The sequence below is a fragment of the Arthrobacter castelli DSM 16402 genome, from assembly GCF_000430705.1.
Classification (GTDB): domain Bacteria; phylum Actinomycetota; class Actinomycetes; order Actinomycetales; family Micrococcaceae; genus Arthrobacter_C; species Arthrobacter_C castelli.
The window spans coordinates 112,501-200,140 of sequence record NZ_AUMN01000008.1 but is presented as its reverse complement, the minus strand read 5'-3'; the positions used below and the strand labels follow the sequence as shown (position 1 = coordinate 200,140).

At 65.0% G+C, this 87,640-nt stretch carries 82 protein-coding genes and 1 tRNA gene (1 of these 83 cut by a window edge); 36 read left to right on the top strand and 47 right to left on the bottom strand.

Translation table 11 applies throughout. The features are described from left to right. The 4 genes from H535_RS24885 to H535_RS0111005 form a co-directional block, all read left to right on the top strand. The coding region (locus tag H535_RS24885; RefSeq protein ID WP_155838657.1) for an HNH endonuclease at positions 1–758 on the top strand (758 nt) is incomplete at its 5' end. A gap of 205 nt (positions 759–963) precedes the next feature. Continuing rightward, complete coding sequence (locus H535_RS0111015; protein ID WP_026819590.1) at positions 964–1,950, top strand: 1,4-dihydroxy-2-naphthoyl-CoA synthase; 987 nt, start codon at positions 964–966, stop codon at positions 1,948–1,950. Between the two features lie 18 nt (positions 1,951–1,968). Continuing rightward, positions 1,969–3,180 carry an o-succinylbenzoate--CoA ligase gene (menE, locus tag H535_RS24880; protein ID WP_035769179.1) on the top strand — a complete coding sequence of 404 codons (1,212 nt, stop codon included), beginning with the start codon at positions 1,969–1,971 and terminating at the stop codon, positions 3,178–3,180. A 60-nt stretch (positions 3,181–3,240) separates the two neighbouring features. After that, complete coding sequence (locus H535_RS0111005; RefSeq protein ID WP_026819589.1) at positions 3,241–4,125, top strand: 1,4-dihydroxy-2-naphthoate polyprenyltransferase; 885 nt, start codon at positions 3,241–3,243, stop codon at positions 4,123–4,125. 24 nt (positions 4,126–4,149) lie between these two features. On the opposite strand, the gene H535_RS24875 is transcribed toward H535_RS0111005, so the two are convergent. Further along, on the bottom strand, positions 4,150–4,473 hold the full coding sequence (locus H535_RS24875; protein ID WP_051299036.1) for a DUF4229 domain-containing protein: 324 nt from the start codon (positions 4,471–4,473) through the stop codon (positions 4,150–4,152). A 77-nt stretch (positions 4,474–4,550) separates the two neighbouring features. Between H535_RS24875 and H535_RS0110995 the strand changes: the two genes are divergently transcribed. Beyond that, positions 4,551–4,952, top strand: a complete 402-nt coding sequence (locus H535_RS0110995) for a PLD nuclease N-terminal domain-containing protein (RefSeq protein WP_026819588.1) — start codon at positions 4,551–4,553, stop codon at positions 4,950–4,952. Positions 4,953–4,967: 15 nt separating this feature from the next. Here the strand turns inward: H535_RS0110995 and H535_RS0110990 are convergent, their stop codons facing one another. The 6 genes from H535_RS0110990 to H535_RS0110965 all read right to left on the bottom strand — a co-directional run bounded on the left by H535_RS0110990 (position 4,968) and on the right by H535_RS0110965 (position 11,657). Next, positions 4,968–6,473, bottom strand: coding sequence for an SLC13 family permease (locus H535_RS0110990; RefSeq protein ID WP_245580262.1), 1,506 nt, complete (start codon positions 6,471–6,473; stop codon positions 4,968–4,970). Positions 6,474–6,577: 104 nt separating this feature from the next. Then, positions 6,578–7,669: a c-type cytochrome biogenesis protein CcsB gene (gene ccsB / locus H535_RS0110985; RefSeq protein WP_026819586.1), complete on the bottom strand. Its 1,092-nt coding sequence runs from the start codon at positions 7,667–7,669 to the stop codon at positions 6,578–6,580. Then, entirely contained in the window at positions 7,669–9,237 is a 1,569-nt protein-coding gene (resB, locus tag H535_RS24870) for a cytochrome c biogenesis protein ResB (RefSeq protein ID WP_051299055.1), read from the bottom strand. Before resB ends, ccsB begins: the two co-directional genes overlap by 1 nt. A 248-nt stretch (positions 9,238–9,485) precedes the next feature. Further along, a complete protein-coding gene (locus tag H535_RS0110975; RefSeq protein ID WP_051299054.1) occupies positions 9,486–10,286 on the bottom strand; it encodes a cytochrome c biogenesis CcdA family protein in 801 nt (266 codons plus the stop codon). Positions 10,287–10,312: 26 nt separating this feature from the next. Further along, a complete protein-coding gene (locus tag H535_RS0110970; RefSeq protein WP_051299034.1) occupies positions 10,313–10,930 on the bottom strand; it encodes a TlpA family protein disulfide reductase in 618 nt (205 codons plus the stop codon). Positions 10,931–10,994: 64 nt separating this feature from the next. Beyond that, positions 10,995–11,657, bottom strand: coding sequence for a histidine phosphatase family protein (locus H535_RS0110965; protein ID WP_026819583.1), 663 nt, complete (start codon positions 11,655–11,657; stop codon positions 10,995–10,997). Positions 11,658–11,970: 313 nt separating this feature from the next. Between H535_RS0110965 and H535_RS0110960 the strand changes: the two genes are divergently transcribed. Then, positions 11,971–12,519, top strand: a complete 549-nt coding sequence (locus H535_RS0110960) for a YceI family protein (protein WP_026819582.1) — start codon at positions 11,971–11,973, stop codon at positions 12,517–12,519. Between the two features lie 264 nt (positions 12,520–12,783). Beyond that, positions 12,784–13,611, top strand: coding sequence for a hypothetical protein (locus H535_RS0110955; protein ID WP_026819581.1), 828 nt, complete (start codon positions 12,784–12,786; stop codon positions 13,609–13,611). A 12-nt stretch (positions 13,612–13,623) separates the two neighbouring features. Here H535_RS0110955 and H535_RS0110950 read toward each other — a convergent pair whose 3' ends face one another. Together H535_RS0110950 and H535_RS0110945 are read right to left on the bottom strand one after the other, a co-directional pair. Beyond that, a complete protein-coding gene (locus H535_RS0110950) occupies positions 13,624–14,346 on the bottom strand; it encodes a redox-sensing transcriptional repressor Rex (protein ID WP_026819580.1) in 723 nt (240 codons plus the stop codon). 118 nt (positions 14,347–14,464) lie between these two features. Then, a complete protein-coding gene (locus H535_RS0110945; protein ID WP_035769175.1) occupies positions 14,465–14,719 on the bottom strand; it encodes a glutaredoxin family protein in 255 nt (84 codons plus the stop codon). 149 nt (positions 14,720–14,868) lie between these two features. On the opposite strand from H535_RS0110945, the gene H535_RS0110940 reads away from it, so the two are divergent. After that, positions 14,869–15,681 (top strand): HAD family hydrolase, encoded by an 813-nt coding sequence (locus tag H535_RS0110940; RefSeq protein WP_026819578.1) that lies wholly within the window; start codon positions 14,869–14,871, stop codon positions 15,679–15,681. A 73-nt stretch (positions 15,682–15,754) separates the two neighbouring features. Here H535_RS0110940 and H535_RS28400 read toward each other — a convergent pair whose 3' ends face one another. The 5 genes from H535_RS28400 to H535_RS0110920 all read right to left on the bottom strand — a co-directional run bounded on the left by H535_RS28400 (position 15,755) and on the right by H535_RS0110920 (position 19,598). After that, on the bottom strand, positions 15,755–15,850 hold the full coding sequence (locus H535_RS28400) for a 30S ribosomal protein bS22 (protein ID WP_081416601.1): 96 nt from the start codon (positions 15,848–15,850) through the stop codon (positions 15,755–15,757). 163 nt (positions 15,851–16,013) lie between these two features. After that, positions 16,014–16,226 carry a helix-turn-helix domain-containing protein gene (locus H535_RS0110935; protein ID WP_026819577.1) on the bottom strand — a complete coding sequence of 71 codons (213 nt, stop codon included), beginning with the start codon at positions 16,224–16,226 and terminating at the stop codon, positions 16,014–16,016. A gap of 176 nt (positions 16,227–16,402) precedes the next feature. Then, entirely contained in the window at positions 16,403–17,743 is a 1,341-nt protein-coding gene (gene gdhA / locus H535_RS0110930) for an NADP-specific glutamate dehydrogenase (RefSeq protein WP_026819576.1), read from the bottom strand. A 71-nt stretch (positions 17,744–17,814) separates the two neighbouring features. After that, positions 17,815–18,309: an ArsR/SmtB family transcription factor gene (locus H535_RS0110925; RefSeq protein ID WP_026819575.1), complete on the bottom strand. Its 495-nt coding sequence runs from the start codon at positions 18,307–18,309 to the stop codon at positions 17,815–17,817. A gap of 77 nt (positions 18,310–18,386) precedes the next feature. Beyond that, entirely contained in the window at positions 18,387–19,598 is a 1,212-nt protein-coding gene (locus H535_RS0110920; protein WP_035769172.1) for an acetoin utilization protein AcuC, read from the bottom strand. Between the two features lie 110 nt (positions 19,599–19,708). Here H535_RS0110920 and H535_RS0110915 point away from each other — a divergent pair, with 110 nt between their 5' ends. Both H535_RS0110915 and H535_RS0110910 read left to right on the top strand, forming a co-directional pair. Continuing rightward, a complete protein-coding gene (locus tag H535_RS0110915; protein WP_026819573.1) occupies positions 19,709–21,124 on the top strand; it encodes a TrkH family potassium uptake protein in 1,416 nt (471 codons plus the stop codon). Further along, complete coding sequence (locus H535_RS0110910) at positions 21,102–21,785, top strand: potassium channel family protein (protein WP_035769169.1); 684 nt, start codon at positions 21,102–21,104, stop codon at positions 21,783–21,785. Before H535_RS0110915 ends, H535_RS0110910 begins: the two co-directional genes overlap by 23 nt. Before the next feature lie 18 nt (positions 21,786–21,803). On the opposite strand, the gene proC is transcribed toward H535_RS0110910, so the two are convergent. The 4 genes from proC to H535_RS24860 form a co-directional block, all read right to left on the bottom strand. Continuing rightward, on the bottom strand, positions 21,804–22,643 hold the full coding sequence (proC, locus tag H535_RS0110905) for a pyrroline-5-carboxylate reductase (protein ID WP_026819571.1): 840 nt from the start codon (positions 22,641–22,643) through the stop codon (positions 21,804–21,806). Positions 22,644–22,984: 341 nt separating this feature from the next. Then, on the bottom strand, positions 22,985–23,977 hold the full coding sequence (locus H535_RS24865; protein WP_051299033.1) for a Ppx/GppA family phosphatase: 993 nt from the start codon (positions 23,975–23,977) through the stop codon (positions 22,985–22,987). 4 nt (positions 23,978–23,981) lie between these two features. After that, on the bottom strand, positions 23,982–26,723 hold the full coding sequence (topA, locus tag H535_RS0110895) for a type I DNA topoisomerase (RefSeq protein WP_026819570.1): 2,742 nt from the start codon (positions 26,721–26,723) through the stop codon (positions 23,982–23,984). 274 nt (positions 26,724–26,997) lie between these two features. Then, positions 26,998–28,701: a DUF7059 domain-containing protein gene (locus tag H535_RS24860; RefSeq protein ID WP_081416600.1), complete on the bottom strand. Its 1,704-nt coding sequence runs from the start codon at positions 28,699–28,701 to the stop codon at positions 26,998–27,000. A gap of 117 nt (positions 28,702–28,818) precedes the next feature. Here H535_RS24860 and H535_RS0110885 point away from each other — a divergent pair, with 117 nt between their 5' ends. Beyond that, a complete protein-coding gene (locus tag H535_RS0110885) occupies positions 28,819–29,385 on the top strand; it encodes a hypothetical protein (RefSeq protein ID WP_026819569.1) in 567 nt (188 codons plus the stop codon). 32 nt (positions 29,386–29,417) lie between these two features. On the opposite strand, the gene trhO is transcribed toward H535_RS0110885, so the two are convergent. Continuing rightward, the gene (trhO, locus tag H535_RS0110880) at positions 29,418–30,302 is read right to left on the bottom strand and encodes an oxygen-dependent tRNA uridine(34) hydroxylase TrhO (RefSeq protein WP_026819568.1); all 885 of its coding nucleotides are present in this window, start codon (positions 30,300–30,302) and stop codon (positions 29,418–29,420) included. Between the two features lie 98 nt (positions 30,303–30,400). Between trhO and H535_RS0110875 the strand changes: the two genes are divergently transcribed. From H535_RS0110875 to H535_RS0110855, 4 genes are all read left to right on the top strand, one after another. Next, positions 30,401–32,767, top strand: a complete 2,367-nt coding sequence (locus H535_RS0110875) for a DEAD/DEAH box helicase (RefSeq protein WP_026819567.1) — start codon at positions 30,401–30,403, stop codon at positions 32,765–32,767. Between the two features lie 32 nt (positions 32,768–32,799). Beyond that, the gene (locus H535_RS0110870; RefSeq protein WP_026819566.1) at positions 32,800–33,597 is read left to right on the top strand and encodes a putative protein N(5)-glutamine methyltransferase; all 798 of its coding nucleotides are present in this window, start codon (positions 32,800–32,802) and stop codon (positions 33,595–33,597) included. 203 nt (positions 33,598–33,800) lie between these two features. Further along, positions 33,801–34,499 carry an ABC transporter ATP-binding protein gene (locus tag H535_RS0110860; RefSeq protein WP_026819565.1) on the top strand — a complete coding sequence of 233 codons (699 nt, stop codon included), beginning with the start codon at positions 33,801–33,803 and terminating at the stop codon, positions 34,497–34,499. Then, a complete protein-coding gene (locus tag H535_RS0110855) occupies positions 34,496–36,103 on the top strand; it encodes a DUF6297 family protein (protein WP_026819564.1) in 1,608 nt (535 codons plus the stop codon). Before H535_RS0110860 ends, H535_RS0110855 begins: the two co-directional genes overlap by 4 nt. A 191-nt stretch (positions 36,104–36,294) precedes the next feature. Here the strand turns inward: H535_RS0110855 and H535_RS0110850 are convergent, their stop codons facing one another. The 7 genes from H535_RS0110850 to ssd all read right to left on the bottom strand — a co-directional run bounded on the left by H535_RS0110850 (position 36,295) and on the right by ssd (position 41,694). Further along, positions 36,295–36,675: an Rv3654c family TadE-like protein gene (locus tag H535_RS0110850; protein WP_035769162.1), complete on the bottom strand. Its 381-nt coding sequence runs from the start codon at positions 36,673–36,675 to the stop codon at positions 36,295–36,297. Then, positions 36,675–37,172 (bottom strand): TadE family type IV pilus minor pilin, encoded by a 498-nt coding sequence (locus H535_RS29630; protein WP_211236576.1) that lies wholly within the window; start codon positions 37,170–37,172, stop codon positions 36,675–36,677. The genes H535_RS0110850 and H535_RS29630 overlap by 1 nt, the downstream gene beginning before the upstream one ends. Before the next feature lie 11 nt (positions 37,173–37,183). Next, complete coding sequence (locus H535_RS29925; protein WP_035769159.1) at positions 37,184–37,633, bottom strand: DUF4244 domain-containing protein; 450 nt, start codon at positions 37,631–37,633, stop codon at positions 37,184–37,186. 134 nt (positions 37,634–37,767) lie between these two features. Beyond that, the gene (locus tag H535_RS0110835; RefSeq protein WP_155838656.1) at positions 37,768–38,385 is read right to left on the bottom strand and encodes a type II secretion system F family protein; all 618 of its coding nucleotides are present in this window, start codon (positions 38,383–38,385) and stop codon (positions 37,768–37,770) included. Further along, complete coding sequence (locus H535_RS0110830) at positions 38,385–39,248, bottom strand: type II secretion system F family protein (protein WP_051299031.1); 864 nt, start codon at positions 39,246–39,248, stop codon at positions 38,385–38,387. The genes H535_RS0110835 and H535_RS0110830 overlap by 1 nt, the downstream gene beginning before the upstream one ends. After that, on the bottom strand, positions 39,245–40,462 hold the full coding sequence (locus tag H535_RS24845) for a TadA family conjugal transfer-associated ATPase (protein WP_081416599.1): 1,218 nt from the start codon (positions 40,460–40,462) through the stop codon (positions 39,245–39,247). Before H535_RS24845 ends, H535_RS0110830 begins: the two co-directional genes overlap by 4 nt. Further along, the gene (gene ssd / locus H535_RS0110820) at positions 40,459–41,694 is read right to left on the bottom strand and encodes a septum site-determining protein Ssd (RefSeq protein ID WP_081416598.1); all 1,236 of its coding nucleotides are present in this window, start codon (positions 41,692–41,694) and stop codon (positions 40,459–40,461) included. Before ssd ends, H535_RS24845 begins: the two co-directional genes overlap by 4 nt. Before the next feature lie 134 nt (positions 41,695–41,828). On the opposite strand from ssd, the gene H535_RS0110815 reads away from it, so the two are divergent. Next, positions 41,829–43,565, top strand: coding sequence for a bifunctional 3'-5' exonuclease/DNA polymerase (locus H535_RS0110815; protein ID WP_026819559.1), 1,737 nt, complete (start codon positions 41,829–41,831; stop codon positions 43,563–43,565). A 12-nt stretch (positions 43,566–43,577) separates the two neighbouring features. Here H535_RS0110815 and H535_RS0110810 read toward each other — a convergent pair whose 3' ends face one another. From H535_RS0110810 to H535_RS24835, 3 genes are read right to left on the bottom strand one after another with little or no spacing between them, the layout of a single operon-like run. Further along, on the bottom strand, positions 43,578–44,300 hold the full coding sequence (locus tag H535_RS0110810) for an NUDIX hydrolase (RefSeq protein WP_081416597.1): 723 nt from the start codon (positions 44,298–44,300) through the stop codon (positions 43,578–43,580). Further along, positions 44,297–45,118: an endonuclease III gene (nth, locus tag H535_RS0110805; RefSeq protein ID WP_051299029.1), complete on the bottom strand. Its 822-nt coding sequence runs from the start codon at positions 45,116–45,118 to the stop codon at positions 44,297–44,299. The genes H535_RS0110810 and nth overlap by 4 nt, the downstream gene beginning before the upstream one ends. Before the next feature lie 10 nt (positions 45,119–45,128). Next, on the bottom strand, positions 45,129–46,448 hold the full coding sequence (locus tag H535_RS24835) for a hypothetical protein (protein ID WP_051299027.1): 1,320 nt from the start codon (positions 46,446–46,448) through the stop codon (positions 45,129–45,131). 386 nt (positions 46,449–46,834) lie between these two features. Here H535_RS24835 and acs point away from each other — a divergent pair, with 386 nt between their 5' ends. Both acs and aroQ read left to right on the top strand, forming a co-directional pair. Beyond that, entirely contained in the window at positions 46,835–48,835 is a 2,001-nt protein-coding gene (acs, locus tag H535_RS0110795) for an acetate--CoA ligase (protein WP_026819556.1), read from the top strand. Next, on the top strand, positions 48,835–49,311 hold the full coding sequence (gene aroQ / locus H535_RS0110790) for a type II 3-dehydroquinate dehydratase (protein ID WP_026819555.1): 477 nt from the start codon (positions 48,835–48,837) through the stop codon (positions 49,309–49,311). Before acs ends, aroQ begins: the two co-directional genes overlap by 1 nt. A gap of 59 nt (positions 49,312–49,370) precedes the next feature. Here aroQ and H535_RS0110785 read toward each other — a convergent pair whose 3' ends face one another. Beyond that, positions 49,371–50,558, bottom strand: coding sequence for a MarP family serine protease (locus H535_RS0110785; protein ID WP_026819554.1), 1,188 nt, complete (start codon positions 50,556–50,558; stop codon positions 49,371–49,373). Between the two features lie 278 nt (positions 50,559–50,836). On the opposite strand from H535_RS0110785, the gene H535_RS0110780 reads away from it, so the two are divergent. After that, positions 50,837–51,514: a Crp/Fnr family transcriptional regulator gene (locus H535_RS0110780; protein ID WP_026819553.1), complete on the top strand. Its 678-nt coding sequence runs from the start codon at positions 50,837–50,839 to the stop codon at positions 51,512–51,514. Here the strand turns inward: H535_RS0110780 and H535_RS0110775 are convergent. From H535_RS0110775 to sp36, 3 genes are read right to left on the bottom strand one after another with little or no spacing between them, the layout of a single operon-like run. Then, positions 51,511–52,434, bottom strand: coding sequence for an NUDIX hydrolase (locus tag H535_RS0110775; protein WP_026819552.1), 924 nt, complete (start codon positions 52,432–52,434; stop codon positions 51,511–51,513). The genes H535_RS0110780 and H535_RS0110775 overlap by 4 nt on opposite strands. Then, the gene (locus tag H535_RS0110770) at positions 52,418–52,939 is read right to left on the bottom strand and encodes a RidA family protein (RefSeq protein ID WP_081416596.1); all 522 of its coding nucleotides are present in this window, start codon (positions 52,937–52,939) and stop codon (positions 52,418–52,420) included. The genes H535_RS0110775 and H535_RS0110770 overlap by 17 nt, the downstream gene beginning before the upstream one ends. A gap of 1 nt (position 52,940) precedes the next feature. After that, entirely contained in the window at positions 52,941–53,099 is a 159-nt protein-coding gene (gene sp36 / locus H535_RS28395) for a Sp36 family protein (RefSeq protein WP_081416595.1), read from the bottom strand. 37 nt (positions 53,100–53,136) lie between these two features. Here sp36 and H535_RS24830 point away from each other — a divergent pair, with 37 nt between their 5' ends. Together H535_RS24830 and H535_RS0110755 are read left to right on the top strand one after the other, a co-directional pair. Next, on the top strand, positions 53,137–55,737 hold the full coding sequence (locus H535_RS24830) for a transglycosylase domain-containing protein (protein ID WP_051299025.1): 2,601 nt from the start codon (positions 53,137–53,139) through the stop codon (positions 55,735–55,737). Position 55,738: 1 nt separating this feature from the next. After that, positions 55,739–56,689 (top strand): metallophosphoesterase, encoded by a 951-nt coding sequence (locus H535_RS0110755; protein WP_026819550.1) that lies wholly within the window; start codon positions 55,739–55,741, stop codon positions 56,687–56,689. 90 nt (positions 56,690–56,779) lie between these two features. Here H535_RS0110755 and H535_RS0110750 read toward each other — a convergent pair whose 3' ends face one another. From H535_RS0110750 to H535_RS24825, 3 genes are all read right to left on the bottom strand, one after another. Continuing rightward, a complete protein-coding gene (locus H535_RS0110750; RefSeq protein ID WP_026819549.1) occupies positions 56,780–58,222 on the bottom strand; it encodes a hypothetical protein in 1,443 nt (480 codons plus the stop codon). A 51-nt stretch (positions 58,223–58,273) separates the two neighbouring features. Next, the gene (locus H535_RS0110745; RefSeq protein ID WP_211236575.1) at positions 58,274–58,849 is read right to left on the bottom strand and encodes a DinB family protein; all 576 of its coding nucleotides are present in this window, start codon (positions 58,847–58,849) and stop codon (positions 58,274–58,276) included. A 161-nt stretch (positions 58,850–59,010) separates the two neighbouring features. Next, positions 59,011–60,408, bottom strand: coding sequence for an MFS transporter (locus H535_RS24825; RefSeq protein WP_051299023.1), 1,398 nt, complete (start codon positions 60,406–60,408; stop codon positions 59,011–59,013). A 169-nt stretch (positions 60,409–60,577) separates the two neighbouring features. Here H535_RS24825 and H535_RS0110735 point away from each other — a divergent pair, with 169 nt between their 5' ends. From H535_RS0110735 to H535_RS0110715, 5 genes are all read left to right on the top strand, one after another. Beyond that, the gene (locus H535_RS0110735) at positions 60,578–62,371 is read left to right on the top strand and encodes an ABC transporter ATP-binding protein (protein ID WP_026819547.1); all 1,794 of its coding nucleotides are present in this window, start codon (positions 60,578–60,580) and stop codon (positions 62,369–62,371) included. Continuing rightward, positions 62,368–64,176, top strand: coding sequence for an ABC transporter ATP-binding protein (locus H535_RS0110730; protein ID WP_026819546.1), 1,809 nt, complete (start codon positions 62,368–62,370; stop codon positions 64,174–64,176). The genes H535_RS0110735 and H535_RS0110730 overlap by 4 nt, the downstream gene beginning before the upstream one ends. A gap of 84 nt (positions 64,177–64,260) precedes the next feature. Further along, positions 64,261–64,337, top strand: a tRNA-Pro gene (locus H535_RS0110725). A gap of 156 nt (positions 64,338–64,493) precedes the next feature. Then, positions 64,494–65,915: an APC family permease gene (locus tag H535_RS0110720; protein ID WP_155838654.1), complete on the top strand. Its 1,422-nt coding sequence runs from the start codon at positions 64,494–64,496 to the stop codon at positions 65,913–65,915. Positions 65,916–65,984: 69 nt separating this feature from the next. Then, entirely contained in the window at positions 65,985–66,383 is a 399-nt protein-coding gene (locus tag H535_RS0110715) for a universal stress protein (RefSeq protein ID WP_026819544.1), read from the top strand. A 37-nt stretch (positions 66,384–66,420) separates the two neighbouring features. On the opposite strand, the gene H535_RS0110710 is transcribed toward H535_RS0110715, so the two are convergent. From H535_RS0110710 to H535_RS0110680, 7 genes are all read right to left on the bottom strand, one after another. Further along, the gene (locus tag H535_RS0110710) at positions 66,421–68,271 is read right to left on the bottom strand and encodes an IucA/IucC family protein (RefSeq protein WP_081416594.1); all 1,851 of its coding nucleotides are present in this window, start codon (positions 68,269–68,271) and stop codon (positions 66,421–66,423) included. Further along, complete coding sequence (locus H535_RS24820; RefSeq protein ID WP_051299021.1) at positions 68,268–68,822, bottom strand: GNAT family N-acetyltransferase; 555 nt, start codon at positions 68,820–68,822, stop codon at positions 68,268–68,270. Before H535_RS24820 ends, H535_RS0110710 begins: the two co-directional genes overlap by 4 nt. Then, a complete protein-coding gene (locus tag H535_RS0110700) occupies positions 68,819–70,138 on the bottom strand; it encodes a lysine N(6)-hydroxylase/L-ornithine N(5)-oxygenase family protein (RefSeq protein ID WP_026819542.1) in 1,320 nt (439 codons plus the stop codon). The genes H535_RS24820 and H535_RS0110700 overlap by 4 nt, the downstream gene beginning before the upstream one ends. Continuing rightward, positions 70,131–71,666 (bottom strand): pyridoxal phosphate-dependent decarboxylase family protein, encoded by a 1,536-nt coding sequence (locus H535_RS0110695; protein ID WP_026819541.1) that lies wholly within the window; start codon positions 71,664–71,666, stop codon positions 70,131–70,133. The genes H535_RS0110700 and H535_RS0110695 overlap by 8 nt, the downstream gene beginning before the upstream one ends. Before the next feature lie 359 nt (positions 71,667–72,025). Beyond that, positions 72,026–72,949, bottom strand: coding sequence for a TolB family protein (locus H535_RS0110690; protein ID WP_026819540.1), 924 nt, complete (start codon positions 72,947–72,949; stop codon positions 72,026–72,028). Next, positions 72,946–74,619 carry an ABC-F family ATP-binding cassette domain-containing protein gene (locus H535_RS24815; RefSeq protein WP_035769153.1) on the bottom strand — a complete coding sequence of 558 codons (1,674 nt, stop codon included), beginning with the start codon at positions 74,617–74,619 and terminating at the stop codon, positions 72,946–72,948. Before H535_RS24815 ends, H535_RS0110690 begins: the two co-directional genes overlap by 4 nt. A gap of 132 nt (positions 74,620–74,751) precedes the next feature. Further along, entirely contained in the window at positions 74,752–75,366 is a 615-nt protein-coding gene (locus H535_RS0110680; RefSeq protein WP_026819539.1) for a maleylpyruvate isomerase family mycothiol-dependent enzyme, read from the bottom strand. 101 nt (positions 75,367–75,467) lie between these two features. On the opposite strand from H535_RS0110680, the gene H535_RS24810 reads away from it, so the two are divergent. The 4 genes from H535_RS24810 to H535_RS0110660 all read left to right on the top strand — a co-directional run bounded on the left by H535_RS24810 (position 75,468) and on the right by H535_RS0110660 (position 78,223). Beyond that, positions 75,468–76,076, top strand: a complete 609-nt coding sequence (locus H535_RS24810) for a Type 1 glutamine amidotransferase-like domain-containing protein (protein WP_051299019.1) — start codon at positions 75,468–75,470, stop codon at positions 76,074–76,076. 69 nt (positions 76,077–76,145) lie between these two features. Next, on the top strand, positions 76,146–76,637 hold the full coding sequence (locus H535_RS0110670) for a GNAT family N-acetyltransferase (protein WP_026819538.1): 492 nt from the start codon (positions 76,146–76,148) through the stop codon (positions 76,635–76,637). Positions 76,638–76,833: 196 nt separating this feature from the next. Continuing rightward, complete coding sequence (locus H535_RS0110665) at positions 76,834–77,739, top strand: sulfite exporter TauE/SafE family protein (protein WP_026819537.1); 906 nt, start codon at positions 76,834–76,836, stop codon at positions 77,737–77,739. Positions 77,740–77,764: 25 nt separating this feature from the next. Continuing rightward, positions 77,765–78,223: an RrF2 family transcriptional regulator gene (locus tag H535_RS0110660; protein ID WP_026819536.1), complete on the top strand. Its 459-nt coding sequence runs from the start codon at positions 77,765–77,767 to the stop codon at positions 78,221–78,223. A 14-nt stretch (positions 78,224–78,237) separates the two neighbouring features. On the opposite strand, the gene H535_RS0110655 is transcribed toward H535_RS0110660, so the two are convergent. Beyond that, a complete protein-coding gene (locus H535_RS0110655; protein ID WP_035769151.1) occupies positions 78,238–79,143 on the bottom strand; it encodes a phosphoribosylaminoimidazolesuccinocarboxamide synthase in 906 nt (301 codons plus the stop codon). Continuing rightward, complete coding sequence (gene purD / locus H535_RS0110650; RefSeq protein WP_026819534.1) at positions 79,143–80,453, bottom strand: phosphoribosylamine--glycine ligase; 1,311 nt, start codon at positions 80,451–80,453, stop codon at positions 79,143–79,145. The genes H535_RS0110655 and purD overlap by 1 nt, the downstream gene beginning before the upstream one ends. Before the next feature lie 181 nt (positions 80,454–80,634). Here purD and H535_RS0110645 point away from each other — a divergent pair, with 181 nt between their 5' ends. After that, positions 80,635–81,639, top strand: a complete 1,005-nt coding sequence (locus tag H535_RS0110645; protein WP_026819533.1) for an asparaginase — start codon at positions 80,635–80,637, stop codon at positions 81,637–81,639. Between the two features lie 2 nt (positions 81,640–81,641). Further along, positions 81,642–82,001, top strand: a complete 360-nt coding sequence (locus tag H535_RS0110640; protein ID WP_026819532.1) for a sterol carrier family protein — start codon at positions 81,642–81,644, stop codon at positions 81,999–82,001. Between the two features lies 1 nt (position 82,002). On the opposite strand, the gene H535_RS0110635 is transcribed toward H535_RS0110640, so the two are convergent. Then, a complete protein-coding gene (locus tag H535_RS0110635; RefSeq protein ID WP_035769149.1) occupies positions 82,003–82,857 on the bottom strand; it encodes an ABC transporter permease in 855 nt (284 codons plus the stop codon). Continuing rightward, positions 82,854–83,774, bottom strand: coding sequence for an ATP-binding cassette domain-containing protein (locus H535_RS0110630; RefSeq protein ID WP_035769147.1), 921 nt, complete (start codon positions 83,772–83,774; stop codon positions 82,854–82,856). Before H535_RS0110630 ends, H535_RS0110635 begins: the two co-directional genes overlap by 4 nt. Positions 83,775–83,906: 132 nt before the next feature. Here H535_RS0110630 and H535_RS0110625 point away from each other — a divergent pair, with 132 nt between their 5' ends. The 4 genes in view from H535_RS0110625 to purF are tightly spaced (at most 46 nt apart) and all read left to right on the top strand, a layout consistent with a single transcriptional unit that may run on beyond the window. Continuing rightward, entirely contained in the window at positions 83,907–85,109 is a 1,203-nt protein-coding gene (locus tag H535_RS0110625; protein WP_155838653.1) for a sensor histidine kinase, read from the top strand. Continuing rightward, the gene (locus tag H535_RS0110620; protein ID WP_026819528.1) at positions 85,106–85,771 is read left to right on the top strand and encodes a response regulator transcription factor; all 666 of its coding nucleotides are present in this window, start codon (positions 85,106–85,108) and stop codon (positions 85,769–85,771) included. The genes H535_RS0110625 and H535_RS0110620 overlap by 4 nt, the downstream gene beginning before the upstream one ends. A 46-nt stretch (positions 85,772–85,817) precedes the next feature. Continuing rightward, complete coding sequence (locus H535_RS29625; protein ID WP_211236574.1) at positions 85,818–86,291, top strand: hypothetical protein; 474 nt, start codon at positions 85,818–85,820, stop codon at positions 86,289–86,291. A gap of 42 nt (positions 86,292–86,333) precedes the next feature. Further along, positions 86,334–87,640 carry the 5' portion of an amidophosphoribosyltransferase gene (gene purF / locus H535_RS0110610; protein ID WP_026819527.1) on the top strand. 235 nt of this gene lie beyond the right edge of the window, so only the first 1,307 of its 1,542 coding nucleotides appear in the window; it begins with the start codon at positions 86,334–86,336; the stop codon falls past the right edge of the window.

Sequence of the window (87,640 nt, the reverse complement as noted above, 5' to 3'; positions counted from 1 at the left end):
GTGGTGCCGCCGGTGGTGCTCCGGTGCCGGCGGCGGCGATCGACAATCGGGCGGTGGCGCAGAAACGCCTCGACGGGCTCGTCGCCGCCTGCGACGCCGCCCTGGCCACCGGCGGACTACCCGACACCGGCGGACACCGCCCCCAAATCATGGCCGTCATCGACTACCAGGAACTCCTCACCCAACTCACCGAAGCAAAAGGCGGTACCTGCGGTGACGGGGCCGGGACGGGCACAGTCTTCAGCACCGGACGCTACGGTCCGGATGCCGGCGCCGGGGCCACCGGCGGGACCGGGTCGTACGTGTTTTCCGGGCCGGTCCACGCCGCGAATATCCGCCAGTTGGCCTGCGACGCCGAGATCATCCCGGCCGTGCTGGCCGGCAACGGCCAAATCCTCGACCTCGGCACCGGCCGAAGGATCTTCCCACCGAACCTGCGCCGGGCCCTCGTCGCCCGAGACGGCGGATGCTCCTTCCCCTACTGCACCATGCCCGCACCCTGGACCGAGGCTCATCACATCAAATACGCCAGCGACGACGGGCAGACATCCACCGACAACGGGTGTCTGCTATGCAGCTACCACCACCACCTCATCCACAAGGAAAAATGGGCCATCACCGTCCACAACGGTATCCCCTGGTTCACCCCACCGGCATACGTCGACCCCGACCGACGACCAATCCGCAACCACTACTTCAACCGCAAACCCCACCGCGGCCACCACCAAACCACCATCGACTTCGCCGACACCGGATAAACACGTGGCGGCCGGTTGCTACCACGGCCCGGGGCCACGATGCCTGGGTTCGATGGCCACCGGTATGTCATGAATACAGATCGTCGAGATTGCACACGTTCGCACAAGCAGGCTGGCTGCAGATGCGGCACGGCGGCCCTGCCGGCAAGTTCAGGGTATTGATCCCGGCTCGGCACGTTCGGGCCGGCACAGATACACTCGACTGGTGAACGCTGAACTTCCACCCCAGGTTTCAGACATCTTCGATCCAACGCGCTGGCGTTTGGTGTCCGGATTCGAAGATCTGCAGGACATCACGTACCACCGTCAGGTGGAACGCGTCCCGGACTCGCCGGGCGCAACTGCCAGCCCCGGCGCAACTGCCGGTGAAGTCCGGGATATGCCGACCGTGCGGATTGCCTTCAACCGTCCGGAGGTGCGTAACGCGTTCCGCCCCGGAACGGTTGACGAACTCTACCGTGCACTCGACCACGCCCGGATGACACCCGACGTCGGCACCGTGCTGCTAACCGGCAATGGCCCCAGCACAAAGGACGGAGGCTGGGCGTTCTGCTCGGGCGGCGACCAGCGAATCCGCGGCAGGGACGGCTACCGCTATGCAGACGGCGAAACGCAGGAAACGGTCGATCCGGCGCGTGCCGGGAGATTACACATTCTCGAAGTCCAGCGGCTGATCCGCACCATGCCCAAGGTCGTGGTCGCCGTCGTCAACGGGTGGGCGGCCGGAGGCGGCCATAGCCTGCACGTAGTCGCCGATCTGACCATCGCCTCGGCGCAGTACGGCCGTTTCAAACAAACCGATGCCACGGTGGGATCGTTCGACGCCGGTTACGGCTCGGCGCTGCTGGCCCGCCAAGTCGGACAAAAGGCGGCGCGTGAGATATTTTTCCTCGCCCGCGAATACTCCGCTGACGACATGCACCGGATGGGTGCAGTCAATGAGGTGGTTGATCATGAACGTCTCGAGGAAGTCGCACTGGAGTACGCAGCAGACATCGCCCGGCAATCCCCGCAGGCGATCCGGATGCTCAAATTCGCCTTCAACCTCCCTGACGACGGTCTGACCGGGCAGCAGGTCTTTGCCGGAGAAGCGACCCGGCTTGCCTACATGACCGACGAGGCCGTGGAGGGCAAGGAGGCATTCCTCGACAAACGGGATCCGGACTGGTCCCGCTTTCCGCACTACTACTAGCCCAAGGACTTCGCCCGCATGGAGATCCTCCCCATCCACACGCCCCGGGACTTCAACCCGTTGGAGCTGCTCAAGCCGCTGGCTGACGTACTCGCCGGTGAAGGGCCGGTTGTGGCGCCCTACGCGACGGATGAGCCGCCGGCCAATCTGCTCACCGGCCTGACTGACCTCTCCCCCAACGGGGCTGAGCGGCACGCGCAGCAAGCGCCGGCCGGGCTGGCACCGGACACCGCCGTCGTCGTCAGCACTTCCGGTTCAACCGGCGAACCTAAGCAGACTATGCTGACCATCGATTCGCTGGCCGCCTCCTCCATGGCCACCGCCATCACCTTGCAAGGCGAAGGACAGTGGCTGTGCACGCTCCCGGTGCATCACGTGGCGGGACTGCAGGTACTGATCCGCTCGCTTTATGCAGGCACCAAGCCCATGGTCATGGACCCTTCGAACGGCTTCGACACCGAGGCTTTCACCAGTGCAGCCCGGGAAATGACCGACCCGCACCGCTATGTTTCGCTGGTTCCAACCCAGCTGCACCGGCTGCTCGATTCACCGGATCCAAGCACCTTGTCAGTGCTGCGCAGGTTCAACGCCATCCTGCTCGGTGGCAGTCCGGTGAATTCCGACCTGCTCGCCGCAGCGGCCGGCGAAGGGCTGAAGGTGTTCACCACCTACGGGATGAGTGAAACGTGTGGTGGCTGTGTCTATGACGGCAAGCCGCTGCCCGGCGTGCAGATCAAGCTCGACGACGGCAGGATCCGCCTCGGTGGCGACGTCGTCGCGGCGGGATATCTCAACGAGCCGGAGCTGACCGGGCGCCGCTTCATCGATGAGGACGAGACCCGCTGGTACGTCACTGATGACCTGGGAGAATTCGACGACGACGGCAGGCTGCGGGTGATTGGCCGGGTCGATGACGTCGTTATCAGTGGCGGCCTGAAGATCTCCGCGGCTTCAGTCAGGAAGACCATCGAGGGTGTTGCAGGTGTGCAGTCCGCATTCGTGGCGGGCGTTGAGAGCGCCGAGTGGGGGCACGTCGTTGCGGCCGCCGTCGTCGGCTCCGCTGACACGCAGGCAGTGACCGACGCTGTCCGCCGGGACATCGCGGCGGAGGCCGTGCCCAAGGTGGTGAAGTTCGTGAGCGAGCTTCCCATGCTGCCCACCGGAAAACCGGACCGGCAGCGACTAATACATCTGCTGGAGCGGACGTACCGGGACGAGTCAACCGCGTAATCGTCGGTCGCACGCGAGGTGCACCGGTTGGCCTATTTGAAAGCAAAGAGGAGTTGAACTGTGGCTACTGCCGGCCAATGGCTTGAGGGTGCCCGGCTTCGCACGCTGCCGATGGCGGTAGCTCCCGTGATTATCGGCAGTGCGGCTGCGTTTGAGCTCGGGTCGTTCATCCTGCTCAACGCGGTGCTCGCGCTGTTGGTCGGGGTGCTGATGCAGGTTGGGGTGAACTATGCCAACGACTACTCCGACGGCGTGCGGGGAACCGACGACAACCGGGTCGGTCCGCTGCGGCTGACGGCCTCGGGTGCAGCCGGTCCCGCTGCCGTCCGCAATGCGTCCTTCGCCTCCTTCGGGGCAGCGCTGCTCGCGGGTCTGGTGCTGATCATCCTGTCGGGTTCGTGGTGGCTGCTGCTGGTTGGAGTCGCCTGCGTGCTGGCCGGATGGGGATACACCGGCGGCTCGAATCCGTACGGCTACCTGGGACTGGGCGACGTCTTTGTTTTTGTCTTCTTCGGCCTGGTGGCCACCCTGGGGACAACCTACACACAAGCGGGCCAGATCAGTCTGGCCGCCTTCCTGGGTGCCACCGGCACGGGCCTGATCGCGATGGCCTTGCTGATGGCCAATAACGTCCGCGACATTCCCACAGACATCGCGGCGGGCAAGAAGACGCTCGCGGTCCGCCTCGGTGACGACAGTGCCCGGATCAGCTATGTGATGATGCTGGCCGCTGCCATCTTCCTGCCCCTGATCCTGGTGGAGCAGCTCCCCTGGATCCTGCTGGTGCTATTGGTCTGCCCCGCATGCCTGTTGCCGAGTTGGCTGATGCTCAAGGGCAAGCGGCGCAAGAGCCTGATTCCAGTGCTGAAGCAGACCGGACTGATCAACCTGGGTTACAGCGTGCTGTTCAGCCTGGGGCTGGTGTTTTCGGCCACACTTGGCTGAAACACCGGAACCTTCAGCGGCGCGCTACTCGCCGGCAGTTCCGCGGTCGCGGCCCCGAACCGGCGGCTGCGGGCGGTGCTCGGGATTGGCGTCCTGGAAAGGATCCTCTGCTTCGGCATCGCTGCGCTCCGTCTTGGTGCGGATCGGCTCCGCCTTCCCGCTGAAACGGTGTTGGACTGACGAGGCAGCCTCGTTGCGCATCCTGGTCAGGAACAGGAAGCTGATGCAGAAGGCAACGACGACGGCGATTATGGCAGAGAAGATCCACCCCAGACCCAGCCACAGACACAGGGCCAACACGACTGCAGTGATGCCGAGCCTGACGGCGGAGTATTTGAAGAATGCCACAGGGCAATTCTAGCTTCTGCCCGGCCCCTCCAGCACATCTGTCCGTTCCACCCCTGGTCCTCCATTAGAATGGATGTATGCGCGGAATATTAGTCATTCTCCTGGTCGCGCTGATCGTGTACGCCGCGATCGACTGCATCATGTCGGATGCGGCCAAGGTCCGCAGCGTACCGAAGGCCGCCTGGATCGCCATCATTGTCCTGATACCCGTTATCGGGGCCCTGCTCTGGCTCGTCCTCGGACGCCCCCTTGCCCAGGCACCCCGGCAGCAGCCCGGAGGGCAGCAGCCTGGCGGACAGCAGCCCGGCGGACAGCAGGCACGCAGGCGCCCAACCTCCCCGGACGATGATCCGCATTTCCTGAACAACCTGGAAACCCAGCGCCGCCAGCAGGCCAAGGAGGCCGAACTGAGGGCTAAGGAAGCAGAACTGCGGAACCGTGAACAACGCCTGAACGAGGACGGCAAGGACAGCAAATAGCCGGGTCAGTCGACGTCAGTAGACCAGGCCGAAGACCCAGACGGCCAGCGTTAGCGTCGTGATCGTTGTCAACACCAACGCGATGACGTTAAGCCCGGCGCCGGCCTTGATCATGTGGGCTATTTCCAAGTGCCCCGACGAATACGCGATGGCATTCGGCGGGGTGGCCACCGGGAGCATGAACGCACACGTCGCTGCGATGGCAACCGGTATGACGAGCAGCATGGGGTCATAGCCCAGTCCGACGGCGACCGCGCCGATCAGCGGCAGGAATGTGGCCGCAGTGGCCGTGTTGCTGGTGAGTTCGGTGAGCATCAGCACCAGTGCCGAGGCGGCGGCGATGATGAGCACCAGCGGCAGGCCGCCCAGCGCACTGACCTGGGTGCCGATCCATTCGCTCAATCCCGACTCCGTGAACCGGGCCGACAGGGCCAGTCCACCGCCGAAGAGGATCAGAATGTCCCAGGGCAGCTCCTTGGCACTTGACCAGTTCAGCAGCGGCACGCCCCTGTTCGGATCGGCCGGCACGAGGAACAGCACGACGGCGACAGCCATCGCGATCACCGCATTGCCGATGTTGGTATCGGGCCACAACAGGGGCACGGTGATCCATGCTGCCGCGGCCAGCACGAAGGTGGCCAGCACCAGCTTCTCGCCGGTGTTCATGGGGCCAAGCTTCTTGAACTCGTCCCGGATCAACTCACGTCCGCCGGGGATCTCTTCGATTTCAGGTTTGAAGAGCACGTGGGTCAGCAGGAACCAGGTGATCGCCATGAACACGACCGCCATTGGCACGCCCACCAGCATCCACTCGCCGAAGCCGATGTTGATGTCGTGGTTCTCGGCCAGGTAGCCGACCATCAGGGCGTTGGGAGGGGTGCCGATAATGGTTCCCAGCGAACCAATGGACGCTGAATAGGCAATGCCGAGCATCAACGCGATACCGAAGTTCTTCGGGGGCTTCTCCGCATGTTCCGTGTTCGCCACCAGGCTCAACACCGACAGCCCGATGGGAATCATCATCACAGCGGTGGCCGTATTGGACACCCACATGCTCAGGAACCCGGTGGCGATCATGAATCCGCCCACCAGCTGTTTCGGCTTCGTCCCGACGAGCAGCACTGTCGCCAATGCAATGCGCCGGTGCAGGTTCCACCGCTGCAGGGCCAGGGCGAGCATGAACCCGCCCATGAACAGGAAGATAATGGGGTTGGCGTAGGGAGGGGCGACGTCGTCGACCGTTGCGACATTGAGAGCCGGGAACAATACCAGCGGAATCAGCGCCGTCGCGGCCAGTGGAATAGCCTCTGTCATCCACCATGACGCCATCAAGGCGGCGATGGACGCGGTGATCCGCGCCTGCTGGTCCAGATCCGCCGGCAACACGAAATAGACCACAACGGCCAGCACGACGCCGGTCAGCAAGCCGATGCGCTTGCGGACCAGCACCCGCTTCACGTCGCCGGCGTCCCGCAGCCCGGGCGCGGTTGAGTGATCGATCTCAGGTGACGACGGCGTCATAGCTGTGGCCTTCCGTTGCATGCGGCTGGATATCACCCCCGCCCCCGGTGCGATGTCTCACAGGACATCATGCCACCGGGAACCGGTGCAACGTGGCGGAGTGTTTACAGCCCGGAGTAGGAGTGCAAGCCCGAGAAGAACACGTTCACAATGGCGAAGTTGAAAATGATGCACAGGTAGCCGACAATGCAGAGCCAGGCCGCGCGGGTCCCGGTCCACCCGCGGGTGGCCCGTGCGTGCAGGTAACCGGCGAACACCACCCAGATCACGAAGGTCCAGACTTCTTTGGTGTCCCAGCCCCAGTAGCGGCCCCATGCCTCTTCAGCCCAGATCGCCCCGGCCATCAGCGTGAAAGTCCACAGCACGAAGCCCACGGCGTTGATCCGGTAGGCCAGGTTCTCCAGGTTGAGCGCGGCCGGAACCCGTTTCATGAATGCCATGCCCGGGCTCTGTCCCGCCGCCAGGGCCGCTTCGCGGCGTGACTGGAGCAGCTGGAGCACCGACATCGCGAAGGTCAGGGTGAACAATGACGAAGCAATGACCGCCACCGAAACGTGGATGACCAGCCAGTAGCTCTGCAGCGCCGGGATCAGGTTGCCCACCGGCGTGGGGAACCCGATAGTTGCCGCGCAGAGCATGATCAGCACCAGGCCGATAACGAACGTTCCGAGGAACCGCAGGTCCTTGCGAGTCAGTGCACCGAGGAAGATGCCGGCCACCACCAGGGCGCCGGTGGTGCAGAATTCGTACATATTGCCCCACGGCACCCGGTCCGCAGCGATACCACGGGCCAGCACAGCGGCCAGATGCACCACGAATGCCAGCGCAGTAATACTCACGCCCACCCGGGCGGCCACCCGGCGCTCCCCCGTGTAATCCATCGACTGGGCCGCCACGGAGTCACTGACGCTGGCGGAGCGACCCGAGCCAATGCGCGCCACCCGGTCGGACGGGCCGGTGAGGCCTTCGTGGCTGGTGCTTTCGGCCTGTGCCCCGGCCCCGGCAGCCACGGTGGAGACTTTCGACGTCGTCTGCTGAGCGTTTTGAGCCGAAGCGGCGCGTTGGTCGACGGCCTTGAGCGTTTTGCTGCTGCTTGCCATATCCCAGGCGAAGCCCAGGAAGGCCACCAAGTAAGTCATGGCGGCCAACAGCATGAACAGGTCGCTGTACTCACCCAGGGTTTCGTTGACACCCATTACTTATCCTTACGATCGTCATCGTCGGGTTGGCCATTCTCCACCAACCACTTCCTGCCGAACAGTTCGCGCAGTTTGTCCCGCTCCGCGTCCAGCCGGTAATCCTCGCCGCGGGCCAGCAGCCCGAACTCAACCATGGTGCGTCCGTCATCGTGTGCACCCGCGCGGACCCACGCCCGGCGCCGCCCAATGAACAACGACATGATCAACCCCAGCAGTGCCAATGAAGAGCACATGAGCACCGCCATCTTGCCCGGGTCGTGATGGACTTCAATGGCAATGTACCGCTTCAGGCCGTCGAATGAGATGGATCCCTTGCCCTCGGGAAGCTTGTAGGTCTCTTTCGCTTTAAGCACGATCCCACCAGTGTCCAGCTGACGTCCATTGAGCTGGTTAAGGCCCTTCACGTCCAGGGCGTACACGTTCTGCGGGTCCCCGCTGTCCAGCCCCAGGTTCCCGTAGTAGGAATCAAGCAGCAGTTGCGGGTTCAGCGGGTCCGGGTCGCTGGCCACCGTACGGCCGTCCTTGCCGACGACGGCGGTGGGAATGAAGAGCCCGACGAACCCGAGCTGCGACGGCTGGGCGTCCGGGGCCTTGATGACGATACTGGAGGTGTAGGAGCTGTCACTGGGAAGCGAGATGACTGGCCCCTTGTACGCAACATTTCCGTTGCCGCCGCGGACGGTGACCACGGGAGCGTATCCATTGCCCAGCAGGTACACATTGGTGCCGCCGATACTCAGCGGGTCGTTGACCTCCAGCACCTGCTGCTCGGGCTCGGCCCCCGGGGACTCGGTGACGGTCATCTCGGCGGTGTAGTCCAATGGCTGGCCGTAATTGGCCTCAGACTGCCGGTCAAAGGTGACGCTGAAGTCGTCCAGCCTGATGGAGTACGGGTCCAGCTGCCCCCGGTCGAAGTTGTTGCCCGGTTCGAACGAGTCATACCCGACCAGCGTATTGACGAACGTGTCGCCCTCGACCAGCGTCTTCTGGCCGCTGTAGCCGAACATCCCGCCCACGGCCACAGAGATCAGCACGCCGATCAGGCAGATGTGGAACAGCAGGTTCCCCACTTCCTTGAGGAAGCCGCGCTCAGCACCCACCGAGGGCCGCCCGGTGTCCCGGTCCCGCACATCCACGCGGTAGCCACGCTTCTTCAGCATGGCGGCGGCCTCTTCAATAGCCGACGACGGCGTCACTCCTGCAGCTGCCGGGATCGCCATGGCGCTGTACTCCGGCAGGCGGGACAGCCGCCGTGGGGTGCGCGGTGGTTTCGACCGCATCGCCTTTGCATGTTGAGCCGTCCGCGGGACCACACAGCCGATCAGCGAGATGAACAACAGCAGGTAGATCGCCGAGAACCAGACCGACGAATAAACGTCGAACAACTGCAGGTTCTCCAGCCACGGACCGACCACCGGGTGGTCCTCGATGTATTGGTCCACGGCCGCAGCGTTGGTGGGCCGCTGCGGAAAGAGCGATCCAGGCACTGCCGCCACCGCCAGCAGCAGCAGCAGGAACAGCGCGGTGCGCATGCTGGTCAGCTGCCGCCAGACGAAGCGCAGCATGCCGATGAAGCCCAGGGCGGGCAGCACTACGTCGTCCTTGCCGGATTTCTTCCTGCGTGATTTCTTAGTGCGGCCGGCGCCTTGGCCGACGTCGACGGCACCTTTGCCGGCACCGGACTCCGTGCCCGCACCGGCATCCCGCTCAGTGGCGGCACCACGATCGGTGCCGCCCTCGTCGGGCCGGCCGCCCTCGTCGGGCCGACCGCCGTCGTCGGGCCTCAACTCTTCCTCACCTGTTGTCCTGCGCATCAGACCGGCAACCTCACTTCATTGGCAAACCAGACCTGCAATTGTCCGACCCAGCTGCCCCAGAGCCCGGTCACCATCAGCAGGCCAAGCACGATCAGCAGTCCGCCGCCAAAACGCTGCACGGCCAGCCGGTGCCGGCGGAAGAAGGCGAGGGCCCCCATGCCGCGACGGGCACCGAGAGCGATCAGCAGGAAGGGCAGACCCAGCCCGATGCAGTACACGAAGGTCAGCGCCGCGCCCTTGAGGGCGCCGCTGCCTCCGGAGAATGCCAGCGCCTGGACCGCCGAAAGGGTCGGACCGATACAAGGCGCCCAGCCCAGTCCGAAGGTAATGCCCAACAGCGGCGCACCCCAGAGCCCGGCCGGCGGCTTGGATTGGATCTTCGCATCGCGCTGGAACCATGACATCCCGCCCATAAAGACGATGCCCATCACGATGACCAACACGCCCAGGACCTGGGTCACCCACCCCTGGTCGGCACCCTGCAACCAGGCGCCGAGCTGGCCGAAAACCGCGCCAATGAGCATAAACACCAGAGAGAAGCCGAGCACGAACAGCCCGATACCGACCAGCATCCGGCCGCGTTTTTGCTGCTGCAGATCGACTCCGGTCAACCCGCTGACATACCCCAGGTATCCGGGAACCAGCGGCAGCACACACGGCGAGGCGAAAGACACCAGGCCGGCCAGCAGCGCCACCGGAATGGCCAGCAGGAGCGGACCGCCAAGCACCGTCTCGGCGAAGGGGTTGGCCGCCGCCTGGAGCGTCCCTGTCGTCGGGCCGGAAAGCGCACCGGTCAGTGTGGCGGAGATGGCGGTTCCCACTGTCAGGCAGCCACCGAGTCGGAAATCAGTGTCTCCAGGGTGCTCTTGTCCGCCATTCCAAGGATCCTGGCGGCAACGCGTCCCTGCTTATCCAACACGATAGTGGTGGGCACGGCCTGCGGCGGAACATATTCGGTCATCGACAACAACACGCTACCGTTTTTGTCCTTGATGCTTGGATAGGTGATTCCAAAATTGCGCTCAAACGCATCGGCGGTAGGTTTGCTGTCCCTGAGGTTTACGCCGTAGAACTGGACGCCCTCGTCCTTAAACTTTTCGTATAGCGACTGCAGCTCCGGGGCCTCAGCCCGGCAGGGTGCACACGCGGCGTACCAGAAATTCAGCACGGTGACTTGGCCCTGCCAGTTGGACGAATCAACGCTCTTGCCGTTAAACAGCTTCGCATCGAGCTGCACAGGTTCGCCGCGGGATTCAGGGGCGTATTCGGTGACGGAGCCATCACCTGCGATGTAGTTCTTATTGCTGCCGGCCTCTGCTTGCTGGGCCAGCGGATCTTCAGCTGTGCAGGCTGTCAATGGCAAACTGAGAGCCAGCACGATGGCGGCCAGGCGCGCGGCAACGCGGCCGGTCACCCGGCGCTGGTGTTTCGATTCAGGCATCAGGCGCGTCTTTCATCGATTTCGTTGCGGCAATGCTGTCAATTCTACAACGTGTAGTACTTAATTATGCCCCTGGAACATTGGCAGCACCTGAAAGCAGGTCGGCCGCGGGCTCGCTGTACTGGACGTCCACGATCTCGTCGCCTTCAAACGTGAGGGAAGTGATAGAGGCCAGTGAGCATTTTCGACGCCGAGGATCGTGCCACAGCCTGCGCTTCTCGGCAGCGCGGCGGGTCACCCAGATCGGGAGCTGGTGACTGACCATCACCGCCTCGGCACCGGCACCTCCGGCGGCAACAGCCTTGTCCCGTGCCTCGGCCACCGCCTGCATCACGCGGTCCACCTGCTCCGTATACGGCTCGCCCCAGGACGGCTTCACCGGATTGACCAGATGCTTCCAATGCTTGGCATGGCAGAGTTCCGCCCCGGTGACCGCCAGGCCTTCGAAGCGGTTTGTCGCCTCGATGATCCGCTCATCGGTCACCACGTCCAGCCCGAGGGCCCGTGCCGTCGGCACCGCGGTCTCTTGTGCGCGGGTCAGCGGCGAGGACACCAGGTAAGAGATCACGGCACCGGCTTCGGTGCGCTTCTTGAATTCCTTTGCCGCCCGCTCGGCCATCTGCTCCCCCAATCCGGACAGGTGGAATTCCGGCAGCCGTCCGTAGAGCAGACGGTCGGGATTATGGACCTCGCCGTGGCGAAGCATGTGAATGGTGGCACGGGACATGCTTTCCAGTTTCTCAAAGTTGGCACCCCTTGACGAACCCTGTGTTTCCGGGCGTCACGGGCCGACGGCGAGGCGGCCGTCCTGCGGGTGGCCGCCGCGTCATGTTCGGCCGGGCAGGAAGACGTGCCGGATTCCGCCCATTCGTCCACCGGTTGGCCGTTTTCACCTGCACGGCCGAACACATCAATCAAAAAAGTCTCCCGGCGCCGGAATAAAACATGCAAATGCATGCTTTTAACCCGTGACGGTGACGGAACGGCCCGCGTCGGCGCGTTCGTCGCCCACCGAAACCGCAACAGCTAAAGGAGCAAATATGTCTATTCCCACCGGCTTGACCAAAGGCACCTGGACCCTTGACCCGACCCACAGCGAGGTTGGCTTCACCGTCCGCCACGCAGGCATCAGCAAGGTCCGCGGCCACTTCGACAACGTCGAGGCGGCACTGGAAGTCGCTGACAGCCTGGACCAGTCCCGCCTGTCCGCGGTCGCCAAGACAGACAGCTTCAATTCCAAAGACCCGAACCGTGACGCCCATGTCAAGGGCGAGGATTTCTTCGACGCGCAGACGTACCCGGAGATGAAGTTCGTCGCCACCGACGTTTCCGGCTCCGGCGAAACCTACCGCATCTCCGGTGACCTGACCATCAAGGGCACCACCCAGCCCGTCACCTTCGACACCGAGTTCAATGGCGTGGCAGTGGATCCCTTCGGCGCCACCCGGGCCGGCTTCTCCGGCAGCACCGTGATCAACCGCAAGGACTTCGGACTGACCTGGAACGCCGCCCTGGAGACCGGCGGCGTGCTGGTCGGCGAGAAGGTCACTATCAGCCTGGATGTGGCCTTCGTCGCTGCCAGCGAGTAACTCTCGCTCACTGTCTGCGGCCGCTGTCCGGTTCATCCAGGAACCGGACAGCGGCCGCTTTCATGTCCACCGGCGGAACCGTCGCACCCCATCGCCGATGCCTGGTGCGTGGAATTGCCCGGGAAACTACCCGGCAAGAAGGTGTACAAGGTCCCTCATCAGCCAGGTCGCTGGCGGTAGGGTGGAAAGAGTACTTACTGTATCTGCGGGACAGGAGCAGTAAGGGAACAGCTGAATACGGTCTCGAACGATAGGACGAAGGTCATGAGCACCCCTCCACAGGATCCCAATCAACCGCCGGATCCGAATCGAAAACCCGACGACGACGGCAACCAGGACCAGCCGGAGCAGCCGCAGTATGGTCAGCCCGATGATGGCCGGCCCCGGTACGATCAGCCCCAATACGGCCAGCCGCAGCAGGACCAGCCGCAGTATGGCGAGCACGCTCCCGGATACGGCCAGCCGAGACCGGGCCAGTCGGTGGCGGGCCAGCAGCCGCCAATGGAACACCAGAACCCGGCCGGACAGCCGCCGTACGGCCAGGACCCGGGTGCTCAGCCGCCGTATGGTTACCCCGCCGGGCAGCCTGCCGCTTACGGATATCCCGGCGGTCAAGGCCAGTTCGCACAGCCGGGGCCGGTCCAGCGGCCCAGGGAAGTGGAAATCTCCTTCTGGCTGATCATTGCGGCTGCGGTGCTGACCGCGGTGACGACCATCGTCACCCTTGCGGCCTTAGGATCACCGGCCATGATGGAGCAGTTCGAGATGATCATGGGCCAGCAGGGCGGCCAGGCGCCGATGGACGCCCAGGCCCTGATTGGCGCGGCAGCCGTATTCATTGTCATTATCGGAATCATTGGCATTGGTCTCTACCTGCTGCTCGGCTTCATGGTGCGCAAGGGCAAGAACTGGGCCCGGATCACCGCGACCGTGCTGGCCGCGTTGTCCCTGTTGACGATGATCGGCGCCAGCTTCCTGTGGATCATCACAGTGCTGCTGGGCGTGGCCGCCGTCGTGCTTTTGTTCCTGCCGAAATCAAGCAACTACTTCAACGCCATTAAGGCACAGAAGTTTGGAGCCTACGGGCAGTAAATCCGCTGGCTTCTAGGTCGCAGTGCGGGCGTGGGATTCGGGTTCAATTTCCGGGTGCTGCGCCCGCTGTGCGTGGTAGGCAAGGATCTGCAGTTCGGTGGCCATATCCACCTTGCGCACCTGCACATGGTCAGGCACCTGCAGCAGCACCGGCGCGAAGTTGAGGATGCTTGTCACCCCGGAAGCCACAATCCTGTCGCACAGGTCCTGTGCCACCGTGGCCGGAACGGCCATCACCACCATATTGGTGCGGGTGCGCTCGATGACCGACTCCAGGTTGTCCACGTGCCGGACCCGCAACCAACCGACCTCGCTGTCGACCACCAACTGGTCGGCGTCGAGCAGGGCCACCACTTCAAAGCCACGCGACTCAAAACCTGTGTACCCCGCCAGCGCACGTCCCAGGTTGCCGGCTCCGACAATCGCCACCCGCCAGTCCTGGGTCAGCCCCAGCGCTGCGGTGATCTGCCGGTTCAGATAGGGAACCTCATAGCCGACGCCGCGGGTTCCGTAGGAGCCCAGGTAGGACAGATCTTTACGCAGGATGGATGAGTTCACTCCCGCCGCGTCAGCCAGCTCCTCCGAGGAGACTCGCTCGACCGCCTCGGCCAGCAGGCTGTTGAGCGCCCGCAGATAGAGCGTGAGGCGCGCCAACGAGGCCGGCGGTATCTCTCCCCGCGCCGGGACAGGGACGGGCTCCGGTCTTGGCCGGGAAGGGGTCTCACGCTCGCTCACTCATGCTCCATTCGCCGCAATCAGCGCTGCTGTGCAACGCTGCCCCACGCGGCCGTGGCGGCATCCGTGGGTACCTCCACTTTAAGGCTCAGCCGATCCGCCACAAAGTTGGAATGACTTATTCTGCTTCGAGGATCCGCCGCAGCCTGGCCTCATCGATCTGCCAGAAATCACGCTGCACTCCGTCCACGAAGACGACCGGGATTTCTTCGCCGTACCGTTCGATGAGGCCGGGATCGTCGTCGAGCGACACTTCCTCCCAGTCCATGTGCAGGTCCGCGGCAACCCTGCCCACGACGTCGCGCGCCGCCTCGCACAGGTGGCACTGCGGCCGGGTCAGCAGGGACAATCTCCGCGTCTGATGTTCGCCCATGGTTCAACGGTACCGGTGCCCCAGGCCGGACCAGTTGTCAGCACGCAACCCCAGCGTCCGACCAGCCGAAAAGCCAGGCACCCGGGCGACAAACCCGCTACTTTCAATCGTCACAGAGCGCAGCGGCGCTGAAACGCTAGACTCGAACTATGCCCACGACCACTTCGGAGGACACTGGCCACGATCCGGCCGGCACTCCACCGCATGTGGGCGCCGCCTTTTTCGACGTCGACAACACCATGATGCGGGGAGCCAGCCTGTTTCATGTTGCCCGCAAGATGTACCAGCGGCGGGCATTCAGGATGCGCGACGTCGCGGGCTTTGCCTGGAAGCAAGTGAAGTACAACCTGCGGGGCGAGAACCTCAACGATGTGCAATCCATCCGCGAATCCGCACTGACGTTTGCCACCGGTATCGCCGCCTCGGACGTGGAGACCCTCGGCGACGAGGTCTACGACGAAATGATTGCCTCCAGAATCTGGCCGGGCACCCGGGCGCTGGCCAACCAGCATGTGATGGCCGGGCGGAAGGTGTGGCTGGTCACCGGAACGCCAATTGAGGTGGCCCGCGTGATCGCCGACCGGCTGGGGCTGACAGGCGCCCTGGGGACGGTCGGGGAAATCACCGACGGCTACTACACCGGCCAACTCGTCGGTGACTTCCTGCATGGGCCAGCCAAGGCTGATGCGATCATCGCGCTGGCCGGCGCCGAGGGATTCGACCTGGCCGATTGCTGGGCCTACAGCGACTCCTACAACGACATTCCCCTGCTCTCGGCAGTGGGGCATCCGGTGGCCATCAATCCCGATACGCGGCTGCGGCAGCATGCCAAAGCGAACAGCTGGCCGGTGTACGACTTCCGCAGCGGACGCCGTGCCGCCACCCTCGGGCTGCGGACGGCAACGGGAGCCGGCGTCGTCTATGGGCTGTGGAAGAGCCTGGCCAAGTTCCGGCGCCGCTGAACCCCCTGAATCACAGTTAAATCAACAACGCCCGCCATCTGTACGATGACGGGCGGCTGAGCGCAGGCGCCTGCTACTTGTTGCGGCGCTGGTGGCGGGTCTTGCGAAGCTGTTTACGGTGCTTCTTCTTGGCCATACGCTTGCGGCGCTTCTTAATTACTGAACCCACGAGTCCTCACAAACTTTTGTCTTTTCACCCGGCGTCAGGCCGGGCAGTTTCTTACCACGACGTAAAACGTTCCTTAACAGGGTACCGTCTACAGGCGTCCGCCGCGGCACACGCTCCGCCCCCTGTGCGCTACTGCACAGTGGGTTGGCCCTGCCGCCGGCAGTCAGGCCGTGTCGGACTGGCCGTCGACCTTTGCCTCTTTGAGGTAATCCGTCACGGCCGCCTCCGGTACGCGGTAGGAGCGGCCAAACTGCACTGCAGGCATCTCACCTGAATGAATCAGGCGGTACACAGTCATCTTGGACACCCGCATAACCTCGGCCACTTCCGATACTGTCAAGAATCGCACGTCAGAGAAATTTCTCTCCTCGCCCATCTCCCTGTTCCTTTGCTCCAAAGTTGTTCTTCGCAACACCGCGTGCGAGACCGTGCGTTCACCGTGTCGTAACCACACTCTAGAGGTAGATGGGATTAAAGTGAAAGTTTTCATCATTCCACCGCCCGGGCAGAGCCGACGCCAGTGGTGGAACAACCTGCGTCTACGCGCTGTTCCTAGATCACGCCCTGGGCGAGCATGGCGTCCGCCACCCGCACAAAGCCGCTGATGTTAGCCCCGGCCACGTAGTTGCCCGGCTGCCCGTACTCATCCGCGGTGGTCGCACAACGATCGTGGATGCCCACCATGATGTCCGTCAACCGTTCCTCGGTGTACTCGAAAGTCCACGAATCCCTGCTGGCGTTCTGCTGCATTTCCAACGCCGACGTCGCCACTCCGCCGGCGTTGGCGGCTTTACCCGGGCCAAACAGTACGCCGGCATCGTGGAACACATCGGCGGCCTTGCTGGTGCAGGGCATGTTTGCGCCCTCGGCCACAGCTGTCACCCCGGACTTGACCAGCTTGACTGCATCTTCTTCCAGGAGCTCGTTCTGGGTCGCGCAGGGCAGTGCCACAGTCGCGTCAACGTCCCAGACGGAGCCACCATCGACGAACTTCGCCGTTTCCTGGCGGCGCTCGGCATACTCACCGATCCGGCCGCGCTCGACTTCCTTGATCTGGCTGAGCAGGTCCACGTCGATACCCGCCTCGTCGACCACGAACCCGGACGAATCCGAGGCCGTCACGACCTTCGCTCCCAGCTCCTGGGCCTTGACGATGGCATGGAGCGCAACGTTTCCCGAGCCGGAGACGGCCACTCGCTGCCCGTCGAACGTCTGCTTCCTGGTGCGCAGCATCTCCTGGGTGAACAGCACCGTGCCGTAGCCGGTGGCTTCGGGGCGCACCAGGGAGCCGCCCCAACTGGTGCCCTTGCCGGTGAGCACTCCCGATTCGTAGCGGTTGGTGATCCGCTTATACTGACCGAACAGGAAGCCGATTTCGCGGCCGCCCACACCAATGTCACCGGCCGGCACATCCGTATATTCGCCGAGGTGCCGGTACAGTTCGGTCATAAAGGACTGGCAGAAGCGCATTATTTCGCCTTCGCTGCGCCCGCGGGGGTCGAAGTCCGCGCCGCCCTTGCCGCCGCCGATCGGCATCCCGGTCAGCGCGTTCTTGAAGATTTGCTCGAAACCGAGGAATTTGATGATTCCCTGGTAGACGGAGGGGTGGAACCTCAGACCGCCCTTGAACGGGCCGAGCGCGGAGTTGAATTCCACCCGGAACCCCCGGTTGATCTGCACCTTGCCGGTATCGTCCACCCACGGAACCCGGAAAATGATCTGCCGCTCCGGTTCGCAGATGCGCTCCAGGATAGATGCTTCCGCGAATTCCGGGTGCTTGTCGAGCACCGCCACCAGACTGGCAAAGACCTCATCCACTGCCTGGTGGAACTCGCCTTCGCCAGGGTTCCGGTCCAACACGATACTCCGCACAGCTTCCAGCCGGGTATCCACATAGTCTCCTAATCGCTCATTTCATAAAGCCAGAGTTAAAAATACTCGCTTTACCCACACCGGTCGTAGTCCTACCTGCGGCGGCGTAACTTTGGGAAGTTGTAAAAGAGGTCCACGGCCCGTCCCGCGGCACGGCCGACACTGCGCTGCAAGGGCTGTCCGGCAACGCCGTCCGGGACCACATCAGGGGCCGCGGCAGGCGTGTCCGTGCCGGTTTCAGCTGTTCCGGCAGGCGGGGGCCCCTGCTGCGCGGCGGCAACTGCGTCCCGGCCCTCGTGAAGGGCGGCTTTCCCATTACCGTTCGGCGTAACATCGAACCACGCCAGCCACGACGCGACGGCGGTGAGCGGCTCGGTTTCCAACCCGTAGTACCTGCGCTGACCATCGGCACGCATCCGCACCAGGCCGGCTTCCCTCAGGACTTTCAAATGCTTTGAGACCGTAGGCTGGCTCACGCCCAGTTCCTCTACGAGTTCCCCCACTGCTTTGTCTCCGGGGCGCAATGAGATGAGGATGGAGCGGCGCGTCGATTCAGCGATGACGGCGAAGACATCATCTATGACCATTCCATTACCCTAGCCACATATGCACCGGCTGGCATCCCCTGCCGGCGCCAAACTTGTTTACTTCCCCGTCCTGGCCCTCAGTCAAACCATGGATCCAATCCATAGAGTGGAAAGACTTCCTTGCGCGTGGCGACCACAGTGCGGTCGACGTCGTTATTCGGGTCATAGCCGACTTCCCAGGACCGCCACCATACGTCGACGTCGTCGCCCATCAGCCGGGGTGCGTCAATTCCATACGTCGTGTCCACATATTCGCGCCATGCTTCGGGGACCGGCCGCGTCACAGGCACAGGTTCACCGGCCGCGATGCCGATCAGGTGGCTCCACACCCGTGGAACGACATCCGTAAGGCTGTAACCTCCCCCGCCAGTAGCCAGCCACCGGCCGCCGCAGTGCCTCACGGCCAGCTCGGCGATGTCGACGGCGGCCTGCCGCTGTGCGTCCACGCTGATCCCCAGGTGGCTCAACGGATCGAGATGGTGGCTGTCGCAGCCGTGCTGGCTGACAATCACCTCGGGCTCGAAAGCACCGGCCAGCTGCGGGACGATGGCGTGGAAGGCACGCAGCCACCCGCCGTCGTCGATGGTGTCCGGCAGCGCAACGTTGACCGCCGAACCCTGGGCGCCCGGCCCGCCGATCTCGTTGGCGAACCCGCTCCCGGGAAACAGCCGCATCCCCGTTTCGTGCAGCGAAACCGTCAACACCCTCGGGTCGTTCCAGAAGATGCTCTCCGTGCCGTCGCCGTGATGAGCGTCGATGTCGATATACATCACCCGGCTGGTGCCGCCGTCGAGCAGCCGGGCGATGGCGGCCGCGGCGTCGTTATAGATACAGAACCCGCTGGCGCGGTTGCGGCTGGCATGGTGCAGCCCGCCGGAAAAATTCACCGCGTGAAGCGCCGTGCCGCTCAGCAGCGAATCTGCCGCTGTCAATGAGGCACCCGCGATCCGCGCGCTGGCCTCATGGATTCCGGCAGCGGCAGGAGTGTCCTCCGTTCCCAGCCCCCACGCCGGGCCGCCATCATCCGGATGGGCGCTGATGTGCCGGACGGCCTCGATGTATTCACGGCTGTGCACGGTCGCCAGCTCGTCATCGGTGGCGAGGACAGAGGGAATCACCTCCACCGCCGGAAGGTCAAAGAGGCCCAACTCGCGGGCCAACCGTGCTGTCAGGTCCAGGCGCGCAGGTTGCATAGGATGGTGTGCGCCGAAGTTGTAGGCCATCAGCGACTCATCCCACACAACATGCACGGAGCCGGGTACGGTCGGCGGGGAACTCTTAATACGCATCACCAGCAGAGTACCGCCTTGCCCGGCGAAAAGCCCTGCCGGAGGATGTGGCTCTTATGATGGTTTACTACTCGCAAGGGTAGACAACGTCCATCAGGGAAGAGACAAGAATGGCCAAGAGTCAGCCAGCGTGGCCGCAGCCGCGCACACGCGGACCTTTCTGGCTGATCTCAGCGGCACGCGACTTCGTGGACGGCGTGGCGAAGAGTTCACCGGCGCGGCTGGCCCTCATCGTCTTCGCCATGGTGATCCTGCTCTTTGCCGGACTGCTTTCGTTGCCGATATCGTCGGCGACCGGTGTCGTCACGCCGTTGCACAACGCCCTGTTCACCGCTGTCTCCGCCGTTACAGTCACGGGACTGACGGTGGTCTCCACCGCGCTGCACTGGTCGTTCTTCGGGCAACTGGTGATCCTGATCGGCATGCAGGTGGGCGGTCTGGGGATCCTGACCATGGCATCGCTGATGGCTCTGGCCGTCAGCCGCCGGCTGGGGGTGCGGGGCCGGCTCATCGCCGACCAGTCGATGAGCGGCGGCACTGGCCGCCTCGGTGAGGTCGGCACCCTGCTCCGCATCGTCGTCACCACCTCGTTGGTCATCGAGGCAATCCTGGCACTGGTGCTCGCCCCGCGGTTCATGATCCTCGGCGAGCCCATCCCACTGGCCATCTGGCATGCGGTTTTCTACGGTGTTTCGTCATTCAACAACGCCGGGTTCACCCCGCATTCCGACGGTCTGATCCCCTACGAAACCGACCTGTGGATACTGATCCCGATCATGGTTGGGGTCTTCGTTGGCAGCCTCGGGTTTCCTGTCCTCATGGTGCTGCTCCGTAACGGCCCGAGCTACAAGAAGTGGAACCTGCACACCAAGCTCACCATCGAAGTGTCGCTGGTCCTGCTGCTCGCCGGCGCCATCGGCTGGGCCGCACTGGAATGGAACAACGATGCGACCATCGGCGACCTCAGTCTCGGGGACAAGGTCATCCACTCCGTCTTTGCCTCCATTATGCCCAGATCCGGCGGGTTCAGCCTGGTGGATATGAACGCCATCGAACCGGCGACACGCCTGATGACCGACGCCCTGATGTTCGCCGGAGGTGGATCTGCGTCAACGGCCGGCGGCATTAAAGTCACCACGCTGGCCATCATGTTCCTCGCCATTGCCGCGGAGGCCCGGGGCGACCGCGATGTGAAGATCCACCGCCGGAAAATCCCCGAGGGGACGATGCGGGTTGCCATCAGCGTCATTATGCTGGGGGCGACCCTGGTGCTGGCCGGTTGCGGCCTGCTGCTGCCCATCAGCGGGCAATCGCTGGACCGGGTGATGTTCGAAGTGCTCTCCGCGTTCGGCACCTGTGGCCTCAGCGTCGGGCTCAGCGCCGAGCTGCCTCCGGAGGGGAAGTATGTCCTGTCGGCGCTGATGTTTGCCGGCCGAGTCGGTACCATCACACTTGCCTCCGCGTTGGCACTGCGCCAGCGCCGGCAACTGTTCCATTACCCGGATGAAAGGCCGATCATTGGCTGACAGACCAGCACATAACCAGCCCGTCCTCGTCGTCGGACTGGGCCGCTTCGGCGCGGCCACAGCCGAGCAGCTGATCCGGCAGGGACGCGAGGTCCTGGCCATTGAGCGGGATCCGGCCCTGGTGCAGAAGTGGTCCGCCACCCTGACCCATGTGGTGGAGGCAGACGCGACCAATATCGATGCGCTGCAGCAGCTCGGGGCCCAGGAGTTCGCCTCCGCTGTGGTCGCCGTCGGCACGTCCATCGAGTCCAGCGTGCTGATTACGGTCAACCTGGTGGATCTGGGCATCGAGCACCTGTGGGTCAAGGCCATCACCCCGCCGCACGGAAAGATCCTCACCCGGATCGGGGCGAACCACGTGATCTACCCCGAGGCGGACGCCGGTGCCCGCGTGGCCCACTTGGTCTCCGGCCGGTTGCTCGACTTCATTGAGTTCGACGACGGTTTTGGCATCGTCAAGATGTTCCCGCCGAAGGAGACCCAGGGATTCACCATCCGGGAGGCGTCGGTGCGCAGCAAATACGGGGTCACGATCGTCGGGGTGAAGTCGCCGGGCGAGGATTTCACCTATGCCACCGGCGAAACCAAGGTATCCGGCCGGGACCTGCTGATTGTCTCCGGGCACGTGGACCTGATTGAACGCTTCGCTGCACGCCCCTGAGCAAGATCGCCGCGCCCCTTACTTCTGCAGCTCGGTTGTGATCTCCGCTGCCCTGGCGGCAGCCGCCCGGGCTCCGGCTTCAATCACGTCCGGCAGTCCCTTGGCGGTGAATGTGTCCAAGGCGGCCGCCGTCGTGCCGTTGGGGCTGGTGACGGCGATACGCAAGGCCTCTGCATCGGCGTCCGGCTCTGACAACAGCGCCCCCGCGCCGGCGACCGTGTCACGGGCCAGGACGCGTGCCGTCTCTGCGTCGAGGCCGAGCTTTTCGCCGGCGGCAGCCATCGCCTCGGCCAGGTGGAAAACGTAGGCCGGCCCCGAACCGCTGACGGCCGACACCGCATCGATCTGCTCCTCGTCAACGACCACGACGGTTCCGGACGCCGCAAAAATGTCCTTCGCCCGGGAGATGATGTCATCGTTCGCGTGCGAGCCGGCCGCCAGCGCCACGACGCCGCGTCCCACCTTCGAAGGCGTGTTGGGCATCGAACGGATCACCGGCTGACCGGCCGGCAGCTCGGCTTCCATCATGGCAATCGACACGGCCGCCGCCACGCTGATCACCACGGTGTCCGGCTTCAGGGACGGGCCAATTTCCGCTGCCAGGTCCTGGATGCCCACCGGCTTGACCCCCATGATCACGATGCCGGCGCTTGCGGCCGCTTGGACGTTGGCCTGCGGATCCTCGTTGCTGGACAGCGCTGTGACACCATGACGCTCGGCCAGTTCCCTGGCGCGTTCCGGGCGCCGTACGGTCACTGTCACGTTCGACGGGTCCAGCCCGCCGGCGAGCAGCCCGCCGAGGATAGCTTCGTTCATGGAGCCGCAGCCAAGAAATGCAAAAGTGGTATCAGTACTCATCCCACAAGTGTGTCATGCACCCACTCACAGGCTTTTAACAGGTTCTTCTGAGAGAGAACTCAACATCGTTCATTAGAGTAGTAACTACCTCATAAAGGTGCGAGTGATTGCGGATCAGTCTTCCCCCAGGCTGATCCCGTGGTGCCGGCGATGCGGAATGTTTCCCCCAACCATTCCCACATAATCGCCGGCACCATTCTCGTTTAAGCGTTGACCTGCACACCCCTTTCAGGTCCGGGGCCACGCTCCCACTCGACGACGGTCTTCGGTGTCGAACCGGTGGACGGCAGGACCGTCCTCGAAGCGCAGGACCGCCCCCGTCGCCTGTGTATGACCGTTGGTTATCCGGCCATCGGGTCGGTGCGGGTGACGGCGGAACCGTCGTCGATCCTCTCCACAGACCCCTTCGCCACCAGGTGGTCCAGCCGCCGCAGGATCAGTCCTTCACGCAGCGCCCAGGGGCAGATCTGCAGCGTCGGCTCACCGAACATTTCCAACGCGGCCTCGGCCACCAGCGCGCCCGCCAGCACCTGCGGAGCACGCACCTGTGACACCCCGGGCAAGTGCGCCCGGTCTTCGGCGGTCATCGCCGCCAGACGCTGTGCCCACAATGATAGATCCGACAGCTGCAACTCCCTCCGCACAAACGGACCCGCTCCGCTGGGGGCGGCACCGGACAAGCGCGCCAGGGACCGGAATGTCTTCGAGGTGCCGGTGACAACCGTCGGCTTGCCGACAGCGGACAGTTCGTCAACGGTCTCGGCCAGGGTGGCGCGGATATAGTCGCGCAGCTCCTTGATGCTCCGGGCCGAAGGCGGGTCCTGCTGCAGCCATTCGCGGGTGAGGCGTCCTGCGCCGAGGGGAACGGACGCCGCTGCCGATGGCAGCTCATCCGCGCCGATCGCCAGCTCGAAGGACCCGCCGCCGATGTCCAGGTCGAGGATCGTGCCGGCACCCCAGCCATACCAGCGGCGCACGGCGCTGAAGGTCATGACGGCCTCTTCGGCCCCGGTCAGCTCGGTCAGGGTGACAGTGGTTTCCTGCTGGACCCGCTCCAGCACCTCTTCGCCGTTGGTTGCTTCGCGAATGGCCGACGTCGCGAACGCCAGCAGGTCCCGCGCCTGATGCTTGGCGGCGAATTCCCAGGCTTCCAGCACGAATTCGATCAGCGCCTGCTGGCCCGCTTCACTGATGTTGCCGCCGTCGTCGAGGAACGACACCAGCTGCAGCGGCCGCTTGTGCGAGGCGAAGTCCACCGGGCGCGCGCCGGGGTGGGCGTCCACCAGCAACAGGTGGACCGTGTTGGAACCTATGTCCAGCACCCCAAGGCGCATATCCCTACCTTGCCTTCGCGGTTTTCCTGCCCGTTGACTTCCCGGAGGATTTCCCGGCCGGGGCCTTCGCCCGCTTCTCGGCCAGCAACTCCACCGCACGTTCGTGGGTCAACGACTCGATCGATTCCGAACGCGGCACGGTGATGTTGGTGGCACCATCGGTGATGTAAGGACCGAACCGGCCATCCTTGACCACAATGGCCTTCTCGGATGACGGATCAGGGCCCAGCTCCCGCAACGGTGCCGCAGCCGTACGTCCGCCCCGTTGCTTCGGTTGGGAGTAGATTTCCAGCGCTTCTTCCAGGGTAATGGTGAAAATCTGCTCTTCCGAAGTGATGGAACGCGAATCAGTCCCCTTCTTCATGTAAGGACCGAAGCGGCCATTCTGCACCGTGATCTGGTTGCCTTCGGAGTCCTCCCCCAGCACCCGGGGCAGCGACAGCAGCGCCAGGGCGTCCTCCAGGGTCACCGTTTCCATGCTCATCGACTTGAACAACGACGCCGTCCGCGGCTTGACCTTCTTGGGCTTCTTCTTGGGCTTGGGCTTGCCGTTCTTGTAGTACTCGACCGGCTGGTTGGCCAATTCTTCGTCAGTCATTTCCGGGATGATCTCGGTGACGAAGGGGCCATACCGGCCGTTCTTGGCCACGATTGTCCGGCCGGTTTCGGGATCCTCGCCCAATTCACGCTCGTCCGGACCCTGGGTGTCGAGCAGTTCGATGGCCTTTTCAGCCGTCAACTCGTCGGGGGCCAGATCCTCGGGCACATTTGCCCTTTCCGGATCGGTCCCCTCGCCGGCGTCGGCGGGCATGCGTTCCAGGTACGGCCCGAACTTACCCACCCGCAGGGTGACGCCCTCGGCGATTTCCATCGAATTGAGCTTGCGCGCGTCGATCTCGCCGAGGCCGTTGACGATGGTGTGCAGGCCGGTGTCAGGGCTGTCGCCGAAGTAGAAGTCGTTGAGCCATTCCACCCGGGCCCGCTCGCCGCGGGCGATCCGGTCCAGGTCCTCTTCCATGGCGGCGGTGAAGTCGTAGTCGACGTAGTTGTGGAAGTGCTCTTCCAGCAGCCTGACCACCGAGAACGCCACCCAGCTGGGCACCAGCGCCGAACCACGGGTCCGGACGTAACCGCGGTCCATGATGGTGGAAATAGTTGCCGCGTAGGTGGATGGACGGCCAATGCCGCGTTCCTCGAGTGTCTTGACCAGCGATGCCTCGGTATAGCGGGGCGGAGGCGACGTTTCGTGCCCGACGGCGTCCAGTTCCTCGGCTGCCAGCGGATCCTTCTCGGCCAGGTTGGGCAATCGGCCGCTGCCGCCCTCGTCGTCGTCATCGCGGGCCGCGTCCTTGCCTTCCTCATAGGCGGCCAGGAATCCGCGGAACGTGATCACCGTGCCGGAGGCGGCGAACTCGACGTCGCGCCCGTCGGATGCGGCCGCGCCGAGCCGGACCGATGCCGTCGACCCCTTGGCGTCGGCCATCTGGGAGGCAACGGTACGCTTCCAAATCAGCTCGTAGAGCCGGAACTGGTCGCCGCTGAGCTCTTTGGCCACCTGCGCCGGAGTGCGGAACGAATCACCCGCGGGGCGGATTGCTTCGTGGGCTTCCTGCGCGTTCTTCGACTTGCCCTTGTAGATTCGCTTCGCGTCGGGTACGTACTCGGGGCCATAGAGCTCGGAGGCCTGTCGGCGGGCGGCGTTCATCGCTTCGTCGCTGAGCGCCGGCGAATCGGTACGCATATACGTGATGTAGCCGTTTTCGTACAGGCTCTGCGCCACCCGCATCGCGGTCCGCGCCGGGAAACGGAGTTTACGGGCCGCTTCCTGCTGCAGCGTGGAGGTGGTGAACGGTGTGGCCGGGCGCCGGGTGTACGGCTTCGTCTCCACCGAACGGACGGCGAAATCCGAACTCTCCAGGGCAGAGACCAGGCCGTTGGCCGTGGCCTCGTCCAAGTGGACGGCGTTCCTGGATTTCAACTCGCCGAGGTCGGTGAAGTCGCGCCCGGTGGCCACCTTGGCGCCGTCGACCGTGACCAGCCGGGCCGAGAAAGTTCCTTCTCCGCCGGATCCGGCCTGCTGTTTCTTGGCGAACTTGCCCACCAGGTCCCAATAGGACGCGGAACGGAATGCCATCCGTTCCCGTTCCCGCTCCACGACCAGGCGGGTGGCCACGGACTGAACCCTGCCGGCCGACAGGCCGCGGGACACTTTCCGCCACAGCACCGGAGAAATTTCGTACCCGTACAACCGGTCCAGGATACGCCGGGTTTCCTGCGCGTCGACCAGCGCGTTGTCGATGTCCCGCATCTGTTCCAGGGCACGCTGGATGGCTTCGCGGGTGATCTCGCCGAAGGTCAGCCGGTATACCGGGACCTTGGGCTTCAGCACCTCGAGCAGGTGCCAGGCGATTGCCTCGCCTTCGCGGTCACCGTCAGTAGCCAGGTAGAGTTCGTCGGCTTCTTTGAGGGCGCTCTTGAGCTCTGCGACCTTCTTCTTCTTGTCGCCGGAAATGACGTAGTAGGGTTCAAACTCGTTGTCGACGTCGACGGCGAACTTGCCCAACGAAGTTTTCTTCAGATTATCGGGCAATTCCGAGGGCTGCGGCAGGTCGCGGATATGCCCCATCGAGGCCTCCACCACAAAGCCGCCGCCCAGGTAACCGGCGATGGTTTTGCTTTTCGCGGGGGACTCGACGATCACCAGCTTCTTGCCAGTCTTCTTACCCTCTGTGGCCTTGCTCGGCACTGTACTCCTACATTGAATGTCATTTACTGCGCTGCTAGGGCAGACCATACTACGTCCAGACGATGCAGCAGTGCCATCAGCGCAAACAAGCCTAGTTCACCACACTTTTCGTCCCGCTGTAGAGCCGAAACCGGCGATTGTGGGTTGTGACACCCTGGGACGTGCTCCCGGCGCCGCCCGCTATTGCAGAACACGGATTAACACGAACGACGACGATGTCCCGCGTGTCACCGGCGACACGCCGGGTTTTCCGGTCCTCTGCCACCTGTTGGTGTTAATCCGTGCTGGCAGCGGCCGACCCGTCTGCCTGAAAGGGCTCCTGCGGCCCGTCCCCGTCCGCCTGGATGGCCGCCGGCGCCCCGTCGTCCCTGTCGTCCCCGTCGTCCCTGCCCGTTTCGAACGCGGCCGGGATGAGGAATCCGTCGCGGACCAGTTCCCGCGCCCGACTGAGCAAGCCCGCCTCGAAGTCCTCACCTTCGGGCTCCAGCAGTGCGCCCAGCGCGGTGAGGATCTGTCCCGCCGTCAGTTCCCCGTCGCAGACCGAGACGAATCCGGCCAGTTCGCTGGACAGCAGCGTGGTCCGCCGGAAGCCGGCACCCTGGCGCAGCAGTATGACGCCGGGATGCTCCGCGCCGGGGCGCTGATGACGTTCCTCGGTCACGTCCGGGGCGACGACCAGGTACTCGTGCCGCAAAGCTTCGTCGCTGCGTGCCGCCAGCCAGTCACCGCGTGCCACTGAGGCGGCGATGGCCGGACCGATGGGCTGCTCGATGCTGTGCTGGATTTCCTCGCACCGCTGCACGATGGATGTCCCACCGTCCGGCTTCCGCAGCCACACCATCCCGAGCCCCACGGCCGCCACATCCCGCGACTCGAAATCGGCCAGATAGTCGGCAAAGGAGCGGATGTACTGCTCCTGGTCCCGTTCTTCGGCGGCGTCGCGCAACCAGATCCCGGCATATTCGGCAGGCGGAACCTGCTCCCGTTGGATAACCCACGCATCAACACCTTCGGGCACCCATTGACGTATCCTTTGGTCCCAGGAACCGTCGTGGCGGATTTCCCAGTTACCCAGCAGTTGTGCAGTCCCTCCCGGCGAAAGCATATTCGGGACCGCCCGGATCAACGACGCGACGATTTCGTCACCGGCCAGTCCGCCGTCCCGGTACACAAACCGGTTATCGTCGGCGCCAGAGCCATGGCGCGGAGTAATCACGAAGGGCGGATTCGATACCACCAGGTCGAACCGCTCACCGGCGACCGGGTCCAGCATGTTGCCCCGACGCAGTTCCACCCGGGATTCCAGGTCACTTGGATCGAGTTCGAGGGCGGCGGCGTTGAGCATCAGGTTGAAACGCGTGACCGCCAGCGCACGTTCGGAAATGTCGGTCGCCACCACGTGCCGGGCATGGTTCAGCAGATGGAACAGTTGAATACCGCATCCCGTACCCAGGTCAAGTGCGCGGTCCACTGGCCGCCGGTCGACGAACTGCGCGAGATTCAGCGATGCCTGCCCGACCCCCAGCACGTGATCCTGCCGGAGCACACCCGGTCGTTGAACGGCACCCGGATCGCTGGCCACCCAGAATTGGGGACCGCCGTCGGTACCGTAGGGACGCAGATCCACGGTGCCCCGCCACCCGCCGTCGTACTCCTCGATTAATCCCATCGCGGCCAATCCAGCCGCCCCGGTGCCTGGCAAGGCGGCGTCCAGCTCCGCGCCACTGACCACACTGCCCAGCATCCACAGGCGCACGACGGCGGCAAGGCGGTGATTGCTCTCGGCCGCCAACTGCCGGGTCACCAGCAGCGCCGGCACCAACTGGTCCCGGTGCAACGCCTCGTTGGCGGCTTGTCCGAGCAGTGCCTCGACCCCCTCGACGGTGTAATCCACCTGTCTCAGACCGGCCTCCAAGGCTTTCAGCAGCTGCAGGTTGCCACTGTGCGGAACGGTGGTGGAGTTGCGGGAGACGCTCATTCCTCCAGTTTAAGCGAGCCGGAGAGACCGTCGTACCGGCCGTCAACCGTGGCGTCCGCTACAGGCCCCCAACTTGTCGTCAGGCGCTTTCCAGACGCGGCTGTTAGAGTCTGCGCCATGTTCACCAATTCCACACGCCATCGCACCCTCATTGCCGCGATGACGGGTCTGCTCGTCTGCGGAATCACCGCGTGCAGTCCCGGCGGTGAACCAGACGCAGAGACCCCCAAGACGACATCATCGCCCTCCACAACGTCCCAAAGCCCGGCGCCGACCACAGATCAAACGTCCACGCCGACGCCCGATCCAACCGCCCCCGAACCCGGGGAGACCCCTGAAGCGGGCGGCGTCAAAGTCTGGGCGACCGAAACCCTCGGACGCGAAAAGGGCATGTACTACGGGCACGGCTGGATGGGCACCGCCGACACCCACACCGCTGAGGCACCGGTCCCGGCCGGGCCCTACGGCGTCACCCTCGCTTGCCAAGGCACAGGGAGCGTCGATGTCGTGATCAGCGAAGGCGCCGATGCTCCCGACGACGCCAAACCCACCAAGGAAACTGTTACCTGTTCGGAGACCACAACGGTCGCTGTCAGCCTCGAAACTTCAGGGATGGAGCTGGAATTCACCGCCCCCGACGGCATCCACCTGTACGCCTACAAGATTTTCGAGCGCACCACGTAGCCCGCCCGACGACCGCGACATAGCCCGTCCGGCTACGCGGCGCAGCCATCCGGGCAGCTCCGGTCTCCGTCGGCCGTGGCGCAGCCGGAGCAGAAGAGCTGCAGGTTCCGGCAGGCCGGGTTGGAGCAGTTCTCGAATGTGGAGGTCCCGGTCCCGCAGCGCACGCATGCGCCAAGCGTTTTGGCGTGATCGCTGAACTCGACGTGCATCCGCCGGTCGAAGACGTACAGCGAGCCTTCCCATAAGCCGTCGTCGCCGTAGGTTTGCCCGTAACGGACGATGCCGCCGTCGAGCTGGTAGACCTCTTCAAAGCCGCGGTTGCGCATCAGCGCCGAGAGCACCTCGCAGCGGATGCCGCCTGTGCAGTACGTGAGAACCGGACGGTGCTTCAGATCGTCATACTTGCCCGATTCCAGTTCCCGGACGAAGTCGGCCGTGGTGGCGGTATCAGGCACGACGGCGCCGCGGAACTGGCCGATCTGCGCTTCGAACGCGTTGCGGCCATCGAAGAACACGACGTCGTCTCCGCGCTCATCCACCAGTTCGTGGACCTGCTTCGGGGCCAGGTGGGTTCCCCCGCCGACGACGCCTTCCTCATCGACCTTCAATTCGCCGGGCGCTCCGAAACTGACAATCTCGTCCCGGACCTTGACGCTGAGCCGGGGGAAATCGGCGGCCGAGCCTTGTGACCACTTCACGTCGATGTCCCGGAATCCACGGTATTGACGTGTGGTCTTCACGTATTGTTTGACCGCGTCCAGTTCTCCGCCCACCGTGGCGTTAATGCCGTCCCCGGAAATCAGGATGCGGCCGGTCAGCCCGTATTGCTCGCACAGCGCCCGCTGCCACAGCCGGACCGCGTCGGGATCGGCCACTGGGGTGAAGCCATAGAAGAGAACAATCCGGTGCAAAGCCACCGGTTAAGCGTACCCGTCAGCCGTTAAGGGTGCCGTGTGCCGACGCAGCGGGACACTCGTGTGACGTCACGTGCATGCGCAGGTGGCAAAATGGGCTCGTGGCACTTCATGATTCCCTGATTCCGTTGCTGGGCGCCGGCCCGGAGCCGGAACAGCTTTTGTCTGTGCACGAGATCGCAGCCCGGGACGCCGTTGGGGCCGGGTGGCCGCAATGGGCGCACGCCGACGTCGTCGAGTCCTTTTCCCGCCTCGGGGTGCAGGAGCCGTGGAAACACCAGGTGGAGGCGGCCGATCTCGCCCATCAGGGCAACCACACGATCATCGCCACCGGAACGGCTTCGGGCAAATCCTTGGCGTATCAGCTGCCCGCGCTTGATGCCATCCACCGGAGCGGCCTTCAAGAGCGGAACGACCGGGAGGGCCAGGCCGGCACCGCGGCCGGCACGGGCAGCGGCACCGGCAGCGATGAGGCCGCCGCGCTGTACCTGGCCCCGACCAAGGCGCTGGCAGCGGACCAGCTCACCGCCATCGAAGCATTCGCGTTACCCACCGTCCGGGCGGCCACCTACGACGGTGACACGGACATCAGCGAGCGCCGGTGGGTGCGCGATTACGCAAACCTGGTGCTGGCCAATCCGGACATGCTGCACTTCGGCGTGCTGCCCAACCACGTCCGTTGGGCACGGTTCTTCCGTCGCCTTCGGTATGTGATCATCGACGAGGCGCACAGTTACCGCGGCGTGTTCGGATCGCACGTAGCCAACCTGCTGCGCCGCTTGCGCCGGATCTGCGCCTACTACGGCAGCGATCCGGTGTTCATCGGTGCGTCGGCCACCTCGTCCGATCCGCAGAAATCGTTCGGGCGGCTGATCGGCGGCGACACCCGGGCGGTGACCGAAGACTCTTCGCCGCATGGCTCCACCACCGTGGCCATGTGGGAGCCGCTGCTGAGCGGGCACCAGGGGGAGAACGGAGCCCCCGAACGCCGTTCGGTCATTGCCGAGACCTCCGATCTGCTGGCGAACCTGGTCAGCGCCCGCGTGCGCACCATCGCATTCATTAAGTCCCGGCGCGGAGCGGAGACCATCTCCAGCATCACTAAAAGGATGCTCGACGACGTCGACCCTTCCCTTCCCGGCCGGATCGCCGCCTACCGCTCCGGGTACCTGCCCGAAGAACGCCGTGAGCTCGAACAGCACCTGCGCAGCGGGGAACTGCTGGGAATCTCAAGCACATCCGCCCTCGAGCTGGGCATCGATATCTCCGGGCTCGACGCCGTGCTGGTGGCCGGCTGGCCCGGGACCCGAGCGTCCCTGTTCCAGCAGATCGGGCGCGCGGGCCGCTCCGGCCAGGGCTCGGTCGCCGCATTCATCGCCAGCGACGACCCGCTGGACACCTATCTGGTGCACCATCCGGAATCGATCTTCGACCTCGAAGTGGAAGCGACGGTCTTCGACCCGTCGAACCCCTATGTCCTCGGGCCGCACTTGTGTGCCGCAGCGGCGGAACTGCCGCTCGGTGCCAATGAGCTGCAGATGTTCGGCGTCACGGCCGCCGCCGTACTGGACCGGTTGACGGCCGACGGGATGCTCCGACGCCGCCCCGCCGGCTGGTTCTGGACTCACAGCCAAAGCGCGGCCTCCCTGGTCAGCCTGCGGGGCGAAGGAGGAGGACCTGTCAACATCGTCGAAGCCGACACCGGGACGCTGCTGGGCACCATTGATTCACCCCAATGCCAATACCAGGCGCACACCGGGGCGGTGTATGTGCATCAAGGCTTGTCCTACGTTGTCGACGACCTGAACGAACAAGACCATTGCGCCGTCGTCCGCCGGGCCAACCCGGACTACTACACGAGCGCACGGGACGTGACGCAGATTGAAATCGTCGAATCGCTGATCAGCACCACCTGGGGCGATGTGACGGTCCATTTCGGCGACGTCAAGGTGACCACCCAGGTCGTCTCCTTCCAGCGCAAGGCGCTGATGTCCAATGAGGTTCTGGGCGAAGAGCCCTTGGACCTGCCTGCCAGGGATCTGTTCACCAAGGCCGTCTGGTTCGTCACCGACTCACCGTCGCTGACTACTGGCGGGGTCACGGAACCCGATATCCCCGGCGCCCTGCACGCCGCCGAACACGCCGCCATTGGACTGCTGCCTCTGGTTGCCACCAGCGACCGCTGGGATGTCGGCGGAGTATCGACGGCGCTGCACGCGGACACCGAAAAGCCCACTATCTTTGTCTACGACGGCCACGCCGGCGGGGCGGGTTTCGCCGAACGGGGGTTTGAAGCGGCCGATGTCTGGCTGGCGGCGACCCGTGATGCCATCCTGGCCTGCGAATGCGACTCCGGTTGTCCCTCCTGCGTGCAGTCACCCAAGTGCGGCAACCGGAACAGCCCGCTCGATAAGGACGCAGCCGTGAAGCTGCTCAACGTCCTGTTGGCTGCGGCACGCCCGCTCTAGACGATCTGAACCGAAAAACTTAGGACGCCGCCGTGCCGCAAGTCCCACCCGATATCTCGGAGATGACCACCGTGCGCAGACTTCGCGCTGCGGGCTGTGTTTTCGCCGAAGAGGAGGCGCGACTGCTTCTCGGCTCCGGTGCCGGCACCATCGAGCTCGCCCGGATGATCGAGGCTCGGACGGCCGGATATCCGTTGGAGCACATTCTCGAATGGGTCGAGTTTTGCGGGCTGCGGATTGCCGTTGAGGATGGGGTATTCGTCCCCCGTCGCCGCACGGAGTTCCTCGTCCACACGGCCGCTCAGTTGACGTCGCCGGGCGACGTTGTGGTGGACCTGTGCTGCGGCTGCGGCGCCTTGGGCGTGGCGCTGAGCGAGGCGGTGGGTAGCATCGAACTTCATGCGGCCGATATCGAATCTGTCGCGGTCGGCTGCGCACGCCGCAACGTGGCACCCCTGGGCGGATGGGTCTATGAGGGTGACCTCTTCGAACCGCTGCCCGATTCCCTGCGCGGCGGTATCCGGACCTTGCTGTGCAACACCCCTTACGTACCCACCAGCAGCATCGGGATGATGCCCCCGGAGGCCCGGCTGCATGAGCCGCAGGTCACGCTCGACGGCGGCCCGGACGGGCTTGAGGTGCAGCGGCGGGTGGCCGCCCGGGCAGCGCAGTGGCTGGCCCCGGGCGGGCACCTGCTCGTTGAGGCCAGCGACGACCAGGCGCCCGTTGTGGCGGAGTTGTTCGCCGCCGGTGGTCTGCTTCCGCGGACCGTCTTTTCGCAGGAGCTTGAAGCCACGGTCATCATCGGCATGCGGCCGGCGGATTCCTGAGCCCGGTCTGCACTTCAGCCTTCCAGCTTGCGCACGACCTCGACAGAAGCGTCGTCGTCGGAAATTTCCTCCCCTTCCACGGTGAAGCCGCTTTCCAAGACATTCACCTCGATTTCCCGGCCGACTCCTCCGCGCCGGAACCACCCTGACTTCGGGTTAGGCTAAAAGGCAGAGACAGGTATGCAAGAAGGACCAGGGGAAACATGGGATCGACGCCTCAGCGCCACGCTCCGCTGTTGGAATCCGATGCGCTGCTGGCTGGCTATGACGGCACCGCGGTGTGTGGCGTGCTCAGTGTTGAACTGCAGTCAGGGAAGGCGCTGGCCCTGGCCGGAGCGAATGGGAGTGGCAAGTCCACACTCTTAAGGACACTCAGCGGCCGTCAGAAACCCGTCGGAGGCACTGTCCAAATGGACGGCGCATCGGTGGATGAACGCAGTCTGCGCTACCGTCGCAGCGTAGCCGCCGTCTTCGACGATGACGCTTTTTTCCCCGCCTTGACCGCCGGCGAGCATCTGTTGACGACCGCACTCGGACACGGGCGCGAGGATGCGTCCTCCGCCGTCGACAATGAACTCGAATTCTTCGGACTGACCAGCCACGGCGAAGCTTTTCCCCACTCGCTCTCCTCCGGCCAACGACGACGGCTCCTGCTCGCCTCGGCCTTCGTGCGCCCTTTCACACTTCTGGTGCTGGATGAACCGGAACAGCGACTCGACCAGACGATGCGCCGCCGCTTGGCCGAGCGACTAGTCCAGAGTGGCACAGCGGGGGCGGGCATCCTGCTGGCAACCCATGACCCACTGTTGCTCTCTGCCGTTGCAGATCGTTGCGTGCTGTTGGATGACGACGATATGGCTTTCGTGGCACCCGAACGCGCCGCCGAGGTGATTTCCGGGTGAAGGGGGTTCCAACCTCAGCCGAGACCGAGCGAAGTGTCCGCTTCAATCCATCGTCGTTTTCCCGTGTGGCCGCGGCACGGCACCCCGTCGAGAGCCGATGGAGCGTCTTTGCCGGCGTCTACCAGGCTTTGCTGGGGGCAGTTGTGGTGCTTGCCTACGCCGGCGGCCTGCTCCACGGCATTCGTGAAGAACTTCTGGTCACCCCAGGATCGGTACTGACCAGGCCGGTCGTCTCAGACCGGTTCGCACAGGTTCCCACACAGACTGCTCTGGCCATCGTCCTATTGATGGTGGCCGCAGGCGGGTTCGCACTGTTGCTACGTCTCGGCCCGGTGTCGGCCACCGCCGCTCAAGGCTACTGGTGGTTAAGGCTGCCGATCGACCGCCGCAGGGCCCTGGCCCTGCCCGCAACAGGCAAGATGGTCAAGACCGCAGCCGCGGTTGGCCTTGTTTTTGCGCCCATCGCCGCGCTGGCCGGGCCTGTCCATGGCATGGGCTCCGTCCTGCTGGGCAGCGCTACGGCAGCTGCCATGGGGACAGCCGTTTTCCTGGTGGCGGCGTTGGTGCAGGTCGCCGGCTGCAAGAATGCTGCTGCCCGTGTCGCTGGCGTCGTCATTATCGCGGGCCTGCTGGTCCTGCTGTTGCCTCTGCTGACAGCCGACAGTCTGCGCGATGAAATTCTAGGCGGGATACCAACCCAGGTTCTGCTGCTGCTTCCCTCCGGCTGGCCGCTGGTTGTGGTCCATGGCGCGATGTGGCCGGTATGGGTTGCTGTCGGAGCGGTCCTAGCGGGCGTCTGTGCCATGTCCATATTGCTCAACCGGCTGTCGAACTCCGAACTGACCGCCAGCGGCGGCATATCTGGACATACCGCCGGAGCGTTCTATTTTGGTGACTTCAGGGAGATGAGACACGCGCTGAAGTCTGATGCAACGAGCCGGAGATTCCGACTCTCCGGACAACGACCTGCGTCGGCCTTCGCTGTGTTGGTTCGAGCCGACCTCGTGGCCTTCCTCCGCGCGCCGGGGAAAGTACGCAACGTTTTGCTGTTGGCACTGGCCCCGGCCGCCGTTGGTTGCATCACCGGTGTGGGCAGCGCCGTCGTCATGGCCGCCGTATTATTGCTCTGTGGCTGGACGGCTGCATCCACCAGCGCGGTCGTTGCCCGCGCCCATGCCGATAAGCCAGTGCTGGACGGTGTGCTGCCACTGACTCCGGTTCAGACACGGCGAGCACATGCCGTGGTTCCCGTCGTCTGCCTGACCGTATGGGGGCTGATTTCTTTCGGCCTGCTCGCCGTCATGGGACCGGGTAACTTTGAACTGCCGGTGCTTGGTCTGCTGGCCGGCCTCGGATTGGCTGGAGCAGCCATTCGCGGCGCGTTTCAGCCCAGCCCCGACTGGACAACGCTGGGTGGTAGCTCCCGCTACATGCTGATGCCCGCGGGCGTCGAAACCAGCTTCACGCGCGGACCGGACTTCGCGGTCCTCGCTATGTTGCCTGCCCTCGCTACCTTGATCTCCGGCACCACTCCATGGTGGCTATACCTGGTCCAGGCCGGATCCAGCGCTTTCTGCCTCTGGTGGGAAACACGAGCCGATTAGATTAGGACTGATTAAGCAAGACCGGGGACCAGATCAGACGTGTCTCATGCCGCATATCAACAGCGCCTTCCCGCGCGCTGATCACCGCCGAGGACCACCCCGATGCCGCCGGTAATTTCGTCCCACTCCGTCATGCCTCAGTCTCCATGCCCGGTCCCATCTCCCATGCGGTGCGTTTCCAACGGTATAGTTCATTCCAGCTGAGGTGGAAGCCCGCGTCCCTCCGGTGGCGGCCCGGCCCGGGACCGGCCGGTGGCCCGGCCCCAGGGAGGAGGGAGTTGAAGGCCGGTTGTGATGTCGACGATGACACCATTCACCACGTTGCACTCGATGAGCTCGACGTCGTTCTTCGCTGTGACAGTACGCGCAATCGAGCATGGATCCCCCGTGGTAAGGCCCCGGGCCGCATCGGCCGCTGCGAGCGCCGCCAAATCTGCTGCCGCAGCGGTCCGTCCCGCGCCCACAGCCGCCTGCACCACCATCATTAATGCGGCCAACAGGGTGATCAGGACCAGGGCAAGTGCGGCGCCGAGCACCGTTCCTGATCCGCGCTCCGCCGAATCGGTGTTCATCAGGAGGTGTTTCCCCTCAACGGACCGGCCGGCCCCTGCGGCCGCAGTTGCGCAGCAGCGACGTTGGACGAGATGGATTCGCCGGGCGGGGCGACTTCATCGGGCGGGATTGAACCGCCCGGGGTTGAACCGCCCGGTGCGCTCCAGGACGTCTCACGTTTGGCGGCCGCGTCAGCGACCAATGGCCAGGAGACCAAGTCCGCCAGCGGTCCCTCAACCGTTCCGCTCACCCGCACGCGGGCCCAACGACCGGATTCGGCGACGTCCACGTCAGCGCCCGGACCGGCGATTCGCTGAGCGGTGGAAACAACGACTGTGGCAGGTTCGCCCCGGGCCGCTGCCCGGGCCCCGGCCCGGGCAGCTTCCTCAAGCCGCAGCTGGGTCACTCCAACCACCGCGCCCACGAGCAACAGTGCCAGTATGGCGGTCAGGGCAGGCAGCGTCACCGCCAATTCGGCCGTGACGCTGCCGACCTGAGATGTCCGGTGCTTGCGCATCAGTCGGCTCCTCAGCCCAGTGTCAGGGCCTGCTCGATGATGGTCATCAGAAAGCCCCTGACCTCATCGCTTCGGAGGATAACCACCAGCAATCCGGCGAAGCCCACGGCGGCGAGCGTTGCGATGGCATACTCAGCCGTAGCCATTCCGGCTTCCGCGTACCTGAACCTGCTCACCCAGTCCCGACGGCCCTGCTTTGCCGCCGGAACTGATGCCCCGGGGAACAGTTCGACGACGTTGTCCCAGCGACTGCGGACGGTGTCACCGGGCTCATGGACGGCCTCGTCCGGTGTTCCGAATACCGGTTCCGGCTCGGCAGTTGAAGCTGCCGCAGCACCCAGCGGCGCCGCCTCGCCGGAGGCGACCAGGCGGTATGCAGTGGCGCGGCCCGGACCCGCCGTACGGCTGTCCGGTCCCGGGGCCGGTCCGACGGTGCGTGCTTTTCGATATGACAGTGACATCCTTTTTCCTCTCGTTCATGACCGCCAGAACCAGCGGTTGATTAGAGCTTGCCGCCCGGCGGATCACGAAAACAGAGCCGCGATGCCGTAAGTGGATGACATGGACACCTGCCCTGCTTGTGGAGGTCAACTCCCTACCCCAGGGCCGGCAGCAGGGCCAGCAATACGGGCAGGACTCCAATGCACACGAAGGCGGGAAGGGAACATGTCCCCATGGGCAGCACCAGCTTCACGCCCAGTGCCGCCGCCCGCTGCTCAGCTTCCCTGTGGCTGCGCCGTCGCAATTGTTGGGCCTGAGCCGACAACAAGGCCGACGACGGCGCACCGGTCGCAGCGGCAAAACTCAACGCGCTCTGGAGTTGAGCGAGCACTAGTTGAGGACCGGTCGCACGTGCAGCTTCCCAGGCTTGGTTCCAACTTGCGCCCAGACGCAACGCGGAGACCACCGTGCGTAAGCTGTTGCCGGCCCGCCCGCCGCTTACTTCGCCGAGGACTTCCAACGCGTGTTCGAGCGAAGCTCCCGCATCGAGCATGGCTGCGGCCAGTTCCAGCAGCACAGGCGCGTCCAGGACGTCGGTTGCCTGCTGCGGCGTCCGATCCATGGATTGACCACGTGCATCGTGATCGGATGGCTGTGCCGCAACCTCCAGCTCCCGCCACCGGTCGCGCTGGCGTATCAGGAGAAGGGCGGCCAGGCCCAGCAGCAACACTATTGTCATGGTCATCATCGCCGGTGCCGTCAGCCATGGCATCACGAAAGCTCCTCGGCAGCGGCCACCATCCGATGTGACCAGAAGCGGCCGGCCACCATCAGCACGGTGCCGGCGGCGAACGCGGCGAGCCCAACCGGCGTGCCGAACAGGATTCCCACCGGGTCAACGCCCATCAGTAGTCCCAGTCCGAGGCCGAACACCGGAAGCCAGGCCAACAGCTTGACCGTCGCACGTGGGCCGGCCAGGGCTGTTTGCCGTGCGGCGTCGGCATCGAGCTCCGCCTCCAGCGCACCCGCGTAGCGGCTTAACAATCGTGACAGCGGTGCACCACTGAGTTCGGCCACATCCCAGCAGGCCGCCAGATCGGCCCAGATGCGCGACATTCTGCGTTCCCGGGGGCCGCCCCTGCTCTTGCCCGGTACCGCGTCCCTGCCATAGCTGCGCAGCACCGGAGCGACGCCGTGGCCCAAGGCAGCCGAGCGGTCCGCCGCACGCAACACCGCCAAAAGCCGGTCCGTGTCCGGATCGAACGATCCGGCCTTCGCATCACCGGCGGATTCCCGGTAGCGGACGTAAGAGGCCGCAGCCTCCGCCCACACCACCTGCGGTGATCGTCCCGCTTCGAGCAGCGAGGCCAGCTGGTGAACCAGCATGGGCATCAGCCACGGATCGGCGTCGCCCGATGCCGGCGCCGCAGGCAGCCACGCACCAGCGAGGCGGCGGACGGCAGCACGAAGACCGGAGCCCTGGCCTCTCTGCCGCCGGCTGCGGCGGGTGATACGCCGGTGAATTGGCTCGCCGTCGGGAGCCGGCCGGGGCGCAAATCGGTGCAAAGGACCCGAACCCAACAACAGCGCGCACGCGATCGCCAGCAGCATCGTGGTCAACAACGCTGTCGTCATGCCACCCGCCCGATCCTGGCCTGCAAGTCCTCCCACGCGCCGGCGCGCACCAACTCGTTCCCATCCCCGGCCACCGCGGCCTTTCGGACAACGACGCCACCGTTGCCGTCGTCGTCAAGCACGGCCACCTCGCCGATCCTTCGGCCTGCGCTGGACCGCTCCACATGGATGATCGCATCCACCGCGCTGAGCGTTTGCAGACCCACCGTCTCCCGGCTCATGCCTGCCAAGGCCCCCAGGGCGGCGAGCCGGGCCGGAACGGATGAAGCGGTGTTGGCGTGGATGGTGCCACCGCCGCCCGAATGCCCGGTGTTCATAGCGGTCAACAGTTCGCGGACCTCTGCTCCCCGGCATTCGCCAACAATCAGCCGGTCCGGGCGCATCCGCAACGCCTGCCGCACCAGCTCGGCCAGATCCACGATGCCGGTGCCTTCAAGGTTCCCGTGGCGACTCTGCATCCCCACAACATGCGAGTGGACCGGATTGAGCTCGGCAGCATCCTCGATCAGCACCAGGCGGTCGGTGGTGCCGCACAGGCTGAGCATTGAGGACAACAGCGTCGTCTTGCCGGAGCCGGTCGCCCCGCTGATCAGGAAGTTCAACCGCCCCGCGATGATGCTCTCCAGTAACGCCGCCATGCCCGGGCTCAGGGTTCCTGCCGCGGTCAGCTCCTGAAGGCTGAAAACCTCCGTGCGCCCGATCCTGACCGAAAGCAGCACGCCCGCCGTCGAGATGGGAGGCAGCACGGCATGGATCCGGTAACCGCCGTCCAGCCGGACGTCTGCGCACGGTGAACCGTCATCGAGCCGTCGTCCGCCCGCCGCCACCAGGCGGGTTGCCAGCGCCCTGACCTGCGATTCATTGGCAAACGCCGTTTCAGCGGGTTCGGCGCCCGCGCCCCGGTCCACCCAGACCGAATCGGCACCATTGACAAAGATATCGGTGACCGCCGGATCCTTCACCAGCGGCTGCAGCGGACCGAGTCCAGCCAGCTCGGCCCGGATCCTCTCCACGGCGTCCAAAGTGCCGGCCGTTCCCAGCAACCGGCCGGTGGACTGGACGGCTTCGGCCACCCGGGAGGCGGTCACCGGCCCTGCCTCCGACATCACGGATTCGCGCACCGCGGAGACCAACCGGTCATCGCCGGCCGGCTCCCCACCGGCGAACGAGGCGCTCCCGCGATGCCGTGCCGCTCGGTCGCGCGGCCGGTTCATGCCGCCCCCTGCCAGTCCTGCCCCGGAAGCTCATCCAGCAGAGTTGTTGTCATGCGGCGCACGCCGCGACGGGCCGCGAATTCGAGCAACTGGCCGTTTTCAGCCGCGGCAGGAAGACCGCGCATCGACTTCCAATACGCCGACAACTCAATCCCCACCGAATCCGCCACCAATTGTGCGTCCGCTCCGGCCCGCAACGGTCCGCGGACCACCAGCGAGATGCCTTGATGCTGGAAACGGAACCGCAACTGCCGTGCGGCGGCTGCTGCACGCACCTGGGCCGGCACCACCATGATGAGGCTGTCACACGCTAGTTCAGCCGCCTCCAGTCCACCCTCGCCCCGTCCGACATCGACCACTGTGAGGTCGTAACCGCGCCGGGCCGCGGCGAAGACCTCGTCGCTGACTTCAAGCGGCAACGGCGCCGAGGCAGCCGCCTGCGGGTCGGCAGCCTCTCCGGCACGGTGGGACAACAGCGAAAACCCGCCGGTTTCGGGCAGCGAACTGTGCAGCTGGGACGGATTAATGCTGCCCCGCGCTGCATGCATATCCTCCCAGCGGATTCCCGCCGTCTGCTCGGCCCCCAACGCCACGTCCAATCCGCCGCCGAGCGGCTCAGCATCCACCAACAGCACGCGATTGCCGCGTTCGCCGGCTGCAGCGGCCAGCCAGCACGCCAAGGTCGAGGCGCCTGCCCCGCCGCAGCCGCCGATGACTCCAAGCACATGGTGCGCCGGCTCGTGCCCGTCCAAGGTAGTGAGGTACTCGGCAAGCCATCCCGCGGCTTCGGGCAGCACGGCGACCCGTTCCGCGCCCAACTGTGCCGCCTGCTCCCACAGGGCGTCGCCTTCACCGGCCAGCCCGATCAAGATGGATGACGTGCCGCGCCGCACATGGTTTTCCGAAATATCGCTGCCCACGAGGATGGTGTCCGGCAGAGCCGGACCGGTCCCCAGTTCCTGGACAGTGGAGGCGGTGCGCAGCTGGACGGAAGCCGCAAGTGCGATCCTGCGCACCTCCTCGCGCAGTAAGTCAGAGGCGGTGACCAGGGCCACCTGCGGCCCGTGTTGCTCCGGTGTCCACGCCCGGGCCGTATTCGCCGCCGGTCCCAGGGGCATCCCCGCCCGTCCCGCCGGAACTCCCGCCGGGCGTGCCGCAGTTGCCGAGGTTGCCGAGGTTGCCGATGCCCGGCGGTGGGACCGACCGGAACGGCGCTGGTTCGAGTGTCGCATGGGACAACAATGCTGCCTGGTCCGTGCCCTGCGACAGGCCCGGCGGCGCGGATGTGGACAAGCTGCCGCAATGATCCGTTGTGGAGGACAGCAGCGCGGCGCGTCGCAGAGGGCGCGTCGGAGAGAATGGAACCATGTACCTGATCCTCGGCCGCTTGCCGCACGGCACCGTCGACCCCGCCAGCATCGTCGACCCCGCCGGGGACTCAGCAGCCCCGGACACCTGCCTGCTCCCGCTCAACGACGATGGCTCCGCGGCAGGCAAACCCATCAACGTCCACCACAGCCAGCTGCCCGCCATCGTGCGCCAATATGAGCAGCAGCGGCCCCGTTGGGTCTTCGAGGAGACCCGGCAGTGGTATCCGGAGCTGCTCGCTCACGGCGTCACTATCGAGCGCTGCCACGACCTGTCGCTGGCCGGAGCCATTCTCGCCGCATCTGAGTTCACCTCCGGCTCCCGCTGGGCAGCCCACAACACAGCACAGCACCCCGAAGCCCTGGAGACGGACCGGGACCTGGCCAAGCCTGCAGTTCCGGCTCCGAAGGACCAATACTCGCTGTTCGAACAAGCCCCTCCTCCGGGGGCCGGCGCCGAAGAGCTGGCCGGCAGGCTGAGGGACCAGTTGGAAGCGGTGCAGACCTCCAGCCGGCGTTCACGGACCCAATTGCTGGTGGCGGCCGAATCGGCAGGGGCGCTCGTTGCCGCCGAGATGCAGCATGCCGGACTGCCCTGGAGGGTCGATATCCACGAACAGATCCTGGCCGAAGCCCTCGGCCCCCGTCCGGCGGGCGAATCGAGGCCGGAGAAGCTCGAGCAGCTGGCCGTCCAGTTGCGGGATCTCCTCAACGCACCGGGGTTCAATCCGGACTCGCCCCAGGAGCTGATGCGGGCACTGCACCGTGCCGGAATAGAGGTGAAGACGACCCGGCAGTGGGAGCTGGAACGCCAGCAGCACCCCGCCATCGAACCGCTGCTGCTGTATAAGAAGCTGTCGCGCCTGTTTGCCGCCAATGGCTGGGCCTGGCTCGACGCCTGGGTGCATCGGGGCCGTTTCCGTCCCGAATACATTGTGGGCGGCGTCGTGACCGGTCGTTGGGCCTCGCGCGGCGGTGGGGCGCTGCAGATACCCAAGGTGGTCCGCAGCGCCGCCCGCGCGGATCCGGGGCACCGGCTGGTGGTCGCCGACGCCGCGCAGCTGGAACCACGGGTGCTGGCTGCGCTGGCCCGGGACGACCAGTTGGCAGCCGCGGCACGTGGGCAGGACCTCTATGCCGGCATCTCAGCGCAGGGATTTGGGGAGCGGGCCTCGGCCAAGGTCGCGGTGCTGGGTGCCATGTATGGGTCGACGACGGGCGAATCCGGCCGGCTGATGCCGCAGCTGGCGCGAATGTATCCCGCCGCGGTTGGTTTCGTGGAACATGCGGCACAAACCGGACAGGCCGGCGGCACGGTCAGCTCCTTCCTCGGCCGCAGCAGCCCCGAGCCCTCGAACAGCTGGCGGGCTTCCCAAATGACGACGTCGGCGGCTGAACAGCAGCGCGCCGACAACATGGCCCGCACCCGGGGCCGCTTCACCCGCAATTTCGTCGTGCAGGCGACCGCGGCGGAATGGGCCCTGTGCTGGCTGGCGGAATTACGACGCCGGCTGCGCGCCTCGCGCGCCGACTCACCCGACGAATCGGCTGCCGGGGAACTGGTGTTCTTCCTGCACGATGAGGTGGTGGTGCATGCACCGGCCGCCCGTGCCGACGAAGCCGCCGGTCATGTGAAGGAGGCGGCCGCCGCCGCGACCCGGCTGATGTTCGGCGAAATCCCGATCGAATTCGCGGTTCAGGTCATGACGGTGGAGTCATACGCGGATACGGAATGACTACAGCGGCCACTACAGCGGCGCCGGGATTTCCCGCCCCTCGTCCCAGGGAATCGTCCACCCCAGCTGATCGAACAGGCCGGACAGCACCATCGCGGTGAACCCCCAGACGATCACGCCATTGACGGTGAAGCACGGGCTGCGGAAGGTTTCGCCGTCCCGGGCGACCACGGCGGTGTGGCGGTTCGCCGGATCCAGCAGGTCCCTCACCGGCACCCGGAACACCTGCGCCGATTCGGCGTAGTCGACGACGGCGACCGGCGAGGGGGCAGCCCACCACGCCAGCACCGGGGTGACCAAAAAATTGCTGACCGGCAGCCCGACCTGCGGCAAGGTTCCAAGGACGTCGACGCCGGCCGGCTCCAGGCCGGTTTCCTCCACCCCCTCGCGCAGCGCCGCAGCTTCGGCGCCATCATCACCGGCGTCGATGCCACCACCGGGAAATGAGACCTGGCCGGGGTGGTCCTCCAGGCCGCCGGCCCGTTCGACCAGCAGCACATCGAGGTCGTCGGGAACCCGTTGGCCGGGCCGGGGCGCAGTATGCGAGGGGATGTCGTCGAGCACCCCGAACAGGATCAGCACGGCTGCCGGCCGGGCGGTTGCCGAATCCAGCCTCAGACGACGCCAGGTCTCGTCGGCATGCGGCAGCCCGCCGGTGCGGGCTGCCTCGGCCAAGGCCAGCAGATCGCCCCTGGCGTCGACGGCCTCCGGTTGGTGTCCTTGCGGCCGGCTCATGGGGCCAGGTCATGCCCGGCGGCGCGGAGCTGGGCGCGGGTATGCCCTGCCCGCATCTGTTCAAGCAGCCCCTCCCGTCCGGGCGCCAGCTCGTACTTGAGCAATGTGCGCGCCTGGTCGGGGTCGACTTCGCCCTCGCCATAAGAAGGACACCATTGTGCGACGGGGCAGGCTCCGCACGCCGGTTTCTTCGCGTGGCACACCCGGCGCCCGTGGAAGATCACCCGGTGCGACAACATGGTCCATTCGGACGGCTCGATCAATGCCCCGACGTCGGCTTCAACCTGCACGGGGTCAGTGGAGCCAGTCCAGCCGAAGCGGCGCGCAAGCCGCCCGAAATGGGTGTCGACAGAAATGCCGGGGACGCCGAAGGCGTTGCCCAGCACCACATTCGCGGTCTTGCGTCCGACGCCGGGCAGCGTCACCAGATCGTCCAAGGTCTCGGGCACCTGGCCGTCGTATTCATCGACGATGCGGGTGGCCAGCGCCATCAGGTTGGTCGCCTTGGAACGGAAGAACCCGGTGGGGCGGATGAGCTCCTGCAGTTCGGCTTCATTCGCCTCCGCCAGTGCGGTGGCATCCGGATACTTGGCAAACAGGGTCGGCGTGGTCATGTTGACGCGCACATCGGTGGTCTGCGCCGAGAGCACCGTGGCCACCACCAGCTGATAGGCATTGTCGAAGTCCAGCTCCGCCACCGAATAGGGGTACTCTTCGGCCAACACCCGGTTAATCTTCCGTGCACGCCGCTTGAGCGCCAGCGGCGTTTCCTCCCGTCCCCGGGTGGCGGGCCGGGCTGCGGGGCGCTTCAGGGCCATATCCGCACCGTCATGCCCGTTCGATATTGGACAGGTCCCGGAGCACCCCTACCCGGCCGTCGGTGTGCTGGACCAGGAACTCATCGCCCCGGTCCTGCAGGGCCAGCACCCAGGCTCCCGGTTCAATGACGAACTCGGCAGCGCCGGTGTTCTCGTCCACAATCTCGCGCGGCTGCCCGACGGCGAACCAGAAGGCATCGTAGGCCTCTTCCTCGCCATATTCGTCGTCGTGTTCGTCGTAGTAGGTCTCACGAGTGGCGCCGAAGGAATCAGCCCGGCCGTGCTGTGTGGTGCCGCGGCCGTGCTGTGCGGCGCCCGTACTCTCGCTGTCGTATCCCACAGCCGGGAACGCGGCAGTTCCGGTGGAGGACCACTGGCCCTGTCCGGACTCATTCCGACCGGAGTCGTCCGGCCCCGCGTCGGACGGGGCGGGGTCGGCCCAGGCTTCGTTCCGCTCCGGGTAGGCGCTGCCGGTGTCGCTGCCGCTGTCCTGGTCCGGATAGCCGCCGAGGTAGTCGTCTTCTCCGCCGTCGCGGCTCTGGTAGCTGTAGTCGTAGGAGCCGTCTCCGGCTTCCGCCCGACGGTCAGGTTCGTCACCCTGGTCCACCGCATGGCCGCCGCCGAAGCCGCGGCCTATGGATCCGGCGCCGAAGCTGCCCGGTTCCTGGGCTGCTGCGTACTGGCCATATCCAGCCTCGTCCGGGCGCTGCCCGTTGTCAGGATACTCCGGCTTAGGCGGCTTCGGGGCAGGCGTGGCCGAAGCACGTGCCATCAGATGCGCCGGTGCCTCGGAACGTCCGGCGAAGTCACCGGAGAATACCGGCAGATGCGGTGCCAGCGTCGTCGACGCCACCAGCGCCAGGGCGCCGATCAGGGCCAGCAGCGGAGCCAGGCCGAAGGCGGAGGCGGTGACGATGAAGAAGTAGGCCGCGGCGAACAGCGCTATGACGGAACCGAACTGGTCGACCGACAGCGAACCGATCCTGGGATGGGATCCCGTTACCCGGCGGGCCATAAACAGCCCGGCCACCACCAGCGGCAGCACGATGCCCAAGCCGAGGAAGAACAGCGACGAGGAGTTCCACAGATTGGTGTAGTAATCCGGTCCGATGCTGAACGGGACGAGGCTGCCGATAAGCATCAGCGCCACGGACCCCATCACAAAGACGTCGCGGCGGGTGAAGGGGCCGGCATAAGCCTGCGGGCGGTCCCCCGCGTCGACATGCTCCGGGTGCCAGTGTTCCGGCCCGGCCGCAGGGGCATCGGAAGCCGGCTCATGCTCCTGCCCCGCTTGAGGGTCAGTGGCCCGGTCCGCTTGATGTTCGGTCACCTTGGTCTCCTTTATCGCCGTCGGCTGCGTCCGCCGCCGACGCCGGCACAATGTCCTGCCGTCCAGCCTAGCGCGAGGGGGCGCCCAAGCGGATGCTTTTCGCGCTTGGGCAAGCGCGTCGGCGTTAGTAAACCCCACGGTGCGTTTGTAGCCAAGCTATCAGTGGCGCGTCTTTTTACGCCTGACTTTCCCGCCCTTCTCTTTTGCGCCCGCCGCTATGCCATTCGGCGCAGAAATGGCACCGTTGAATTCATCTGCCGTGATGAGCCACACGCTCAAGCGGCCGGGGCGATAGTGTGGGAGTGAGCCGCGCCACGCTGCTGGTCGGCATGGTTAATGGAAATCACAGACCAACAGACCAATGACAAATCATGAGAGGTACAGAGATGGCTGAAGAAAAGTCAGCGCCGCAACAGGCGGACGGGGAAGCACTCGAGAACCTGCTGCATGAGGGCCGCCAGTTTCCCCCCAGTGACCAGTTCGCCGCCAACGCCGTGGCGAAACCGTCCCTCTACGCAGAAGCCGAGTCCGCCGGAACCGAATTCTGGGCGCGCCAGGCGAGGGAGATGCTCACCTGGGAGAAAGATTTCGAGCAGACACTGGATTGGTCCGAGGCACCGTTCGCCAAATGGTTTGTCGGCGGCAAGGTCAATGCCGCCTACAATGCGCTGGATCGGCATGTGGAGGCCGGCAACGGCGACCGGGTGGCGATCAACTTCGAGGGAGAGCCAGGCGACGTCCGCCAAATCACCTACGCTGAGTTGACCGACCTGGTGAAGCAGGCCGCCAACGCATTCGAGTCACTGGGCGTGGGCAAGGGCGACCGGGTGGCGATCTACCTGCCGATGATTCCCGAAGCCGTGGTTTCAATGCTGGCCTGCGCCCGCATCGGCGCCGTCCATTCCGTTGTCTTTGGCGGGTTCTCCTCGGACGCGCTGCGGAACAGGATCGACGACGCTGAGGCCAAGCTGGTCGTCACCGCGGACGGCACCTACCGGCGGGGCAATCCCAGTTCGCTCAAGCCGGCTGTCGATGAGGCTCTCTCCGACGGCAAGTCCACCATCGAGCATGTTCTGGTGGTCCAGCGCAATGAGGAACCGGTCGATTGGACCGAGGGCCGTGACCTGTGGTGGCACGACACTGTCGCCAAGGCCGGCAAGGACCACACCGCCGTCGGACATGATTCCGAGCATCCGCTGTACATCCTGTACACCTCGGGCACCACCGGCAAGCCGAAGGGCATCCTGCACACCACCGGCGGCTACCTCACCCAGACCGCTTTCACCCACAAGACCGTCTTCGACCTGAAGCCCGAGCAGGACGTCTACTGGTGCGCCGCCGATATCGGCTGGGTCACCGGCCACAGCTACATCACCTACGGTCCCCTGCTCAATGGCGCCAGCGTTGTGATGTACGAAGGCACCCCTGACACACCGCACCGGGGCCGCTGGTGGGAAATCGTGGAGAAGTACAAGGTTTCCATCCTGTACGCCGCCCCTACAGCCATCCGCACCATGATGAAGTGGGGCGACGACATCCCGGCCAAGTACGACCTTTCATCGCTGCGCGTCCTCGGCTCGGTGGGCGAACCCATCAATCCCGAGGCCTGGATGTGGTACCGCAAGGTGATTGGCTCGGGCCGGACCCCGGTCGTCGACACCTGGTGGCAGACCGAAACCGGCGCCATCATGATTTCTCCGCTGCCGGGAGTCACCGAGGCGAAGCCGGGCGCAGCACAGGCTGCGCTGCCGGGCATCAATGCCGACGTCGTGGATGAGTCGGGACAGTCAGTACCCAACGGGTCGGGCGGCTACCTGGTGATCAGGGAACCGTGGCCGGCCATGCTGCGCGGCATCTGGGGGGACCCGCAACGGTACAAGGACACCTATTGGTCACGGTTCGAAGGCATGTATTTCGCCGGCGACGGGGCCAAGCGGGACGAAGACGGCGACATCTGGCTGCTCGGCCGCGTGGATGACGTGATGAATATCTCCGGGCACCGGTTGTCGACGACGGAAATCGAATCCGCACTGGTCTCCCACGCCGCGGTGGCCGAGTCCGCCGTGGTGGGTGCCAACGACGAAACCACCGGGCAGGCCGTCGTCGCCTTCGTCATTCTCCGCGGTGAAGACGCAAAGAAATTCACCGCCGAGGGCGCCGACACCTCCGAAATTGTCGCCGACCTGCGCAATCATGTGGGCCGGGAGATCGGCCCGATCGCCAAGCCCCGGCAGGTGCTCATCGTCTCCGAGCTGCCGAAGACCCGTTCCGGCAAGATCATGCGGCGGCTGCTCAAGGATGTGGCGGAGAACCGGGAAGTCGGGGACGTCTCCACGCTGGCCGACACCAGCGTGATGAATCAGATTACTGAGGGGCTCAAAAAGTAATGAGTTCAGCCCCCGTTGGTCCGTTGGGCACCATCCTGGTGCTCAACGGACCCAATCTGAACCTGCTCGGCACCCGTGAACCTGGCATTTACGGCACGAAGACGCTGGCGGACATCGAGCAGTTGTGCGCCCGGACGGCGGAACAGCGTGGTTTGGAGGCGCGCTGCGTGCAGAGCAACCACGAAGGCAGCCTGATTGATGCCATCCACGACGCGCGCGGGACCGCATCCGGCATCATCATCAACCCGGCCGCTTACAGCCATACCTCGGTTGCCATTCCGGATGCGCTGGCCGGCGTCGAACTGCCGGTGGTGGAGGTGCACCTGAGCAATATCCACCGCCGCGAAGAGTTCCGCCACCATTCCTATGTCTCGGCCGTCGCCGACGTGGTGATCGCCGGTGCGGGTGTCCAGGGCTACGCGATGGCGCTGGACTGGATGGCCGCCACGCTCACTCCTGCCGCCGCCGCGGACTGACCCGGACCGGACCGGCCTGACCCGGACTGATCCGGCCCGGACTGATCCGGCACACCGGCCTATTCCTGGCGGGTGCACTGACCCGAGGACACGGTCTGGGTCATGGATGGGGCAGCCTCGACCACCGGACGCAGTTCCTCGAGTGTCAGCGCATATCCCACCGGAACGTCCGCGGTCGACTTGGCGAAGACCACACCGACCACGCGGCCTTGCTCGTCGAGCAGCGGGCCACCGGAATTGCCTTGCTCCACGTTCGCTGCGAGCTGGTAGAGCTGCAGCGGCGACGGATCAGCGCCGTAGATGTTCTGCACCATCGTGGTGGAGACGCTCTGGACAGTTGCCGGCTGTGTGGCCAGCGGACCACCGGCCGGGTATCCGGCGAACGCGGCGACATCACCTTCCTGTGCGGTGGTGCCCAGCTGAAGCGGTGCTGCCTGGAGTCCGTCAACGGCCAGCACCGCGAGATCCCGCACCGGATCAAAGGAAACCACCCGGGCGCGCAGCACGTTGCCGTTGGGGACCTGAACCACAGGTTCGCGGACCCCGGCCACCACGTGGGCGTTGGTCACCACCCGCCCGGGTGCGACTACGAAACCGGAGCCGGTCTGGTTTTGCCCGCACTGGAAGGCGGTACCGGTGATTTTCAGCACCGACCTGGCTGCCTCATTGAGTGCCGGCGTATTGGTGCTCGCGTCCGGAACGGGGGCCGGGTCCGCCGGGCCCATGCTCTCAACGATGCGTGGAATTCCGTCTTCGACCGCCAGGGAACGCAACTGCGCCATACCGCTCTTCAGCGGTGCCGGGGTGAGGTGGTCGATGGTGCTGATGACCTTGGAAGAGGCGATCTGCTGGGAGACAAACGGGGCCCCCAAGGAACCGATGCTGAACGCCAGCATGGAAATCACCAAGGTGGCGACCAATACGTTCACCACGCCGCCGAGCAACCGGTCGACGGCGCGCAATGGCGGGAATTTGAACCAGCGGCGTATGCCGCGGCCGGCCGCGCTGCCGACGGCGTGTCCGGCGACAATCAGCACCACCGCTGCCGCGATGACAGCAGTCAGCCGCCATCCGTGATCGGGAATCCAGTCGCTGATCACCGGCACTGCCATGAACCCCAGGACGGCACCGGCAACGAAGCCGATGATGCCGCCGAGGCTGACAACAAAGCCGCTGCGCAGCCCATAGACCAGATAGCAGATCAGGACCAGGACGAGCAGCGCATCCAGGATGGTGAACCCGTCCACGGCGGTCTCCAAACACTAGCGGCGGCGGTATCGATCGGTTCCTGCAATTCTATGGCGTTCGATGGCCCGCCCGGTGACAATTGGTCCAACGCCTCGAACGGCTGTTCGGTTCCGTGTCTGCAGCGGGCGGCACTTGAGTGCGATGATGGACACTGAAATGTTGACGTTAGCGCCCGGAATCGACACGATTACAGGGAACCGCCCGGTGTGGGAAGTGCCACAGGGCGCGGAAATGCGGCAGACTGGGCGTTAGCGCCACACACGACACAGGAGATTATATGGATATCGAGGTACTGCGCCGGGCACCGTTGTTCGCTTCTTTGAGCGATGATGTTTTTTCCGCCCTGACCGATGAATTGAGCGAAGTTGATCTGTCCCGCGGGGCATCCGTCTTCCGCGAGGGCGACCAGGGCGACCAACTGTATTTCATCGTTTCCGGGAAGATTAAGGTCGGCCGGACTGCTCCGGACGGGCGCGAGAACCTCATCGCCATTCTCGGACCGGGCGAGCTCTTCGGGGAAATGGCCCTCTTCGACCCGAGCCCCCGCAATGCGACGGCAACGGCGGTCTCGGAAACCCGGCTGGCCGGACTGAGGAACGAGAACCTGCGCAATGTGCTCGAATCCCGGCCGGAGGTCTCCGCCCAGCTGCTGCAGGCCCTGGCCCGCCGGCTGCGCCGCACCAATGAGTCACTGGCGGACCTGGTCTTCTCGGATGTGCCGGGCCGCGTCGCCAAGGCACTGCTGGACCTGGCCGACCGCTTTGGCCGGCCCGCCACGGACGGAATCCTGGTGGCCCATGAGCTCACCCAGGAGGAACTGGCCCAACTGGTTGGCGCCTCCCGGGAGACCGTCAACAAGGCGCTGGCCGAATTCGTCCAGCGCGGCTGGCTCCGGCTGGAGGCCCGCGCCGTGGTGATTCTGGACATCCAGCGGCTCCGCCAGCGCTCCCGCTAGCGTTCCCGGGCCGGCGCGCCCTCCGTCGCAGCGGCGGTCGGCACGTCGACTTCAAGCAGCATCGCCCCGTCCCGCTCCACCAGTTCCGGCTGGTAGAGCCGGATGGGGCGTTTGTGCGACAGATACGCGATACACCCGCGTGCGGTGGCCATCTTCTCCAGGATGAGCTCCGTGGCGGGCACCGTCAGCGCGGACAATGTCCGTCCGGTGGTGGACGGATCACCGACGGCGTCGCCCAGGGATGTCTTCTCTCGTTCGGCCACCACGGTGGCGGGGGGCATCCAGCGGCCCCATACGCCCTTGCTCCGCAACACCGACGCGGTCTGGTTATGGGGCACCGCGGCCGTGAAGTAGTAGGTATCGAACCGGCGGTGGGCAAAATCCGGGCTCAGCCAGTGGGACAGCGGCTTCAGCAAGTCGGTCCTCAGGCACAATCCCCGGCGTTTCATGATCGCTGCGAAGGATTGTTCCTGGGCGGCGACCGCTTCCCGGTCGCGCATCCAGTCGTCGCTGGCCGACTGGGTTTTCTCCACCAGCGTTGCCATGTCGGGGCCGGCCAGCAGCACGCCGCTTTCCTCGAAGGTTTCCCGGATGGCGGCGACGACATGCCGCCGGGCCAACTGTGGATCGCCGACCCCCAGCATCTGTGCCCACTTGGCCGGTGACGGGCCCAGCCAGCCAACGGCGTCGTCGTCACCGGCCTCAACGCTGCCTCCGGGAAACCCGACGGTGCCCAGCGGGGAGCTGGACGAGCGGTACGTCAGATACGTTTCCAACCCGTTGGGGCTGTCCCGCAACAGCGCCACCGAAGACGCCAGACGCGCCTTCCGCGGGATCCGCTCACCAAATTCCAGCCAGGACTGCGCCGCCCCATGCTGCTCTTCGGCCAGCGGAAAATAGCGCTTAGTCGTACTCGACAATCAGCTCCACCTCGACCGGAGAATCCATCGGAAGCACGGCAACACCCACCGCCGAACGGGCATGAACTCCTGCCTCGCCCAGCATGTCGCCCAGCAATTCGGATGCGCCATTAATCACACCCGGCTGACCGGTGAAGCCCGGATCCGAAGCGACAAAACCAACCACCTTGACGACCCGGCGGATCCGGTCCAAGTCGCCGAGCTGGGTCTTGACCGCCGCCAGGGCGTTGACTGCACACGTGGCAGCCAACTGCTTGGCTGTTTCGGCGGTCACCTCGGCTCCCACCTTTCCCTTGGCCGGCAGTTCGCCTTTGACGAACGGGAGCTGGCCGGAGGTGTAGATGTAATGGCCCGACACCAGGGCCGGCACATACGCGGCCACCGGCGCGGGAACTTGAGGCAACACGATGCCCCGGTCGTGCAGCCGGCGCTCGACGGCGGAGGCCGCCCCGGTGTCGTCTGCCTGGGGTTGCGTGGACCCGTCGCCCGGGTCAGGTGCCGTCATATCAGCCTTTCTCCCTCTTCATGTAGGCAACCAGATTGGTACTCCCCTCGGGGCCCGGCACGACCTGGACGAGTTCCCAGCCGTCCTCTCCCCATTGGTCGAGAATCTGCTTCGTTGCGTGTGTGATCAGCGGTACTGTTGCATACTCCCATGTAGCCATGAGCTAAACACTAGCTGAGGCTTGTAAAGTGGTACACATGGCAGCTCGCAAATCCCCCGTATTTGAAACGGCTTCCACACTCGGACGGATCCTCGGTTTTCTGGGGATCAGTGCTTTGTGTGGGGTCCTGGCGGCTGGTTTGCTGGTCCCGGTGGCAGCCGCAACCGGCGTCACCGCAAGCCAGTCGATTGAGTTCTTCGACGAGCTGCCCAGCGAGCTGGAAGTCAAACCACTGTCACAGCCATCACGTGTGCTGGCCAAGGATGGCACGCAGATCGCCAGTATCTATGCCGAGAACCGCAAGCCTGTCGAACTCGGCCAAGTGGCCGATGTGATGGAAAAAGCCATCATCGCGATTGAGGATTCCCGGTTCTACCAGCATGGCGGCGTCGATCTCCAGGGCATCATGAGGGCGGCCGCCAACAACCTGATGAACGACACCCGGCAGGGCGCCTCCACGATTACCCAGCAGTACGTCAACAACGTGCTCAACAATGCCAGGAAGCGCTCGGCGGAGGATGAGGAGCTGCTGCTCGGGGACAATAAGGACCTCGGCGACAAGATGCGCGAAGCCAAGCTGGCCATCGCCGTGGAAAAGAAGTTCTCCAAGAAGGAAATCCTCACCGGATACCTGAATATCGTCTTCTTTAACGCCAATGCCTACGGTGTTGAAGCAGCCGCACAATACTTCTACGGTATTCCCGCATCGGAATTGAACCTGCAGCAGTCGGCGATGCTCGCCGGAATGGTCCGTGGACCCAGCTTGTACAACCCGATCACAAATCCCGATGTCGCCAAGCAGCGCCGTAATTTGGTGCTCAATGTAATGCTCCGCCAGGACAAGATTACCCAGAAAGAACACGACAAAGCCTCCTCCGCAGACCTGGGCCTGAATGTCACTCCAACTCAGAGCGGGTGCGTCGCTGCCAATATGGCGCCGTACTTCTGCCAGTATGTGGTCCACGAATTCAAGACGTACGGGGCGCCGGACGCCCCCACCAAGAAGTTGAAGGAGGAAAATCCCGAGAAGGCCAAGAAGATGCAGGCGAAAAGGGATGAGTACTTCGCCGAGCGCGAGGAAAAGTTGCGCCGTGGCGGCCTGACGATCAAGACCACCCTGGATCCCCGGCTGCAGAAGGTGGCCCAGGCAGAGGTCAACAAGGTCGCACCTCCCGGAGAGAATCCTGACAAAATCGGCAGCTCCATGGTGTCCGTGCAGCCAGGCACCGGCAAAATCCTCTCCATGGCCCAGAACACAAAAATCGTGGCCAAAAAGGATGCGTGGAGCAACGTCTACAACTTCAATGTCGACGCCAACATGGGCGGCACGGGCGGTTACCAGGTGGGATCCGCCTATAAGCCGTACACGTTGGCCGCCTGGCTGGCGGACGGCCGCTCGCTGGGCGATGTCGTCGACGCATCGCAACGGGTCTACGAGCGGGATTTCCCGTGGAAGGCCAGCTGCGCGCCGGATGATTACACAGCTTTCGGTTACTACGACCCGAACGACCCGTACGAGCCGACTTCCAAGCTGGACAATTTCTCGGACGGCTACTACCACAAGATGTCGGTGCTGGATGGCATTGTGCAGTCCATTAACACCGCGACCATAGCCTCGGCCGCCGAACTGGACCTGTGTTCCATCAGCGACATCGCCAATGACACGGGGCTGCACGACGGGCGTACCCAGGAGGACATCAGCAACCTGAAGATTTCCTCGCTGATCGGCGGCAGCAGCCAGTCCATCAGCCCGTTGTCCATGGCAGCCTCCTTCGCCACGTTTTCCTCCGGCGGTACGTACTGCAAGCCCTATGCGATTGCCTCCATCACCGACCGCAACGGCAAGAAGCTCGATATTCCCGGGCAGGATTGCGAGCGCGCGGTCAAGAAGAAAGTGGCCCAGGGCGTGAACTATGCGCTGCAGGAAGTCATCGAACGCGGTTCCGGCTATTACCTCGACCCCGAGGTACCTGCCGGCTTGAAGACCGGCACCACCGATGATTCGGTCCAGACGTGGACGGTGGGCTACACCAGCGGTATCTCCACCGCCGCCTGGGTGGGCAACCCGGACAAGTACCGTTCACTGGACGGGCTGGAGTTCCTCGGCGACGGCACCACCCATGACTACGTCGATGGCGCCACCTACGCTGGTGAGGCATGGCAGTCGTTCACGGAGCAGGTGGCCGATCTCTATTCGACCGAAGAATTCCCGGAGCCTCCCGAAGAATTGATCGAGAAGCAGGAGGAACAGGAAATTTCCCCTGATGACAGCGAAGTCGTCGAGTCCGACGAGAGCTCCGACGACACCTCCGACGCTTCCGCGCTCGCCCCCGCCCCCGGAACGCCCACTGTGCCGGATCCTCCGGCGGCTGCTCAGGCACCCGCTGCTCCGCCAGCGGGCAGCACCGCTCCCCCGGCCGGCGGCAGCACGAGCCCGCCACCGGCTGACGGCAGCACGACGCCACCTCCAACCGACAGCTCCGACGGCTCCGGCAGCTCAGGTAACGGATCCGACGGATCAGCGAACGAGTCCGGCAGCTCCGGCAGCTCCGGCCAGGGCGCCAATTCCGGTTCAGGCGGGCCCGGCAACAGCGATCAAGCACCTCCCGGGCGGGACGAGAACGGCGGTGGCAACTGATATGGCAGATCAGCGCAAGAGAGGCACAGGAGCAGCAGCCGCGACTGCAGCTGCCACGACCCTCGCCGGCGTCGCGGGACTCGGCGCATTTCTCTACGCATCGGTGATCGAGCGGAACTGGTTCACCCTCCGCGAGGAATCCATCGACGTCCTGCCACCGGGGCAGCGGCCCCGCCGGATTCTGCATATCTCGGATATCCACATGGCCCCGGCCCAAATCGCCAAAACTGACTGGCTGCGCACACTGGCCGACCTGAAGCCCGACCTGGTGGTCAATACCGGCGACAACCTCGGTGATAAGCGCGGCATGGGGCCGCTGCTGGAAGCATTGGAACCGCTGCTGCAATACCCGGGTGTCTTTGTCCCCGGCTCGAATGACTATTACGCCCCCACATTCAAGAACCCCGCCGCTTACCTGTTCCGCTCTCCCGGGTCCAGGAACCGGTCAGCCGAATCGCTCCCCACCGGAGAAATGCATGAGGCGTTCGGGCGGGCCGGCTGGGTCAATCTGGCCAACCGCAGCCAGTCCGTGGTGCTGAACCGGATGCGAATGGATTTCAGCGGTGTGGATGACCCCCACCTGGGCCGTGACCACTACGTTGGCTTCCCCAACGGATCCGTCTCCCAGCACGGTGCACCGAACGTACAGATCGGGGTGGCCCATGCCCCTTACCAACGGGTGCTGGACGACTTCGCCGATGGCGGGGCTCATCTGGTCCTGGCCGGTCATACCCATGGCGGACAGCTGCGGATTCCCGGCTACGGCGCCTTGGTCAGCAATTCCGACCTGCCCACCTGGCGGGCCCGCGGCCTGACCCGGTGGTCCCACGGCCCCAACAACTCATGGATCAATGTCTCTGCCGGCATCGGAACCTCCAAATTCGCCCCGGTCCGATTCGCCTGCCGGCCCGAGGCCGTGTTGATCACGCTCAATCCCACGTCAGGCCGGTAACACCGCCGGTCGCCCTCATCCGGAGCGGATCGCTCACCGGGACGCTGCTCACGTGGAATCGGCTGAGGCAGCAGGGGTGGACGCCGTGCATTACTTCCTCGGCGTTGGGAGCGGTTTGAGCGGTTTGGATTTGCCGGTGCGAAGCTTGTGCTTGATGCGTCGCTTCAGCGCGGCGAGCAGTTCACGGGTGGTATAAGCGGCCGCCGTCTGGTCGGGCCGTTCCGCAGGAGGAAGTTTTCGGACCCGGTGGTGGAGCGTGCTCTTCCTCTCAGCGGACAGGTCGTGTGTGACTCTCTTGAGATCCGCCTCGAGGCGTTTGCTCTTCGCTCGTTCGGCCTCGAGTCGCTGAGTCGTCTTGTCGAGGTTCATCGTCACATCATCGAGCCGTTTGATCTTGGCGTCACGTTGGGCGGTTCGCTTGTCGGCTCGGCGTTGCGTAGTCGCCCCGGCGAGGATCACTCCGGTCAACGCCCGGACGACGACGTCGGCGTCGATGGTGTCGCTGTCGACCTTGTCGGCCGCAGACGGCGCGGCGCCCAGTTGGTCGAGATCGCCCACGACGCGCACGCCGCTGTCCCGGATATGGGCGGCGAATCTCTTACCGTCCTGCTGGGCAGCATCGACGGCCCAGGCAGGCAGGCCAACGCGCGGCTCGTTGTCTGGCCGCGTTCGCTCGAGGACCCCGCGATTGGCCGCGCCCCTCCACACGAATTCGCTGAAACTGTGCCAGCCCACGCCGTGATCGGCAAGTGCGCTGTTGAGGCGCTGGAACACATTGGCTTCAACTGCGGTGAATGACCGGTTCGTGTCCACACCGCGGCCCAACATTGACTCAGGAAGGCCAAGCAGCGACTCGAACGTGCCACTCAACGCAGTCGGCCGGTTTTTCTCGACGACGATGACCGTGACCCTCTCCGGTCCGATGAGCCCCGCCCACCGCTGCACAAGTTCGGCCTGCTCGTACGCGCGCCGGAACCGCGCAGGCATGGGCCGATCGGGAGCCTTGTCGTATATGCGCGAGAGCCAGTTCTCGAGGGGCTCCGTCTGCGCGTCATCTTTGAGACCCTGCGCCCACAATGAGGGAAGAATCGTCGCCGGCGATCGCAAGGTGATCGCAACATGGATCCGGTCGGGCCCAAGCTCATCGACAATCCGCCGACATGTCGCGTCGTCCGCCTGGCTGACGAACTCATGGCTGACCAGGATCCGCCGGCTGGTATCAGCCTCAATTTCCGCCTTGAGGCCATCCCACTCGCGCCTGTCGGGAATGCCGCCGTCGTCCAGGTCGAGCCGGTCCGGGCCCAACGGGCCGGTTCGTTCGGCCGCGACGGTGCTCCAGCCCAGCAGGGCGCCCAGCCCCGAGCGATGATTAAGCTTCGTTCCGGGATAGCGCACCCCGTGATCAAGCAGGGTCTGGCGTTGATCCTTGGCCGCGGCTTGGATCGCCGTCGTCCCCGTCTTCATCGGACCGATATAGAGCAGCCGGGAACGGGGAGGCAGCAGCAACGCATCATTGAGTGTCGAACTCGGCATGCGCCGAGCATAGCAAGCTCCGGCGAAATCCGGCCTCATGGTCTAGCCGCTTCAGGCGTTACGCCAGGCGTAGAGGTCGCGCAGCAGGGCGATCTCCGCGCCGTGGTGGAGTACTTCGCGGTGGATGTGCAGTACGAGGGCGGCCATCGACCAGTCAGCGAACGGCCCCTCAGCCGGGCCGCACGGTTCGGCCAGCTCGTCGTGTCCGAGTCCCGTGACGCCGTCGATCCAGCGGCTGTACCCGGCGTCCAACTGGTCCAGCGAGTCCGCGGCCGTTGCCGCATAATTGTGGTTCTCGTAGTCAATGGCCGGGCCGTCGAAATGCGAAGCGTTCCGTGCACCGAATACGCCAACAACTAGATGGCCGATGCGCCACGCGATGGTCGTGACCGGTGCCGGCGTTGGTTCAGGAATCGCGAAATCGATGGTGTACGCACCTGCGCCGACGGCCATCGGGGCTGTGCTCTGTCCGCGCGGGCGGACGTTCCAGCTGCCCCGCACCGGTTCCCAGAAGTATTCCTCGTCGGTCAGATCCGCCAGACGGGGACGTAACTGGTTGGTCCAGTGCCATTCGAGCTGGCTGCGAAGTTCGGCGTTCCAATTGATGTGTGCCTTTGCAGTAATCATGCCACCGACTATATTAAGTAATGCGGACAGTATCGGTCCGTATAAGTGACACTGTTCGACATCCCATTCACACTTCTTCGTCGACGCATACGGGTCATCAAACGAACTTGGGATGCCAATAAGTCGCACTGTCCGGTGGAGGTCCGACTTACGGGACGCGTCTAATAGGGACTTGCGGTGACTCGTCCGATCACGACAAACCTGGTGGCGGCTCCGGCTCCGAGCGCCAGGAGGACTATATGGGGCCCGGCTCCGGTGGTGCTGGACGTAAGAATTGCTGCCAGTCCCGCTGCAGCGGCCGCGGATATAGCCGCGGTGGTGATCGCTTCAACGAAGATTGTGGCTGATGCTGCAGTGGACGGGGAGATGTGGTCCGGGCGCGCCGGCTGTTCCACGACACGATTGATGGTGTCGAGATATATCAGCCCCATACCGGTGCCGCACAGGAACCAACCGCAATGAAACATTACCGCCGCCCCCACACGCAAGCCATCCAACAGAGCGAAAGCCATTGTGCTGATCCCGACGAGAAGCAGGAGTGTGCCTCCATCGGCCCGGACCCGGAAGCTGAGATCGGTGACGGCAGGATACCGGCCACAGATCAACCCGGTAACGGCCCACGCCAAGCCGCCAACGGTCAGGAGGAGACCGATCCGGCCCGCTGCGAAATCCAGTACGTCGTGTGCAAGGATCGCCACCACGGCGCTGAGCCCGAAATACACGCCACACAAAATACCCAGCAATACAATCGCACTCGGACGCCCTGGGCGCAAACGGAACACCCCGGCTGGAAGGAGCCGAACGGCAGCACTGACGGTCAGAACGAAGCCGGCTACGGCGACTAACGGCCACCAGGGGCCGGCGTTGGCAAGCAGCGAGATCAGTGCGATCCCGCTGGCGAGCATTAAGGACGACGCAACATCAAGGCGCCGACCGTCCCTGGCGGGTGGAATGTCGGGGAGCCTGCGGGCAATGAGCGCCCTGGCCATAAAGAGCAATGGCAGGTAGAGCACCATCGCCCAACGCCAACTCAGGACGGCAGAGATCCACGCTGCGTAGACAGGCCCGACAATGGATGTAACGACCCACATCGCAGAGAAGCCGGCCAGAACCAGTTGCCGCCACGACTTCGGCATGGACACCACAATCGCCCCCATGGAAACGGTGGCCAGCGCCCCGGCGGCCATCCCGCTGATCAAGCGGCCAACGGCATAGATACCCATCGTCGGTGCAGCCGCACCCACCAGTGCGCCAATGGCAGTCACACCGGTGAGCCACACCAATAATCGAGCTGCCGAGTAACGGCTGAGCAGGAATACCCCCAGGGCCATCGTCAGGAACATGCCGACTTGCTCCGCGCCGACGACCAGCCCATAAAACCGCTGACCATTCAGTTCGGCAGCGATCAACGGCGTAATCGTCGTCGTCAAATATGCCTGCATTCCGGCAAGCAGCTCCACGGCCAACAGGGCCAGAGCCAATGCTCCGAGCTGGCTGTGGAACAGGGCGCGAAGGGATGGCTTGGTCTCTGTGTCGGTATCATCCCCGGATGCTCGCATGCTAGCAATCTATTACAATCGCGTTATCCAGTCAACGAATCATCTGACGCCACGAGCCGCCCAGGTGGCGCCGTCGGGGACCTCGGGATGAATAGCGTGTGGAGTGACGGCGGACCGGTTCTAAGATGGGTAGCGGATAGCCGCCCCACCGACGAGCCGAAGAGATGAGATGCCCCAGCAGCAGACTTCGTTGACCGAGTCCATCGGGCGTCTTTACCCGCATGCAAAACCGATCCTGCCCCGTCTGGCACGGGGACTGGTGTGCGCGCTGGGCGCAAGCCTGATGGCCTTGGCCATCCCCCAGGTCCTGGGGGCCCTGGTCAATGAAACCCTTAAGGTCGACGGCGACGGCGGCGCCGTGTGGGCGGCCGTCGCCGTGGTCCTCGTCCTTGGCGCCCTCGAAGCCGTATTCATCGCGCTGCGGCGGCAGTTCGTGATCCGGCCGGCCACCACGGTGGAGAACCAGATGCGGGTTTCGTTGTACCGGCATGTGCAGGACATGACAGTTGCCTTCCACGACCGTTGGGGCTCCGGGCAGCTGCTGTCGCGGGCGATGACCGACCTGAACCTGATCCGTCGCTGGCTGGCCTTCGGGATGATCATGCTGGTGGTGGTCGCCCTGACCATTCTGATCGGCATTACCCTGATGCTGATCACCAGCTGGCGGCTCGGGTTGATCTTCCTCGTCGCCTCGGTTCCGATCGTGCTCTACGGTTTCCGTTTCCGCACCCACTACCGCATTGTCTCCCGCCTGAGCCAGGACCAGACCGGAGACTTGGCCACCACGGTCGAGGAGTCGGTGCACGGCATCCGGGTGCTCAAGGCCTTCGGACGGGGCCGGCAGGCGCTGGACAGCTTCACCGAGCAGGCCGAAGAGCTGCGCGCCACCGAGATCCGCAAGGCACGCTCACTGGCAACGGTGTCGCTGATTGTGAGCATGATTCCCGAACTGGCCCTCGGGCTGGCCCTGGTGGTCGGCGTACTCTCAGTTGCCGACGGCCAGCTCACCATCGGCGCCCTGGTCTCCTTCTTCGCCACGGCAGCGGTGGTGGCTGCTCCGGTGGAATCGCTTGGCCCGCTGATGGCGATGACGCTGACGGCAAAAACCGCCATCGACCGCCACTTCGAGGTGATGGACGAGACCAGCAGCATCACCGAGCCCGAACACCCCCGCCCGGTGAAGCACCTGAGCGGCGCCGTGGAATTCGACAACGTGCACTTCAAGTTCCCCGACACCCCGGCCGCCGGCATGGACCTGCTCAACGGGGTCGGCCTGACCCTGAAGCCCGGCGAAACCATGGCCCTGGTGGGCATCACCGGCTCCGGCAAGAGCACCCTGCTGCAGCTCGTCGCCAGGCTGCACGACGTCACCGGCGGCAGTATCAGGTTTGACGGGACGGACCTGCGGCAGTTCAGCACGTCGGACATCCGCTCCCATGTCGCCGTGGCGTTCGAAGACACCACCCTGTTTTCCTCGTCGGTGCGGGACAACGTGTTGCTCGGAGCCGGCGAACAAGGCGATGAGGCCCTCGCCGAAGCCCTCGACGTCGCCCAGGCGCATTTCGCCTACGAACTGCCCGACGGCGTCGACACCTTGATCGGCGAGGAAGGACTCAGCCTCTCCGGGGGGCAGCGGCAGCGCATCGCACTGGCCCGCGCGATTGCCGCCAAGCCCAAGGTGCTGGTGCTCGATGACCCATTGTCCGCCCTGGACGTGGGAACCGAGGAACTGGTCACCGAACGGCTTCGCCAGGTACTGGAAGGAACCACCACGTTGATTGTGGCCCACCGTTCCTCCACAGTGGCCCTCGCCGACCGGGTGGCGGTGCTGCAGCACGGCGCCATCAACGCCGTCGGCCCTCACGCCCAACTGCTGGCCACCAACGAACATTACCGGTACATCATCACCAGTCTGGACGATGAAGAAACGGCCGGCCAGGACCCGGACGAGGTGCTGTCATGAGTACCTACAGCGGCGTGCAGGACGAGGACAACTTCCTGCTGGACAAGGGCCGCAGCCGGCAGGTCCGGCGTCGTTCGCTGCGCCTGCTCGGCTCCATGATCCGGCCCGTCCGCGCCAAGTTCATCCTGACCATCATCCTCGTAGCGCTGTCCCAGGCTGCGCGGGTCGCGGGCCCGGCGATCATCGCCTTCGGTATCGACCATGCGCTGCCTGCCCTGCGCGCGGGCGATAATCTTCCCCTGGTCATGGCGGGGGCGGGCTACGCCCTCGCCGCGGTCGCCGTCGGAGTGCTCACCGCCAGCTACATCAACGCCACGGCACGGCTGGCCCAGACCATGCTGCTGGACCTGCGCCGCCGCGTCTTCCGCCATACCCAGCGGCTCAGCCTGGAGTTCCACGAGAAGTACACCTCGGGCCGGATCATCTCCCGGCAGACCTCCGATCTGGAGGCACTGCGGGAACTGCTGGACAACGGGGTCAACTCGCTCGTCTCCGGGGCGATGTACATGACCTTCACGGCCATTTCGGTGTTCCTGATGGACTGGCAGACCGGGCTGCTGATCATGCTCGCCGCCCTCCCCATGTGGTTCCTCACCCGCTGGTACCAAAAGCGGTCGCAGGTCGCCTACCGCGCCTCCCGGGTCGCCTCCGCACGGCTGATTGTGCACTTCATCGAAACCATGACCGGCATCCGGGCGGTCAAGGCGTTCCGCCGCGAGAAGGTCAACGCCTCACGGTATGAGGAGCTGGCGGAGGACTACCGCACGGTGACAGTCCGCAGCATCAACCTGAACGGCATCTTCCAGCCCGGGCTGGTGCTGATCGGAAACGTCACTGTGGCTCTGGTGCTGCTCGCCGGCGGCTTCCGGGTGCTCGACGGCGGCCTCGAGGTCGGCGTGCTGCTCGCACTGCTGCTGTACACCAAGCGCTTCTTCCAGCCGGTGGACCAGATGGCCATGTTCTACAACTCCTTCCAGTCCGCCTCGGCCGCCTTGGAGAAGGTATCCGGACTGCTGGAGGAAGTGCCGAGCGTGCGGGCGCCGAAGAATCCAGTGGCGCTGTCCGGCGCTGCCGGTCACATTAAGTTCGACGACGTCGAGTTCCACTACGGAGACGGTCCGGTGGTGCTGCCTCAAATGTCGCTGGACATTCCTGCCGGGCAGACTATCGCCCTGGTCGGGCAGACCGGGGCCGGCAAGTCGACGCTGGCCAAACTGATCGCCCGCTTCTACGACGTCTCCTCCGGCCAACTGACCTTGGACGGGGTCGACCTGAAGGATCTGTCCGGCACCGACCTGCGCCGCGCCGTCGTCATGGTCACCCAGGAGGCCTTCCTGTTCAGCGGCACCGTCGCCGAGAATATCGCCCTGGGAAATCCAGGAGCGTCGCAGGCCGATATCGAAGCGGCGGCGACGGCGGTGGGCGCCGATGAATTCATCCGGGCCCTGCCCGAGGGGTACGACACGGATGTGAACAAACGTGGTGGCCGGGTTTCGTCCGGCCAGCGGCAGCTGATTTCCTTCGCCCGGGCGTTCCTGGCCGACCCGGCGGTGCTGATCCTGGACGAGGCGACGTCGTCGCTGGATATTCCCAGCGAGCGGCTGGTCCAGCGCGGCCTGCAGACTCTGCTGGGCAACCGGACGGCGCTGATTATTGCCCACCGGCTGACCACCGTGAAGATCGCCGACCGGGTCCTGGTGGTCCACGACGGCAAGGTGGCCGAGGACGGAACCCCGGACGAATTGATCGCCGGTAACGGCCGGTTCGCAGCGCTCAACCAGGCGTGGGAGGACTCTTTGGTCTGATCGCTGCGCACATGTTTGGCGCGAGTTTTAAGTTGGCCGCAATCTCGGCTATTCTTGAGAGGTTGCGTTGATCGCAGCGACCTTCGGGGTGTGGCGCAGTTTGGTAGCGCGCGTCGTTCGGGACGACGAAGTCGCAGGTTCAAATCCTGTCACCCCGACCATCAGGTGCCCGTTCCGGCTTTGACGGAGACCGGCGCCGCCCGGACTCTCCACCATCCGCCGCGTCGTGGCCTCATCCGCCAATAATAGTAACGCAGCTTACTATCGATGATATTCTGGGCGACGATGATGCGACGATTCCCCGGACGGAGTTGATGATGGGCAACCCCACAGACACCAAGCAAGGACCCGGGCAGCCGGAGCCGGAGCTGAAGAAGGCGCTTGGCTTCAAGCTGCTGCTGCTGTTCATTGTCGGGGACATCCTCGGCACCGGCGTGTACGCGCTCACCGGTGATGTGGCCGGCGAAATCGGCGGTGCGGCATGGGCGCCGGTGCTGCTGGCCTTCGCCGTCGCCACCGTCACCGCCTTCTCCTACCTGGAACTGGTGACTAAATACCCGCAGGCCGCCGGCGCCGCGCTGTATACCCACAAGGCGTTCGGTATTCACTTCGTGACCTTCCTGGTCACCTTCGCGGTCTTGAGCTCGGGCATCACCTCGGCCTCAACGGCGTCGAAGTTCCTGGCCGAAAACTTCATTGTTGGTTTCAACCTCGACTGGGGGCAATTCGGGGTGACGATGATCGCCGTCGTCTTCCTCGGGTTGTTGGCAGTGATCAACCTGAGAGGTGTCGGCGAGAGCCTCAAGCTCAACGTGGTGCTGACACTGATCGAGCTGACCGGGCTGCTGATCGTGATCCTCGTCGGCTTCTGGGCGATGGCCCAAGGCAACGTGGACTTCGGCCGGGTGATGGTATTCGAGACCTCCGGCGACAAAACGGTGTTCCTCGCGCTGACGGCTGCTACATCGCTGGCGTTCTTCTCCATGGTCGGGTTCGAAGACTCGGTGAATATGGCCGAAGAGACCAAAGACCCGGTCAAGACGTTCCCGAAAGTGATGCTCACCGGGCTCAGTATTACCGCACTGGTCTATGTGCTGGTCTCCATTGCCGCCGTCGCGATCGTTCCGGTGGGCCGCCTCGAGGATAGCCCGACGCCGCTGCTCGAGGTAGTGCAGGTGGGCGCACCCGGAATCCCGATCGACGCCATCTACCCCTTCATGTCGATGTTCGCCGTAGCCAATACGGCGCTGATCAATATGATGATGGCCAGCCGCCTGATCTACGGGATGGCCAAGCAGGACGTCCTCCCCCGCTCGCTGGGCAAGGTGCTTCCGGGACGGCGGTCGCCGTGGAGCTCGATCATCTTTACCACGCTGATCGCGTTCGGTCTGATCATCACCGTCACCAACTTCATGGGCGCCGAAACGGTCAGTGCGCTGGGCGGAACGACGGCTTTGCTGCTGCTCGCGGTGTTCACCGTGGTCAACATCGCCGCCATCGTGCTGCGCCGCTTCCCGGTGGACCGCGAACATTTCCGCGCGCCGACGGTGCTCCCCTACATTGGGGCACTGACCTGTGCCTTCCTGGTTGGTCCGTGGGCGCAAGACCCCATCGAGTACCGGATCGCCGGGGTGATGCTCGCCCTGGGGGTCGTACTGTGGGCCATCACCTGGTTCTGGAACCGCGGAGTGCGCGCCAAGAAGACCCGCTTCCGCAGCCCCGAAGACCTCAGAGAGTAGCACCGATAGGCACCCGGCAGCACCCGGGCGGCAGCATGAACGCACCTACGGAACAATAGAGGAGCAACTATGAGCGTCGTCGTCGGCTATATCCCCACTCCCGAGGGCACCGCCGCCTTGAACCGCGCAGTCGAGGAGGCCCGGCAGCGCGCCGTGCACTTGATCGTGGTGAACTCCTCGAGGGGAAGCAGCCATCCGGACAAGAACTACGTGGATGATTCGGAATCCGCCGCCCTGGACGAAAGGCTCAAGACCGAGGGCGTCGAACACACCCTGGTGCAACAGCTGGGCGATATCGACGCCGGTGAAGAAGTGCTCAATTCGGCCGAGCGGTACCACGCCGACCTGATCGTGATCGGCCTGCGGCACCGGACGCCGGTAGGCAAGCTGATCATGGGCAGCACTGCACAACGGATCCTGCTGGAGGCGCCGTGCCCGGTGCTGGCGGTGAAGGCCGACTACTCCTGAACTTTCGCCGGCGAAGCCCGGGCGGGACGGCCACATTTCATGCGGCCTGACCGCTAAAACGGGCGATGGGGTTGGCCACCCGCCCGGCGTGCTGCAGTGACCCGGACGGGTCGTTCAGGTCGAGCATTTCCCGGTTGTTCCTCAGCTGCAGCCGGTTCAGGCAGGACAGCGGAAAGCCGGCGGCGAAGAACTCATGGCGGTCAAAAGCTTCGGCCGTTTCGGGGGATGCGTCCCGGTACTGATGCAGGCAGTTCGCCACCGCCGTCCAGAAAGCGTCTTCGGACAGTTGCCCGTCGCCGGCCAGGATTGCGGAGAGGAAGCGGAAGAACGAATCGAAGACATCGGTGAAGATCGTCAGCACCTGCTCTTCAGACGGAACGTCCACCCTGATCCGGCTGACTTCGTCCGGCAGTTCGATCCCGTCGCCGATCACCGCGATTTCCTCGCCAATGTCCTTCATCAGCACCCGGACCGGGACGCCGTCGTCGAGCACCAGGATGATATTCTCCCCGTGGGGCATAAACGCCAGGTCATAGGCACAGAGGCAATGCACCAGCGGCATCAGATACGCGCGCAGGTAGTGCTCCAGCCACTCCTTGGCCGAGAGCCCGGATTGGGCCATCAGCGCCGAGACGAACGGGACGCCATTGCGGTCGCGGTGCAGCAGCGAGGCCATGGTGGCCAGCTGCTCGCCCTCGCGCAGCTGCCCGGCCGGACTCTCCCTCCACAGGGCCGCCAGCATCTTCCGGTACGGTGAGCCCGCCGTCGTCGCGGCTTCGTAGTAGTCATTGTGATAGCCGACTGCGGCCAACTCGCGCAGCACGGTGAAGCCGGACCGCCGCAGGGTCTCATCCGCTTCGACCAGTCGGTGAAGCCAGTCGTTGATGGCCGGCGTCGCCTTCATATATTCCGCGGAGAGCCCGCGCATGAATCCCATGTTCAGCACGGACAGTGACGTCTTGACGTAGCACCGCTGCGGCACGTCCAGATTGAAGAACGTGCGGATGGACTGTTGCGCCTGGTAGCGGTCCGCGCCAACACCGAGGCAGACCACGTTCCGGTGCGCGACTTCGGCGGCGAAGGTGATGGACAGCTTGTTCTCCCACTGCCACGGATGCACCGGCATGTAGAGGTAGTCGCGGGCCTCCAGGCCCTGCGATGCCAGCTGCGCGGCAAAGCCGTCCAGCATCTGCGGCCCGAGTTCGCTCCGGTACAGCTCCGCTTCGCCGAGGGTGCGGCTGGAGGTGAAGACTGCCCGGCTCCGGTGCACGGCGATCCACACCAGCTGAACGGCGGCTCCGGCCTCCGGCGCGTACGCCCTGTAATCGCCGGCGCCGAAGCCCAACCGGCCGTTGTTTGCCACAAAGCAGGGATGTCCCTCGGCCATGGCCCGTTCGATGCGTTGGGCAGCGGCCGCGGGCGTGCCGCCTGCCCGTGCGAGTGCGGCTGAGTCCGGGGCGGGGTTTTGCAATTTGTAGGCCGCGCCGGCGAGGGTGCTGCTGATCTCCTCCAGGTAGACGGGAAGCACGTCCTCGGCAATCCCCAGCTGCCCGCGGAATTCGAGCATGAAGTCCAACGCGTCAGGTTCCAGGTTCTGCCCGTCGCGGCGGCGTTGGATACTGTCCCCGGCGATGTCCCAATGGTCCAACGCACGCCGGGTTGCCTCGAAGCGGTACCCCGTGCCGCCGTCGTCGCTGGTGATCCGGAACAAGCGCTGCTCGTCCGCCTGCTCCGGGGCCAGCAGCCGTTCATGGGAGAACTCTGCAATGGCCTTGGCCACCAACCGGCGGTTGGCTTCGGCCCAGACACACGCTGTGAGATGTTCCTGGCGGTCGACCGTGGTGGACGGCGCAGGTTCCTGCACTTCTTCCAGTTCCGTAATTGTCACGCTGTAGCCTCCTGGGAGCGCCGCGCCAACTGGTTTCGTGCGGCGGCGTAGTCGGTGCGGGTGCAGATGCTGAGCACTGCTGTCTTATCCGGCAGTTCGATGTTCGTCACCGGCCGGAAGCCGGCCGCGTCGTTGAGTGCCTGGATCTTGTGATTGCGGATGTCGGGTTCGACGACGACGCGCTCCACTGTCGGATCCTCGAAGAGGTGGTCCAGCACGGCGGCCATCACGGAGCGGGTGTATCCCGGCACGGGCGCCGCTGGCGGCGCGACCAGCAGATGCATGCCGACGTCGGCCGCTGTTGCCTCGTAGCATCCGGCGATGGGTGATCGGGCCGGGTCGTAGCGCTCCATCAGGAACACCGGAGCGCCGCCGTCGAACCCAAGTAAGGCGTGGTGATGGTCAGATGCGGCTATGGCCCGGTGCTCGCGCCGCACGTCGTCGACCCCGGCGTCCAGCATGTCCCAGAAAGAGGCATAGTCCTGGCTGAACCAGCTGTGCAGCAGCCTGGCGTCGGCATCCGGGTCGACCGGGCGAAGGGGGAAATTCACAGCGGCGCCCCTTCCACGGCGGGCAAGGGCTCTTCCCGGTCAGGCACCGGCGCCCCGAACTGTTGGAAACCAATGCGCGATTCCACCGGGTAGTATTCCCAGCCGAGCATGTTCCGGATGATGCACGAGTTCCGGTACGCGCCCATGCCCAGGTCGGGTGCGACGAAGCCGTGGGTGTTGAGCTCGGCGTTCTGCACGTAAATGGCGCCATGCCCCGCTTCTGCATCGACCCGGTAGTGACCGTCGGCCGCCAGCCGGCCCCGGCCATCCCGGTTCAGCCACGGCTCCAGGCCGGCCAGGAAGTCCGGCTCGCTGCTCTGGTAGCCGGTGGCGAGCACCAGGGCTTCCGTGCGGAGGCCGTAGCTGCGGTCCTGCTCCCGGTGGAGGAATTCGAGGCTGTACGCGGCGCCGTCCCAATGTGCGGCCTGCAAGTCGGAGTTGCTCAGCAGGTTGGTATTGACCGGCCCGTGCAGGCTTTTCTGGTAGAGCAAATCGTAGATTTCGTTGATCAAGGATTCGTCGATGCCCTTGTACAGGTTCTGCTGGTCCGCGTTGAGCCGGTCGCGGGTCGTCTCGGGCAGCGAGCGGAAATACGCGCAGTACTCGGGGGAGGTCATTTCCAGCGTCAGTTTCGCGTATTCCAGCGGGAAGAACCGGCCCGAGCGGGTGACCCAGTTCAGCTCGAAATCGCCTCCGCCCATTTCCTGGAGCAAGTCGAAGTAGATCTCTGCCGCACTTTGGCCGCTGCCCACGACGGTAATGCTGGAGCGCTGCAGCAGCTCTTCGCGGCGGTGCAGGTAGTCCGCACTGTGCAGGGCTGGTCCCTCCAGACCGCCGCACACCTCCGGAACCGCCGGCCGGGTGCCGGTGCCGAGCACCAGCCGGCGGGCTTGGAAACGCTCACCGGTGGCGAGCCGCACCGAGTAAGCCTGCGCGCCGTCGTCGTACTCAATCCAATCCACTGTGCTGCCGAACCGCAGCATGGGCAGTCGGCCGGCCACCCACTGGCAGTACTGGTTGTACTCCGCGCGCAGCGGATTGAAGCGCTCCCGGATGTAGAAGGGGTAGATGCGGCCGGTGCTCTTGAGGAAGTTCAGGAACGAGAATTCCGAGGTGGGATCGGCCATGGTGACGAGGTCGGCCATGAAGGGCACCTGGAGCGTGCTGCTGTCCAGCATCATGCCGGGGTGCCAGTCGAAGTGTGATTCCTGTTCCAGGAAGAGCCCATTGAGACAGGTAATAGGAGCGGTCAGTGCGGCGAGGCCCAGGTTGAAGGGGCCCAGGCCGATGCCGATGAAGTCGTACGGCTCATCCATGGTGCATCGCCTCCGATGCCAGGTGGTGGCTGCCGCGTTGGCGGATGAGTTCGATCATTTCTTTCACGTCCGCCATGGTGGTCTCGGCATTGAGCAGCGTGAACTTCAGGTAGTGCCGACCCTCCACTATGGTGCCGCCGATAATTGCTTCGCCGGAGTCGAATAGCTCCGAGCGGATCTGCTGGTTGATTCGGTCGGCCGTTTCATCCGGGGCCCCGGGCGGGAGGTAGCGGAACACCACGGTGCTGAACGCAGGGCGGACGACGACGTCGAAATCCTCCATGGCGCCCAGGCTCCCCGCGCAACCGGTGGCCAGCTCGATCACCTCGTCGAGCAGCGCACCGACGGCGTCTGCACCCATGGTGCGCAGCGTCAGCCACAGTTTCAGCGCGTCGAAGCGCCGGGTGGTCTGCAGGCTCTTATCAACCTGGTTTGGCGGCCCGCCCGGCGGATTGAGGTAATCCGCATAGTAGGTGACGTGCTCCAGCTGGGCGCGGTCACGGACCAGGATGGCGCTGGAGCTGACCGGCTGGAAGAACGTCTTGTGGAAGTCGATAGTCACCGAATCCGCGGCACCGGTGCCGGCCAACAGGTGCCGGTGACGCTGCGACGTGATAAGTCCGCCGCCGTAGGCCGCGTCGATGTGCAACCAAATGTCCTCGACCCCGCAGATATCTGCGAGCCGGACGAGCGGATCGAAACTGCCGAAATCCGTGGTCCCGGCGGTGCCCACCACGGCCATCGGCAGCAGCCCCTCCTGACGGCAGCGGGCCACTTCGCGTTCCAGGGCGTCGGTGTCCATCCGCTTCTGGCCGTCGCTGGGCACCACAACGACCGCCTCGGGTCCCAGTCCGAGAATGGCCGCGGACTTTTGGACACTGAAGTGGCTGACATCGGAGGCGAAGATGCGGAATCCGCCCAGCACGTCGGCGAGTCGGGGCGGCCGGTCGGGATGGGCGGACCGCAGCCGTGCGTGCAACCGGTTCCGGGCCATCAGCAGCGCCTGCAGGTTGGACTGGCTGCCACCGCTGGTGAAGACGCCATCCGCATCGTCGCCAAGACCCAGCCGTTCGGCCGTCCACTGGATTAGGTGCTGTTCCATGTGGGTGGCGGCGGTGCTCTGGTCCCAGGTGTCCATGGACGTATTGACTGCGGAAAGCACCGCTTCGCCGACGAGGGCGGGAATCGCCACCGGGCAGTTCAGGTGGGCCGCGTACTTCACGTCGTGGAAATAGACGGCATCGCGCAGATAGACCCGTTCGACCTCGGCCAGCGCGTCAGCCGGACTGCTCAACGGGTGGTCCAGGTCGATCGCGGACACCTCATGGTGCAGGGATTCAGGCGTCGGTCCCGTGCAGGGCGTCGTACCCGCCGAAACCTGTGCCGATACGGCCCGGATGCCGGACATCACCTCGGCGGCGTAGTGGGGAGCGGTACGGCTGTTGAGCAGCTGGTTAGTGGCGGAAAGTGTCGATTCCACCTGATCTGCGAACCGCGTTTCTTCTTCCGTCGAGGACGACAACGACACAAATATCTCCGTCACTGATAGGCGGGCACATCCGACGGGATGCGTTGCTATGTTAGCTAAGCCTACCCTTACTTAGGGTGCACTAACTCGTCAAATCCCGTGACGGCAGTAGTGATTTCACCCGCCGGAAGTTACCCTTCGCCCGACCACCGCCCGGTGGAGCACCACCGCCTATGCCATGGTTTCCATCTCCTCGATCCGGTACCCTCCTTGTCATGGATTTGCGGTTCGGAATTCCCGACGACGCCTGGTCGAGGCCTACGCGCAGAAGCTCATCCGTGGCCAGAAGATAGCAGCCGCCGGGGGTGCCGCGGGAGTCTCGGCGGTTCCGGGAGCTGACGGGCCCGGCGCCGGCATCATCAGCGGTTGCGGACGGGATAGGCAACATAGGCAAACCGTTGGCTGTCGGGCGCCCAGCTGTTGACATTAATTGTTCCCTGGCCCCCGAAGACACCGGCTACAGTGCGAACGCTCTCTCCTTCCGGGTCCGCCTGTCGTAACAGCACGTCCTTATTGGCCGGATGCCCCACCACAGACGATTGATAACTCAGGTAGACCATCGAACTGCCGTCGGGTGACAGGTGGGGAAACCAGTTGACGCGGGTATCAAATGTCAGCTGCTGCGGATCCCGCCCATCCGGACGCATACGGAAGATCTGCGAGTGCCCTTTCGCCGTCGATGCGCGGTCAGAATTGAAGTAGATCCATTCGCCGTCCGGGCTGTACTCCGCCCCGTCGTGATGGTGGTCCGAGTCCGTGAGCTGACGGGTGGAACCATCGATCAATGACAACGTGAAGATGTTGAAGCGTTCCGCCGCCCGAAGTTGATGGCAACCGATAAGAGCCAAGGTGGTTCCGTCGGGCGAGATGCCGTGCAGATATCGCGCTTGCAACCCGTCGGCGTCATCGCTGACGCGTTGCGCCGGCCCGCCATCGGCCGGCACCCGGTACAGATGACCGTTTTGGGACGACGTGAAGAGACAGGTTCCGTCCGGCGACAGAACGTGATCGTTATTCGAGTCGTTGAGTTCGCCCGTCGGAATCCGGATTGGCGGCCCCGATCCGTCTGCCTTGATCCTGTAGAGCAGCCCGTCACTGTTGAACACCAGCCAGTCGCCGCCGGGGTTCCAATTCGGCGCCTCAATCACGGACTCCGCAGTTTCAAAAACCACGCGGCTGGAGGGGCCGCTGTCGACGGGGTCCTCGTCGACGGAGGCCCTGTCTACGATGGTGAGTTGCGCTCGTTGACCCGGTGCGAGCTCTCTCCATCGTGAAGGTGTCACGGTGCAATATCCTTATCCTCGGAACGGAGAAACTGCTCCATCTGCCACCATTGAGTGATTCCAATGCCTTCGAGCAGCGTCCGGTCATGGCTGACCACCAACAGTGTCCCGTCGAAGGCCGCGAGCGCCAATTCGAGCTGCTCAATGGCCTCAACATCCAAATGGTTCGTCGGTTCATCCAGCACCAGCAAATTCACTGCCCGGGCCTGCAGGACGGCCAGCAGGGCACGGGTCTTCTCCCCCATCGACAGACTGTCACAAGTCCGGCCCGCATGGTCGGCGCCAAGCCCGAACTTGGCCAGCAAGGTCCGAACGCCGGCAGGCTGCAACACCGAATCGTCGGCCGGCCCGCCACCGGCAGCAACACGGTCGATAACGACGTCGGCCAGTGGACGGGAACCGGACAACAGTGACCGTTCCTGGTCGATATGCCCGGTCGACACCTTGGTCCCGACCACCCTCCGGCCGGATTGCACGGGTACATCCCCCGCAAGGGCGTCGATCAACGTGGTCTTGCCGCTGCCATTCGCCCCGACCAGGGCGATCCGCTCGCCGCGGCCGACCTCCACGTCCACTGGTCCCAGCCGGAATCCTCCCTTAACGACGACGGCGTCGCTAAGACCCAGCACCAATTCGGCAGGCGCCGGCGCTTCGGCAATCGAATACTGCAGCTCCCATTCCTTCCGGGGTTGCGCCACCGGCTGCAGCCGCTCCACCGCCTTCCGGGCCCTGGCCGCACGACCCGCCTGGGCGTCGGCCCGTTGACCTTTGCGGTGCTTGATGTGCTTATCCGGCTCGCCGGACTTGGCGGCGGCGCGCGACCCCTTGGCCGCCCACTGGGCACGCTGCCGGGCCTGCGCCTCCAGCTCATCGCGGGTACGCGCATATTGCTCGTACCGCTCGTGGGCATGACGGCGGTCCAGCTGCCGCAGCGCCGCGTAGTCGCTGTAGTTCCCGGTGTAATGGCCCACCCGTTGCTGTTTCAGGTCCAATTCGAGCACCGATGTCGCAACCACATCGAGCAGCCGCCGGTCGTGGCTGGCAATCATCACCGGCCCCTGCTGGGAGGTGATGAACTCTTCGATCAGGTCCAGGCCGGCGGTGTCCAGGTTGTTGGACGGCTCATCGAGCAGCAGCACGTCGTATTGGCTCAGCAACACTGTCACGAGGGCTGCCCGCGCGGCCTGGCCTCCTGACAGAGTCCCAAGCGGACGGGCGGAGTCGACGTCCAATCCGGCCCTGGCCGCGACAGCCGGAAGCCGCTCTTCAAGGTCGGCCGCGCCCAGGGCCACCCACCGCGCGAGCGCATGTGAGTATCGCTCGTCGCTGCCCGGCAGTTCGCGGGACAAAGCCCGGGCAGCCAGGTCGAGTTCGACGTCGGCCGCGGCGATCCCGGTACGACGGCGGGCGTAGGCGAGCAGCGATTCGCCGCCATCGGGCACCGATTGAGGCAGGTAGCCGACTGCGGCATCAGGTGGAGCGGTCCGTATGGCCCCCTCGGTGATGGCGGTGTCGCCGGAGACCATCCTCATCAGTGTCGACTTGCCGGCGCCATTGGGACCGACGACGGCGACAACATCGCCGGGGGTCAGGTCCAGGTCGAGATTCGAGAAGAGAGTACGCGCACCGAAGGACGCGCAAACGCGGGAAAGGGCCACAGAGGCTGGCATGAGAGAGATTCCTTGCAGGTAAAAGCGTTCCCCTGAACGGGGCGGGCTCAATTTACGGCAGGAAGATCTTCATGCGGCCACTGTAGCGCAGTCGGGACGCAACGGCCAGCAAGTCCGTTCGGCCGGATCCCGTCACTGCAGCGCAGCTACACCCGGACCGCGGAGATCACTCAGGGCCGCTTTGCGTCCCGAGATGGCCATTAACAGCGACAACGCCGGGCCGGTCACCGCAACCCCGTCGCCGATCACCACATCTGTGTCAGAGGCCCGCAGCTGGACCTTGGAGGCGAGCTGTTTTGCGCCGCCGAATGATACGGGAGTTCGGGCCTGGTACCGAAGTGATCTCACGACCACCTCTTCGGGGTACTCACGCTCGATGCCCAAGGGCCTCCGAATATCCTCGCCGTGCACGACCTCCTCGACCAGCCTGCTGTCGAGGGGCGCCGGCGGGGCCGAGGTGCGGGTTGCCACCTGTCGAAGGCGGGCGAGGGTTTCGCGGTAAGTGGCTCCTCGCTCGCGTTCCATGCCGTGGTCATTTTGGCGGTTGAAGTCGAACCGGGCCCGGACCATGGCGCGCACAATGCCCAGCGGGGTGGCCTTCGCGTTGTCGATCAGATGCGCGGCAACATCATGCACCGTCCACCCGTCACAGAGCGAGGGCTGGACCCACTGTTCGTCAGTCAACTCGGCAAGATCATCGATCAGCGCCAGCCGCTCCTCGTACACCATCGGCCAGACATCACTCATCACATCAGCCTACCCACTGTGCGCCGAACCGCGGGTCGCCCACCTGGGTTCCTCTCGCCGGACTCATGAGACACCGGTCCGGGTGGCGTAGAGTCCTTGAGATGACGGTACCCGGCGGGCAAATCTTCGCGTTTTCAGGGATTTTGAGGTCCAACAGCGACACCCGGACCAAATTCGCCGAGCACCGCCCGGATGTGGACTTCAGCGTCCTGACGTTGTTCAACCAACCGAACGTGGCTGACATCCATGACCACCTGCACTCTCAGGACGTCATCTTTGTCGAGGGCGGCAGTGTCGCCAATCTCGTCGCAGCCTGGCGGGCTCACGGCGTCGACGAAATCGTGCGCGAATGCTGGCAGAACTCGGTGGTGCTGGCCGGGGCGAGCGCGGGAAGCCTCTGCTGGCACTCGGGCGGACCAACAGACTCCTTCGGCGATGCACTGGCACCTTTCCACGAGGGCCTGGGTATATTACCCTTCAGCAATGGCGTCCACGATGACTTCTCCGACCAACCTCGGCGGGAAATCTATCGCGACATGGTGGCCAGTGGGACCGTCTCAGGAGGATATGCCACCGAAGACGGCGTCGGGCTTCACTACATAGGCACCCGCCTCAACGAGGCGGTTTCCATCCGCCCGGACGCAAAGGCCTGGCGGGTGAACCCGAACACCGGTTATCGGGAAGTGGCCATCACGCCACGCATCATCTGACGTGTGATCGGCCACAGTACTATTGGCGGTGATCGTGGAATCGCTCTCTGACAGTTATGGAGGACCCGATTGATCATCGAGAATTACTCCTCCACGCAAAGGGCTGAGGTTCTTGACCTATCCATCCGGACATGGCGGCCTGTTTTCGCCGCGTTGAGACCCGCCGTTCCCGCTTTCGTGTACGAAGCCTTCTACCCGCAGGGATGGGAGCAGCGGCAGAGGCGGGACTTGGCTGATCGTCTCGATGGCGAACCTGAGAACGTCCATGTCGCCCTTGAGGACCGCACGGTAGTTGGATGGATCTGCATACGGCTGCATCCCGAAGATCAAATGGGCGAAATCCACGTGTTGGCCGTCGACCCTGCACACCAACGGCAAGGCGCAGGGACCATGCTGATGAACCATGCTTTCGAACAAGTCAGCGCGGCCGGCATGACGATGATGATGGTCGAAACCGGCGCTGACCCCGGCCACTTAGCTTCGCGCGCCAGCTACGAAGCGGCCGGCTTTGAACGCTGGCCGGTGGCACGCTACTTCAAGAATCTCAATGCAGACGACTAGGTGTACTGAGACGGCGCGGGTAGTTCTCACCGGAGTTTCTTCTGCAGCCGGCAGGACGGTTTTGCCAACCCCCGAACGGCACATGGGCATCCGATAGCTTCGCGATTCGGCTGAAAGCCATGCCCGGCGTATTGACCATCGACTTTTGTCTGGTTAGTCTACTAAACAACTCGACTTACTATAGAAAGTTGTTGCCATGCGCAATCTGCTCATCCTGGCCATTGTCGGTTTCGCCGCGCAGCTGATCGATGGCTCGCTCGGCATGGCCTACGGGGTCACGGCGTCGTCTTTGCTGCTCGCCGCCGGAACCGCCCCGGCTGCCGCGTCAGCCGTCGTGCATCTGGCCGAAGTCGGAACCAGCCTGTTCTCCGGTGCCGCGCACTGGAAGTTCGGCAACGTTGACTGGAAGGTGGTCGGCATTATGGCCCTCCCCGGCGCCATCGGCGCGTTCCTCGGCGCCACCCTCCTGACCAGCCTCCCGGCCGATCTGACCAAGCCATTCGTCGCACTGTTCCTGCTCTCGCTCGGTGTGTATGTGATGTACCGGTTCCTGCGCCTCAAGGGGGCACGCCCGCAACTGAAACCCCGCCCGTCGGCGAAGTTCCTCGCTCCACTGGGGCTGGTGGCGGGCACCATGGACGCCATCGGCGGTGGCGGCTGGGGCCCGATCGGCACATCCTCGCTGCTCTCATCGGGGCGGATGGAAGCGCGCAAGGTGGTCGGAACTATCGACACCAGTGAGTTCGCCGTCTCCATCGCCGCCTCCGCCGGCTTCCTGCTCGGCCTTGGTTCGGCGGGCATTGACTGGACTACGGCGTTGGCGCTGCTGGCCGGTGGCGCTGTGGCCGCTCCAATAGCGGCATGGATAGTCAAGCATCTGGCCGCCACCATCCTGGGCGTAGCGGCCGGAGGCTGGATTGTGCTGACCAACTCGATGACGGTGATAGAGAGTTGGTCCACCCTGGACAAGGCATCGGTATGGCTGTGGCTCATCATGGCGGTACTGGTGGTTGCGTGGCTGCTGTTGATCGGCTGGACGATCAAGAAGCACCGGGCCGCGAAGAAGCCGATCGGCCGGGAAGGGGAGCTGACTCGGGCCTGAATCGTGCTTTGGTAGTGTGAGGGCCATGCGCGTTTCTGCTAAATCCGACTACGCGCTCCGCGCCCTGATCGAAATTGCCGCCCAGCGCGACAAGGGTGCTGTATCGGCCGACGAGCTGGGTAAACGGCAGGAGATACCCTCCGGTTTTCTCCAAGCCATCCTCGCCGATCTGAGGCGGGCCGGCGTCGTCGTCAGCCAACGTGGCCAGGCAGGCGGCTGGCGCCTGGCAGCTGCACCGGAGTCGATCACCGTCGCCGACGTCATCCGTGCCGTGGACGGCCCGTTGGTCAGCGTATATGGGCTGCGTCCGGAAGCGGTCGAATACAACAACGCCGCCTCCGGCCTGCAGTCAGTGTGGGTGGCGGCACGCAGCGGTTTGCGGGACGTGCTTGAACATGTATCAATCGCAGATCTGGCTGCCGGTTCGCTGCCGGACGTGGTCGCCCGGCGGGCCGGAGACCAGGAGGCCTGGCGGCCGCACTGAGCCGCCGCAGGCGATCAGGCGAATGCTTCGCCGGTGAGCCGTTCGTAGGCTTCAATGTAGCGTTGACGGGTGTTTTCGACGACGTCGTCAGGCAGTGCAGGCGGCGGCTGGCCCGAGGTGCGGTCCCATCCTGAGGCCGGCGACGTCAGCCAGTCGCGGACGAACTGCTTATCGAAACTGGGCTGTGCACGTCCTGGTTCCCAGGTTGCCGCGTCCCAGAACCGTGATGAGTCCGGGGTCAGCACCTCGTCGCCAAGGGTGATGGCGCCCGTGGCGGGATCGGCGCCGAACTCAACCTTGGTATCGGCGAGGATGATGCCGCGTTCACGGGCAATGGCTTCGGCCCTGCGGTAGATATCCAGGGTCCTGGCCTGCAGGGCCTCGGCGGTTTCCTGTCCGACCATGGACACCACAGCGTCGAAATCAATGTTCTCGTCGTGTTCGCCCACCTCGGCCTTCGCCGACGGCGTGAAGATGGATTCGGGCAGCGGCGATCCATCGACCAGCCCTTCGGGCAGCGGCAGTGTGCAGACAGTGCGGCTCTGCTTGTACTCGACCAGCCCGGAGCCGGTGAGGTAACCGCGGGCGATGCATTCCACCGGGTACATGTCGAGCTGGCGGCAGATCATCGCCCGGCCGGCGACTTCGGCCGGCACTCCCCCGTCGGTATCGGCGGCGAGCACGTGGTTGGCAATGCCATCGAGCTGCGAAAACCACCACAGGCTCAATTGCGTCAGCACCCGCCCCTTGTCGGGGATTTCGGTGGAGAGCACGTGGTCGTAGGCACTGATCCGGTCACTGGCCACCACCAGCACCTTGCTGGTCTCTTCCGGCCCTCCGGGGCTGCTGGGAACGTAGAGGTCGCGGACCTTCCCGGAGTAAACGTGATGCCATCCGGGCAACGCCGTCACGGGGGCCATCAGGATTCTGCCCCGATCACCGGAAGGGCTCCGGTGCGCTGCGGCGGGGTTATTTCGCCGCGGGCGGCGCGGGCAGCTATATCGGTACGGTACTGGGACCTTTCCATCCTGACCTGCCCGACGCCGTCGTACACGCGCCGGCGTGCCTGCTCCAGATCAGGCCCCAGGCCGACGACGGTCAGCACGCGGCCGCCGGCGCTGAGAATCCGGCCTTCGGCCAGCTTGGTGCCGGCGTGGATGACGTGGACGCCGTCCACCGCTTCGGCTGCGTCCAAGCCGGTGACGGGGTCGCCCTTCCGGGGGCTGTCCGGGTAGTTTTCGGCCGCAACGACGACGGCGACGGCGCTCTGGCTGGACCAGGTGAGTTGTTCGTTGGTGTCCAGCTCGCCCTTGGCCGCCTCCATCATCAGCCCGCCCAGCGGAGTCTTGAGCCGGGCCAGCACCGCCTGGGTTTCCGGATCGCCGAACCGGACGTTGAATTCGATGACCCGCACTCCGCGCGAGGTCAGCGCCAGACCGCAGTAGAGGACACCGATAAACGGTGTTCCACGTCCGGCCATTTCGTCGATCACCGGTTGGACGACGCGTTCCATCACCTCGTCCACGAATCCCGAAGGTACCCAGGGCAGCGGGGTGTAGGCGCCCATGCCGCCGGTGTTGGGCCCGGCATCGTCGTCGTAAATCCGCTTGAAATCCTGTGCCGGCGCCATCGGAACCGCCTTGCGGCCGTCGCAAATGGCGAACAGCGAGACTTCGGGCCCTTCCAGGTATTCCTCGACCACCACTGATCCGCCGGCGTCGAAACATGCCTGGGCGTGCGCCAGGGCTTCGTCGCCGTCTGAGGTGACAACCACGCCCTTACCGGCCGCGAGCCCGTCGTCCTTGACCACGTGCGGGGCGCCGAATGCATCCAGCGCCTCGGCGACTTCCTCGCCCGTGGTGGCCACCCGGCACATCGCCGTCGGGACGTTCGCCGCGGCCATTACCTGCTTGGCGAACGTCTTCGAACCTTCCAGCTCGGCGGCGGCGCGACTGGGACCGAAGACGGCTATGCCGGCCTTGCGCAGCGCATCCGCGACTCCCGCCACCAGCGGTGCCTCGGGGCCAATGACCACCAGGTCTGATTCCAGCTGTTGGGCGAGTTCGGTCACCGCCGCAGGGTCGTCCGTTGCAACGGCGTGTGTTTCGACCAGCTGCGCGATTCCGGCGTTTCCTCCGGCTGCGTGGACCTCGCGCACGTATGGGTCGGATAGAAGGGAGCGGATTATGGCGTGTTCGCGGCCACCGGGGCCGATGACTAGAACCTTCACAAGGCCAGCGTAGCGCCCGAGACCGCCACGGTTCGACTTCGTTTCGCTGTGGGTTGGCCTGCCGCGTCGCCGGAGGCTGCTCCGCCCGGGAGGAACGGAGACTCCCCGGCGGGCGCGGTAGTCTGGGACAAACCTCCCGGCACCGATTGCCCGGCGCCGGACCGCCACCAAGGAAAGCAGTATGCCCGAGACCTTCACATCCTCCGCCGCCGTCGAGCTGGCCGTCGTCGAACGCAGCGGCTTCATCGAATCCCGCCACATCGGCTCCGCAGCGGTAATGTCCGCAGACGGGACGGTGGTGACCACGCTCGGCGATATCGACGCGCCGATTTTCCCGCGTTCCTCCCTCAAACCGTTCCAGGCCATCGCCACCCTCCAGTCCGGCGTCCCACTGCGCGGCGAGCAGGTGGCGCTGGCCGCAGCCAGCCATGTCGGCTCCATCGAACACATGGATGTGGTCCAGGGCATGCTCAAGGCGGCCGGCCTTACCGCCCGCGAACTGCGCTGCCCGGCGGACTGGCCGGCCGATGAGCAGGCCCGCAACTGGCTGGTTCGTACGGAACGGGGCAAGGTTAAAGAGGCGATGAACTGCTCCGGCAAACACGCGGGCTTCCTGTGGGCGTGCGTAGAGAACGGCTGGGATGTGGGCAGCTACCTCGAGCCTGACCACCCGTTGCAGCGCCGCATCGTGGACGTGATCGAGGACTACACCGAGGAAAAAATCGCCCATCTAGCGGTCGACGGCTGCGGCGCCCCCGCCCCTGCCATGACGCTGAAGGGGCTGGCCCGCGGCATCTCCAAGGTCGCCAAGGCACCGGGCAGCAAGTCCTCCGACGCCCGGGCGGCGACCGTGGCCACGGCCATGCTCGACTACCCGTGGGCGGTGCACGGCGTCGGCGAAGTCAACTCCGTGGTGATGGAAGAGCTCGGCATCGTGGCCAAGTCCGGTGCCGAAGGAATCATGGTGATGGGCACCGATACGGGTGTTTCAGTGGCAGTGAAAATGCTCGACGGCGGCGGCCGGGCTTCGTCGTTGGTCGCTCTGACGCTGCTCGCCGCGGCGGGCGCGGTCGACCCGTCGAAGGTGGGGCCGGTGCTGGAGAAAGTGGTTCCGGCCGTCTACGGCCGGGGCGAGCCGGTGGGCAAGGTCCGCCTGTCGGCGCCCGTGACGGCCTTGCTGGATTAACCGTGGCAGCGCCGAAACGACGGGTGCCGTCCGCCGAGGGCCGCGCGGCCTTGCAGGCTTGGTCGGACGGCGACACCGGCCGCAGCTATGTCGCCACGGCCGTCCGCTTCAGCCTCGAGGAACTGGCCGCCCGGGCCCCCGGCAACAGCGTGGAGGTCAGGGTTCCGCCCCATGGTGTGGCGCAGTGTGTCGAAGGTCCGCGCCACACTCGCGGCACCCCTCCCAATGTGGTGGAGTGCGACGGCGGGACTTGGCTTGCGCTGGTGACCGGCGCTTTGGACTGGCACGACGCCGTGAGCCAGGCGAAGGTCTCGGCCTCCGGTTCGCGTGCGGACCTGAGTGAGTATCTGCCCCTCGCCTGACTCAGACGTCCCGCCGTCGTACCAACACCGCAGTCAGCACCATGAAGGCTGCCGCATAGCAGAGCAGCAAAGCCGTGGCCGGACCGCCGTCGAGAATTGCCAGCACACCTGGAGTGCCCCCGGCCGATGGGGCGCCCCCGGCTGTCTCCCCGGCGGCCCCTAACGCTCCGGCCAAGGACCCGGCTGCCGTGCCGGGCAGCACATCGGTAACGGCTTCCACCGGCCCGAGCAGCTCAGCCACGCCGCGCAGCAGGTTCTCGATCACCAGCGCCCACACCAGCCCCAGCCCGACGGACAGCGCGGGGCTGCGGGTCAGCACTCCCAGGGCAGCACCGAACGCGGCGTACATTCCCAGAATCAGCAACCCGGCTCCCGTGCCCTGGGCCAGGTCCGTGACGGCGGGCCACTCGACGGGTTCGGATTCCAGCAGGTGAATGCCCGCGCTGGCGGCGATATCCAGCGCGAGCGTGGACAGCACCAGGGCCGCCACGAAACCGGCAATGGCGGTGAGCGTGCCGCTGAACGCAGTCAATCTCGCCGGCCCGTTGGTGAAGACTGTCTTCCAGGTCGACCAGCCATAGCCGCTGCCGGTGGCCAGCGCCGCAAAGATCAGCACGATGGCCCCGCCGAACATCGGCATCCCCTGCACCAGGGTGGACGGCAACTGTTCCATAGACACCTGACTCAGCAGTGAGGCCGCCAGCCGGTCGTCACCGTCGGACACCGCGCTGCGGAAGCTGAGGTAGGTGAACAGATAGGCGAAGCTGAGATTGAGCACCAGCCATACCCCGGCCAGCAGCCACGTCACCGGCCACTTGGCCAGCCGCAGCGCTTCCGCCCGTGCAGACGCGATCATGATGTTACCTCCATTGGTTCCTTGGCCGTGCCCGTCATTTCCAGGAAAACTTCTTCGAGGGTGCGTTCAACCGGCCTGATTTCCCGGACCTCAACCCCGGCATGCACCAGCGCAGCCGTGATTTCGGCCGGCCGGTCCGCGTCGACGTCGAGTTGCAGCGATCCGTCCTGCTGCCGGGCGATGGCATCGGGACCAAACAACTGCTCTACGACTTGCTCCGCTGCCTCAACCGGGGAGGCCACGACGCGGATGGCGCTGGCACCGCGCAGATCGGCCACGGTCCCCTCCTCCAACAACCGCCCGTCGGAAATCACGCCCACCCGGTCGCAGATCTGCTGCACTTCACCGAGCAGATGGCTGGACAGCAGCACCGTGCGGCCGAACTCGGCGACGCGGCGGATGAGGGCGCGCATATCGGCCATCCCCGCCGGATCCAATCCGTTGGTCGGTTCGTCCAGGATCAGCAGTTGCGGATCGCCCAGCAGGGCCGCAGCAACACCGAGGCGCTGTTTCATGCCCAGCGAATAGGTCTTGAACCTCTCCGACCCGCGACTGCGCAGTTCCACCTGCTCCAGCACGTCTTCCACCTGCTGATTGCCCAGTCCGTTGTAGTGGGCCAGCACGCGCAGGTTGTCCCGGCCGGACAGATAGGGATAGAACCCGGGTTCCTCGACCAGCGACCCCACCCGTCGCAGCACGGCCGGATCCCCGGGACTGCTGCCCAGGATCTCCACGGTGCCGGATGTGGGACGGACCAGGCCGAGGACCATCCGCAGCGTCGTTGTCTTGCCTGCCCCGTTGGGACCGAGGAAGCCGTAGACTTCGCCCTGCTCCACCCTCAGTGACACTGCGTCCACCGCGGTGCGTTCGCCATAGTTTTTCGTCAACTCATCGGTGACTATGCGTGCTTCATTCATGCCTCCAGCTTGGTCCGCATCCACGTGCGCCGAATCCGCTGCCAGGCGGCTTTTCCACTACGCAGGATTGCGTAGGGTCGATACCGTCGACCGCTGATGTGCCGCCACCGGGCGCGGACTATCGTGGAGTCCATGAACATCGAGGCGCCGCACGGCCGGTTCCATCCCGCCGACGTGCTGCTGGCAGCGACGCTGACCTTCATCGGCATGGTGGGAACGGCCCCCGCCGGAGCGGAACAACCCTCTGCCCTTGAACCGGACCTGACCGCCTACATCCTGGTCGCAGCCGCCACCGGAAGTATCGCCGCCTGGCGGCGCTTCCCGCTGACGGTTTTCGTCATCACCGGCACGGCCACGGCCTGCTACCTGCTGATCGGGTACCCGTTCGGCCCCATCCTCTTCCCCGCCGCCCTGGCCGTTGGCGGTCTTGCCGCCAGCTGGCCGCTGCGGCGGACGGCCATCGCCGTCGGGGTGGATGCCGCTGTCCTCGCGCTCGCCTTGACGTTCAGGTTCATCCGGGAGCCGCACGGCCCTTTTGATATCCTGGTCGGGATCGTCTTCGCCCTGGCGCTCTGGTTCGCCGCTCCGATGGCCGTGGGCACCGCTTGGCGGATTCGCAGCGATTCCCGCGCCCGGGTGCGCGAGGAACAGGCCAAGCGGGTGGTCTCCGAGGAGCGCTTGCGGATGGCGCAGGAAGTGCACGACGGCGTGGGGCACGGGCTGTCGGTCATCGCCATGCAGGCCGGCGTGGGACTGCATGTAGCCGACCGCAACCCCGCAAAGGCCAAGGAAATCCTGGAAACCATCCGGCAGACCAGCCGGGACTCACTGGACGGGCTGCGGCGTGAACTGGCGATGTTGCGCGGCGAACCGTCGCCACGGCAACCGGGCCTGGGGCTGGCCGACGTCGCTACTCTGGTGGACCGGGTCCGGGCCGGAGGACTGGAAGTCGCGCTGGACAACACCGGAACAGACAGTGCCGGCGGCGCAACCGGAACAGACAATATAGACGGCACGGCCATTCCGGACGAGATCGGTTTCGCCTCCTACCGCATTGTGCAGGAGGCGCTGACCAATGTACTGCGCCATGCCGGTTCCGGCTCCACTGCCGCGGTGAAGATCAACCGCACGCGTTCGGCGGTGCTCATTGAAGTTTCGGACACAGGCTCGGGCCCGCCGGGCGGCGGACCCGTGGAGGGCAGCGGTATCGCCGGCATGCGCCAGCGGGCACTGCAGGCCGGCGGAAGCCTGGAGGTCGCAGGGACGGCCGGAGCCGGCTTCCGGGTCCGCGCCCGGCTGCCGTTGGCCGCCGGAACACAGGGAGGGACCGTATGATCCGCGTGCTGGTTGCCGACGATCAGAGCCTGGTGCGGATGGGATTGACCACGCTCCTGGAGTCCGAGGACGACCTTGAATTGGCGTCCGAAGCCGACAACGGACGCACCGCGGTGGAGCTGACCCGGCAGCACCACCCGGACATCGTGCTGATGGATATCAGGATGCCTCAGCTGGACGGTCTTGCGGCGCTGCGCGCCATCTGCACCGATCCGGACTTGAACGACGTCAGGGTGATTATGCTCACCACCTTCGAGCTCGACGAGTACGTCTTCGAATCCCTGCGCGGCGGTGCCAGCGGCTTCGTACTCAAGGACGCCGGCCCGGACGAACTGCTGCACGCGATCCGGGTGGTCGCCGACGGCGGATCACTGCTCACCCCGTCGGTGACGCGGCGGGTGATCGCCGAATTCGCCCACAGCGCGCCGTCCGCCGGGCAGCAGCATCCCGATATCCACCGGCTGACCGCCCGCGAACGCGAAATCGTCGGCTGGGTGGCCAGAGGCCTGTCCAATGACGAGATCGCCGCTCAACTGGTGCTCAGCTCCGCGACGGTGCGCACCCACGTCAGCCGTTCCATGATCAAGCTGGCCGCCCGGGACCGCGCCCAGCTGGTCGTTTTCGCGATCCAGTCGGGAATCACGCCCGGCGGGCTCGGTTAGCTCGGTTAGCTCGGTTAGCTCGGTTAGCTCGGTTAGCCTTTAAGGTATGAGTTCCGCACCCGAACGGCGACCTGTCACCATCCGCCGAGCGCCGAAGATTATTCCCTTCCTGGTTCTCGGGGCACTGTTGGCCCTTATCGCCGCGGGCATCATCGCCTTCACCGGACCCGAAGGCGACCAGTTCAGCCGCGGCACCGTGCTGGGATTCTTCTCCGCCCTGTTGCTCATCCCCGGCCTGCTGCTCGGCGCGGCCGTGGCACTGCTGCTCGATTGGATCAGCGTGCGCCGCAGCCGGCAGGCCCTGGCCGAACGCACCGGATCGGAGGCAGCGGACGAGCCCGACCCGGACGCCGCAGCGACCGGCGGACCAGGCCCGGACTCCGGGACGGCCGAAGCCCCGGAGACGGAGACGGAGCGGGACACGAAGGCAGCGGACGAGCCCGACCCGGACACCGGGGCAGCCCCGGACCCGGCGGAGCCGGCTCAAGACCCCGACGATGACGGCGACAACAACCGGTAATCGTATTAGATGGCAGCCACGCAATCATGAGACACTGAAGGCGTGGCGCGCGGAGATGGAAAACTTACCCACGACTTATTGCCTGGCGAGAAGGGCCCCCAGGATGCCTGCGGCGTCTTTGGTGTCTGGGCACCCGGTGAGGAAGTCGCCAAGCTGGCCTACTACGGGCTCTATGCCTTGCAGCACCGTGGCCAGGAGTCGGCAGGCATCGCCACCAGCGACGGCGAACGGATCAGCGTATACAAAGACATGGGGCTGGTTTCCCAGGTCTTCAACGAAACCGTACTGAACACGCTCCAGGGCCACATCGCCGTCGGACACTGCCGCTATTCCACGACCGGATCCTCGAACTGGGCCAACGCCCAGCCCACTCTGGGCGCCACCGCTGCCGGCACGGTCGCGCTGGGGCACAATGGCAACCTGACGAATTCGGCCGACCTCTATGACATGGTCATTGAGCGCTACGGTTTCCCCCGCACCGGGGAAATGGCCCAGGGAAACACCTCCGACACCGCCCTGGTCACCGCGCTGCTGGCCGGCGACGAGGACCGGTCCTTCGAGGCGACGGCGCTGGAGATCCTCCCGAAGCTGCAGGGCGCGTTCTGTTTCACTTTCATGGACGAAGGCACGCTGTACGCGGCCCGCGACCAGTTCGGTGTCCGCCCGCTGGTGCTCGGCCGGCTGGACCGGGGCTGGGTGGTGGCCTCCGAAAACTCGGCACTGGCCACGGTCGGCGCGAGCTTCATCCGGGAAATCGAGCCGGGCGAGTTCATCGCCATCGACGAGAACGGCGTACGCACCCAGCAGTTTGCGGCCAGGAAAGCCGCCGGCTGTGTCTTCGAGTATGTCTACCTGGCCCGCCCGGACGCCACGATCGCCGGCCGCTCGGTCTACGAATCCCGCGTTGAAATGGGACGTCGGCTGGCGGGCGAAAACAAGGCAGAGGCCGACGTCGTCATCGCCGTCCCGGAATCCGGCACCCCGGCAGCAATCGGCTTCGCCGAAGAATCCGGGATCCCGTTTGCCCACGGCTTCGTGAAGAACGCATACGTCGGCCGCACCTTCATCCAGCCCAGCCAGACACTGCGGCAACTCGGTATCCGGCTCAAGCTCAATGCCCTCGAATCCGTCATCCGGGGCAAGCGGATCATCGTCGTCGACGACTCCATCGTCCGGGGCAACACCCAGCGGGCCGTGGTGCGGATGCTGCGCGAGGCCGGCGCCGCCGAGGTCCACGTGAAAATCTCCTCCCCGCCGATCCGCTGGCCATGCTTCTACGGCATCGACTTCGCTTCCCGCGCCGAACTGATCGCCAACGGAGCCGCCGTCGAGGAAATCGCCCATTCGGT

What these genes read in the sequence shown, in the direction of transcription:
- menE (WP_035769179.1), top strand. Translation starts at nt 1,969, where the DNA reads ATGGAGATCCTCCCCATCCACACGCCCCGGGACTTCAACCCGTTGGAG.
- H535_RS0110995 (WP_026819588.1), top strand. Translation starts at nt 4,551, where the DNA reads ATGCGCGGAATATTAGTCATTCTCCTGGTCGCGCTGATCGTGTACGCC.
- H535_RS0110990 (WP_245580262.1), bottom strand. Translation starts at nt 6,473, where the DNA reads ATGACGCCGTCGTCACCTGAGATCGATCACTCAACCGCGCCCGGGCTG.
- ccsB (WP_026819586.1), bottom strand. Translation starts at nt 7,669, where the DNA reads ATGGGTGTCAACGAAACCCTGGGTGAGTACAGCGACCTGTTCATGCTG.
- resB (WP_051299055.1), bottom strand. Translation starts at nt 9,237, where the DNA reads ATGCTGCGCTTCGTCTGGCGGCAGCTGACCAGCATGCGCACCGCGCTG.
- H535_RS0110970 (WP_051299034.1), bottom strand. Translation starts at nt 10,930, where the DNA reads ATGCCTGAATCGAAACACCAGCGCCGGGTGACCGGCCGCGTTGCCGCG.
- H535_RS0110965 (WP_026819583.1), bottom strand. Translation starts at nt 11,657, where the DNA reads ATGTCCCGTGCCACCATTCACATGCTTCGCCACGGCGAGGTCCATAAT.
- H535_RS0110960 (WP_026819582.1), top strand. Translation starts at nt 11,971, where the DNA reads ATGTCTATTCCCACCGGCTTGACCAAAGGCACCTGGACCCTTGACCCG.
- H535_RS0110955 (WP_026819581.1), top strand. Translation starts at nt 12,784, where the DNA reads ATGAGCACCCCTCCACAGGATCCCAATCAACCGCCGGATCCGAATCGA.
- H535_RS0110945 (WP_035769175.1), bottom strand. Translation starts at nt 14,719, where the DNA reads ATGGGCGAACATCAGACGCGGAGATTGTCCCTGCTGACCCGGCCGCAG.
- H535_RS0110940 (WP_026819578.1), top strand. Translation starts at nt 14,869, where the DNA reads ATGCCCACGACCACTTCGGAGGACACTGGCCACGATCCGGCCGGCACT.
- H535_RS0110935 (WP_026819577.1), bottom strand. Translation starts at nt 16,226, where the DNA reads ATGGGCGAGGAGAGAAATTTCTCTGACGTGCGATTCTTGACAGTATCG.
- H535_RS0110925 (WP_026819575.1), bottom strand. Translation starts at nt 18,309, where the DNA reads ATGGTCATAGATGATGTCTTCGCCGTCATCGCTGAATCGACGCGCCGC.
- H535_RS0110920 (WP_035769172.1), bottom strand. Translation starts at nt 19,598, where the DNA reads ATGCGTATTAAGAGTTCCCCGCCGACCGTACCCGGCTCCGTGCATGTT.
- H535_RS0110915 (WP_026819573.1), top strand. Translation starts at nt 19,709, where the DNA reads ATGGCCAAGAGTCAGCCAGCGTGGCCGCAGCCGCGCACACGCGGACCT.
- H535_RS0110910 (WP_035769169.1), top strand. Translation starts at nt 21,102, where the DNA reads ATGAAAGGCCGATCATTGGCTGACAGACCAGCACATAACCAGCCCGTC.
- proC (WP_026819571.1), bottom strand. Translation starts at nt 22,643, where the DNA reads ATGAGTACTGATACCACTTTTGCATTTCTTGGCTGCGGCTCCATGAAC.
- H535_RS24865 (WP_051299033.1), bottom strand. Translation starts at nt 23,977, where the DNA reads ATGCGCCTTGGGGTGCTGGACATAGGTTCCAACACGGTCCACCTGTTG.
- H535_RS24860 (WP_081416600.1), bottom strand. Translation starts at nt 28,701, where the DNA reads ATGAGCGTCTCCCGCAACTCCACCACCGTTCCGCACAGTGGCAACCTG.
- H535_RS0110885 (WP_026819569.1), top strand. Translation starts at nt 28,819, where the DNA reads ATGTTCACCAATTCCACACGCCATCGCACCCTCATTGCCGCGATGACG.
- H535_RS0110860 (WP_026819565.1), top strand. Translation starts at nt 33,801, where the DNA reads ATGGGATCGACGCCTCAGCGCCACGCTCCGCTGTTGGAATCCGATGCG.
- H535_RS0110850 (WP_035769162.1), bottom strand. Translation starts at nt 36,675, where the DNA reads ATGAACACCGATTCGGCGGAGCGCGGATCAGGAACGGTGCTCGGCGCC.
- H535_RS29630 (WP_211236576.1), bottom strand. Translation starts at nt 37,172, where the DNA reads ATGCGCAAGCACCGGACATCTCAGGTCGGCAGCGTCACGGCCGAATTG.
- H535_RS29925 (WP_035769159.1), bottom strand. Translation starts at nt 37,633, where the DNA reads ATGTCACTGTCATATCGAAAAGCACGCACCGTCGGACCGGCCCCGGGA.
- H535_RS0110835 (WP_155838656.1), bottom strand. Translation starts at nt 38,385, where the DNA reads ATGCCATGGCTGACGGCACCGGCGATGATGACCATGACAATAGTGTTG.
- H535_RS0110830 (WP_051299031.1), bottom strand. Translation starts at nt 39,248, where the DNA reads ATGACGACAGCGTTGTTGACCACGATGCTGCTGGCGATCGCGTGCGCG.
- H535_RS24845 (WP_081416599.1), bottom strand. Translation starts at nt 40,462, where the DNA reads ATGAACCGGCCGCGCGACCGAGCGGCACGGCATCGCGGGAGCGCCTCG.
- ssd (WP_081416598.1), bottom strand. Translation starts at nt 41,694, where the DNA reads ATGCGACACTCGAACCAGCGCCGTTCCGGTCGGTCCCACCGCCGGGCA.
- H535_RS0110815 (WP_026819559.1), top strand. Translation starts at nt 41,829, where the DNA reads ATGTACCTGATCCTCGGCCGCTTGCCGCACGGCACCGTCGACCCCGCC.
- H535_RS0110810 (WP_081416597.1), bottom strand. Translation starts at nt 44,300, where the DNA reads ATGAGCCGGCCGCAAGGACACCAACCGGAGGCCGTCGACGCCAGGGGC.
- nth (WP_051299029.1), bottom strand. Translation starts at nt 45,118, where the DNA reads ATGGCCCTGAAGCGCCCCGCAGCCCGGCCCGCCACCCGGGGACGGGAG.
- acs (WP_026819556.1), top strand. Translation starts at nt 46,835, where the DNA reads ATGGCTGAAGAAAAGTCAGCGCCGCAACAGGCGGACGGGGAAGCACTC.
- aroQ (WP_026819555.1), top strand. Translation starts at nt 48,835, where the DNA reads ATGAGTTCAGCCCCCGTTGGTCCGTTGGGCACCATCCTGGTGCTCAAC.
- H535_RS0110780 (WP_026819553.1), top strand. Translation starts at nt 50,837, where the DNA reads ATGGATATCGAGGTACTGCGCCGGGCACCGTTGTTCGCTTCTTTGAGC.
- H535_RS0110770 (WP_081416596.1), bottom strand. Translation starts at nt 52,939, where the DNA reads ATGACGGCACCTGACCCGGGCGACGGGTCCACGCAACCCCAGGCAGAC.
- sp36 (WP_081416595.1), bottom strand. Translation starts at nt 53,099, where the DNA reads ATGGCTACATGGGAGTATGCAACAGTACCGCTGATCACACACGCAACG.
- H535_RS24830 (WP_051299025.1), top strand. Translation starts at nt 53,137, where the DNA reads ATGGCAGCTCGCAAATCCCCCGTATTTGAAACGGCTTCCACACTCGGA.
- H535_RS0110755 (WP_026819550.1), top strand. Translation starts at nt 55,739, where the DNA reads ATGGCAGATCAGCGCAAGAGAGGCACAGGAGCAGCAGCCGCGACTGCA.
- H535_RS0110750 (WP_026819549.1), bottom strand. Translation starts at nt 58,222, where the DNA reads ATGCCGAGTTCGACACTCAATGATGCGTTGCTGCTGCCTCCCCGTTCC.
- H535_RS0110745 (WP_211236575.1), bottom strand. Translation starts at nt 58,849, where the DNA reads ATGATTACTGCAAAGGCACACATCAATTGGAACGCCGAACTTCGCAGC.
- H535_RS24825 (WP_051299023.1), bottom strand. Translation starts at nt 60,408, where the DNA reads ATGCGAGCATCCGGGGATGATACCGACACAGAGACCAAGCCATCCCTT.
- H535_RS0110735 (WP_026819547.1), top strand. Translation starts at nt 60,578, where the DNA reads ATGCCCCAGCAGCAGACTTCGTTGACCGAGTCCATCGGGCGTCTTTAC.
- H535_RS0110730 (WP_026819546.1), top strand. Translation starts at nt 62,368, where the DNA reads ATGAGTACCTACAGCGGCGTGCAGGACGAGGACAACTTCCTGCTGGAC.
- H535_RS0110720 (WP_155838654.1), top strand. Translation starts at nt 64,494, where the DNA reads ATGGGCAACCCCACAGACACCAAGCAAGGACCCGGGCAGCCGGAGCCG.
- H535_RS0110715 (WP_026819544.1), top strand. Translation starts at nt 65,985, where the DNA reads ATGAGCGTCGTCGTCGGCTATATCCCCACTCCCGAGGGCACCGCCGCC.
- H535_RS0110700 (WP_026819542.1), bottom strand. Translation starts at nt 70,138, where the DNA reads ATGGATGAGCCGTACGACTTCATCGGCATCGGCCTGGGCCCCTTCAAC.
- H535_RS24815 (WP_035769153.1), bottom strand. Translation starts at nt 74,619, where the DNA reads ATGCCAGCCTCTGTGGCCCTTTCCCGCGTTTGCGCGTCCTTCGGTGCG.
- H535_RS0110680 (WP_026819539.1), bottom strand. Translation starts at nt 75,366, where the DNA reads ATGAGTGATGTCTGGCCGATGGTGTACGAGGAGCGGCTGGCGCTGATC.
- H535_RS24810 (WP_051299019.1), top strand. Translation starts at nt 75,468, where the DNA reads ATGACGGTACCCGGCGGGCAAATCTTCGCGTTTTCAGGGATTTTGAGG.
- H535_RS0110665 (WP_026819537.1), top strand. Translation starts at nt 76,834, where the DNA reads ATGCGCAATCTGCTCATCCTGGCCATTGTCGGTTTCGCCGCGCAGCTG.
- H535_RS0110660 (WP_026819536.1), top strand. Translation starts at nt 77,765, where the DNA reads ATGCGCGTTTCTGCTAAATCCGACTACGCGCTCCGCGCCCTGATCGAA.
- H535_RS0110655 (WP_035769151.1), bottom strand. Translation starts at nt 79,143, where the DNA reads ATGGCCCCCGTGACGGCGTTGCCCGGATGGCATCACGTTTACTCCGGG.
- H535_RS0110645 (WP_026819533.1), top strand. Translation starts at nt 80,635, where the DNA reads ATGCCCGAGACCTTCACATCCTCCGCCGCCGTCGAGCTGGCCGTCGTC.
- H535_RS0110635 (WP_035769149.1), bottom strand. Translation starts at nt 82,857, where the DNA reads ATGATCGCGTCTGCACGGGCGGAAGCGCTGCGGCTGGCCAAGTGGCCG.
- H535_RS0110630 (WP_035769147.1), bottom strand. Translation starts at nt 83,774, where the DNA reads ATGAATGAAGCACGCATAGTCACCGATGAGTTGACGAAAAACTATGGC.
- H535_RS0110625 (WP_155838653.1), top strand. Translation starts at nt 83,907, where the DNA reads ATGAACATCGAGGCGCCGCACGGCCGGTTCCATCCCGCCGACGTGCTG.
- H535_RS0110620 (WP_026819528.1), top strand. Translation starts at nt 85,106, where the DNA reads ATGATCCGCGTGCTGGTTGCCGACGATCAGAGCCTGGTGCGGATGGGA.
- H535_RS29625 (WP_211236574.1), top strand. Translation starts at nt 85,818, where the DNA reads ATGAGTTCCGCACCCGAACGGCGACCTGTCACCATCCGCCGAGCGCCG.